Annotated in this window: 71 protein-coding genes and 2 pseudogenes; 34 read left to right on the top strand and 39 right to left on the bottom strand. The window is 42.0% G+C overall.

What is annotated here, in order from left to right; all coding sequences use genetic code 11:
- Positions 1 to 383 precede the first annotated feature (383 nt).
- Entirely contained in the window at positions 384 to 1,676 is a 1,293-nt protein-coding gene (locus PI95_RS11640; protein WP_039739499.1) for a recombinase family protein, read from the bottom strand.
- A gap of 159 nt (positions 1,677 to 1,835) precedes the next feature.
- Positions 1,836 to 2,195: a VOC family protein gene (locus PI95_RS11635; protein ID WP_039740563.1), complete on the bottom strand. Its 360-nt coding sequence runs from the start codon at positions 2,193 to 2,195 to the stop codon at positions 1,836 to 1,838.
- A 229-nt stretch (positions 2,196 to 2,424) separates the two neighbouring features.
- On the opposite strand from PI95_RS11635, the pseudogene PI95_RS11630 reads away from it, so the two are divergent.
- Positions 2,425 to 2,782, top strand: a pseudogene (locus PI95_RS11630) (hypothetical protein); the annotation flags it as partial.
- Here the strand turns inward: PI95_RS11630 and PI95_RS11625 are convergent.
- Positions 2,685 to 3,257: a hypothetical protein gene (locus PI95_RS11625; protein ID WP_236117032.1), complete on the bottom strand. Its 573-nt coding sequence runs from the start codon at positions 3,255 to 3,257 to the stop codon at positions 2,685 to 2,687. The pseudogene PI95_RS11630 and the gene PI95_RS11625 overlap by 98 nt on opposite strands.
- Positions 3,258 to 3,912: 655 nt before the next feature.
- On the opposite strand from PI95_RS11625, the gene PI95_RS11620 reads away from it, so the two are divergent.
- Together PI95_RS11620 and PI95_RS11615 are read left to right on the top strand one after the other, a co-directional pair.
- The gene (locus tag PI95_RS11620) at positions 3,913 to 6,243 is read left to right on the top strand and encodes an adenylate/guanylate cyclase domain-containing protein (RefSeq protein WP_336507205.1); all 2,331 of its coding nucleotides are present in this window, start codon (positions 3,913 to 3,915) and stop codon (positions 6,241 to 6,243) included.
- 41 nt (positions 6,244 to 6,284) lie between these two features.
- Positions 6,285 to 6,623 (top strand): hypothetical protein, encoded by a 339-nt coding sequence (locus tag PI95_RS11615; protein WP_163518809.1) that lies wholly within the window; start codon positions 6,285 to 6,287, stop codon positions 6,621 to 6,623.
- On the opposite strand, the gene PI95_RS11610 is transcribed toward PI95_RS11615, so the two are convergent.
- The 3 genes from PI95_RS11610 to PI95_RS11600 all read right to left on the bottom strand — a co-directional run bounded on the left by PI95_RS11610 (position 6,620) and on the right by PI95_RS11600 (position 8,742).
- Complete coding sequence (locus PI95_RS11610; RefSeq protein ID WP_039740565.1) at positions 6,620 to 7,807, bottom strand: homospermidine biosynthesis protein; 1,188 nt, start codon at positions 7,805 to 7,807, stop codon at positions 6,620 to 6,622. The genes PI95_RS11615 and PI95_RS11610 overlap by 4 nt on opposite strands.
- Positions 7,808 to 7,849: 42 nt before the next feature.
- Entirely contained in the window at positions 7,850 to 8,368 is a 519-nt protein-coding gene (locus tag PI95_RS11605; RefSeq protein WP_039740567.1) for an O-acetyl-ADP-ribose deacetylase, read from the bottom strand.
- A 104-nt stretch (positions 8,369 to 8,472) separates the two neighbouring features.
- Positions 8,473 to 8,742, bottom strand: a complete 270-nt coding sequence (locus PI95_RS11600) for a DUF6508 domain-containing protein (protein ID WP_163518808.1) — start codon at positions 8,740 to 8,742, stop codon at positions 8,473 to 8,475.
- A 186-nt stretch (positions 8,743 to 8,928) separates the two neighbouring features.
- Between PI95_RS11600 and cobO the strand changes: the two genes are divergently transcribed.
- Entirely contained in the window at positions 8,929 to 9,606 is a 678-nt protein-coding gene (gene cobO / locus PI95_RS11595; protein ID WP_039739507.1) for a cob(I)yrinic acid a,c-diamide adenosyltransferase, read from the top strand.
- Positions 9,607 to 9,680: 74 nt separating this feature from the next.
- Here the strand turns inward: cobO and PI95_RS11590 are convergent, their stop codons facing one another.
- The 3 genes from PI95_RS11590 to PI95_RS11580 form a co-directional block, all read right to left on the bottom strand.
- On the bottom strand, positions 9,681 to 10,364 hold the full coding sequence (locus tag PI95_RS11590) for a hypothetical protein (RefSeq protein ID WP_336507204.1): 684 nt from the start codon (positions 10,362 to 10,364) through the stop codon (positions 9,681 to 9,683).
- 383 nt (positions 10,365 to 10,747) lie between these two features.
- A complete protein-coding gene (locus PI95_RS11585) occupies positions 10,748 to 11,731 on the bottom strand; it encodes an RNA polymerase sigma factor, RpoD/SigA family (RefSeq protein WP_039739511.1) in 984 nt (327 codons plus the stop codon).
- Between the two features lie 550 nt (positions 11,732 to 12,281).
- Positions 12,282 to 14,012, bottom strand: coding sequence for a helicase HerA domain-containing protein (locus tag PI95_RS11580; RefSeq protein WP_039739513.1), 1,731 nt, complete (start codon positions 14,010 to 14,012; stop codon positions 12,282 to 12,284).
- Positions 14,013 to 14,117: 105 nt separating this feature from the next.
- On the opposite strand from PI95_RS11580, the gene PI95_RS35875 reads away from it, so the two are divergent.
- The gene (locus PI95_RS35875; protein ID WP_236117030.1) at positions 14,118 to 14,264 is read left to right on the top strand and encodes an alpha/beta hydrolase; all 147 of its coding nucleotides are present in this window, start codon (positions 14,118 to 14,120) and stop codon (positions 14,262 to 14,264) included.
- Here PI95_RS35875 and PI95_RS11575 read toward each other — a convergent pair.
- Positions 14,247 to 15,038 (bottom strand): glutathione S-transferase, encoded by a 792-nt coding sequence (locus tag PI95_RS11575; protein ID WP_039739515.1) that lies wholly within the window; start codon positions 15,036 to 15,038, stop codon positions 14,247 to 14,249. The two genes, PI95_RS35875 and PI95_RS11575, sit on opposite strands and share 18 nt — an antisense overlap.
- Positions 15,039 to 15,736: 698 nt before the next feature.
- Here PI95_RS11575 and PI95_RS11570 point away from each other — a divergent pair.
- Positions 15,737 to 16,666 carry a fasciclin domain-containing protein gene (locus PI95_RS11570; protein ID WP_039739517.1) on the top strand — a complete coding sequence of 310 codons (930 nt, stop codon included), beginning with the start codon at positions 15,737 to 15,739 and terminating at the stop codon, positions 16,664 to 16,666.
- Between the two features lie 154 nt (positions 16,667 to 16,820).
- On the opposite strand, the gene PI95_RS11565 is transcribed toward PI95_RS11570, so the two are convergent.
- The gene (locus tag PI95_RS11565) at positions 16,821 to 18,326 is read right to left on the bottom strand and encodes a phenylacetate--CoA ligase family protein (protein ID WP_039739519.1); all 1,506 of its coding nucleotides are present in this window, start codon (positions 18,324 to 18,326) and stop codon (positions 16,821 to 16,823) included.
- Here PI95_RS11565 and PI95_RS11560 point away from each other — a divergent pair.
- From PI95_RS11560 to PI95_RS11550, 3 genes are all read left to right on the top strand, one after another.
- Positions 18,325 to 18,582: a hypothetical protein gene (locus tag PI95_RS11560; protein ID WP_052324782.1), complete on the top strand. Its 258-nt coding sequence runs from the start codon at positions 18,325 to 18,327 to the stop codon at positions 18,580 to 18,582. The genes PI95_RS11565 and PI95_RS11560 overlap by 2 nt on opposite strands.
- Positions 18,583 to 18,648: 66 nt before the next feature.
- A complete protein-coding gene (locus tag PI95_RS11555) occupies positions 18,649 to 20,310 on the top strand; it encodes a serine/threonine-protein kinase (RefSeq protein WP_039739523.1) in 1,662 nt (553 codons plus the stop codon).
- Positions 20,311 to 20,441: 131 nt separating this feature from the next.
- Positions 20,442 to 22,640: a serine/threonine-protein kinase gene (locus tag PI95_RS11550; protein ID WP_163518807.1), complete on the top strand. Its 2,199-nt coding sequence runs from the start codon at positions 20,442 to 20,444 to the stop codon at positions 22,638 to 22,640.
- Between the two features lie 208 nt (positions 22,641 to 22,848).
- On the opposite strand, the pseudogene PI95_RS11545 reads toward PI95_RS11550, so the two are convergent.
- From PI95_RS11545 to PI95_RS11535, 3 genes and pseudogenes are all read right to left on the bottom strand, one after another.
- Positions 22,849 to 23,730, bottom strand: a pseudogene (locus PI95_RS11545) (TauD/TfdA dioxygenase family protein).
- 117 nt (positions 23,731 to 23,847) lie between these two features.
- Positions 23,848 to 24,465: an NUDIX hydrolase N-terminal domain-containing protein gene (locus tag PI95_RS11540; protein ID WP_039740569.1), complete on the bottom strand. Its 618-nt coding sequence runs from the start codon at positions 24,463 to 24,465 to the stop codon at positions 23,848 to 23,850.
- Positions 24,466 to 24,555: 90 nt separating this feature from the next.
- Entirely contained in the window at positions 24,556 to 25,758 is a 1,203-nt protein-coding gene (locus PI95_RS11535) for a phosphoglycerate kinase (protein WP_039739530.1), read from the bottom strand.
- A 90-nt stretch (positions 25,759 to 25,848) separates the two neighbouring features.
- On the opposite strand from PI95_RS11535, the gene PI95_RS11530 reads away from it, so the two are divergent.
- Positions 25,849 to 26,256: a universal stress protein gene (locus PI95_RS11530; RefSeq protein WP_039739532.1), complete on the top strand. Its 408-nt coding sequence runs from the start codon at positions 25,849 to 25,851 to the stop codon at positions 26,254 to 26,256.
- Between the two features lie 117 nt (positions 26,257 to 26,373).
- Here the strand turns inward: PI95_RS11530 and PI95_RS11525 are convergent, their stop codons facing one another.
- The 4 genes from PI95_RS11525 to hemW all read right to left on the bottom strand — a co-directional run bounded on the left by PI95_RS11525 (position 26,374) and on the right by hemW (position 28,957).
- The gene (locus PI95_RS11525) at positions 26,374 to 26,829 is read right to left on the bottom strand and encodes a PIN domain-containing protein (RefSeq protein ID WP_039739534.1); all 456 of its coding nucleotides are present in this window, start codon (positions 26,827 to 26,829) and stop codon (positions 26,374 to 26,376) included.
- On the bottom strand, positions 26,826 to 27,086 hold the full coding sequence (locus PI95_RS11520; RefSeq protein ID WP_039739538.1) for a hypothetical protein: 261 nt from the start codon (positions 27,084 to 27,086) through the stop codon (positions 26,826 to 26,828). The genes PI95_RS11525 and PI95_RS11520 overlap by 4 nt, the downstream gene beginning before the upstream one ends.
- A gap of 65 nt (positions 27,087 to 27,151) precedes the next feature.
- Entirely contained in the window at positions 27,152 to 27,484 is a 333-nt protein-coding gene (locus tag PI95_RS11515) for a DUF433 domain-containing protein (protein ID WP_039739541.1), read from the bottom strand.
- Positions 27,485 to 27,772: 288 nt separating this feature from the next.
- Positions 27,773 to 28,957 carry a radical SAM family heme chaperone HemW gene (gene hemW / locus PI95_RS11510; protein ID WP_039739544.1) on the bottom strand — a complete coding sequence of 395 codons (1,185 nt, stop codon included), beginning with the start codon at positions 28,955 to 28,957 and terminating at the stop codon, positions 27,773 to 27,775.
- Between the two features lie 252 nt (positions 28,958 to 29,209).
- On the opposite strand from hemW, the gene PI95_RS11505 reads away from it, so the two are divergent.
- On the top strand, positions 29,210 to 30,286 hold the full coding sequence (locus PI95_RS11505) for a PIN/TRAM domain-containing protein (RefSeq protein ID WP_039739549.1): 1,077 nt from the start codon (positions 29,210 to 29,212) through the stop codon (positions 30,284 to 30,286).
- Positions 30,287 to 30,291: 5 nt separating this feature from the next.
- The gene (locus tag PI95_RS11500) at positions 30,292 to 30,474 is read left to right on the top strand and encodes a DUF8622 domain-containing protein (RefSeq protein ID WP_039739551.1); all 183 of its coding nucleotides are present in this window, start codon (positions 30,292 to 30,294) and stop codon (positions 30,472 to 30,474) included.
- Between the two features lie 96 nt (positions 30,475 to 30,570).
- Here PI95_RS11500 and PI95_RS11495 read toward each other — a convergent pair whose 3' ends face one another.
- Positions 30,571 to 31,347, bottom strand: coding sequence for an Rpn family recombination-promoting nuclease/putative transposase (locus tag PI95_RS11495; protein WP_039739552.1), 777 nt, complete (start codon positions 31,345 to 31,347; stop codon positions 30,571 to 30,573).
- A gap of 238 nt (positions 31,348 to 31,585) precedes the next feature.
- Complete coding sequence (locus PI95_RS11490) at positions 31,586 to 32,047, bottom strand: GNAT family N-acetyltransferase (protein ID WP_039739553.1); 462 nt, start codon at positions 32,045 to 32,047, stop codon at positions 31,586 to 31,588.
- A 173-nt stretch (positions 32,048 to 32,220) separates the two neighbouring features.
- On the opposite strand from PI95_RS11490, the gene ggt reads away from it, so the two are divergent.
- A complete protein-coding gene (gene ggt / locus PI95_RS11485; RefSeq protein ID WP_052324783.1) occupies positions 32,221 to 34,035 on the top strand; it encodes a gamma-glutamyltransferase in 1,815 nt (604 codons plus the stop codon).
- A 42-nt stretch (positions 34,036 to 34,077) separates the two neighbouring features.
- Here the strand turns inward: ggt and gloA2 are convergent, their stop codons facing one another.
- The gene (gene gloA2, locus PI95_RS11480; protein ID WP_039739555.1) at positions 34,078 to 34,464 is read right to left on the bottom strand and encodes an SMU1112c/YaeR family gloxylase I-like metalloprotein; all 387 of its coding nucleotides are present in this window, start codon (positions 34,462 to 34,464) and stop codon (positions 34,078 to 34,080) included.
- Between the two features lie 120 nt (positions 34,465 to 34,584).
- On the bottom strand, positions 34,585 to 35,832 hold the full coding sequence (locus tag PI95_RS11475) for a vWA domain-containing protein (RefSeq protein ID WP_039739558.1): 1,248 nt from the start codon (positions 35,830 to 35,832) through the stop codon (positions 34,585 to 34,587).
- Between the two features lie 352 nt (positions 35,833 to 36,184).
- On the opposite strand from PI95_RS11475, the gene PI95_RS11470 reads away from it, so the two are divergent.
- From PI95_RS11470 to PI95_RS11460, 3 genes are all read left to right on the top strand, one after another.
- Complete coding sequence (locus PI95_RS11470) at positions 36,185 to 36,847, top strand: ATP-dependent Clp protease proteolytic subunit (protein ID WP_039739564.1); 663 nt, start codon at positions 36,185 to 36,187, stop codon at positions 36,845 to 36,847.
- Positions 36,848 to 37,012: 165 nt separating this feature from the next.
- Positions 37,013 to 37,606, top strand: coding sequence for an ATP-dependent Clp protease proteolytic subunit (locus tag PI95_RS11465; protein ID WP_039739567.1), 594 nt, complete (start codon positions 37,013 to 37,015; stop codon positions 37,604 to 37,606).
- Positions 37,607 to 37,949: 343 nt separating this feature from the next.
- Positions 37,950 to 38,588 (top strand): J domain-containing protein, encoded by a 639-nt coding sequence (locus PI95_RS11460; protein WP_039739570.1) that lies wholly within the window; start codon positions 37,950 to 37,952, stop codon positions 38,586 to 38,588.
- Between the two features lie 165 nt (positions 38,589 to 38,753).
- Here PI95_RS11460 and PI95_RS11455 read toward each other — a convergent pair whose 3' ends face one another.
- Positions 38,754 to 39,764, bottom strand: a complete 1,011-nt coding sequence (locus PI95_RS11455) for a bestrophin family protein (RefSeq protein WP_039739573.1) — start codon at positions 39,762 to 39,764, stop codon at positions 38,754 to 38,756.
- Between the two features lie 120 nt (positions 39,765 to 39,884).
- Positions 39,885 to 40,040, bottom strand: coding sequence for a hypothetical protein (locus PI95_RS11450; protein WP_163518806.1), 156 nt, complete (start codon positions 40,038 to 40,040; stop codon positions 39,885 to 39,887).
- Between the two features lie 587 nt (positions 40,041 to 40,627).
- Between PI95_RS11450 and PI95_RS11445 the strand changes: the two genes are divergently transcribed.
- The 3 genes from PI95_RS11445 (at position 40,628) to PI95_RS11435 (ending at position 45,979) form a co-directional block, all read left to right on the top strand.
- Positions 40,628 to 41,107 (top strand): hypothetical protein, encoded by a 480-nt coding sequence (locus tag PI95_RS11445; protein ID WP_039739575.1) that lies wholly within the window; start codon positions 40,628 to 40,630, stop codon positions 41,105 to 41,107.
- Positions 41,108 to 41,918: 811 nt separating this feature from the next.
- Entirely contained in the window at positions 41,919 to 42,794 is an 876-nt protein-coding gene (locus PI95_RS11440) for a fimbrial biogenesis chaperone (RefSeq protein WP_201280405.1), read from the top strand.
- An 8-nt stretch (positions 42,795 to 42,802) separates the two neighbouring features.
- Entirely contained in the window at positions 42,803 to 45,979 is a 3,177-nt protein-coding gene (locus tag PI95_RS11435) for a carboxypeptidase regulatory-like domain-containing protein (RefSeq protein WP_052324784.1), read from the top strand.
- A gap of 155 nt (positions 45,980 to 46,134) precedes the next feature.
- On the opposite strand, the gene PI95_RS11430 is transcribed toward PI95_RS11435, so the two are convergent.
- Together PI95_RS11430 and PI95_RS11425 are read right to left on the bottom strand one after the other, a co-directional pair.
- Positions 46,135 to 46,467, bottom strand: coding sequence for a XisI protein (locus tag PI95_RS11430; protein ID WP_039739579.1), 333 nt, complete (start codon positions 46,465 to 46,467; stop codon positions 46,135 to 46,137).
- Positions 46,468 to 46,578: 111 nt separating this feature from the next.
- Entirely contained in the window at positions 46,579 to 50,460 is a 3,882-nt protein-coding gene (locus tag PI95_RS11425) for a DUF4347 domain-containing protein (protein ID WP_039739582.1), read from the bottom strand.
- A gap of 755 nt (positions 50,461 to 51,215) precedes the next feature.
- On the opposite strand from PI95_RS11425, the gene PI95_RS11420 reads away from it, so the two are divergent.
- The 3 genes from PI95_RS11420 (at position 51,216) to moaD (ending at position 52,715) form a co-directional block, all read left to right on the top strand.
- Entirely contained in the window at positions 51,216 to 51,722 is a 507-nt protein-coding gene (locus tag PI95_RS11420; RefSeq protein WP_039739585.1) for a hypothetical protein, read from the top strand.
- 132 nt (positions 51,723 to 51,854) lie between these two features.
- Positions 51,855 to 52,301, top strand: a complete 447-nt coding sequence (locus PI95_RS11415) for a hypothetical protein (protein ID WP_039739588.1) — start codon at positions 51,855 to 51,857, stop codon at positions 52,299 to 52,301.
- A gap of 156 nt (positions 52,302 to 52,457) precedes the next feature.
- The gene (gene moaD / locus PI95_RS11410) at positions 52,458 to 52,715 is read left to right on the top strand and encodes a molybdopterin converting factor subunit 1 (RefSeq protein WP_039739590.1); all 258 of its coding nucleotides are present in this window, start codon (positions 52,458 to 52,460) and stop codon (positions 52,713 to 52,715) included.
- A gap of 73 nt (positions 52,716 to 52,788) precedes the next feature.
- On the opposite strand, the gene PI95_RS11405 is transcribed toward moaD, so the two are convergent.
- The 5 genes from PI95_RS11405 to PI95_RS11385 all read right to left on the bottom strand — a co-directional run bounded on the left by PI95_RS11405 (position 52,789) and on the right by PI95_RS11385 (position 64,524).
- Positions 52,789 to 55,935, bottom strand: coding sequence for a DUF11 domain-containing protein (locus PI95_RS11405; RefSeq protein WP_039739593.1), 3,147 nt, complete (start codon positions 55,933 to 55,935; stop codon positions 52,789 to 52,791).
- Between the two features lie 251 nt (positions 55,936 to 56,186).
- Positions 56,187 to 59,708, bottom strand: coding sequence for a TonB-dependent receptor (locus tag PI95_RS11400; protein ID WP_236117029.1), 3,522 nt, complete (start codon positions 59,706 to 59,708; stop codon positions 56,187 to 56,189).
- On the bottom strand, positions 59,705 to 61,225 hold the full coding sequence (locus PI95_RS11395) for a DUF11 domain-containing protein (RefSeq protein ID WP_163518805.1): 1,521 nt from the start codon (positions 61,223 to 61,225) through the stop codon (positions 59,705 to 59,707). The genes PI95_RS11400 and PI95_RS11395 overlap by 4 nt, the downstream gene beginning before the upstream one ends.
- A gap of 139 nt (positions 61,226 to 61,364) precedes the next feature.
- Positions 61,365 to 61,913, bottom strand: coding sequence for a DUF11 domain-containing protein (locus PI95_RS11390; protein WP_039739596.1), 549 nt, complete (start codon positions 61,911 to 61,913; stop codon positions 61,365 to 61,367).
- A gap of 70 nt (positions 61,914 to 61,983) precedes the next feature.
- Positions 61,984 to 64,524: a DUF7925 domain-containing protein gene (locus PI95_RS11385; protein WP_336507202.1), complete on the bottom strand. Its 2,541-nt coding sequence runs from the start codon at positions 64,522 to 64,524 to the stop codon at positions 61,984 to 61,986.
- 575 nt (positions 64,525 to 65,099) lie between these two features.
- Here PI95_RS11385 and thrC point away from each other — a divergent pair.
- Both thrC and PI95_RS11375 read left to right on the top strand, forming a co-directional pair.
- A complete protein-coding gene (gene thrC, locus PI95_RS11380; protein ID WP_039739599.1) occupies positions 65,100 to 66,404 on the top strand; it encodes a threonine synthase in 1,305 nt (434 codons plus the stop codon).
- A 183-nt stretch (positions 66,405 to 66,587) separates the two neighbouring features.
- Positions 66,588 to 66,863, top strand: a complete 276-nt coding sequence (locus PI95_RS11375; protein ID WP_039739601.1) for a MoaD/ThiS family protein — start codon at positions 66,588 to 66,590, stop codon at positions 66,861 to 66,863.
- A 173-nt stretch (positions 66,864 to 67,036) separates the two neighbouring features.
- Here PI95_RS11375 and PI95_RS11370 read toward each other — a convergent pair whose 3' ends face one another.
- On the bottom strand, positions 67,037 to 67,825 hold the full coding sequence (locus PI95_RS11370; protein ID WP_039739604.1) for a spherulation-specific family 4 protein: 789 nt from the start codon (positions 67,823 to 67,825) through the stop codon (positions 67,037 to 67,039).
- Between the two features lie 697 nt (positions 67,826 to 68,522).
- Here PI95_RS11370 and PI95_RS11365 point away from each other — a divergent pair.
- On the top strand, positions 68,523 to 69,224 hold the full coding sequence (locus PI95_RS11365; protein WP_039739609.1) for a DUF2996 domain-containing protein: 702 nt from the start codon (positions 68,523 to 68,525) through the stop codon (positions 69,222 to 69,224).
- Positions 69,225 to 69,337: 113 nt separating this feature from the next.
- Here the strand turns inward: PI95_RS11365 and PI95_RS11360 are convergent, their stop codons facing one another.
- Positions 69,338 to 69,835: a TM2 domain-containing protein gene (locus tag PI95_RS11360; protein ID WP_039739612.1), complete on the bottom strand. Its 498-nt coding sequence runs from the start codon at positions 69,833 to 69,835 to the stop codon at positions 69,338 to 69,340.
- A gap of 438 nt (positions 69,836 to 70,273) precedes the next feature.
- Here PI95_RS11360 and acsF point away from each other — a divergent pair, with 438 nt between their 5' ends.
- From acsF to PI95_RS11345, 3 genes are all read left to right on the top strand, one after another.
- Positions 70,274 to 71,350, top strand: coding sequence for a magnesium-protoporphyrin IX monomethyl ester (oxidative) cyclase (acsF, locus tag PI95_RS11355; protein ID WP_039740587.1), 1,077 nt, complete (start codon positions 70,274 to 70,276; stop codon positions 71,348 to 71,350).
- 122 nt (positions 71,351 to 71,472) lie between these two features.
- A complete protein-coding gene (locus PI95_RS11350; RefSeq protein WP_039739615.1) occupies positions 71,473 to 72,180 on the top strand; it encodes a hypothetical protein in 708 nt (235 codons plus the stop codon).
- Positions 72,181 to 72,355: 175 nt separating this feature from the next.
- Positions 72,356 to 73,225: a DUF5895 domain-containing protein gene (locus PI95_RS11345; protein WP_039739619.1), complete on the top strand. Its 870-nt coding sequence runs from the start codon at positions 72,356 to 72,358 to the stop codon at positions 73,223 to 73,225.
- 122 nt (positions 73,226 to 73,347) lie between these two features.
- Here PI95_RS11345 and mltA read toward each other — a convergent pair whose 3' ends face one another.
- Positions 73,348 to 74,613: a murein transglycosylase A gene (gene mltA / locus PI95_RS11340; protein WP_039740590.1), complete on the bottom strand. Its 1,266-nt coding sequence runs from the start codon at positions 74,611 to 74,613 to the stop codon at positions 73,348 to 73,350.
- A gap of 3 nt (positions 74,614 to 74,616) precedes the next feature.
- On the bottom strand, positions 74,617 to 74,877 hold the full coding sequence (locus tag PI95_RS11335; protein WP_039739621.1) for a hypothetical protein: 261 nt from the start codon (positions 74,875 to 74,877) through the stop codon (positions 74,617 to 74,619).
- Positions 74,878 to 75,306: 429 nt separating this feature from the next.
- Between PI95_RS11335 and PI95_RS11330 the strand changes: the two genes are divergently transcribed.
- A complete protein-coding gene (locus PI95_RS11330; RefSeq protein WP_163518804.1) occupies positions 75,307 to 75,483 on the top strand; it encodes a hypothetical protein in 177 nt (58 codons plus the stop codon).
- 83 nt (positions 75,484 to 75,566) lie between these two features.
- On the opposite strand, the gene PI95_RS11325 is transcribed toward PI95_RS11330, so the two are convergent.
- Together PI95_RS11325 and PI95_RS11320 are read right to left on the bottom strand one after the other, a co-directional pair.
- On the bottom strand, positions 75,567 to 76,388 hold the full coding sequence (locus PI95_RS11325) for a squalene/phytoene synthase family protein (protein ID WP_039740592.1): 822 nt from the start codon (positions 76,386 to 76,388) through the stop codon (positions 75,567 to 75,569).
- A gap of 257 nt (positions 76,389 to 76,645) precedes the next feature.
- Positions 76,646 to 77,056, bottom strand: coding sequence for a hypothetical protein (locus tag PI95_RS11320; protein WP_163518803.1), 411 nt, complete (start codon positions 77,054 to 77,056; stop codon positions 76,646 to 76,648).
- A gap of 326 nt (positions 77,057 to 77,382) precedes the next feature.
- Here PI95_RS11320 and PI95_RS11315 point away from each other — a divergent pair, with 326 nt between their 5' ends.
- The 4 genes from PI95_RS11315 (at position 77,383) to PI95_RS11300 (ending at position 79,819) form a co-directional block, all read left to right on the top strand.
- Positions 77,383 to 77,820 carry a hypothetical protein gene (locus PI95_RS11315; RefSeq protein ID WP_039739626.1) on the top strand — a complete coding sequence of 146 codons (438 nt, stop codon included), beginning with the start codon at positions 77,383 to 77,385 and terminating at the stop codon, positions 77,818 to 77,820.
- Entirely contained in the window at positions 77,817 to 79,031 is a 1,215-nt protein-coding gene (locus tag PI95_RS11310; RefSeq protein ID WP_039739628.1) for an NRAMP family divalent metal transporter, read from the top strand. Before PI95_RS11315 ends, PI95_RS11310 begins: the two co-directional genes overlap by 4 nt.
- A 94-nt stretch (positions 79,032 to 79,125) precedes the next feature.
- Positions 79,126 to 79,494 (top strand): hypothetical protein, encoded by a 369-nt coding sequence (locus PI95_RS11305; protein WP_039739630.1) that lies wholly within the window; start codon positions 79,126 to 79,128, stop codon positions 79,492 to 79,494.
- Positions 79,484 to 79,819 (top strand): hypothetical protein, encoded by a 336-nt coding sequence (locus PI95_RS11300; protein WP_039739632.1) that lies wholly within the window; start codon positions 79,484 to 79,486, stop codon positions 79,817 to 79,819. Before PI95_RS11305 ends, PI95_RS11300 begins: the two co-directional genes overlap by 11 nt.
- A 1-nt stretch (position 79,820) precedes the next feature.
- On the opposite strand, the gene PI95_RS11295 is transcribed toward PI95_RS11300, so the two are convergent.
- Both PI95_RS11295 and PI95_RS11290 read right to left on the bottom strand, forming a co-directional pair.
- Entirely contained in the window at positions 79,821 to 80,165 is a 345-nt protein-coding gene (locus PI95_RS11295; RefSeq protein WP_052324786.1) for a DUF1622 domain-containing protein, read from the bottom strand.
- Positions 80,152 to 80,511 carry a DUF1622 domain-containing protein gene (locus PI95_RS11290; protein WP_201280404.1) on the bottom strand — a complete coding sequence of 120 codons (360 nt, stop codon included), beginning with the start codon at positions 80,509 to 80,511 and terminating at the stop codon, positions 80,152 to 80,154. Before PI95_RS11290 ends, PI95_RS11295 begins: the two co-directional genes overlap by 14 nt.
- Before the next feature lie 190 nt (positions 80,512 to 80,701).
- Between PI95_RS11290 and PI95_RS11285 the strand changes: the two genes are divergently transcribed.
- Positions 80,702 to 83,149, top strand: a complete 2,448-nt coding sequence (locus PI95_RS11285; RefSeq protein ID WP_039739634.1) for a glycoside hydrolase family 31 protein — start codon at positions 80,702 to 80,704, stop codon at positions 83,147 to 83,149.
- Positions 83,150 to 83,310 lie beyond the last annotated feature (161 nt).

The raw sequence follows: 83,310 nt of genomic DNA, 5'->3' as shown, positions 1-83,310 counted from the left end.
TACTATTTTTTCTCGTAAGTCGATGGAGTAAGCTTTCATTCTACCTATTAATGCACCCGCATTAGTGTACCTCATTTCTCTGCAATCTGCTGTATATTATGTCCGGCAAATTAACCTTAATTCCACCCTTGACCTCTCCCTGGTTTTGCGTAGCAAAACCTGTCCCTCACGCCACTTGCTACAACGGAGGGAACCTCCCTTCTCCTTCGGAGACGCTCCGCGAACGGGTTCGCCACTTCGAGGGGACGGAAACCGACACCGCCGAGTGGACTCACCGCAACGCAGTGGCTCCCCTACTAGGGGAGGGAAGACTTTGTGACACCAGTCAAAGGCACCTTCTAGAGGTTTGTTTATTACGGGTAATTGAGGGGATATGATATAAGTTAAAAAATAAATATGATTTGCAGTTGCCAATTTTGATTTTGGCGAATAATCTCAATTTTGCGAATGAATTCTCGCAGGTAAAATCGTCGCTCTGCTTCTGATAAGTCTAACCAAAATTGGGGAATTGAAACAGCTTGAGCAACAGAACGCAAGTTCACCGGGGGGAGTGTTGCTAGCTTTGCTTGGAGTGCAGAAATTTCTATACGGAGTTTGTATGCTCTTAGTTTTGCTGTTTCTACATCTAAAATTCCGCTTTCTACTAAGGTGGGTAGTTGTTCGAGTATTTGTTGCTGGCGATCGCTCTTTTCTCCTAAACTATTTTTAACGGCATCTAATTGAGGAAAATTCATCTTAGATACTGCACTCGGTAAGTCACGACAAACCGCTTCAATTGTCTTTTCTAAAATTTGTGCGTAGGGAATAGCGCGACATTTTGGGCTTTTGGTGCAGCTAATTGGACGTAAATAAAGATACTCTTTATCTTGATTGCGCTGAGTTACACGGGTAACTGTCATATGCGATTCACACTCGCCACAGATAACCAAACCCGCTAGAGAACGTGGCGCACTTGCAGTTCTAGATGGCAAACGGCTATTGCGGCGTAAAAGTCGATCAATTTGTGCAGCTTCTTCTTTCGTAATAATTGGCACATGTGTATCAGAAATAATTTCCCCGTTCTGATAAGCCGTATCGCCGCGATATACTGGATTTGTCAGCCAGCGTCGCCCAGTGGTGACAGAGATTTTCTTAGCATATTTTTTCGCCAGATAACGCACTGCTCCCCGCAAAGAACCGTAAAGCAGGAAGTTGTCAAAAAAATCTTTGACTACCGGGGAAGTACTACGGTCAATAATGTATTTTGCATTACCTCTGCGGTAGCCATAAGGTGCTTTACCTGGTGGTGGCGCAGCCTCCAAACGATTGCGGGCGTGTGCTTTGCGGATGCGATCGCTCTTGTGCTGGCGCTGAATTTCGTGTAACAATTTGAATAAGTCAGCGCGAAAATTAGCAGTTTCTGAAGAGTAAGCTTGTTCAGTGGCAATTATTGCTATCCCCATCGCTTCGAGTTGGGTAAGGCGATCGCTCACTTCTTCTACAGTATCTCCCAATTCCGCCAACCGACGAATAAGCAGATAATTTGCTCTTTCGGTTTGACAGTCAGTGAGTAATTCTTGTAATTGCGATCGCTTACCCAAATCCTCATAAACTCGATCCACTTCCCATCCCCAACTATGAGAATCGGGTGAGGGTTCTAGTAAAGGGTCAGTGTAAGTGTAAGCGATAATTTTCATAACTTAGGAGTCAGGAGTCAACAGTCAAGAGTCAGGAGTCAACAGTCAAGAGTCAGGAGTTAGGAGTTAGAAATTAGGAGTTAGTGGTTAATTATCCCCTTATCCTCCTTGTCCCCCTTGTCTCCTTGTCTCCCTTGTCCCCCCATCCCCCACTCCCCCTCACCCCTGACTCAACTCGATAACATTCCCATCTGGATCTTGGGTGAAAAGAGCGGGGCGACCGGATGCGCTGGGTTGAAAAAGGCAATTATGATCTAATAGCTGCTGTTTTGCTGCGTCCAAGTCGGTGACAGAGAAAGCGATATGAGGGTTGCGTCCCCATTTTTCGTATTTGTTGTCTGTGGGGACGGTGGGTGCGACTATTAGGTGAAGTTGATATTCGCCGATTTGATACCACGCACCAGCGTATTTTAGGGAGCGATCAATTTTGGGCAATCCTAATACTTTGCCATAAAAGTGTTCTGATTGTTCGAGATTCGTGACGAGAATGGCTGTGTGCAGACTTTGTATGATTTGCATTGTTAGTGAGATGCGATCGCCTTTATTTAACATTAGTTGAATAAACCTCTCCCTCCCAACCTCCCTCTCCTACGAGGAGAGGGAGGAGAAGCAAGACAAAAATGAAGCTTTTAAGCCTCTCCCCGCTTGCCTAACGGCAGGCTGACGCCAACAGGGAGAGGTTTGGAGAGAAGTTAAATTGTATCTATCGTTGCCTTTATTTAGATTGTGACAAGGAATGAGGATAAATATGGATGCTCAATTAACAAGTAATGAAATCAATCTTGCACGCGAGATTTTACACGATTTCGATCCCGCACAGCACGCATTAAATAACTTAGAAAAGCACAATGGCAATTTAGAGCGGTCTTTTGAGGATTTATGGACAGAAAAAAATGGTCCACCACCGACGATGAGGGGTAATAAATCACTTTGGCAAGTGACGCTGAAAGCACTGCGTAAAGAACTTTGCGGAGATGATGGTTTTCGCGGTCAACAAGCGCGAGTATACTAAAAATCCAGCAAGTGCGCCTTTGCTGTCGGGGTTGATAGTTTCTCTAGTGGGGATAGCAGGAGCGCATGGTTTACCCCTCGATCCGGCGATCGCTTTCCTTCGATACAGATTTCCAAAGCAAAAGGTTGGACGTTTGTGGAGATGGGTGCAGGTTTGACACTTTTTCGCACCATCACACACTCTACCGCAAGCGATCGCGTTAACTCTGGGTCATGCAACGCTTCCCAATGCAAAGCATGAAATTCAGGCGTTTTACCAACAATTTCAATTGATAGTTCCGACAAATCCCGCCGCAGTTGCCGATATTCACTATAAGCTTGATTCTGCCCAAAAACTTGCTGAAATAACCTTACGCCGTAGGTTTGCACACTCACAGCCGCTGCTTCAGCCAGGGTAATGTCAGTGAAGGGAAAAGTTATCCAGTCTTCAAAATACCACTCTAAGAGCTTTTCTTCCTGCGGGGTGAAGGGGTCAGTGATTGTAATTAAGTATTCTCCCCCATCAAAAATCAAGACAGCATCAAATCCAGTTTCTGTTTTCTGTGTCTCCCGAATGGTGATGACTGGCATAGGATGACGCTGTTAACGGCAGTATAATTACATAATAGGCTACACATCCTTGATTCCGGTTCCGGATAAATAGATATAGGATGGCAATTCATCAATTTCGTCTTAAGTTACTTATGTAAGCTGCTAAACCAAGATCAATCAAAGGAGAAGATTTTTAGATCGACTTAAAAAGTATAATTTAATACTTATTTTTGCCTAAGATGTTTATATTTTGAAATGAAATGCTCATATGCAACGCCAATAAAAAGGCAATGCGATCGCATTCCTAGAATACGCTGATTATCTTAAAAATTGCCCTTTCAGGCGCATGACTAATTAAAAGGCAAGCAGCAAGTTCTCCAATTTCTACCTTTATGGGCTTGTGTATTGACCAAATTTTTGAAAAACTAGTTTATAAAATTATCAGTGGTGCTGAATTTTGGGTGCTGAGGAGCCAGCACGCGCTCATTTTCCTTATGCGAACGACGATGTATGTCTCAAACATCCAACTTCCGAAGGAACCTCAGTTAAAGCGAGTGGCATTGTGGAGTGTGAAGCCACGGAGTTAATCATCTCAAGTGTCTGTTGATTTGCTGTGCCCCTCTCATGATGCCTGAATAACTATTCCCACACCACAATGAAATACCAGGTACTAGATCGAATATTTAACAAAGCTTTGTCTTTACGCAAATTTGAACGCTTGGAACTTGATGAGAACTTTTGCATTATAGATACATCCGAGCAAGTTCAACGATTTGCCGATCGCCCTGAAGAGGTAATGCTAGGAAAAGATGTCCGGCTAAGTTTTCCAGAATTTATTGGGATTGAAGATATTCTCATCTCTATCTTACAAGGGGAAGAGGAACTATTTGAATTAGAAAGTATTAGACGCTTTTATGAAGATAAATCAGATATATATATCAATATATATATTCTTGGCGAACCAGGTGAAAACGAATCTGATAATAGATTAGTTATTTTGCTTGAAGATATTACCGAAAAAATGTTTTTTCAACAAAACCACAAGCAGAAAGTTAATGAATCTAATTTATTATTACATACGTTAGTCACTTACAAAAATTACATGGATCAAGTTATCACTTCAATGGCAGATGCCTTTTTAGTGACAACTAACTCCGGAAAAATAAAAAAAGTCAATCGAGCCGCACAAGAATTATTTGGATTTAGTGAACAAGAATTAATCGAGCAGCCAATTTCTTTAATAATTGAGGATAATTTTTTACTCCAAAGAGCGATTAGGCAGCATTCTTTATATCATAAATATTTCCAAAATATAGAATTAGTTTGTCGAACTAAAAAACGAGAAAAGCTGTTAATTGCGTTTTCTTGTTCAGTTATTCAAAAAAAAATAGATGGCTTAGAAGATATTGTTTATATTGGTCGGGATATTACTGCTAGAGAGCGCAGACAACAGCGTCATGCAGTACAGTATGCCATAACCCGCATTTTATCAGAATCTCAAAGCGTCAAGCAGGCAATATCGAAAATTTTGCAGGCAATTTGTGAAAGTTTGGGATGGGATTTAGGGCAACTTTGGACAGCAAATGAATATTTAACCACATCAGCGTCTAGAGAAAAGAAAGATAAAAGTAATCCTATACTCAGATGTGTGGAAATGTGGTCGAGTCGAACAATCACCGTTCGAGAATTTAAAGCGATCGCATGGCAAACTACATATACCCTTGGTGATGGTTTTCCGGGTCGAATTTGGGCAAGACGTTCCCCGCTTTGGACTAGAGACATTGTGCATAGTTCTGATTTTTCGCGAACGCAAAAAGCTGTCGCTACAGCATTGCACGCCGCATTTGGTTTCCCGATTGTAGATGACAGCGAAGTTTTAGGCGTGATGGTTTTCTTCAGTCGAGAAGTGCAACCAAAAGATGTAGACTTACTACAAATGATGGCTTCTATTAGCAGCCAAATTGTTCATTTTCTGAAACACAAACAAGCAAGTGAGCTTCTTTTAGAAAGTGAAGAAAGATATCGAGATTTATTTGAAAACGCTAACGACTTGATTCAGTCTGTTAATGCTTATGGTCGTTTTGAGTATGTTAATCGTGCGTGGCGAGAAACTCTCGGATATAGCGAAGCTGAAATTACTCAAATGAATGTATTTGACATTATACATCCAGATTTTCAATCTTCTTGTCGGCAAATGTTTTATCGTGTCCTCTCAGGAAAAAAAATTGAGCAATTTCCAGCTGCGTTCGTGACTAAATACGGTCAAAAAATCTTTGTAGAAGGAAACATAAATTGTAAATTGGTGAGAGGAAAACCAGTTGGAACTCGCGGCATTTTTCGTAACATCACCCAGCGACTAGAAGTTGAAGAAGCACTGCATCATCAACAGAAACAAACTGAAGGTTTGTTGCTGAATATTTTGCCAGAAGCAATAGCTAACCGTCTCAAACAACCAGGCACAATCACCGAAGACTTTGCTGATGTTACAGTTTTATTTGCAGATATCGTTGGCTTTACGGAAATCGCTTCTTCTGTGAGTGCAATTCAACTGGTAAAGTTACTCAACCAAATTTTTTCAGATTTCGATCGCCTCAGCGAGCAATATAATTTAGAGAAAATCAAAACCATTGACGATGCTTATATGGTAGTTGGTGGTTTACCCAGACATCGCGCAGATCATGCTAGTGCGATCGCGCTAATGGCACTCGATATGCAAAGTGCGATCGCTCAATTTAATGCCAAAAATCAGCAAAACTTCTCCATTCGTATCGGCATCCATAGCAGTTCCGCAGTTTCCGCACTAATCGGTATCAAAAACTTTACTTACGAATGGGGAGACACCGTAAACATCGCCAGCTGCATGGAATCCCAAGGTTTGACCAACAAAATTCAAGTATCAGAAACCACTTATCAACAATTGCGTGATGAATTTTTCTTTGAAAAGCGCGGTGAAATCGAAGTTAAAGGTAAAGGGAAAATGACAACTTATTTGTTGATTGGGAGGAAGGTAATGGGGAATGGGTAATGGGGAATGGGTAATGGGTAATAGGGAATGGGGAATGGGAAATGGGGAAAGAATTATTACCAATGACGCGAGTTGCACGCCAGGTGCTACAACGGTCGTGTTCCTTTGCAGCGCACTGGCTCCTCAACGGAGGGCACCTTTGCACGGCACTGGCTCCCCAATGCCCAATGACGGCAGGTGCTTCAACGCGACGCCAGTCCGCTCAACGGAGGGAACCTCCCAACGGGAGAGCCACTACGAATAGACGGTACAGGCAACCGCGCCCGTGGACTCACCGCACGCGGCTGGCTTGGGAACCCGCGCAACGCACAGCCAAACCTATGCCCAATTACCGCGTTCCCCATTACCCATTACCAATTACCTATTACCAATTTACTTAGGGAGTATTCGGAATCAACCTACCACAGGGATAAGTTGCAGCTTCACCAGAAGCGCTATCAGCCATAGCCTTAGGGATTTTATCTACTGGTTGAGTTTTGGCTGCAAGATAGTCTTGACGCAGTTTCTCGGTTATTTCTTCTCGTCTGTCGTAAAGTCGCTTTAGAGGGCGAGGCTGGCACTGGTTCATCACGTATGCTGTTACCAGTGGTAAAGCGATCGTGCTATCGGTGTAACAAACAATCGTGCTGGGTAATTCTTCTGGGTCAATTTTACCCCAACTGACAGCTTCTGAGGGAGTAGCCCCAGATAAACCGCCGGTATCCGGACGCGCATCGGTAAACTGTATAAAGTAATCGTGTCCCCGTTCTTCTAGTCCCAATACCTCGTGAATTTGCGGTTGGGTTTGTAGCAAAAAGTTCTTGGGACTGCCACCACCGAGAATTACCGCAGCACTTTTGCCTTCAGATTCGCCTTGAGATTCGCGTGCAGTGTAGGCGATCGCTGCTGTCTCATTCACGTCAATTGACGGATCTAAAATCAACTTGGAACCTTCTAAGGCTAAAGCCGCCACGTTCATCCCAATTGAACTATCACCGGGCGAAGACGTATAAATCGGCACGCCACATTCATAAGCTGTCGCTAGCAAACACGAATGCTGCACTCCTAATTGCTTTTCAACTTCCCGGACATATTTACCTAGCAAATGATGAAATTCAGCCGTTCCCATCCGCTTTTGAAACGGTTCTGCTTGCAAAATCTTGCGGATAAAAGCATCAGTTTCTAGCAGCACATCGTAGCCAAAGATAATGTCATAAATCCGGATGGTGCTTTCCTGACGCAGCTTCACATCATCTAAAAATGGATTACCTGCAAACAGTTCAAAACCCAAACCATAATGCATGTCGTGGTAAAGATTTGCACCAGTACTAATCATCCAGTCAATAAAGCCGTTGCGAATCAAAGGTGCTAGCGCAGAAACTCCGAATCCTGCTGGTGTCATCGCACCGGAAAGGCTAACTCCCACCGTCACACCTTCGGTTAAGACTTCTTTACTCAGTAGTTGACAGATTTCCCGCAAACGCGCTGAGTTATAAGCCGTGAAGTAATTATCAATCAAATCAATTACGCTGATATTGGTTGACATCGGTGTGGGTGAGATTTTTTGACCCAGCTGTTTTGACATTTTGCACTCCCGCAGAGTAAACACGCTCCCATGTAATGTTAACTAGCTTTGAGTAATTTCTTGCATCGCCTTTAAGTACGAATCGTAAGCAGTTTGTCCAAAACATACGAAAATTACTTGTTTGAGTAAGCGATCGCTCTCTAAAAACTTGTTAACTTCACTCACAGCAATTTTACTAGCACGTTCAAGCGGAAATCGATAAACACCTGTGCTAATTGCCGGAAAAGCGATCGCTGAAATCTTATATTCTTCTGCTAGAGCTAAACTCTGACGGTAACAACTGGCTAATAACTCATCCTCGCCATAATTTCCACCCTCCCACACTGGACCAACGGTGTGAATTACCCATTTAGCTGGGAGATTATAGCCTTTTGTGATTTTAGCTTCGCCAGTTTCACACCCTCCCAGTTTACGGCATTCTTCTAACAGTTCTCGTCCGGCAGCGCGATGAATTGCCCCATCGACACCACCACCACCTAGTAAAGAACTATTCGCTGCATTGACGATCGCATCAACTTTCAACTGAGTAATATCACCTTGAACCACTTCTATTTGCGTCATTATCCCTGGTTTGCTGTTTTCTCAAATCATAGCCGCACGAATTGCTTGCAAATGACCGCTACAAAAGCGCACTAGCTGCCAATGTGGGTTGTCAATAATTTTTGTCAGGTACAAATGTCAGCATAATTTAACAATTCTGGATGTTGGACACGTTGATCTTCATTCTGCCAAGTTACCCAGTCAAAGAAAATGACAAAATTTTCTTCGTAAAGTGCTTTAATGAATTTCTCAAATTCTTTAGAATAGGAATAAGGGTCTAAAGTCAAGGATTCAGTTTGTATATTATATAGGTTTGCTTTTTTGCTGGAAAGTATCGGTAATAAAGCTAACACTGTATCAATATTGTTTCGGGTAATCTCACTGGACGTATCCAATAATGCCATTTAATTAAAATGGTATAAACAACCAAATTCTGATTCATTTTATAAGTGACTGGCGACTAGAGATTAGGGATTAGGGATTAAGGATTAAAGGTGAGGAATAAAGAATAATTTTCTTCCCCACTCCCCACTCCCCACTCCCCACTCCCCCTAATTGTTGAGAGTAATTTACAGAGATTGATGAAACCCGATAATACAACAGAATTTCACTCAGACCCAGAAATCGATCGCTTAATCGATGAAGTAATAACTTCTTCTTTAACGGATGAGCAGTATCGTAAAAAGATGCAGCGCCGTAAGGAAGTCCAAGATCAACGAATCGCAAATGCTGTCCCGGAAAAAGGGTTAGTTATTATTAATACCGGCAACGGTAAGGGAAAAACGACTGCGGCTTTGGGGATGGTGTTACGATCGCTTGGTCATGGATATAAAGTAGCGATCGTCCAATTTATCAAAGGTGCCTGGGAACCTTCAGAAAAAAAGGTTTTCAGTATGTGGCAAGACCAGTTAGAATTTCATGCTATGGGCGAAGGCTTTACCTGGGAAACTCAAGACCGCGATCGCGACCTCGATAAAGCTTACGACGCTTGGCAAAAATCATTAGAATACATTTGCAATCCAGACTTCAAGCTGGTGCTGTTAGATGAAATTAATATCGCTCTGAAAATGGGTTATTTACAAGTTGAGGAAGTTTTAAGAGGTTTGCAACAAAAACCACTCGATAAACACGTTATCCTCACAGGTAGAGGCGCACCAGCGGCTTTAATTGAACGAGCCGATTTAGTCACAGAAATGACTTTAGTTAAGCATCCTTTTCGCGATCAAGGCGTAAAAGCGCAAGCGGGAATTGAGTTTTAATTTTTTCAGTGATGAACGATCGCACTTTGCCAAAACTCGTTATTCATCGTTCATCAAAAGAGCGATTATTTGACTCACTTTCGGTATCCGCCATCTGAAACTTGATTGCACATCTGCAAAATTTGGCGATCGTTATCACTGACAGTATTTAATTTATGATAGTCTTGTAGTGCCACTGAGTAGGCATAAGTCATTGGCTGATCTGCATCTAGTTTCGGTATTGTATTTGCTGTAGCTACCTCTTCTAGACCTCCTCCAGCAGGCGCAGTTACCGTCATCGCCAACTCTCCTGTTGAGTCAACATTGCCCTGAAAACAACTAAACTCAGAACTGGGCATATACAACGCGCCCATCACCTGATTTTGGCGCTTCTCAAATACAATATATCCTTGCCCAAGTTGGTTTGGTTGTGGAGATTGACCATAGAGATAAACGCCATCTTGTTTGGGAAACTTCGTAGTGACAACCCCAGCGTTTTTTGTTGATTTTTGAGATTTGGTAAGTTGTGCGCTAGTTCCAGGTGAAGAAACTTTATCGTTATCGTCTGTTCCGAGACTAGCGTTAGCCTGGATTTGTCTTTCTTGCAAAGCGTTTCTGGAAACTTGCAAATCCGTAACCAGGGTTGACGTTTGTGCTGTTTCTATTTGGTTACTCAAAACTGGTTTAGCCTGTTCGCCAACAACACCAGCAGTTATGATTAAGCCAGCGAGGGGAATTGTCCATTTGCGAGGGGAAAGAAATTTATTGATATTATGCACCACCCAAATCCTCCTGTGAAAAAATTATTACGTATTCTGCCACCTACCTCTTTAAACCGTAACCAAGTATTTAGGCATCAAGGCTCTGCCAAAGGTTTGATTTATATTGTGCGGAAAAACACATTTTCAATAAATAAAGTTTTTATCTATTTTTTTGGCTTTAATCAGAAAATACCATCGTTTAAGCGATTTTCACTTCACTAAGTAAATTCACTCTCTGGGGTGAGGTTTTCGGAAAATTGCTAATATATTTTTATTTGATATTTTTATTTTGATAAATAATATTTAATTTCGTTTTCTGACAGCAGTCGTGTTGGGAACGACTCAAAAAAAATCGCCCCCTGAATTCAGGAGGCGCGTCGCCTAAAGCGATAAGCTTATAACTAGCTAGCAACGTACTCTTTAACATTTGCGCGACGGCGACGCAGATGAGCAAGGGCTTGATGCTCTAATTGGCGGACGCGCTCGCGGCTAAGACTTAAGCGTTCGCCAACTTTCGCCAGAGACATTTCGTTACCATCTTCTAAACCAAAGCGCAAAGCTAAAACTTCTCGCTGTTGGGGGGTAAGTTCAGATAATAGAGTGTTCAAGTCTTGGCGCAAGAACTCTTGAGTCATGTAATACTCAGGTGATGGACCATCATCTTCGAGCATTTCTTGCAACTCAGTATCTTGATTGTCGCCGACGCGAACATCCAAAGAAACTGGCTGACGTGCCATATTCAGGTATTCGCGAATTTGAGCTGGTTCTAGCTCAAGTTCTTTGGCAATTTCTGCGGGGGAAGGCGATCGCCCATATTTTTGAGCTAGTTCGCGCTGTACTTTTTTGATTTTGTTCAGCTTCTCGGTGATGTGGATCGGTAAGCGAATTGTCCGACCTTGTTGAGCGATCGCCCGCGTAATCGCTTGACGAATCCACCAGTAAGCGTAGGTTGAGAACTTATAACCCCGTGTCGGGTCAAACTTCTCTACACCTCTTTCTAGTCCTAGAGTTCCTTCTTGAATCAAATCCAGAAACTCCATATTCCGCTTTTGGTACTTCTTGGCAATAGCAACGACTAAGCGCAAATTCGCTTCAATCATCTTTTGCTTTGCCCGCTTACCTTGATGCACAAGCTGTGTAACCTCTGCTTCTGGTAGATTAACATGGCTTGCCCACTCTTCTAAGCTGATTTCGCGGTGCAGTTTCTTTTCTAAAGCTTCTTTAGCTTCCACTAACTTCATCATGTGTTGCACCTGCTTCCCAAAGATGATTTCTTGGTCACGGGTTAGCAGTGGTACACGACCAATCTCGCGCAGATAGGTTCGCACCATATCAGCCGTGAATTTGGTGTTATTGTTTTCAGTTTGGGTGGTAACAGTAGGCATTGGTGCGTTGTCCTCTTGTCCGTAAACACAATGAATATTTAATTACTAGGGCGGATGGGGAAAGATTGTGTTTTGATCTCACCACATTATGAACTACCGAAGACAATCATATTAGTACAGGTTTTGTCAAGACGGTGCTCCCTTTAGATAGGTTTCCCTATCCTCCCTAAATCTTTAAGTCGTTAGAAGTACGCGCTCAAAGTTTCCCTTGATTTCTTTTCGTCCTCACTCGCTGGCAGCGACAGTAAAAATACGAAGTCAGTATGAGTTCTACTTATTTAATATTACGATAAATTAGCCATATAGTAAAGTAGGTCAGATAAATCTTTCCATTATAGTGCAAAAATGTTTATTTGCCAAAATAAATGGCGGTAAATTGTTTTGTGCCCTTACTATTTATATAGTGACGCTAAAACCCCCCTCGCGGGTGCCCAAAATTAGCGGGATTACCGAACTGATTAATTGTAATATTACGAAATTAGGCAATTGGTAATGGGTAATTGGTCATAGTGATTCTCCATTACCCATTACCCATTCCCCATTCCCTAACTTAAAACCCAAGATCGGCTTTAGCTAGTTCAGCAGCAGCGAAGACTTCTGCGTCTGGCTTTTCTTCCCAAGCGGTATCACCAATTTCGGCATAGAAAGTTGAATCGTAAGGACGGGTACGCACCACTACAGGCATGGGGACGGCGTGTCCTAAAATTAAAGCTTGTTGCTTTGAGTCTAACTTGGCTAAGACCGATCGCAAACCACCAGCACCAGAGACACCTGTAAAAATCGCGTCGATGTCTTTTTCATCATTGAGCAAAGCAGTGATGCGAGTGCCAATTTGAGACATAACTTCATTATCTATGCCTGAAGGACGTTGATCGACCACCAGAAGTGTAACGAAATATTTCCGCAACTCGCGGGCGATCGTCCCAAAGATGGTACTTTGGACAATAGCGGGGTCAAGAAAGCGGTGCGCTTCCTCGATGGTAATCATTAATGGCGTTGGGCGATCGCATGGATTTTTGCTTTGCAAGAACTTATCAGCTTTTTTTACATACTTCTCGTGAATGCGTTTGGTAATCATGTTCGTCACCAACATGTAAGAAAGCATGTTGGATTGGGAACCAAATTCTATCACAACATTCTTGCTAGCTTCTAAAGATTGCAAAATCTTATCGATGTAGTTTTGCGGGCAAGCCGCTCGTATATACTTTAAACTATCCATCCGCAAAAGTTTGCGTTGCAAAGACATAATCGAACCTTTATGTCCGCGCTTTTCATCGCAGAACATCTCGATTTCTTCATTCGTCATGTTCAGTAATTGGATAATCCAAGACTTCCCGAATTCGGAGAACAAAATATTGGCATTATCTAATGCTGCATCCGACAGTCCTAAATCCCGACTGCATAACTTAATATCTTCGACATCGATTTGGTCGTAACTTAGATATAGTTCTTGTGCATCGCGCACACCCCGACGTTTTGTAGATTCTGGGTCAAGGGTGTAAACTTCAACAAGACTTGGAAATAACTGCTTTAAACCTTTAACAGTATTAACATTTTTACCTTCCGCTACAGCTTCCCAACCATACTCGGAATGCATATCAAAAATTAAATTAACTGCTGCGCTTTTGCGAATCACACCAGCTAAAAGTAAGCGTGTTAAAAACGATTTTCCAGTACCAGATTTACCAAAAACACCGTTACTGCGTTCAACAAAACGATTTAAATCGATGCAAACCGGTACATCCATATCCAGCGGTTTACCGATGGAGAAATTTTTTCTCTGCGGATCATCTTCCCAACCAAATACTCGGCGAAAATCGTCTTCATTCGCTTCGTAAACTTGGCTAAAGTGACTGGGAATAGTTTTAACTGGTAACAATTCCATCGTCGTGCTGGTTTGCGGTTGAAAAGATGCTAAACCGGTTGCCGATGGTACAAAGGGATTAACAGATTTGCCATTTGTGGCTGAATAAGATTCGTTATTTTCCGGAGTGAACATCAACATCGGTGAGAGGTTGATAGTTCCGTAAGTACCACTTCCACCTAAAACTTCTCTTAAAAAAGTGTCATCCCAACTCGGAGGATTAGCAATAATTCTTTGGTTAGCAGTTCCTAGTGCTACATCTGTCAGCATACAGAAAAAACGCGATCGCATCCCTTGCACGACTAAAAATTTACCCACCCGCATATCTTCAACCGAAATATCCGGGTGTAATCTTACTTCTAATCCTGCTGTGAGAGAACCTTCTATTACTGAACCTAACGGTTGTCCCAAATTCATTTTATTAATTACATGATTGTTGGTGTTTCATCTTATATTTAATTTTAGTTGTATATAACATTTACAATCGCTTGTTTCCAAAAAAATTAAAAGGGTAATAAGTAATTGGAAATTGGGAACGTGAAAATTGGTAATTGCGATTACCCATTCCCCATTCTCCATTCCCCATTCCCCATTCCCCATTACCCATTACCCATTCCCCATTCCCCATTCCCCATTACCCATTACCCATTTTTAATCAATTTGAATTGAAGTTGGAGCGCTACCTGTGGTAGTAGTAGGTAGTAATGGTGTGCGATATTGACTGTAAAGGCGATCGCGCCAAGTGAAGAATGGTTCGTAAAGGGGATTATCTGCTAATTCTGGGACACCTTTACCTCTGAGGCTGACTGGTAAATCCAGATAGGGACCATCGGGAAACTTCAGCAAAATCGACAATCCCGCCACGGCAAAGTCTGCTAAAGTAGGTTGGTCGCCAACTAAATAAGGACTGTCTGCCAATATTAGGGTAAGTGCTTCTAAGTCTTGCTTTAAGTCGGTGATGGCGCTACTTACCACATCAGGAGTATAACCTACTCCAACACCCAAAACTTTTAGTAAGTCGTTTGGTACTCCTTGAACCAGAGTTTTGAATACATCTGGTGTCGAAGTCGGTAATAAAGACTTGCGGAAATTTTGGTCTTGACTAATCGCCGAAAATAACGCCTTACGACTTTTGATACCAATCGACTCATCAGCCCATTCTTCCATCATTAAGCATAAACCGCGTTGCTTTGAATCTTTCGGTATCAGTGGGCGATCGGGATATTCTAAATCTAAATACTTAGCTATCCCCGTGGAATCTGAGATATATCTATTACCATCTTTCAGCACTGGTACTTGTCGCTGACCAGTCAACCGGAAGAGATCTACTTGTCCAATCCCAGGTGTAATTTCGATTTTGCGGTACGCTAATCCTTTATAATCAAGGAGCAGGCGTGCTTTCTCTGAGTAATGAGATAGTTCAAATTGGTATAATTCCAGCATCTTCCCTACCTTGTAATCGGTGCGTTTATCAACTTTACAATTGTATCTTTAGTACTATAAATTTTCATTTGCCTTTAATTTATTTTGCACGAAACTAATCGAGACTAACGTTGATTTTTTGATAAATGCACGATTTTGGCAAAAATACTATTATTCATTCAATTAAAAACATCAAATCATGAAAATATTTAATTAGTCGCCATCAACGGCTTACATCATTGTAGAAAATTTTAGATAAAAAGTTGCTTGCATCGCCTTTTTGATTGAGCACTTTTCCTTTGCTTTTCTTGTGGTGCTTGTTAGACAAACATTCGTAAAGTGAGACATTTTTTTGTATATAATGCTACGTTTTATCAGATTTACCATTTTTTGAAGTTCATTTGTGTGGAGATTGCTATTTGGTCAAGTCTTTTATCTTAAATACTTGCTTTTTCTTTAGGTGATGCGATATTAGGCGAGGGGGAAAATTCGCTCTTGGGCGATCGCCTACACAAAAGTCGTGATATTTACTTGATTCATATTATATTTGCTACAGGCGATACCTTCTAACGTTCAGTGTAATAATTTCCGGATAAAGGAAATCCTATCACCACCGCATATTTTAAAGAAAAAATCTTACTTCTTTAGTTAGATTTTATGGGTAGCGAAATGTTATAAGTCTTTATGTAATGTGTGGAAATTAAAGCCAAACAAAATTTATGAACGTTGATTATAACAGAAAATTGCTGACCCAGTTCGCAGGACTAGTGGGAGCAACCGGTGCTAGTTTCCTGATGATTTTTTCGGCTAGAGCCAATGAGGTACTAAATCCTAACCCTGGTATTTTCTCAGAAGCGCCCTACAATCGCGGTCAACGTGTTTTGGTAAACGCTGAATATACACCGACCGAGCCAGAATTAGCTAAACAGGGTAAGAAGCCTGCACCAGCGAAAAACACGGTATCTCAAAGTAACCAAAGAGGCGGTATAAATCCTAGACCTAGTATTTTCAACGAGGCTCCTTATAACCGTGGTGGTGGCACTACACCTAGTCAAACACCTAACGCAACACCTACTACCCCGTCTACTACCCCAGACGCTACACCGATCCCAACACCCACACCTGGAACTACAGAGACACCCACCATACCCGGAAGTACAGGAACACCCTCTACACCGCCAACTCGTACACCCAGAGAAACGACACCGCCGGGAGGAAGTTCTAGCACTCAAGGTAAGACCTTGTTAGCGCTAGCGGAGGCTGACGGCTCTTTTAAAACTTTAACTAAGGCTTTGAAAGCAGCTGGATTGACAGAAACTTTACAAGGTAAAGATAATTACACTATTTTTGCGCCCACGGATGCGGCATTTGCTAAATTACCACAAGATGCGGTGCGCGATTTGTTGAAGCCAGAAAATAAAGAAGTATTGCTGAAGGTTTTGCAATACCATGTGGTAAAAGGTCAATTCTTATCTACTGATTTGAAATCTGGCGAAGTGAAAAGCGTTGAAGGCGGTGCGATTAACGTTAAAGTTGATCCAGCAGCTGGCGTAACCGTTAATGAAGCTAAGGTGACTAAGGCAGATATCAGAGGTAGCAATGGTGTTATCCATGCGATCGATCAAGTAATTCTACCTCCTGATTTGTAATGTCAGTTTTTAGATGTGAATAAGAATAACCCGTTCAAATTTTCGTTTGGACGGGTTTTTTAACGTGCTTGACAAAAGTACTTAAATAAGTCAATCTTGGGACTTTGGTTGAGTTGAGGAGAGTAATATTATTCATCAGCTTTTGCGAAAATTGCTACTTGCGTGTATAGCGATGCTTCACGCCAACGGGGAAATATTCCGGATCGCCAAGTGGTGTTAATATGACTTTTGGCATTTGATATTCTGGGGGGACGTAGTTAGCAAACTCGCTATTGAGGCGCTTTAATTGTGAGAGAATTGAATTGGCGATCGCTTGAGTTTTCTCTTCACTTCCTTCCACCTGAGGTGCTAACTCCACAACCACAGATAAAAAGCGGTTCTTGTCTGCATCTTCCTTCACCTGCAATACAAACTTACCCGTCACCCATTCTTTAATTACTGGTTGCTCTAATCCTATCGTCACATTTTCTGGGTAAATATTCGCCCCAAAGTAAGAAACTGTAAAATTAGAACGTCCAAAAACATAAACAAAAGGTAATTGATTAATTCCCCTTCCACCCTGATTTTCTAACTCCGCAACAGGGTTAAATCCCCACTCAGCCAAAAATTCCAACATGGCATCATAACTAATTATCCCACCAGTATCTAAAATGTTATAACGCACCAAGGGAATACCATTATCTCCCGTAAAAAACAACGTACCATTTTCAACTTCAAAAAAGCGGCTGATCGGGTCATACTGTAGCAAAGTAGGTAAACGAGATTCCCCAAATAAAGCTTTCGCAGCATCAGGATTTTCTGCCAAAAAACGGCGAATACAAATACTTAAAGGTGTTTCATTAGCCAAAACACCCGCATCCGCAGTTCCATAAAGTGATGCTGAATCGTAACAGAAATTTTGCGAACCTATTCTTTCACCAACCAAACTGCGCCATTCTTCACTAAATACTTCCCCTGCCATAACTAGCTTAACTTGATATTGCTGCCATTCCACAGCACGAGCAATACCAGTGTCAATTACATCTTTCAGAAATGGCGGATATCCTAACAATACAACTTGCTCGAAAGCTGAACCAAGTTCCTGCACAACTCGCAAGATTTCTTCTTTGTTGTTACCAGGTGTAATTACTGCGATCGGATAACCTTTACTGGCAAGATAGCGACAGCAATTAGTTGTAAACATTCCACCTACCCAGGTTCCTAAAGTGAAACAAATCACAGCTAAAGTGCTTTTGGAATCTGCCTGAAAGCTGTCATGAAATATCTGCTCAAAGCGGATCGCAATTTGCAGTTCATCTGTGAAGAAACGAGTCCAAAATGTCGGTTTACCTGTGGAACCTGAAGAAGCAGCTATCATGTCACATGCTTGTAATCCATAGCGACACAAATCAGCTAAAGGATGACGCGAGATATAATTTTCTTTGGTAATCAAAGGTAATTTTTGGAAATCCTCAAAAGTTTGGATAGAAGCAGGATTTATATTCTGTTGTGCTAAAAAAGTCTTGTAAGCCGATACGTTAGCAGCGATTTCGTGAAATAATGCCAAAGCTGCTGATTCGCTTTTACTATTTATATGGCGTTGTAGTAGCGTTTCTAAAGGTGTAGTTATAAACTCTTGAAAAGCCCTAATTGCCCGCTGCTGTTGTGATTCGGTGTTCATGGTACTTGATTTTGATGATTATCTTGGAGGGGGGAGAGGAGGAGGGGGAGAGGGGGGGATGGGGGGATGGGGAGACAAGGAGACAAGGGGACAAGGAGGACAAGGAGACAAGGAGACAAGGGGACAAGGGGACAAGGAGGACAAGGGAGACAAGGAAGAATTTATTCTTTGTTTCCCCATTCCCGATTACCAATTACCGATTACCCATTCCCCATTCCCCATTCCCCACTCCCCACTCCCCATTCCCCATTCATAATTTTGCGTAAATGAGGCTGCACCTGTTGTAGCAATAAAGAAAACCCTTCATTCACCCTTGGGCATTATGCAAGTCTATTGCAGTAAACAACACGCAAATAATCAGAGTAACCGATTTTGTATCCACTGCGGTGAACCGTTGCCTCTTGCTACGGGGAAGGTGGTGGAGAACCGCTATCATATTTTACGGCAATTGGGGCAGGGCGGTTTTGGACGCACTTATTTGGCTGTTGATAAAAATCAATCGAATCAAAATTGCGTGCTGAAGGAATTTGCACCCCAAGTTGAAGCACAACAAGATTTACTAAAAGCGAAAGAATTATTTGAACGCGAAGCAAGTGTTTTAAAGAAACTTCAGCATCCGCAAATTCCCCGTTTTCACGCTTCTTTGCAAGCGAAGTTAGGTGATAAAGATTTTTTCTTTTTGGTGCAAGATTATGTGGAGGGTGAAAATTATTATGAGTTGTTAGAACGTCAAAGTTTTAGTGAAGAAGAGGTAATTAAGTTACTGCAAGAAATTTTACCTGTATTAGCGTATATTCACTCACTTGATGTCGTTCACCGCGATATTTCTCCTGATAATTTGATTTTGCGGAGTTCTGATAAGTTGCCGGTGTTGATTGATTTTGGGGGTGTGAAGCAATTACCCGCGAGTAAGGGTTTTTGGTTTACTCAGTTGGGTGGAAATCGCACGTTGTTGGGTAAAAAGGGTTACGCGCCAGAAGAACAGTTACGTCAGGGTAAGGCGTTTCCTAGTAGCGATTTGTACTCTTTGGCGGTGACGGCGTTAGTATTGTTGACAGGTAAGGAACCGCAACATCTTTATGATAGCTATCAAGGTGTTTGGCGTTGGGGAAAGGAAATTCAAGTCAGTTCGCAACTGGAAGCGGTGTTAAAAAGAATGCTTGCTTATAAACCAAGCGATCGCTATCAAACAGCGAATGAAGTTATCAAAGATTTAAACTTTTCTATCGCTGTCAAAGCTGCAAATCCACACATCACCAAGCTGAAAACTATGATAGCCGCTCCTGGGCGACAACGCGCTGGTGCTGTTGTCAGCAATCTCCACAAAAGAACGCAATTAATCGCCGGTGCGTTACCTTTACCTGTTTGGCTTCGTCCTTTTGCTGTTAGTCTTATTGGGACAACTGCGGTTGTTTTAACTTTCGCTGGTACTTGGGCGGTAGTAAATGCCATTGTTCGCGGTGTATCATCAATATCTGTCCCCTCAATTTCTCTACCGATACCGGGGGGATCGAACCCGGAAACTAAACCCGCAAATAATAAAGATATAAGTCAAATTGTTAATCGTCGTGAAGAATTAGAAATTCCTCAAGGATTTTTTACTCGAACTGTAGATAATTTATTTTATACTGAAAAGCCAGAATTACAAGGACGCGCTCTTACCTCTGACTCAGAAGATGCTGCTTTACGCAAAGAATGGTACGGTGTAGCTGATGACTTGCTAGATAAATTAGAACAAGCTAAACTCAGTAGCGCATCGCGTCGTAAGTTAGGAAATTACAGTCCTCAAGATTACGACGTTTGGAGACGCAAAGCGCAAGCAGGACAGTTAGGAGATTATACAATCAGTCAATTGAACAGAGACACAAATCAAAAATTCGATCGCTTGTTTCCCGGTCAGCGACGTGGGAAACTCAATCAAAAGACTCTCGGTCAAATTTGGTATGCGATCGCTGCCGATCAAGTTAGTAAACGACAACAATAGTGGGGAGTGGGGAGTGGGGAGTAGGGAGTAGGGAGTTAGGAGTTAGGAGTTAGGAGTTAGGAGTTCATAAAACAACTAACAACCAACAACTAACAACTAACAACTAACAACCAACCACTAACTAAATTATTATGAATTCTGTTTATTGTTCCAAGGGACACGAAAATCCTGCTGGTAGTCGCTTTTGTCTTCATTGTGGTGAAAAGTTGGATCGGAATCTGATGAGTCAGGGTATCCAACCGGGACAAACTTTAGGCGATCGCTATATTATTGTACGTCTACTCGGTCAAGGCGGGTTCGGACGCACTCATTTAGCTGAAGATATCAACCGCTTTCGGGAACTTTGTGTTTTAAAGGAATTTTCTCCCCAAGTTCAAACTCCTTACGTTTTACAAAAAGCTGAAGAACTGTTTCAGCGAGAAGCAACTGTTCTTTACAAATTGCAACATCCGCAAATTCCCCGCTTCCGGGAATTGTTTCGCAGCAACTTGGGGGGTAAAGAATATTTGTTTTTGGTGCAAGATTATGTAGAAGGGCAACCTTACAACGCTTTATTAAATACTCGCTTACAGCAAGGTTTGCGGTTTAGTGAAGCAGAAGTGCGTCAGTTATTGCTGCAAATTTTGCCAGTTTTGGATTACATCCACTCTTTGGGAGTCATTCACCGCGATATCTCCCCCGATAATTTAATTCTTCGCACCGCTGACCAATTGCCAATCTTAATTGACTTTGGGGGGGTGAAACAAGTAGTCGCAACCGTCGCTTCCGAATATTACCAACACGGTGCAGGTGCGACACCACCCGCAACGCTACTCGGTAAGGTGGGATACGCACCCTCAGAACAGATGCAAACCGGGCTGGTATCTCCTCACAGCGATTTGTATGCTTTAGCGGCGACGGTGTTAGTTTTACTGACAGGTAGACAGCCGCAAGAATTAATTGATACTTATACTTTAACTTGGCAATGGCGACGGTCTGTTAGTTTAAGTCCGAATTTAGAACAGGTGTTAGAGAGAATGCTATCTCCCATACCAGGCGATCGCTTTCAATCAGCGCGACAAGTTTTAAATGCATTAAACTCGTCACCTGTCAACTATCCCCCGACTCAATCCACAGAACCAACATCTGCCACCGTAGCAGTAGCCCCCACTCCCCCCCTTCCCCCCAACCCCACTTCGTGGGGACGCATGTGCCCCCCCTCCCCCACTCCTCCCTCCCCCGATATTCCTCAACCAAAAAATTCGTGGACATCTGGGAAAAGCTTGCTGGTGGGATTAGCGCTAGCTGGGGTTGTTGGTGTTGGTTGGTTGGGAACAAACTTGATATTATCTCGTGGTGGAGATTCTTCACAAGATACGGCGCAACCTACACCCAGCAATAACCAGCCAACCGATCCGCTGGCAAAATACGCACCCGAAGAACGCGCACGTAAAGAAAAATTAGGCGATCGCCGTCAACAGTTGGGTATAGATTTCAACTTTTACGTTGACTTGGTAAATCAAATCTTTTGGGAGAAGAATCCCAGCTTAAAGGGACGCAAACTGAGCGATAATCCTGAAGATGACAGTTTGCGGGCTGAATGGGATAAAACAGCCGCCGAATTGTTAGATAAACTTGCGCCACTAAGTAAAAATGCCCGTCAGCAATTAGGAAATTATACAGCGGCACAACGCGATCGCGCTAAAGCAGAAGTCAATGAAATCAACGTTGGTAGTCGTTCTTTATATGATTTGGCTAATGTTGCCTTTTATCAGCAATTTCCCGAACAGCAGGGTAAAAATTTTATTGATACACCCATCGGACAAGTTTGGCAAGGATTTGTTAGTGATAAAGTTCAGGCGATCGTTTCAGGTAGGGCTTTTGAGAAACTTGTATTTGATAAAGGTGCTAACAGCAAAACTGTTAGCGGTACTCTCAAAACTGCTGATGGTAAAGTCTTTATTGCCGAACTTACCAAAAATCAATTGATGGATGTGAAACTACAAGCAAATTCTCGAATTTTGCTATCAGTTTATTCCCCCTCTGGCAAAATCAAATTTTTAGAAGATTCTACAAAACGTTCTTTGTCAACCGAACTACCAGAAGACGGATATTATGAGTTTGTCGTCGTTTCCACCGCATCAAAATCAGTAGATTATCAACTTAGCATCACCGCCGAAAATCCCGCACCACCACCATCCCCGACACCGACACCCACCGAAACTTCTACACCGATATTAACACCAACACCAACACCAACACTAACGCCAACACCCACACCGACACCAACATCAACACCCACACTAAAGCCAACATCAACACCTACACCCACACCGATAAAAACGCCTTAGTACAGATTAATTCATAGTGAAACTCTGCGTCCCCTTCGGGTTCATCAGTTCGACGGGAACGCCAGTCCGCTCAACGCGGGGAACCCGCGCACGCGGCTGGCTCCGGAAACCGACCCCGCCGACTGATTCACCTCTGCGTCTTCCTCTGCGTTTAAAATTCAACCTTAAATTGTTACGATTTCACACAAAACTGTACTTCTTCAAAACATCAAATCTGCGTATCTACAACTCCTAAACGTAATGCAATACGTTGATACTTTGTTGGATCGTAAAAAGTACCTCTATGCATTACTTGTGAATTGTCCCAAAAGATAATATCTCCTGGATGCCAAACATAAGAATAAACGGGAGTGCAATTTAAAACAGTTTGAAATAAATCATTCCAAAAATGTTTTGCTGATGGTTTATCTTCCATACCGACAGGAATCGCTGTATTTTAACCTAAATATAATCCTTTTTGACCAGTAACTTTGTGAGTAGACACAATTGGATGCATTTTTTGAGGAATATCAACTTGCGTATTAGCACGTTTAGAAAACATTGGTGGCGCATGATACATAAACATCTTTTCTAATTGCTGCTGATGTTGAAGATCCAAATTATTATACGCTTCTACCATGTCGATAAACTCAGTTGTATGGGGTTGCCCATCCATCCCTTCCGGAGGTACTTTCACCCCATAAAGCATCACCACATAAAGTGCATTCATATCCAGTCCCTCTGTGCATGGGATGCCATCTTTATCATGATGCCATTGCCAAGCAAACTTTCCTACCACATCTTGAGCAAGTCCTTTTGGATTACCCAAAATATTCACATATTGACTTCGTAAATCTGGGCTAATATCCGGATCTAATGTCTTAGCATAGCCACCAAACATTAAATCGCCAAACGTATTTCTAGCAAATTCTTCCAACTGCGACGCGGTAAGATTTTGCTGTCTAACTACAACAACACCGTGTTCCCAAAGTGATTGCTTAAATTCACGTATTTGTAAGTTTGTCAGGTTAATCAAACTACAACCCTGTAACACTTCAACTCCGAGTCTCGGATGCTGCTGTACTTGTTTGTATTGAGTAATTGAAGTCATTTGTCTGCAACTAATTATCAAAAGGACATTGAGTATAAAACTACTTGAGAATATCAATCAAAAATAATGCTAGCAAATTGCTTATAAACTATAACTTTGAAGTTATATCTACTCCCCCTAATCGAAATCCGTCGGCAAATTCGGATCGCGGTGATGTTGAAAAAATCGTGTAATTTGCGCTGGTGTCACACGTCCCAAAGATAACTCAGGAATATTATCTTCTTCAAAAAATCCAACTTCCTCCGTTTCAATGCTTGCTGAAGCAGAACCCCCAACTATTTCACACAGAAAAAATAGCTTATAGACGTAATGTAGAAAAGGTGGATGTCCTTGTCTATCTCTATCATAGACAGCCAAAACTTTCACAGCGCGGGTTAAATAACCGGATTCTTCAAAAACTTCTCTCACAGTGACTTCACTTGGGGAATCACCAATATCAGCCCATCCACCAGGTAAAGTCCAACAGCCGTCTACTCGTTCTTTAACTAATAATATCGTATCGCCTTGAAAGACAACTCCGCGCACATCAACTTTCGGAGTAGCGTAGCCGACATCACCAGCGAATAAATCCAGAATATAGCTTTGTTCTGTATTTGAGTAAGAAGATAAAATTTCCGCAGTAATTTCTTGCAATTGTTGAAAGCGCTGAATATCAAAAGGATTTTCTGAATAAGTCAAACCATTTTGAGCGATCGCTTTCAACTTTTGCGCCCATTCCAGCCATTTTGGTTCCACAACAAATAAATTCAAAATTAAAATTTAAGCCAAGACAGAAAGGATAAAGAATGAAACTTTCATCCTTTATCCTTCATCCTTCACACTTGATTACGCTTCATCCAAAGCGACGATTCCGGGTAATTCCTTACCTTCGAGTAACTCCAAGCTGGCGCCACCACCGGTGGAAATGTGGCTCATTTGATCGGCTAAACCGACTTTTTCCACAGCCGCTACAGAGTCGCCACCGCCGATAATGGTGATGGCGCCTTTTTTGCTGATGTCGGCTAAAGTGTGAGCGATCGCTTCTGTACCTGCGGCAAATTTATCAAACTCAAACACACCCATCGGACCATTCCAAATCACCGTCTTGCAGTCTGCAAGCGCTTCTTGGAACACTTTTATTGAGTCCGGACCAATATCTAAACCCATCCAACCATCGGGGATATTGTCAATGCTGACGGTTTGAGAATTGGCATCAGCGGCAAAGTTATCTGCTACAACTACATCTGTGGGAAGCAGCAAATCAACACCGCGTTCTTTCGCTTTCGCTTCTAAAGACTTTGCTAATTCTAGTTTGTCTTCTTCCACCAAAGACTTACCGACATTCAAACCACGGGCTTTGTAGAAAGTGAAAATCATTCCCCCACCAATGATTAGCTTGTCGCATTTTTCCAGTAGGGCTTCAATTACACCGATTTTACTGGAAACTTTGGAACCGCCGATAATTGCTGCTAGAGGACGTTGAGGATCAGCGATCGCACTTTGCAAATACTGCAATTCTTTTTCAATCAAATATCCCCCAACCGAAGGGCTGAGATATTTAGTCACACCTTCGGTAGATGCGTGAGCGCGGTGTGCTGTGCCAAAAGCATCATTTACATACAAATCAGCATTTGCAGCGAGTTTTTTCGCAAATTCTGGATCGTTTTTCTCCTCTTCCTTGTAGAAGCGGACATTTTCTAGCAACAGAACTTGTCCATTTTGCAACGCTCCCACTTTTGCCGCAACGTCATCACCGATGGAGTCATCAGTTTTGACGACTTCTTGCCCTAGCAAGTCAGACAAGCGCTTTGCAACTGGAGTTAGGCGTAATTTGTCATCCACGCCTTTAGGACGCCCAAAATGGCTAACTAGAATCACTTTAGCGCCCTTCTGAGTTAAATCCTGGATAGTTGGCAGAGCAGCGCGAATGCGAGTATCGTCTGTAATGTTGCCACTGTCGTCTAGAGGCACGTTAAAGTCAACCCGCACCAAAGCGCGTTTGCCGGATAAGTCAGAAGCGGATAGATTTGCTAAAGTTTTTTTGGACATAGTACAAACCTCGCGATCGCCTTTTTGTTATTTTTTGTAAGTAGAGCCATTCCAGATTTTACCGGAGTAAGGGCTACGCAGGTGAATCAGATGTTCAAAACAGTTTTATTTCCACTCGATCAAAGCCGGGAAGCGCGGGAAGCCGCTGACGTGGTTGCCAACATCGTGCAAAAGTACGGTAGTCGCTTAGTGCTGCTGTCTGTCGTCGAAGAACCCAACCCAGACGCACCAACAACAGATCCCATGATGTCACCCGAAGCGGTTGCCAAACTGCTGCAAAGTGCCCAAGCTTTATTTTCACAGCAAGGCATTCAAGCCGAAACCATCGAAAGAGAAGGCAACCCTGCCTTTACAATTTGTGACGTTGCCGATGAAATTAATGCCAATTTAATCATCATGGGCTGTCGCGGACTAGGCTTGACCGAAGAAGGTGCGACAGATAGCGTCACCACTCGCGTGACAAATCTTTCACCTTGTCCGGTGTTGATTGTTCCTTAATAAAGTTAGGAGTTAGGTAGAGACGTTCCACTGGAACGTCTGTACAAAAGTGAGGAATTATGAATTAAGAATTAGTTAAATTTGTAGGGTGCGTTAACGCAGTGTAACGCACCCATTTTAATCAGAAGTATTAAAATCATCTAACACCAACACGCGCAATTCTGTAACGCGCTTAAATGTGACATCATTCGTTAAAAAAGCTTCACACCCAGCTGCTAAAGCGACAGTAATTTGAAAAGCATCAGGTAATTGTAGATTATATCTAGCTCTGATTTCAGCAGCATTGATTGCTAGTGTTTCGTCATCAATTGGCACAAACTCAATGTTTTGATTATCAGTCATCAACTCAATAAAATCTTGCTGTAACTCATTTTGTCCCAAACGATAGGGCTGAACTAAACATTCCGCTAAAGTAATAGGTGAAACAACACCCATCGGCAAACCACTGAATATGCGCTCAAAAACTACTCTGACAAGTGGTAAATACTGTGGGTTTCGCTCAACAGCATATATTACTGGCGCACTGTCCAGAAACAAGCGCGTCACACCCTGTAAACTATCTGTAATACTCACTCCTCTTTCCTTATTTGCTTTTCTGCAATTTCTAAATCGGGAAACTCGCCCCGTCGCATTCGAGTAACATATTCCTGAGCATCCATACCTCCTAACATATTAGGCGCTATGCCGATAAACTCCATAATATTGCGGCTTGGTTTGCGCTTGATTTCGCAGCGTTGCAGCCTTTGTGTTAGATAGGCGATAAGACGCAATTGTTCATCCGGTGTGAGTGCGTCTGCTTGCTTCATTAATTCCCGTAATTCTTGAGACATTTTCTATATTTGGGTTGCGTTTCCTTTGTTTAATATTATCAATTTGTCTTTAATTGGCATCTTAATCATACTGTTGCTTCCTCATTTTCTCTGATTGCTTGTTCGATTTCTTGAGAGTGTGCATCCGCATAAGCCCAGACATTCACCAAGTCAGCAGCACTAAGATAAGGATAAAACTTTAGAAGTTCTGCATCAGTTGTACCTTGACGGCGTAAACTTACAAATAGCCAAACTGGAATGCGAGTGTTAGCAACACAAGCATCACCACCACACACACCTGGAGTTTTGGTAATTCCTTGCGAACCATTGCTTAAACTTTTAGTTAATATTTGTATTGCCTCTGCCTTCTCAGTCAGGTTTAATGCTAATAATTGTGCTTCTAACTCTTTAAGTTTCATAATAAATACTTTTTCCTATTAATTACTATTTTGATGGAGTATTCGTAGTGAGCGGTTTACCGCTCGTCGCTGAGGATTTTAACGGCTGAAGCCGTTACTACGTTAAGGAGCGTTTATTTATGTCCATCTACTTAGTAGTCAGTTTCAATATCTAAAAATTTAATTTCATCTTGTTTTATCCTTTCAATTAGACGGTGAAAAACTTGCTCGATTTCTTCTACTAAAATTATCATGCTCATTTGCCCAATATCCCTATGTATATCTGTTACACTTCTATTTCTATGTGGTTCATTCCCCCAACTTCTCAAACAACTTCGCCAAAACCACATTAGAAAACAAAAATCCATCGGGATCGCTTAACTTTAACCTTCCCCCAACAACTTCTACCCAACCTTTCTCAAAGTAGGGTTGCAAACACTTGTAAATCTCCTTTACCTTCTCTTCCCCAAACTGAAAAGTCAACGCATCTAAATCCACACCCTCAGCCAAACGCAACCCCAACATTAAAGTGTCTAACAAAACTTCCTCGTTTGGAGTCACATCACAATCAATTAAACCCCCAGTTTCCACCCAAGAATAATACTCCTTGGTTTTACGCGGACGAGTAAAGCGTTTACCCTCAACATAACTCGCTGCCCCCATCCCAAAGCCATAATAAGGGCGATTTTCCCAATAAACTCGATTATGTCGGCATTGATGTCCTGGCTGGGCATAATTAGAAATTTCATAATGTTCGTAACCCGCGCTCGTTAAAATTTGCTGTGCCAGTCTATACATCTCAACTGTGGTTTCATCTGTCGGTAAAGGTTGATCCCCAGGTTTGTAGAAACGACCAAAAGCAGTCCCAGGCTCAATGGTAAGGTCATATATAGATATGTGCGTTGGTGCTGTAGCCACCGCTTTTTCTAAAGAATATTGCCACCTATCTAAAGTTTGATGCGGCAAACCTGAAATTAAGTCTATGCTGAATTCGGGAACCCCCACCTGGCGAATTAAATCCACAGCTGTGAAGATATCAGTAATAGTGTGCGATCGCCCCGCAACTTGCAATAATTCTGACTCAAATGCTTGCACACCCAAACTTACCCGATTGACTCCCAAGCGACGATAGCCTTGAAGATGTTCTAAATCAAACGTTCCTGGGTCCATTTCCATAGAAATTTCCGCTTCTGGAGAAATACCAAAACGCTCTTCTATCACCTCCAGGATACGCCGTAACTGATCTGTAGATAGAAGCGAAGGAGTCCCCCCACCAAAGAAAATTGTCTTCAAAGGTAGACCAAAAGTCGCTGTAGCAGCAATTTCTTCAATTAATACATCAACGTAGTGAGATATACCGACAGATGTTTCACCCCGCAAGCGATCGCCTACCACAGACACCGGAAAATCACAATAAAAACACCGTCGTCTGCAAAAGGGAATATGTACGTAAGCAGAACTCGGAATTCCAAAAACAATAAGTTTTTCAGCCATTTTTACAGACAATTAAATTATTATTCCTATAATTACAAACTATGAAAATTAATAGACTTTTTACAACTTTTTATATTTATTGCAACAAAACGATCAAAAATATGAATATAAAGCTCTTTGGTTATAATAATTGCAGATATTCCCTGCTTAAATCCCGCTTAGTAAGTCAATATTTCAGATTTTATCCAACCGATGAAATAAAAAATACTGCGCTCTTGCGGTTAACACAGTTGCAGGAAAACCACACAGCTTATGCTTGATGCAATTATCATTTTCTCATTCATTCTTTTAGCGGCGGGTATAGGGTACTACAGCACCGATATCATACCCTACGTGACACTAGACCGCGTTACAAATCTTCAGGCTCTACGCTTCATTGTTGCTGTTTTTGCGGCAATCATTGGCGGTGCAGTCGGCTTGCGATTCCAGACCGGATATCGCCGTCTAGAAGCACAAATCCGGGAATTGCCTCTAGAAGTTATCTTAACTCGTGCCATTGGCTTGGTCATTGGGTTATTGATAGCAAACTTAATGTTGGCACCTTTGTTCTTGTTGCCAATTCCGGCAGATTTTGGCTTTATTAAGCCGCTAGTCGCCGTTGTCGGCAGCATCGTGCTAGCTTATACAGGCATGAATCTGGCAGATACTCACGGACGCGGCTTATTGCGGCTGATTAATCCTAATACTGTGGAAACAATGGTAGTGGAAGGAACACTAAAACCTGCCAGTACCAAAGTTTTAGACACTAGCTGCATTATTGATGGTCGCATTGAAACACTGTTAGAAACAGGATTTCTCGAAGGGCAAATAATCGTCCCGCAATTTGTCTTGCAAGAATTGCAACAAGTAGCTGATGCTAACAAAGATTTAAAGCGGGTGCGGGGAAGACGAGGACTCGAAATTCTCAACCGAATTAAAGAAGCTTACCCGGATCGCATTTTAATCAACCCAGCAGATTACGAAGATATTCCCACCGTAGATGCTAAATTAGTGCGATTTGCTCAAGAAATCAACGGTACACTGCTAACTAATGACTACAACTTGTCTAAAGTAGCTAGCGTTCAGAAAGTGCCTGTTTTGAATGTTAACGATTTAGTTAACGCTGTTCGTCCCTCATATTTACCTGGTGACTACATTGACTTAAAAATTCTCAAAGAAGGTAAAGAACCCAGTCAGGGTATCGGCTACCTCGACGACGGTACAATGGTTGTCGTTGAAGAAGGCAGCAGTTATGTCGGTGGTGAAATTCGGGTAGTAGTCACCAGTGCTTTGCAAACTTCAGCCGGAAGGATGATTTTTGCTAAACCTCAAGCTTCCGCATTAGCGTAAGGTAAATGGCTCGAAAAATTCGGGTTAAATTGTGCGATCGGTGCAGTCAATCTGCACCAATTTTATATCGAGTCAAGTACGAAGAGGATGGCGAATGGGTTTTTGTTTGCCATCAATGTTGGGATCAAGTTAGTCAAGATAACCCCTTTTATGTTTATGGGGGAACTTGGAAAGCTCAAAAAAAGTAAATAGCGCGTTTCATCGATAGTCAAATTTGATAAACGGTGCAGTCAATCTGCACCGTTTTTTGATGAAATTAAAAACTTTTAGCTAAAAATTTATTGCTACTCGTCACTTTCTTCTTGCGTTTGTAATTGTTCCAACTGCTCAACCGTTAACTTTGTCATTCTTGCTACTTGCTCTAATTGCATCCCACTATTAAGTAGATTTTTTGCCACTTCAAGTAAAGCTTCAGTTCTACCCTCAGTTCTACCTTCAGTTAAAATCTCTTGATAAATGACTGACTCGCGCATAATATCCGACCTCAAAACTCGTTTTATGACCTCTTGATTCAATACTAAACCAGCTAAAATTGCTGTGGAAGCAGCAACATTACTTTGAGTTCTTAATTCTGTAATGTTGTTAATTTGTTGTGCTACTTGGTTAAGTACAGCTTCTCGGTCAAGTGTACTACTCAACACCGCCAAAGGTAACAGTCCTGGAGTTCTCAAAAATACCTCAGTCGGTTGTTCCCACAGTCTGATAACTTCAAACTCATGACGAGTACGAGTCAAAAGAAATGTATTTTGCTGCACCAAATCAGAATTTGTTTGTTTGAGGTAAATTACGACTTGATGCATTTCCTTTTGGGGAAAGCGACGATAAACACGAACGCGATAATCTAGCATCCGAAAGGGAATTTCGGCATCGACTTGAGTTTGAAACTCTAAATGCAGTACGTGTTGCTCTGACTGTAGCAAAATTAAGGCATCAGCGCGAATCGGTTCCAGGGATAATTCCTTGGGACTAAGTTGAGTTAAGGTTATAGGTTCTCCTAATAACCAAGTAGCGAAGTCACAAGAGAAATTTTCCGCGAGGAATTTACAGATGTTGTCAAACATGTTGTAATTTTAGCAAGCGATCGCCGACTTTATTTCCATAACATAAGTAAGATTTAGCTTCAGAAAGTTACTGGTAGTCACTATGGAGGATAGGAAAGATTTTGGATTGTAAAATTATTGTCTAAAACAAATTTCATATCTGGCAAATGACACATATTGTAGAGACGTTCCACCGGAACGTCTCTACATCGTAATTTCTGGCGCTATCAAAATAATTGGAGATTTTCTCTGTAGAAAATCACAGATATTTTTCCATTACATAGTTTTGAAACATAACTCCCCGTCGTTCTACTTGCTGTTCCTTAACTATGCTAAATCCCTTACTTTGAAAAAATGGTTTTGCAGTAATACTCGCTTCTGTATATAGCCGTTTAATTCCTTGTAATTTTGCCGTATTTTCTAGATGAATTAATAGTTTTGAACCAATACCCTTTTTTTGATATTTACTATGACAATAAAAACAATCAATATGACCATCCGCTTCTAATTCTCCAAACCCAACTATCTCACCATTATCTTCAGCTATATAGGGAAGCTTGGTTTGTAACCTTTTGTGCCAAAAATCATAATCCATATTTTCCGGTGCCCAAGCATTTACTTGTTCTTGAGTGTAATCTTGAATATTGATTTCATGAACTGTATCGTAAAACAGTTTCATGATTTCCTCAGTGTCAGATAATCTGTATTCTCTTATTATCATCTTTAATTTTATTAAGACAAAATGTATGTTAGATTGAGCCTCTCTATATATTAAAGAAGCAAATGCGCTAAAAGTGGATTTTCATCCCGCTTTATTAACATAAGTTTTGTCCCTCCATATCATAAAATAAGCATATTCCCTAATTTGCTTGATTACTTAAAGTCAACATTGCCATGATTAGACGAAGAAGATTGAAAAAATGCCTCTCAATCTTAATCCTTAGCTTTGCATTTATTGGTCTGGCGTTAGGTCTAGATATGGCTGTAGCGGGTAGTGTTTACCATCCCTTAACTTATCTTTATCGCATATTGAGTTGGGTAGGGTGCAAAAGTTCCAATTGCAACAAAACTACGCTTCAAGCCTCTGTTCCCCCTGTATCAGGCAAAAATGGCATTGTTGTCACCACGCAACACAACGCATCTGAAATCGGGTTACAAATTCTCAAACAAAAAGGCAATGCAGTTGATGCTGCTGTAGCTGTAGGATATGCCTTAGCTGTTAGCGATCCCTGTTGTGGCAATATTGGTGGGGGTGGGTTCATGCTCATCCACTTGGCTAATGGTAAAAATATTTTTATCAACTTCCGCGAGAAAGCTGCTTTAAAAGCTACTAAAAATATGTATCTCGATAAACAGGGTAAGGTAATCTCTGGGTTGAGTACTAAGGGCTATCTTGCGGTTGGAGTTCCTGGAACTGTTAAAGGACTCGATGAAGCACTTTCTCAATATGGAACAATGACTCGTCAGCAGGTGATGACTCCAGCGATTAAGCTTGCTGCTGAAGGATTTGTATTGCAGGAGGGAGACATTAAAATATTAAAAGCTGGGACTGCACAGTTTAAGAATCAATCCAATGTTGCGAGCATATTTTTGAAAAATGGCAAGAATCCTTATCAAGTTGGCGATCGCTTGGTGCAGAAAAATTTAGCTCAAACTCTTAAATTGATTTCAAATCAAGGAACAGATGCTTTTTACAAGAAAGCGATCGCTCAAAAGATTGTCAAAGCTAGCCGCGAAAATGGTGGCATTCTCACCGCTGATGATTTTAGCAAATACGCGATCGCTCAAACCCAGCCAGTACGATGCAGCTATCGGGGCTATGAGGTAATTTCTGCCCCACCTCCTGGAGGCGGTACTACCTTGTGTGAGATGCTGAATATTCTAGAAGGTTATCAGCTCAAACAACTTGGCTGGCACTCCCAAGATAGCCTTCACTTCATGCTGTCAAGCATCTTGTACGCTTATGCTGACCGGAACAAGTACTTAGGCGATCCAGATTTTGTCAAAAATCCAGTTGCGCGACTTTTATCAAAAGACTATGCTGCCTCTATTCGTTCCCAAATTCCCAAACAACAGGCTATTTCGCCAAAGCCTCTCTACTCTGATATCACATCCCATGAGGGAACTAACACAACCCACTACTCTATTGTAGACCGCTATGGTAACGCCGTAGCCGTAACTTACACTATTAACTCTTACTTTGGAGCGAAAGTAATTGCTGGCAATACTGGCTTTTTCCTCAACAATGAAATGGATGACTTTACATCTAAACCTGGCGTGGCAAACAACTTTGGTTTAGTGCAAGGAAATGCTAATATCATCGAACCAGGTAAACGCCCCCTCAGTTCTATGTCACCCACTATCGTGACAAAAAATGGTAAAGTTTTCATCGTCACGGGTAGCCCTGGAGGGTCAACAATTACTACAACTGTTCTCCAAGTAATTACTAACGTCATTGATTATGACATGAATATTTCTGAAGCTATAAACGCTCCTCGAATTCATTATCAGGGATTACCCAATGTAGTACTTACAGAACCTTACAGCCTTAAGTCTAGCGCTGTACAAAAGTTGTGGGAAAGAGGTTACAGAGTGGCTCCGTTCTTAACTTGGGGTGCTGCTGAATCTATTTTGGTAGATCCAAAAACTAAGGTGCTATATGGTGCTAATGATAGTCGCAAATCCGCAGGCAAAGCTGCTGCTTATTAAGCACATTGGAAAGGCAGGTACGTTACTTTATAAGTAAACTACCTAACGTTCATAAATTTCTAATGGCAAAGCATCTGGGTCTTTAAAGAAAGTAAAGCGCTTGTCTGTAATATCATCAATCCTGATATTTTCTACTTCTACACCTTTTGATTTTAATTCCAAAACAGTTTGCTCAATATCATCGACTTCAAAAGCCAGATGTCTTAATCCACAAGCTTCAGGATTATTAATCCTTTCTGGAGGATTAGCAAAAGAAAATAACTCGATTTGCTGCTTTTCTCCCACACGTAAATCTAATTTATAAGAATTTCTCTGAGCGCGAAAAGTCTCTTGAATAATCGAAAAACCTAATACTTCTACATAAAACCTTTTCGAGCGTTCATAATCAGAACAAATAATCGCTATATGATGAATACCGGTAGTTTTCATAGGAGTTAGTGGTTAGTAGATAGTGGATAGTGGTTAGTGGGGAGCGGGGAGCGGGTAGTGGATAGTAGCAACCAACAACCAACAACGCTCCAACTATCAACCAACAACCAACACTTAAAACTAAGGGTCTTGCAAAACTGTTTTAGATACAATCCTGGTTTTCTTACGATCTGCTTCTGATAATTCTTGCCCAGCTTGCAAGCGAGTGGCGGAAGTTTGCAACACTGTCGCGGCACTTTTATCTCCCATTTGCAAAGCGGTTTTTGCCGCAGTTTGCAGCATTGTTGCCGCACCAGCGCGATCGCCTTGTTGTAATTTCGCTTCTGCTAGTTGAGTTTGCCGATATTTCGCTAACGCGAGAACATGTTGCTGCACTTGCGGATCGTTCACAGATTGGTAATTCCGAACTACATTAGCATAAATTGGGATATTTGGCGAAAATAATCCAGTTTGGTTGTCGGTAGGATCGTCGTAGCGGACTTGCACATTAGCGATCGCTTGTTTACCTTCTGGCAATTGTCCCAGATAAATATTCGCTAAAATCACTCGTTCCACATCTTTCATTAAATCACCCAAACGCACCGCCAAGCGTCCATCAGCTTCGTATTGTACGGGTAACTCAATTGTATCTGGGGCAACTTGGGCGATCGGTTTTAGTTCTGCTAACCGCACCTTCGGCATCAGGGAAAATAGTAAATAAGCATTCGTCAATCCTACCGTTTGCATCCGGGTGAAAAGGCGACTAAATTCTTCTACTGCCCGATCTGGTTGTTGAATGTAAGATAAAGTACCCAAACCAGCATCAGCGATTTTTTCTAAAACATCCTGATTCCAATTGTCGCCAAATCCCAAAGTATTTAAAGTCAAATTATAGCTAGCAGATAATTGAGCAAATTTCAAACAGCGATTGTTATCACCGTGTTCATTTTCGCCATCAGTTAACAGAAAAGCTTGAGAAATAGTTTCTTTTTTTCCCTTTGCTAATTCTTCAATACCCAAACGCAAACCTTCATCAATTGCCGTTCCTCCATCCGCCGAAAGTCGGTTAATTTCCCTTTTGATTTGTTCGGGATTTTCGATAAATTGATTGGGGACTAAGACCTTAGCACGATGATCGAATACTACAACACTCAGGCGATCGCCTTTTTTGAGTTTGTCAACCAAACCAATCGCCGCTTTTTTGACAGTTTCTAGCGGTCGCCCATTCATCGAGCCACTATGGTCTAAAATTAGACATAAATTTAGAGGGACATTGCGATCTAGATTTTCAGCGATCGCCGAAATCGAAATTGACAACTGACGTTGACTGTTTTGTTGATTCGCGTCCAAACTATTATCATTCAGAGTCGGCTGCAAGCTAACCTTCATAACCCAAGTTTCCTATCCAGATATACATATTAATAAATAACTTCAAACTGCACGCATAGCGCTACGGAAAATTTATCCCCCAAGCATACGTTAACAATATTCACATTTTTTTGAAGACTGGGGACTAAGGACTAGGGACTAGGGACTAGGGACTAGGGACTAGGAGAATAATTTTTAACTCCTGACTCCCCACTCCCCACTCCCCACTCCCCACTCCCCACCTCCCCACCTCCCCACTCCCCACTCCCCACTCCCCACTCCCTTACATAGCGAGAAATCCACACCTTTAACGCACCTAGCATCGCGTTAGTATGTATTACAGTTAACGGCATAATTTCAGGCAACAGTTGCTATGGACATTTCCCCCATCAAGGCTGTTCAAGCCCCATACGGCGGTGATAACTTCTACCGGACACCGCCGCCAGATTTACCATCATTATTGTTAAAAGAGCGAATTGTCTATCTTGGGATGCCACTGGTGCCTGCTGTCACCGAACTGATAGTAGCTGAATTGCTGTATTTACAGTCTGACGATCCAGAGAAACCAATTAAAATTTACATAAACTCTACTGGCACTTCTGGTTACAGTGGCGATCCCGTCGGCTTTGAAACCGAAGCCTTCGCCATTTATGACACGATGAGATATATCAAGCCAGCTATCCACACCATCTGTATCGGTTCGGCGATGGGTATGGCAGCGATGCTTCTCAGTGCTGGAACAAAAGGTTGCCGCGCCAGCTTGCCCAACGCTTCGATTATCTTACACCAGCCTAAGAGTTACGCTCAAGGTCAAGCAACCGATATTCAAATTCGGGCGAAAGAAGTTCTGGCAAATAAAGCATCGCTGGTTGATATTCTATCTACCACCACCGGACAGCCCCCAGAAAGAATTACCAAGGACATGGATCGGCTGTTATACATGACACCTTACCAAGCGAAGGAATACGGTTTGATTGACCGAGTTTTTGAGAAAGAAGAACTCGCCAATCCGCCATTACCAGCCAGTGTCCTTTAAAAAAGTTATGAGTTATGAGTTATGAGTTATGAGAAAAAAGAAGAAAGAAGATAAAACAATTTTTTTACTCCTAACTCCTCATTCCTCACTCCTCACTCTTAACTCCTAACTCCTGACTGTTAACTCCTAACTCTTGATTCCAACTATTGACAAACGGAGAAAATTATGCCTATAGGCGTTCCTAAAGTTCCCTACCGGATGCCAGGGGAACAATATACACAGTGGGTTGATATTTACAATCGTCTTTACCGGGAACGGATTATTTTCCTGGGACGAGACATTGATGATGAAATTGCTAACCAAATCATCGCCGTGATGCTGTATCTGGATTCGGAAGATCCAGGTAAGGATATTCAACTGTACATCAATTCCCCAGGTGGAATGGTGACATCTGGTTTGGCGATTTATGATACAATGCAGCACATCAAATCAGATGTGGTAACGATTTGTGTCGGTTTAGCAGCCTCGATGGGTTCGTTTCTGCTAGCGGCTGGCACTAAAGGTAAACGGCTGGCATTGCCTCACTCACGAATCATGATTCACCAACCTTCTGGTGGTACTCGCGGACAAGCATCCGATATCGAAATTGAGGCAAGAGAGATTCTCCGGATTCGTCATCAGCTAAATAATATTTACGCTGATAACACCGGTCAGACTTTGGCAAAGATTGAAAAAGACATGGATCGTGACTTTTTCATGTCTGCTGCTGAAGCGAAAGAGTACGGTTTAATCGACCGTGTGATTGAAGATCGACCGTAGAAGAGGAGAGGGGGAGGGGGACAGGGGGACAAGGGGACAAGGGAGACAAGGGGGACAAGGGGGACAAGGGGAGCCAGCGCCGTGCGGAGGTTCCCTCCGTTGAGGCGTCTGGCGTGGACAAGGAGGAGGTAAGAAACAAATTCCTATATCTCCCTTGTCCTCCCCCTCTCCCTTGTCCTCCCTCTCCCCCATCCCCCCCTCCCCCACTCTCCCACTCCCTACTCCCCACTCCCCAAAAATTGTGAAGTATGAACTTTAAATTAAAAATTTAGTCTTTATGATTTATACTTCAGGCTTTAAGCTAATAGCTGATAGCTGATATTCTTGCTTCTGATGGCTGAAGATGGATCTTGGAGATTGCTACCGTGTATTAGGTTTAAGGTCGGGAGCTTCGTTTGTTGACATCAAAACGTCTTACCGACGGTTGGCGCAGCAATATCATCCCGATATCAATCCAGGTGATAAAAAAGCTCAAGACAAATTTATTGCTTTGACAGAGGCTTACAAGTTGCTTTTGACGGTTGTACCGCCAGAGGAAATGGCTCAACGGTCAACTCAGTCGCAAGAAAAGGCGCCTCAGTCAACAAAGACAACGTGCCCAGAACCTGTAGTCACGGTGACACAGGAGAAACCGACGCCAAAACCGCCACCAAAACCGACACCAAAGCCGCCTAATTTGGTGGAAATAGAACAGCGGCTGAAGTGGAAGACTTATGAGCAGTTGCAGCGGTTTTTGAAAGAAAGAAGGTTTCCGCAAGCGATCGCCCTAGCGGAAGCTTTGGCTGAACGTTTACCCGAAGATGCCGAAGTGCGACAATGGCAAGCGATCGCCTATCAAATTTGGGGACGAGCGCTAATTGCTGAAAAACAACTACTCAAAGCGAGAATTTATCTCAAAAAAGCCCTAAAGACTGACCCTAATAATAAGTCTCTTTCCCAAGAGGTGCAGCGCGACTTCCAAAAGTTAGATCAGATTTTTTGATATAAGTCAACCCCTTCTCATGATTGAGACGCACTCGCGTTCGGGGAATTCAAAATTCACTCATTCACTCATTCCAAAAATAATAACTACCAAAATAAATTTAGGGGCTGGTTACGAGTTAGACTTGTTTAGCTCTTAAGAATCCCTTCGTCAAGACAGCCAGCGTCAAAGTCGCCAGTCATATTCTGTGCTAGGAGCAAGCGTAATTAACTCTTCAACATTACGTAGCATTGTGTTGCAAATCGCATTCAAGGGTAGGTCATTTGGATCGTGCCCAAAAGGCTCTTCGATTTCCGAGCCAATTTCTTCAATGCTCAATAAGGTGAAACTGACAAAAGCCATTATTATACCAGTCCACCAAGTTAAATTATTAACTATTTCCAGAGGCAATATCAGACAAAAAATTAACAACAATTGCCTGAGCTTAATAGTATATATCAAGGGCAGTGGCGTTTTCAAAATGCGTTCGCAGCCACCCAAAATATCTACCAAATCATCCACCAAATTATGTAAGGCAGTTAGTTGATAGATATTTACACAATTACGGTCTTGCTGATGCTGCAAATAATTCCTAATCCAGAAGGCAATTTGTAGTGAGGGATGTTGAGTATCTTTGAGCTTGAAATACTGGATTTCGGACATCAATGACGCTAACTGCTCATCTACAGGTTCTGCCCTTAGATGTAACTTCATCGCCACCGCAAAAGCAACTAATAGCCGAAGTGTTGCCTCTTTTTCTACTCTATCCTGCGGTGACTGCTCTTTAACTACTACGTAAATTCCCTGACCCAAGTTACGAACCGTATTGACTAAAGATCCCCATAGTTTACGTCCTTCCCAAAATCGTTCATGGGCTGTATTCGTCCGGAAAACCAACAATAAAGTAAAGCCAATATTGAAACTCAAGACGGCATTGGTAAGGACAGCACTCTTCTCTGGGAATGCTACGGGAAACCCCCAATTGTGGAGTATTGATACTAAAAAACCATATATACCACACAACAGTACCCAGGGAAGAATGACTGGAACAACTGACATTTCAAGTAGTAAAGTTACTTGAAACCAATTCCGTTTTTCGCCTGTGTAGAGGTGATACTTTCCTGTAAACGAATTTGGTTTACTGCTAAAAAACTTTTTGCACCTTTCCAGTGTACTAGTAAATTTTGAGCGGCTCATCTGTTAGAACTCCAAATGATTTAACACAGAGCGTTCAATGATACAAATCTTTACAAGTTCTCAACCTAGCACACATCACATAAAAAGGGTATAAAAATCATGCGGTGATACGCAAAAAAGTTACTTCTTGGGTGCATAAAGCCTCACTTCTTCTCGATGAGATTCTTCACCACTACCCAAAGGTAGAAATTCAACCTGCCCGGTGTTGCTATTTTGCTCAACTTTCATTAAATGAATATTCGACTGTTGGCGATCGCTATTTTTTTGAGAAGTCATCTTTATTCCGCTAATCTAATGCCAAGACCTGTGCATTAGTTTTCATCTGGTGTTAATTCCACCAGGGGGTTGAAAGCGTGTAACGACAAAATCTGTCCTAGGGAGGATGATTTATCTGTATATTAATATAAAAGAGTGATGGAAATGAAAACGTAATTTCCAGCGCTTCAAGCTGATTTGAAGATAACTTTACATAAATACGCTGAAAATCGGTATTTTGACGCAGTTTAATTGACTGGGTTGATTTTGCGTATTAACACTGTTTGCTTTGTATCTTTTGCTAGTTATCTTAGTACCAGGTTCAGAGAAATTTCACTCAAAGCTGACTAACTAGATATTTGCTTATTCAAATCATCCAAGTAGCGCAGCAAAGGTTGGTTTTTTCAACTTTGGATTTAACCAACTTCAAAAGTAATTAGGGGAATGTCATTACCACTTGATTATCTTAGGTTGCGCGTAGAATCTGCTGTGGCATTTTGCACAGCAATTTTCAATTTTGCTCTCAATTTGAAAGTCGCGATCGCAATCTAAGTTGTTTCTCGATTGAGCGCTTTTCAAAAGTAATTTAAATTCGTGAGGACTTTACTATGTTACGTCGTTCTTTATTCGCTTGTGCTTTGATGTTGGCTGGTGTCGTTGGTTTCGCTTCTAGTGCGAAGGCTGGAACGGCATCTCTAAACTTCCCTGTTACTGTTGGTAGTTTTTGCACCTTGGGTACTACTACTGATGGAACGTTGGGTGTCAATACCATTAACGAGGGTTTAGGTACTGATGGAACTACTTACACTATAGGTACAGCAGCACCAGGCAAGATTAACCTTGAGTGCTCTAAGGATGCGAAACTTGGTGTTACTATCGCGGAAGGTAGTACTAATCCTACCACTGGTGCTACTCTGACAGCAGCACTTAAAACAACAGATGGTACTGCCACTGTGGGTAATGACCATACATTAACTAAATACATCAAAGAAGAAGCCTCTGTAGACATGACAGCAACTTTAGCCAGTGGTACTAAATTTATTCCTGGCTCCTACACTTACACAGTTACTGTCACCAGCACCCCCTAATTATTAGTACAGTTGGGTTGAACCCTACCCAAGAGTTAGTATGAAAGTACCCCTTCCCGCTTGCGAGGAGGGAAATTTTTCATAAGCTTGTATATTTGCCGTTTGAAATTTATATTTTTGTAGGATGGGTGTCTTACCCGTCCTTTTCATTTTTAAAGCGCAAAATGCACTTCGCAAGAATCATATCACGTCGAGTAAATTAACCATTATAACCATAAAACCTCATCCCAATAAAGCTGTGCTTTATTTACCCTCTACGAGCGTAAGGAGAGGGGTTAGGGGTGAGGTGTTTATATTGCGGGTAATTTAGCCAATAAGTTCAACGCGGGGTAGGGTTCGGTGGAAATAGCGAGTATTTAACTAGGCTTAATATCATCTCAGGTAAATACTGTAGATTCTACGGTTATCACTGGCTAAAAATACTGCTAAAACAGAATCACTGTTAACGAGTAATTAGTAATTGAGAAGTTATAAATTAAGAGTTAATATTCCTAACTCTTAATTCATCACTATTCGATTATTAATTGCCAATTTTTCATAAGTCAGTATCTACCAAAGTCATACAAATTTACGTCAGATGTAATAAGCCTGCTATTATAGCGGTTCTCACTTGCGTCAAATACCCAACCGATCGTAGGGACAATTCATGAATTGTCCCTACGCAATGGTTGTGTATTGCATCCAAGTGAAAATCGCTATAGTCACAATCAACTTTGAACAACAAGAACCCCGACTTATTAGAGAAGTCGGGGTTCTGAAAGACTAAAAGCAGGCTTTTATAAGCTTTAACTGCTAGGAGAATAAAATTAAAATGTTCTTTTCAACTTTAAATACGAAAGTTATTTCCGCACCTGTTCGTACTGCTTTGCGTTTAAGTTCCTGGGCATTATCTGCAACTTTACTTTGGGCAGGAGCAAGTCAAGCACAGGTGAGTCTCTCACCATTAAAAATTGAAGTTAAAACTAATCGCGGTCAAGCTCAAGGCGTTATTAATATCACAAATACTAGTAACGAAACCTTTCGCGCTCGCGTCTACGCTGAATCTTTTACATACAATCGAGATAAGGGTTTTGAAAGTTTACCATCTAGCCCTTCTGATTTAAGACCATATTTGCAATTTTCGCCGCGTGAACTTGTTGTCCCACCGGGAACAACTAGAAGAGTACGCTTGAATGCTCGTTTGGCTCCCAGTCTACCAAGTGGCGAATATCGCTCAATGATTTTCACTGAACCTTTGAAGCCGAATACTGTCAAGAATGGAAATGGAATTACAACGAATATTATTACTCGTGTTGGTAGCGCTTTCTTTGTCCGCAAAGGTGATGTGCGTCCTAATTTGATGGTGGATAGCGTCAGATGGAATGCAGAAGCTAAGAAGATACAACTATTAGTCCGCAACAGTGGTAAAGCATCTGCTTACACATCTATTAAATGGACTCTCAAGCAAGGTGGAACAATTGTTAAATCTGGAGAATCACCAGATACCGGTATTGTGCCTGATGGCGATCGCAATTTAATTTTAAATCAATCTAAAAAAGATGAATTAGCTCTTTCTCCTGGCACATATCAACTAAGTGGTGAGTTACTTTGGGGTGAAGATAACGACAAAAGTAAACTACCATTCAAGCTGGATTTAACTGTTCCTGGAGGAAATTCTACTACATTGCCAATCAGAAATAGAAGGTAAAAGTCAGCGTGAAAAATCCCCTGTTTTACCTTTCTGCGTTTGCGGTTTGCCTTTTTTGCGCTACTCCAGCTAAGGCTAAGAACCCTACCCCTGACTTCTCAGAAGAAACTGTTGCAGACGAAAATATAGATAATACCTCACCCCCTAACCCCTCTCCTTATAAAGGAGAGGGGAGTGTTGACGCAAGCCAACGGGGGGGTGAGGTGATACCTACGAATGCAATTTCAGATCGGACGAACTACGATTCACTCTCTTTGGCAGAAAGGTTAAAAAGTTTGCCGATTAATGAAGCTAGTCGTGCGGATCTGCGGGAAAGGCTGATTCAATATCGGGAAGCGGTTAAATCTAGAAAACCTCTCTCCAAACCTCTCTCCTACAAGGAGAGAGGCTTTAATCCTCCCCCTTCCCTTGTAGGGAAGGAGGCTGGGGGGTTAGGTCTTCCAGATAAGGAGAGAGGTTTAGATTCTCCCCCTTCCCTCATAGGGAAGAAGGTTAGGGGGTTAGGTCTTCCAGATGAGGAGAGAGGTTTAGACTCTCCCCCTTCCCTCATAGGTTCGGGTGCTGGGGGGTTAGGTCTTCCAGAAACACCGACACCGGAAGTTAAATCTGAATTGGAAAAAAAGACAAAGCAATTCAGTACATTTCCGGTTGGATTGAATGTGGGCAAACGCAATGTCAACCCCAGCGTGATTATCCGGGGACAAGAAGACGGAACGCAAGCAATTAATTTTGAAAATTGGCTGTTACCGTTTGATGATATAATTCAAGCGTTGAAATTAGACTTAAAAAATTTACCAGATGGTCAATTAGAAGTGCGATCGCCTGGTCTTGTCACTCGCATCGATCCAAAAAAGCTTCGCAACGATCCAGAGTTAGGCTTAGTATTTTCGATTCAAGACTTAAATACTCTCTTTGGCATTAAAGCACAATTCAACATCAACGACTACGCAATTGAGCTTGATGTACCTTGGCTAAATCAATCAAGTTCGAGAATTGGGCAAGCAGAATCCCCAATTATATTAGAAGGTATACCACGAATTGCCCCTGGTAATTTCAGTTTTGGCGCAATTGAACAAAAAGTTAACGCCAGCGGTTCCGAAGGCACATCAGCCAGTTACAGAGGTGATTTTCTCGCGGTTGGTAGTCTGTTTGGTGGTAGTTGGTTTGTGCGTACAGATCAGCCAAATTTCCAAGATGCATCAAGTTGGAGATTAGCAGAAGCACAATTTTATCGACCAAATGATCGATCTGATTATATCTTCGGTTCCCAGCCGACTTTTTGGCGCAGTCAGGGTGCAAGCGATTATTGGGGTTTTACATATATTCAACGACAAGGATTTACCCCACCGCAACTGTTTGGTGGTGGTTTTGTCGATCCGCGTTTGCGGTTGCAAGCTTCGCAAATTGGCAGGACAATTACAGGTACGGCTCAACCGGGTACATTAGTTAGGTTAGCAGAAGCATTTGGCGATCGCGTAATTGGCGAAGTTTTGGTAGATTCTTCCGGAATTTACCGCTTTGAAAACGTCAGAAGCGAAAATCAATACTATGGCAGCAGTTACCGCGTCTTACTTTACCCAGAAGGACGACTCACCGCTCAACCAGAAATTCGCGAAGCTACCTACTCAATTGTACCAGGACAATTACCCGCAGGTTCTTCAGCCTTAGTTTTTTCTGGTGGTTTGCGACGCGAATTAAATAATAGTCTATTGGGCAACTTCTCAGATTTTCGCGGTGGAATCGCTCAAAGATGGGGTTTATCAGAAAATCTCACAGTCGGTGTAGGTGGAGTATACGACGATTCCGCCAGAGGTTTAGCAGAAATATTTTATCGTCCGGCAAATTTGCCTTTAGAAGTTGCAATTTCTGCACTTAGCGGTAGTAAATGGGATGTGAACGCAGATATCCGGTTTAATCCGACTCGGAGTTTGAGTGCATCATTTACAAGCGATCGCTTTTCTAATCGTTTTAACATAGATTGGCGCGTGTTTCCTGGCTTAAGTTTATTTGCGACTACCGATAGCCGCGATGCCACAGGCGGTGGTGTACAATTAAACTTTAGCGGTAGAAACGCTTTTACCTTTGCCCGTATTAGCCTAGATACCGAAAACCGCTTGCGTTGGACTTGGCTGCAACGTCTCGGCAGATTAGAATTAAATCAACGCGGTAACGAAATCGGCACTTTATCGGAATTCACCTATAACTTTTCTAGAAACAGCAGCTTTTTGAATTTAGGAAACTCGCTGGTAGTAAGTTATGAAACCCGCAGTCAAAATTTGAGTAATAACTTACTTACTTTAGGTTGGCGATATCGTTCTACACAACGCGCTAGCGATGGTAATTATCGTTGGGAAGCGCAGTTAGGCTATGGGATTGGTTCTCAGGGTAGCGGACTTGTTGGTTCATTATCAACTACAATTTTACCAGGTATTTTGTTGCGGGCGCGTTATCAAGGCGTATCTGTGACTTCCGACCAAGCCAGCTTTAATATAGACTTAGTTTCTAGCGCCGGTTTGCAAAGCGGTATTACACCAGGGGATAGACGTTCTGATTATTTCCGTACCCAAGGCGGTTTATTGATTCAGCCGTTCTTTGATAATAATAATAACGGCAAACGCGATCCGGGTGAGAAATTATATACAGAAAATCCGGATACACTGCTGTTGGTGAACAATAGAGTTATCAAATCATTGCAACCGGATATTCAAAGCGATCGCATTCTGGTACGCTTAAATCCAGGAACTTATCGTTTAGATTTAGATCCCGCAGGTTTCCCGGAAGATTGGCAAGCTACAACTGACGCTTATGCTGTCGATGTTATCGCAGGTTCTTACACACCAGTAATGTTACCATTAACTCGTGCTTACGCCTTTTCTGGAGTAATTACCGATGCTCAAGGTAAACCAATTAATGGTGCGAGGGTAGAAGCAGTTTCTAAAGATTCTAAAGTGCGGTTATTTTCTGTCACCAACACTGCCGGAGTTTATTATTTAGAAAGACTGCAACAAGGCACTTACGATTTATTGATTAACGATAAACCTGTGGGTGGTATGATATTGAAATTAGATAATTCTTCCCTCGGTTTTCAAGAACTCAATGTTCAGCAGTTAGAAAATCAAGATTTTCGCGCTGTAATTCCCAGTGTAAATCAAAGTGTATTGCCAAATAAAGACAAAGATAAATAAGTAGTGAGCGCAAAGAGCGCTCTTTTTCTCGTTTTCTCGTTTCCATGCTCTACATGGGAATGCCTTCTGTGCAGGCTCTGCCTGTAGAATGAAACAAGGCACAGCCTCTCAAAGTATGTTACCACGCAAAGCTTGCTAACAATAAAAAAGCGGCACTACCCCACAGCAAATTCAGTGTAATGACGCATCTTTGGAGGGTCAAACCCCAAAACAATGTCTTGCTTGGGGACATCGAGTTCCACCAATTGGTTCGCAATACCAACTTCAGTACCATCCTGCTGAATCCAAATTTTGCCATCAATGATGTCAAGATGCAGAACAGTACCATACAATCGCTTAGACTCACGCCAGCCAACGTAGACTAGTTGATAGCGATCGCGTTCGGTATCGAAAATAGTTTCAGCCTGGATGCGTTTATCCCAGACTAACTTTGCCTGTTCAGTTAATAGGTGTTGGATATGTCGTCGGTACTCATCGACGGTAGCCATCGTTCAATCACCTCCCGATCAATATTGTATATCACCAAGTAAAGCTGGTTTTGCTCAACTTTTGCTAAATTAGGCGTTTCCAAGATCAACCTGGAAACGCCCAAACAACCTTTAAAACTGACCGAAATTACTGGGCTTATCGAGTTCTAACTTAGTAATACCTTTAACGAATGCTACCTGTTGATTTGTGATTTTATCAAAAATTGAAGTACCGCCAAATACATCTTGAAGACCTAATATTAAAGGATCGTATCTCAAACCACCTGCACAACCAAGCACATCTTCACCAATTTTAAAATCCTCAATGGTGTCTTTGCCCTGACCTCTAACAAGGACAAAACTATCTTTACCAATACCGCCATTAAGGATATCATTGCCGGTACCGCCCCAGATTTCATCATTGCCATCTCCACCCCAGATGCTATCATTTCCGTCTTCACCATAAAGGTAGTCATTACCACCGTTACCGTAGATTAAATCATTGCCCAAACCACCATAAATAGTGTCACTCATGGTGAAATTAACACCATAAGTGGGTATAGTTTCTAAATCGCCGTAAAGGGTATCATTACCATTACCGCCGAAAATGCGATCGCTACCCAATCCACCATAAACGATGTCGTCACTATCTAATGCTGAGATGCGATCGCTCCCATCAGTTCCTGTAGTACTTACACCTGAAGTTACCTTCATCGAGTTAGTAGCTGTGGGATTAACGGTAATTGTGAAAGTTTGCGGGGCTGAGGTATCGACACCACCATTATCAGTACCGCCGTTATCCTGAACTTGGACTTCAATTGTCGCTGTTTTGCTAGCCGTAATTCCACTTTTTGCTGTGTAAGTTAAGTCACCTGCTGAGTTAATTGTTGGTGTAGCTTCAAAGATGTCAGCGTTGACGTTGTTGACAACCTTAACTATGTACCCCGCGACACTTTGTGTTTCGTTGGCAGCACCAGCATAAAAGCCGCTTGCGCTTGCCCAACCTGCGATAGTTTGTGTCACACCTGTTTTGACGCTTTGGTTGCCACCGATAGTGAAAGTGGGGCGATCGTTAACAGAATTGATGTTTAACGTGATGGTTTGGCTGCTATTAACTTTACCATCACTTACGCTATAGCTAAAAGTACCTGCACTGCCGTTAGCATCGGCAACGGGACGGAATACCAATCCTGGTAGTTGAGCAGCGTTGAGTGACTGATTATTGTTAACTTGTGTTACGCCATCTGCTAGGTAAACCTTACCCTTGATAGCATCAGGCAGTCCAGTAATAGTAATGGTAAGAGTGTCGCCATCAACATCCGTGGGTGCGGTAATGTTTAGTGGTGTATTGCTGGCATCCTCATTCAGGGTAATGCTTTTGCTTGCTTGCACTACGGGGGCGTCGTTTACAGGGTTAACGATGATTGAAACTGTTTTTGGGCTGCCTGGAGTTATGCCATCGGTAGCACTAACCGAGAGAGTATCGTTACCGAAGAAGTCTTGATTACCTTTATAGGTTAGTCCGTTACTAGCAGCCAAGGTATTATTAATTTGGCTGAGAGTACCACTAAGAATTACTTCTCCAGTACCATTGTTATTTACAGAGGTAACACCGCCGGAAATACCAGTACTTACCGTTAATTTTCCACTGTTAACTTTCAGGGTAGCGGTGACACTTCCAGAGTCAACATCATTAATGCTGACACCTTGAACGACTAAATCCGTGTCTTCATTTACTGATAAATTAGAACTCGAACCTGTATTAACTGATATCACACCTAATTTAAAATTAGCGCTAGAGGTTGGGGTTCCATCGCCAAAGAATAAGAAATTAGATGTTTGATAAGGATTTGAGGGAAGGTAAGCTGGTGTTGCAAAGCTCGTATAGTCCCGCAAATTGCCAGACAAAATTGCTGTTTGATAATCATCCCGAAAAAGGCTGTAGGTATTACCAAATATTTTCAGTTCATAGTTCTTAAAAGTTTTAGTAGTAAAACCCGATATTGTTGTCCCCTCACCGTGAGTGAAGAGGGTTTGAGTTAAATCTGTAGATGTAGGTTCAGCAGCACCATCATTTTGCGCCCAGATTTCATTAGTCCAGAAACCTAGTTCAATGCCTTTTTTGTCGTTTCCGATAACAGTAACGCTGAAACCTGCTCTATCTGCTTTTCCATCGCCATTTTTATCAGCACCAGTACCAGAATGGTCTTCAGAAACAATTTCAGTACCGAATTTAATGCTATATCCCACGTTTCGGTCAAGGATAGGCATTAATTCGGCTTTTGCCGCATAACCTACATAATCGCTGATAGAAGTAGTTAATTGATTCCCGGTTGGAGTTGAACCTGTCGGTAAATAGGGAAGAGCTTGATATATAAATCCTTGGGTGTCAGGTGTAGTTGTGCTAATACCATTGTAAAGTTGGAATGATGCACCAAAAACACCAATAATAGGAGCATCATTAACTGCTGTCAGACTAATCGTTTTAGTTACTGGAGTGCTAGTTAAACCTGTATCGTCAGTCAGTCGGAAACGTACCGTGCGATCGCCTGCCAGTGGATTATCTGAGATATTGTTATAGAAGATGTTACTTATCAAAGTCTGCACTCTCGCAGGAGTTGCATTGGCATTGAAGGTAACTTCTAACGGTCTACCATTCATTCCTCCTGTGAAAGTGCCTATTTGTGTACCCGCTATGATAATCTGGTTAAGACCAGGAATATCGACACCAGCAATAAAAGTTGGATAATTATTGACAATTAACAGGATGTCATTTGTATTAGCACCACTAGTGAAATCGACAACAAGCTTACCGCCATTAAAGTTAGCTGAGTCAGAATCAGTAACAGTGATTGCATTATCAATCCCAACAAAACCAGCGTTTTCGTTGTAGGACAAAGCTGACGTTGATGAACTGAGTGTAGGTGTAGGCTGTGCTGTCTTATTCCGTGGGTTAGGCACTCCCACAATAAAATCAGTTGAGTTTTTATCTGTGTCTGAGTTTCCTCCTGTTCTTACTATGGAGGTAATGTTACTAGGAGCAGGTGCTGCAACGTTTTCATAAGCATTCGCAGTAGTACCGTAACCAACAAAATCAACAATGTTAGGATCGGTCGGATTCGCATCTGTGAAACTAGAAGTTGTAAGAGCAGTGGTGCTTTTAACGAGCGCAATCTTACCTTTTGTGGTATTTATGTCAGTCGTGCCTACTTTATCTGCTGTGGGCAAAATGGCTCCATTTGCCCCACCTGCTAGTTGAATGAGATAGTAACTTCCCGGAGCAATAGTGCCAAAAAGATTCGTTCGTGTCCAGCTTGTACCAGTATCGGAGGCGTATTGCACTGACCACGTTGATACATCTACAGCAGTCGTCCCACGATTAAACAGTTCAATAAAATCATTTTTGTAAGTTGCTCCAGAGTTGCCACCGCCACCGTAAACTTGGCTAATTACAATGTTGCTACTAGGGAGGATACCGTTGTAACTTTCTAAGACCGATGCTTGAAACGCCAAGGGTGACTCAATCTTCCCCGTCTTCACTTCCAAATCCCAATCACCACCAAGCGCAGCACTCCCCGTCAAGTCATCCGACGCCGCTACATCTGCACCCGTTAGCTGACTCAACTGCTGCACAAAGCCTAAACCCGTCTTTCCCGCAGCCACATCGCAACCATAAAGCAATATGTCAGCGTCATCTGTCAGGAAATTTGCCCACTGTTGCAACTGACTTTTATAAATATCCAAATTACCCGAATTCAGTTGTTTTGACCCCAACTGCAAACTTCCCTCGCTGCCGTGGGAAACTATATGAACAGCCTTGTATTTACCACCTTGCAAATTCTCAGTAATTTGTGATACCCCGTCTTTCATCCGGTCTAGTATCACGACTTTTGTATCTGGATTGATACCAGCTATTAGACTCTCGTAATCTTCTACAGTGGGATCAATAAAGATAATTTCTCTTTCTTTTTGCAAAACAGATTTTACTAAAGAGTTGTTTGATTGCAGTGTCATAATTGTTTAAATCGATTTAGTTAAGAAATTTTCTATCTAACATTAGACTTCTTGCAAAAGTATTTTTTTTAATTTTAAGCCCGCCTGCGCGGGCTTTGTTTGTAGAGCCGGCGGCTTATAGGCTGAGGGCGTTTACCGATTTTTGCAAGAGGTCTTTTGTTGATGTCTACAAATAATGGCTATAATCAAATATTGAAATATATAAAAGTGATTTTTTAATAAGAATCAAAATATAATTAATAGCCATTAGCTAATAATTATCAACCTCAGAGATAAATCACTGCCTCAGTAGTTACACTATGTTTGTTCTAAAGAGTTTGTGGAGCGATTTTGAATTATTTGATGAATTTCAGCAGCTTTTTATTTAATAACGTAAAAATAATTTAACCTTTATTGTGAATTGCAAAATTAAAAAATATAATATTTTTTACGTATTTATACTGAGAAAACAAGGTTTAAATAAAAATTTGAGATTTGTAGTGGGCACTTTAGTGCCCAAAAAAAGCGTTAAAACGCTTACTACGAACGTTTAGGATGTGCTAGTTGCATAAGTTATAAACAAGAGCATAAAATTTAGAAACCCGACTTCTTTAATAAATCGGGTTTCTGGGCATCGTGAATTTTTACAAATTATAGATGATTGACGTAGATAGCCTGTGAATAAAAATCCGTCAATTTACTCAACACAAAGCTTGTAAATTGAAGTTAACCTATAACGGTTGATATGTTGTCCGCGTATACATGGATAGTCAAGCATGATTCGTCACTTGCTAATTAGTTCAGCTTTCATACTCGCAAGTACTGTTACCTTCGCCGCTAGCGCCAGTGCTGAGGAACCTGCTGTTATGGCTAGCGGTACAGTAGCAACTAGCTGTTATTTGAGTAAGCTTAATGATGGATGGTTAGGTGTTAATTCTACTTCAAATCCTACTGTCCTTAGCAGTAGTGTAAGTGGTGGAACACCCGCCAAAGTTAAAATAGACTGTGATGGTGATGCCAAACTTACTATTTCTGAGCCTAAACAAACAAAATTTCTTAGTGGAACAACCGAATTTTTACCTGAAAATTTAACTGCAACAGCCAGCAATACCGCTTTAGGTTTAAGTGTTAATTCCAAATCTAAGCCAACTGGCGATATCTTTGCGAATGCAGATGGAGAGGCAATAGGTACAATTGAAGTAAACATGGAAGCAAAAAATGGCACTCAAAATATTTTACCTGGAGAGTACGAATTTACAGTCATCCTCACTTCTACTCCTTAATAAGGGATAACTAAATTGAGTTTAAATATATTAGTGCATCATCAACATATTTAGTAAGCTTTATGTATGGTGCAAATTATCGGAAATAATTTAAATATTTAAAAGATAAACAGAGTTGTTACTTAACACCAAATGATTAAAAAAATCTTATTATTTTCACTTATAATTCTAACTGCTAATTTAACTCTCATAAAAAACGCAGCTTCCGAACCATCAAATATATGTACTTTCTCTCAAGCTACTCCCGGTCAGTTAGTTACTGAAGGTAGTACTCCGCCAAAGAAATTAGTTACTTTCGCATCTGCTGGTGGTTCTCCGACTAAAATTGATGCTACTTGTAGCCAATCGGCAAATATAAGTGTATCTGCACCAATTCAAGTTGCAGGACCCGAATTCACCCCGGTATCTGCTGTTGCTACTGTGACAATTCCTTCTGGAAGCTCGACTAAAAATGGTGATGCTCCCTTAGCTTTACCTGCGGGAACCACTCCTTTAACGATTGATTTTGCTATAGATAGAGGTCGTTCTCTGCGAGCCGGTAACTATAGCTATACTGTGAAATTTACGGTTGTGCCGTAATTTGGTAGTATAGATTTGTTGCAAAAATCGATATGGAGAATTGGGAGCAAGGCGATCGCCTTAACCAATCCCTGTCACTCGATTAGTATTAAAATTAAAATGGGCTATCAGTGCTGCAAGTCACAACAGCAGCGTTAATTTTTTTCCTATTATTCTATGTCCAATGCAAACACCGTCACCGTCAAGTTATTCGCTGTTTATCAAGAAGCTTATAAAGTTCCAGAACTGATGCTGGAATTACCTGATGGTACAACAGTAGCAGGAGTATGCGATCGCCTAATTGCCGAACACCCCGAACTTGCTCAATTCAGAGAAATCACCCGCTTTGGGGTGAATCTGCAATTCGTCGAACCAGATACCATTCTCCAAGATGGTGATGAAGTCGTCTTAATTCCCCCAGTTAGCGGAGGGTGATAGGATTTTGGAGCCAAGGATTTTGGATTTTGGATTCAATCTAAAATCCAAAATCTAAAATCTAAAATTGACTTTACTTCACCTTGACCCGGAAGCGAATGAAACCGTATGCAGGTTTATTCGGTTCAGGCAAGGTTGTTGAACCAGTTACAACATTAACTAGTACTACTCCTGTTTTATTAGCAGCGGGTTGAAGTTGTGTTGGGGGAGTGACGTTGTTGGCAATGTCAGCTTTGTTACAAGCACCTGGAGCGATTGTATTAGGTGGGATGTATTCAGCGCGATCGCTATCGTTGATATTTGTTAAATTAGTTGATGTGGAGTTAATCTCCAAAGCAATACCAGAACCTGCTGCGAAGGCATTCTCAACAAAGCTGCTATTAGCTGGTATCAAGTCACAAATACTAACGTTTTTGATGGGAACATTGCCACTAGAGAGAAAATAAATCGTATATTCTAACTCATCTCCTGGTTTGACAGTGCTGGCATTAATCAATCCGCGCAAGTAGCCAGCAGTCCATTTTGGATCGCTATCATCAGTTGCATAAGGTTCTGGTACATAGTTAGAAGCATTAGTAGGAACATCACTACGACCATCCACAATATCAGTTACGTCTTGGTTGTTGATGCGGGTAATGCGTTTCACCAGTAATAACTTTGCTTTTGCTGGTTTTAGGTCAACACCCACTGCACCCGGTTCCGCAGGTACGAGGGGTTGATCGTTATCGGTACGGGTTCCCACATAAGCGAAAGAGTTCCAAGCGTCCGTATTTATTGTGGCATCAATTGGAACTCGCATCAGCCAGGTGAGGGATAAACTTTCCTGTGGTTTGAGGATGATGGTACCCAAATCAAACTTCAGCGCTTGCACTTTTGTGATGTCAGTCGGGGGAGTCAGTGACCAGTCATTAACACAACCCACAGGACCCGAAGACACCACCTCCGGACGGCAGGGATTAGTTGCAGTGCTATAATATACTTTAATGCGAGAATCGCTGACTGTAAGTGCATTGACGAGATTCGGACGCCACTGGGAATTACGAGAAATTGAGGGATTAGCGACTTGAGTATCACCGATGAAAGGTAAAATATCCACGACGGTGATATTTTTGATTGGCACGTTTCCAGGATTGGTAATGGTCAGTTTGTAATCAGTTCGTCCCCCTACTACAGAGTTTCCTCTAGTTGGATACCCCACATAATCATTATCTAACTCACCCCTGACTAATTTTTGTGAAGTCAAAGCCGCTTGGGAACTGACAGTTACCGAAGTATTAGCTGTACACAAAGTATCGTTGGTGCTACCATCGTTATCTAAATCCAGTGTATCTAAGCTTGTACCAGGACTTTTGTTATCAGAACACACAAACGGTGAACTGTTGGATGTTATCGCTACCGTGTTGGTGTAATTCGTAGGCGCTGTGCCTGGTTTGACTTTCGCTTTGAAGTAGATGTATGATGATAATTTATTACCATCGCCAGGAAAGCTGAAAGAAGAAGCTCCAGTAAATTTCCAACGCAATAGGGTACGACCAGTATTTTTGTAGTTGGGGATTTCTTCAAATTCTGGTGTCGGTGCGTTAGCATTTTCCTTCTTATCAAATGACCAACTTCCAGGAACATAATCAAACTCAGGTGGTAGCAAATCGGCAATAATTGGGTCAGTTAATGCACCACCGCTGCTAGAAGTATTGCGTACTTCTAGGCGAAAGCGAACATTGCCATTAGGTAGATAAGGTGCAGGTGTGCCTGTTGTAGAATTGGTATCAATCCTTTTTCCTGGGTCAATGATGGCGCGGGGGTCAATAATTGTTACTGTTGTACAAGAAGATTTTGGTGCGGGTGTTGTACCAGCATAAGTTCGGCTGAGGTCTGCACAGTTTTTGAAGGTTTGACCGTCAGTGAGGTTACTATTAATAATTGCGGTGATTTTGGGCGTGGTTGAGGGGCTAAAACCGATAGGAACGCTACCGTAATCATATTGAATTGCCGTGATATATTCATTTGCTGCCAGTGGCAAATCACTGACATTTAAGGTTTGGTTGATAGCAGGATTAAAGGGACTTCCAGACCAATTAGTAAAGTTACTCTTGAGATTAGTTTTATAACGAATAATTAGATTAGAAGGCGGATTATTATAAATTCCGGTGGTGATACTTGATACTGTGACTTGTGAGGGAATGTTATCTGTAATAACGAAGCTATCTAAGGGAACGTTACCTATGTTTTTCGCCGACAAAGTATAATTTACAGTTTGTCCGATCGCATAATTTGCACCACCACCCTTACTTATATTGCTATCGGGTGAGGGTTTTGTAAAGCCATGACTAATATTAGCCGTGTCTATGAATTTAGATGAGTTTTCCCCCACCGACTGACCGTAACCTTCAACAATGTTCTTTATAGTGCTAGCAGTGGTAAAGCTAGAGGAAGGATATTTAACGGTTACAGTGCGATTATATTCTTTGTTGCCATTTTCTACTTTTAAATCGCCCATTGCCCAAGTAACAGTATTGCTTGCAGCATCGTACACACCATTATCGCTAGCAGAAACGAATACCGCTCCTGACGGTAGCTTGTCTACCAATTGGGCATTGTTGAGGTTAAGTCCGCCAATGTCACTGCCAGTAGGATTTTTAAATCTTACCGTGTAAGTTACATTTTGATCTAGCGTTGGTGTGGTACTGAGTGGGGGTTTTTCTACGGTAAACTTGTTTTCTGCGGTTGCAATCACAGATACGGTGCTACTTGTTGCTGATGAGCCATTACTAATATTGATGTTGGCTTTATTTTCAGCAACGGTATTGTTAGGAGTAGTACCAGCGGGGAATTTGACTTTCACAGTGATTTCACTCGTATCACCCGCTGCAATTGGCTGTGTGAATGTGATGGTAAGTCTACGATTATTTGAATTGTATTTAACGTCTGCTGGGTTTATACCTAATATAGTACTGACATACTGCACTTGTGATGGTAGCACGTCGGTAATTACAGCGTTTTGGCAACTAGGACCAGCGCTGATACAACTATATTTAAGTGAGTAATCGAAAGTTTGCCCAGACGGTACAGTGTTGACGTTAGCATTTTTACTAATAGAAACGGTTTGCGCTTTTGCGGGAGTTGTCAGTAATGCTTGCAATAGAGACATCGCGATCGCGGATGTTGCTATCAGTTGCCAGGGTACACTTTTACGGATATTTAATTTAGCAGGTTTATTCATCTTTGTTTTATTAGTTACAACATAATAAAAAGGCGATCGCTTTTAAGTTCCCCATACTTTGTTTAGGTTTCCCGAAATCAAAGAAAATCTTTCTTGTAAAGCGATTAATTCTCAGGACTTACGCACAAGTCACGCATGGGACGAACCGCAGAGAAGCCAGCGCGTTGCGGGGGTGGAGGAGTTTGTAGCGACTGGCGCGACGCAGAGTACACAGAGGAATAAGAGGAGCGAGAGGTCTAACAGCGTAAGTCCTAATTCTTTAGCTTTGAATTACGCAGTTGTTTCACCACAGATTCCTGTTGCTGAGGTGGCACCACTTTTTGCAACCCAAAACCGTCAAATAATTCGTTCAGTTTCAGCGTCAAACCTAAATAAGGTCCCCCGGCAGAACGCGTCCCGGAAAAATCTCGGTCATCGATATTACCAAAAACGTATCCAGCAGAAAGCCGCAAATTAGGTGTGAGATAATAACCTGTCTCTAAAAGAAAACCTGTTTCTGTGTAGTTAGATTGACCTATCCAGCGAGCTTCACCCACTAAATCCATGCTGTATCCCAAGCGATAGGTAGCCCGGAATTGTGCTAGATTTACTGTGCTAGTTCCCACCAAATCGTTAGCTAAATAAGAAGTACTATTACGCAAAGCATACTTCCCATAAAATTCCCATTGCCAATTCGGTGCGTAGATACCTTCCAAAGCAAAGGTATGGTCTTGAGAACCCGTACCACTACCCAAAAGGATAGTGTCAGGAATTACCGCTGGATTTTCGCGATATTCATAACGCAATAAGGCGTTAAATTTATCGTTGTTCGGGTCGCGGTAAGCTAAACCCATCCGCAGATTTACTGTATCTCCCAATCCTCGTACAGACGCGAAATTTCGCGTCTGTACATTAGAAGAATTCGCTTGTTGATAGCGCAGCAAAGCTGTGAGAGCAGGCGAAATTTTACCCGCAGCACCTGCGGAAATTACGGTATTAGAACCACTTGAGGATGTACGATGTTCGTAACGAGCGCTTGCCTGAAACTGCGGATTATCAGTATATTCCAAACCGACGCTGTAACTATCACCTCCGTTAAAGCCAATCGAAGAAGCTGATTGACCTGCGGTGAAAGGTTGAGCAAATTGGGAACCTGCCGCAGTTCGTCCAAAGAAACCGCCAAATACATGTTCGTAAGCTAGATTTAGATGCAATCCAGAAGCTACAGTCCAACGGTTATTTAGTCCGATCGCTCCTTGAGTTGTCAGTTCATTCGCACCACCTAAAATTGAATAACGACCGGTAATCGTCGTATCTCTACCAAGTTTGTGTTCGCCATTAATACTCAAGCTGGTAATCGAGTTACCATCAAACTGTCCGCGAGTGTAGAACTGTTGAGCCAGACTAACATTAATACCGGGAATCGCTGCCCAATTCAACCCTAAAATAGTTCGGTCTGGATAAACGCTATCGGTATCAGAACTGAGAGTAAGCTCATTTTGTGCCTGGAAGGTGAGATTTTTTGCAAGAGGATATGAAAGACGCGATCGCAACTGGTCAGAATTACTATCCAATCCACTTCCACTAATCCGGTCTTGTCTATCGCGATGAATCCAATCTACACCTAAAGTCGCTTTACCTAAACGTTGTTGAATTCCCGCAGAAATCGTCGAGAGGGAATTATCAACTTTACTACCAGGAATCGCTTGAGAACGGGGTGTAAACAGTTCCTCAAAGGTATTCAGCGGTTGAGGTGCAATTCCAAAGTTGTCTTCATGGTCATATTGCACCCGTAAATTTGTAGTAGAGGTAAGTTTACCTGTAAGCTGCGCTCCATAGCGAGTTTGACCGGGAACAAAGCTGATGGTAGCGTTATTCGCAAAACCAGCATCGGCAAAGCGATAATAAGCACGACCTTGCAAAGCGTTTGTAATGTTTGCTTCAGCTTCTAAACGGTAAGCGTCACCGCTAACCATTCCCATCACATCTGACTCATTTTGAGAATGAGCATATTCAGCGATGAACTTAGCTTGAGAACCCAGAGAAATCATCGCATCCGCACCGTAAAGTTGAAAATCACGCAATCCGTGATTTTCTTGTAAGTAAGTTGCTGCTAACCAACTTTGCGAATTGAGGGTGCGAGAAAAATTATATTGCAGACGACCTGCATAAATATTGCTGTTTGAGTCTTTGCTGTCGTATTGATAAGTAGCAACAATTCGTCTTACCAACACTTGTCCTTGGTCATCAACATCAGTCCGCAGGACAGGTTGACGAAATAATAAAGTACCGCGATCGTAGTCGATTTCATAGTCTGGTCCCCGGTTAAGTTGTTTGCGTTGAAGTACAGTACCGGGACGATTCAGTTCTTCTAACTCGATAAAGACATTTTCGCTACCAGGGATGAGAATGCGACGAGAAAGGAAGTAATAGCCGCTTGTACCATCAGGAGCAACAGTATCTCGTTGAAAACCTTCTAAATTGTTTCCGTAGAAACCCGTAAATTGCAGGTTTCCTAAATTGTAGTTTGCTTTAAAGCCGTGGAGTTGACGAGTAATCGCTGTGAATTGCTGCGATCGCTGTGCAAACTCCTCGGTGTTGTAGTCACCCCACATGGCATAATCGGGGCTAGCCTTGCCAGTGGAGCGCTCGAAGCGCAGATATACGCTGTCAATCGAAGGAGCGATCGCATCAACTGTAGAACTATCACCGTAAACTGGATAATTTTGCTCGCTGAATTGGTAAGTTTTAAACAGACGATTATCACAATTGCAGTCTTCATTCAGAGGGCGATCGCTATTGTACGCACCTGTAAACAACCAATCCCCAACTGCACCAGTAGCAAATACCGCTGAGTGAAAATCTAATTGCGTTCTTTTATCGTTATCCGGGGGAAGGAAATCACGCAATTTACCGTAATAATCTGTACCTCTAGCACCTAAACGCACATCCACCACCCCACTAACAAGACTGGGACGCAACGCCGTTGCAAATTGCACTTGGGTAAAAGCTTCCAAATCATTCGCTGTGGCTCGAATTCGCACAGTTTGCGCCTTCAAATCAGAACGCAGATTAGCAGTGAATTCTCCTTTTTTCGCTTGTACCTGAAATCCGGGTTGGTCAGGTTTCAAGTCTGCGCCGACAAACTCCCCAGCCGAAGGTATCAAAGTGATAACAGCATCACGGTTAGAGCGATTGCCATTTTCATCGACTAGTTGACCCTTGACTTTTGCTATGGAACGTGCATCAGCTGGTATACGGGCTTCCACAGTTTCCACTGTCAACCGCTTCGGCGCTCCCCGGACTACCACCCGCGTTATTACTGGTGTACTTCCGGCAACTTGTACAGATATAATATTTTCGCCTTCTTTTAAGGAGACACCGTACCATATCTGCGTTGTTAAGTTAGTTTTGGAATCGGTTTCTGTGCGTCCAATTAAGGATTTATCTACGAGTTGTCCGTTTACCTGTAGTTCTACCTGGCTGAGAGCAGGAAATTGCAAAATTACTGTAGTTGCTGGATCGTCGGCTATGGTGTCAGGGGTAGGGGAGAGGATTTGAACCGCAGAGGGAGGAGTGGGGGAGGGGGAGATGGGGGGAGTGGGGGGAGTGGGGGGAGTTAGCTGTTCTTTATTAATGGGGGGAGTTTCGGTTTGTGCTGTTGCGATGGTTGGATGTAAAATTGTGCTGACGACAGCTACTGTAGCGCCGATGAGGAAATGGAAATAATCGCATTGTAAATTTTGAATTTTGAATTTTGAATTTTGAATTTTATATTGCAGTCTGCGTTTCATTTTTTAGCTTCCTCCCGAAAGGATGGGGTGACTGCGAAGTTCAGACGTACCAAGCCACCTGGTTCTAATCGCACTAACCGAGATTGGCTATTACGTTCGCGGAATTTTAAGTTAGGAGCCAAGCTGTAACCGGGAAGGCTGCTAAGATCCAATACACCTGTATGATTTCCCGGTAACACGTTAGCGACGGAGAATAAACCGTTAGGGTCAGTAGTTATACGGTTGCCATCTTCCATAAAAATCACTGCATTGGGAACTCCCGGTTCACCAGGTTGCTGTTCCCCGTCAAAGTTCTTATCGACAAATACGCGACCGATGATGGTACCGCAATCCGAGACGATTCCCGGTCGAATTTTCAACTGATGAGTTGCCGGACCATCTTTAACAGCGAAATTGTTGTCAGCGCGTTGCATATTGGCGATCGCACTATTTTTTCCTGAACCCCGCACCGCATCTGTGGTAAGTTGGACAGCATAAGCTATATTCAGCACTTTTCCAGTTGGGATAATTGCCTCTGTGCGTAATGTCACAGTTGAGCCATTACGTGAGGTAGTAATAGCTACTGGTTGACCGTCAAGTTCTCCGCGCACAGATTTGTCTAAAAAGTTGAATCCTAAAGGTAAGTTGTCAGTAACTATCGTATTTTTCAAATTAATATCAGATACATTTTTTACCGAAAGCCGATAAATGACTGTATCTCCAGGTTCAGCAGTAGCGCGATCGCCTGTTTTAATAATCTGCACCTGATTCGGTTGACACAAACCAGTCTGAAATTGAAAGGCAAATAAATTCAGTCCTATTGTTTCTGCATTAGGGATGAAAGCAACCGTATCTGTAAAGCTAGTATCCCCTGTAGTACTAATTGGCTGACCATCCAAAGAAGTAGCAGAATATCGGATAATATCATTGGAATTATCAAGAATTGTAATTTTAATTCGCCGCTGACTATAAATAGAATTCGCCGGCGGATTAACTACTAAAATGTAAGTTTTACCAGGTATAGCTTGACCTTTATTTGAATCTAATAAAAAGTTATAAGTACCTCGCGGTTCCTGATTATCTAAAACGTAGGGATTCTTATTATTAATATTTGGTTTTAATCCGCCCGGAATATTATTCTTAGGAATATCAGGTAACTCTGTTGTTGTCAGTGAAAGCAGTCTTCCCAATTCTATTTGCGTTGGATCGTTAGAATTCGGCTCATACAACCCAACAGAAAAACCTGTATAATCCAGGAGAATCTGTCCACCACAGCCTAAAATTCTACCTAATGGGTCAAGTAATCTTGAACTAGCACTCAACTGACTAGTAGTTCCTTGAAATGTATTATTATCTGAATCTGTATAAGTATATGTAGCTTGATTTGTAATAGGTAGAAGCGCAGCTTTATTATCAACTTGTTGCGCTTTTGTTGGTAGATAACTTTGTAAGACGCTTCCCAGCAAAATGGTTGCTGTTAACCTTCGCAACCAGTTATTACTAGATGCCGTCTGCCGTTTTTTTCGCAAACGAATCACTTAATCTTTCTCCTATCAGATACCCTGAAAATTAATAGTGGGAGATATAGAAATTTCCCCCCTGTCCCCCCTGTCCCCCTTGTCCCCCTTGTCCCCCTGCCCCCTGCCCCCTGCCCCCTGTCCCCCTCTCCCCCTTCCCCTATCGCACCTGCACTTCATAAGTCCCCTTAACGATCGCTTTCGCCGGCACAGATGCGTTAAAATTCATCCGAATATGGGTGTAAGCTGTTGCTGGTGCAGGTTTGGTTTCTACTTTGCCGTTGGGAAGTTTGACTTGTATGGTAGGATTTTCCACAAAGGTGCGTGCAGAATCAATGCTGTAGGTAATCTTGGCATTACTGGTAGCGGTAGCAGATTTCAGCACATACTGCATTCCTTTGGGAATTGGCTGATTAAGAGTGAGATTTTTAACTGCGCGATCGCTTTTATTTTCTCCAGCAACGGTATAACGCAGCACATCTCCTGGTTGCACCACAGCTTGACCTTGCAATGCTTGCCAAGTTACTTTTTCTTGCTTGAGAATTTTCTTTTCTGCTTCCAGACGCAATTGTAATTGCCCTTGATTTTTGGTATTTTGAGCGATGGCTTCGCCCATATCCCACATACTTGGGATACCTGGAATTGCACCGATGAATGGTATTGTTAAAAGAGCGATCGCGCCGATACTTGCAATAGAAACACGCTTCATTTTATTAACCTTTTCATTTTTAGTTTTCTCTGGTTCCCAGTCTCAGACTGGAAACCAGAGTAATCAAGACTTATAACTCAGACGGAGAATTTGGCTCTTTTGGTTTGTACACCTTGCGTTGAAATGTGAACGTTCCTTCGTCACCCGGTTTAACTTGGTCTGTTACCTTGTCTACATACTTAGTAACACCTGGAACTTCTGGATCTACAGTTGTTGCAGTTGCTCCAACGTAATATTCAATACTGCCTTTAGTATCGATAGCTTGACCTGAAACATGAGTGGTGTCTAGATTTTTGTCGCCATCGTTATCCTTTGCCCAGTTATTCGTACCCCCTGTACCGTCTTCAGTAATTTCAACATTTTTCGCATTTAAAAGCACATTGCCATTTCCGTCACCTTCATTTTGAGAAATATTCTTGTACCTAATTTGGTACTCAATAATGTTTCCTGGAGCCGGTGTTCTGACGACATCACCAACGCTAGGATTCGGATCTATATTATTGACAGCTGGTGTTGACTCAAAGTCACCCTGATTTGCACCAACAGGTGGACCATCTGCTTGTAAAACTCGCGACAGTTTCACCATTTTCAAGAAACCCGTGTAAACTCGGTCAATAGTGATATTTCTTGGTTCTGTGATGCCTAAACCAGGAGTTGCATCATCAACAAAAGCAGCGATCGCAACTGGGAAACCTGTGCCTGTATCTGTGGATAACGCAGTGTCCTGCGGTAAATCAACTTTAACGGTGTAGGTAACTTCTTTACCCGCTGCCACATCCTTAATAGTGATGTAATCAGATTTGGAAGTAATAACGTTACCACCTATCGTAAAATTAGTGCCATCCCAGGTATAAACCTTATCAACGCCACCGTAAGAAATAGTAACTGTTGTATCTTTGGGCAAACCTGCGGATAAGGTAGGAAGCAGCGAGATGTCGTTTGTGAGAGTACTGGTATTTTTTACCGTGTTCTCAAAAGTGACAAAATCCGGGTCAAATTTACTTCCGGGTGCAGACTTATCTGCTGGTACTTTCGTAGACTTGTTGGTAAAGTCACTGTTTGTATAATCACCCTTGTCATCAGCAGTAGGACCTTTAGCTTCTGGGGCATCTTTGGGTCCATTCTTTACTGTTGCCTCATTAGAAGTTACGAACCGATTCGGTTCACCACCTGGACCTTTACCGCTGTTGTTATTATCTTTATCAGTGTCACTTTCGGGTAAGCTTCCAGGATTGTCAATATAACCGCTTTCTACAGTAGGATTGTTATCAGGAATCTTATCGCCATTGGCATCTGTTGCACCGGGCGGTAAACTGCCATCATCGCCGTAGTTGCTGGGTCTGTCATCACCAGATTCATCGTAAACTAAAGTAGTGCCATCTTTGGTTTGACCAAATATTTGAGCGATGTTCTCTACTGTCACTGATGCTTTGCTGACATCAGATTTAACTTTTATCTTGATCGGAAATTTGATTTCCGGTGCGTTCGGTTCAATAGAAGTAAACGCTGTTGGATCGTTGACGAAACCAATCCTTTTGACTTTACTTAAATCAGTCGCTGCTGTGAATGTTTTCCATTGTTCAGTATTAGCGTTAGTTGTCACCGCATCTTCTGTATAAACTGCTATCCAATTAGTTGGAGGTGTGGGTACAGATGCAAGTTCTGTGTCTTTAGGAATAGCATCAGAAACTAAGATGCGGATGGTATCGGGAGTTCCATTTAAATTAATCTTTGTTCCTACCAATGTCCCCGGAATAATATTATTTTTTGTGGTATCTGTTCCCTCTACTTTCAGAGTCAGGTCATAAGTAAAAGAATCATCATTAATTTTGGCTGTACCAGCATTCTCATAGTTAGTTTTCGTCTTAAAAATTGTCGCTAAAGCATATTTTTTCGCCTTTACCGTTGCAGTCTGAAAAGCACCAGCCTCACGCACACCGTTAGCCGGGTTGCCATCAATGTCACCATTTGTTGTGCCAATGTTATCTACGGTGTAAACGTCACCAGGATTCTCATTAGGTGTATCCCGTTGTTGGTTCTGTAATAGCAGTTCAGTATTATTAGGGTCAACAGCCGTGTTACCAAGAGTAACGGTAACTTTATCATCAGCTTGAGCATCATTCTTGACGGTCACATTAACGCGGACAAAAATAGATTTACCAGCATCAATTGAAGGTGTATCTTGGTCATTAATTGGTATCCAGTCAGTACCATTTAAGCTGTATTCAAGTGAATCAACAGTACCGTTAGTGATACCCACGTTGGTTTTATCAGGAATGTGGAACTTAGTAGGATCGTTTCCAACGTTTTTTATCTCAAATTTGAATTTAAGTTTATCACCCGGTTCTACTTCATCGCCGTTATCATCTTCATAATTCTGCTTTGTAATGGTAATACCAGCAACTTCTGCAATTTTGACAGTAACTGTATTAGAAGTAGCGTTAAGGTCGTTACCACTATCATCTTTGTAAGTTGCTGTAGCGGTGTTGCTAATATCTTGACCAGCCGCTGTACCATCAGCTAATGCAGGTGCGACTAATTGAAAAATTCCGTTGGCTAATAATAACGTTGTTATTAAAGAGCGATATAATTTTGATTGTTTATTCTTCACTTTGCTGGGACATTTCATAGAACATGTTAATTTCTGGCATCAATTAATAATGTTTTTTCCAAGCAGAATTTAACTCAACAATTTATGCAAGAATTGCTAAGTCAAATTAGCCCAAAACTTCAAGCTTTGGGCGTTCAGATTTGACAAGTCAACCTGTTAAACTATTGGTCTGAAAAATTTAAAACAAATATTTTCTCTTCGATTTATCCTGCTTTGGAGGGATTGACTAAAAACTCTAACTTTTTAGACAACGCAAAATCTACTGTGTAAATAAGGAAATATATTTATATTAAAAATATTAATCAGTATATAAAAATACCGTAATTTTAGCCTAGCCGAAAGTTAGATAATTTTCTATCACCTTATTTAAAGGTAAATGAAGAGAAATTTTCACTCACAACACTTACGCATTTCACTGTAATTATTTGATTGCTTTATTTTCGCTTTTCGATCGCCTGACTTACTATCACTCATCGGCAAATCAATCCCGACAAAATTTGTCGGGTATGTTTGACTCGTATTTTGGCTCGTGGTAGCATCAACCAAAGTTGACCCAGACACAGGGAAGTTGTTTTATGACTCAAGCGATCGCACACTCAAACCAAACCAGCACACCCATCTTGGAAGCCCTTAAGTGTAAGGAATGTGGCGCAGAATATGAACTTAAAGCCAGCCATGTTTGTGAGTTGTGCTTTGGTCCTTTGGAAGTCAAATACAATTACAGCAACCTGCGTCTTTCGGTCAGCCGTGAAAAAATTCAAGCAGGACCAAATTCGATTTGGCGTTATCGTCAGTTTCTACCCGTCGCTACAGATAATGTTATAGATGTGGGAACTGGTATGACTCCCTTGGTGCGTTCCCACCGCTTGGCGCGTCGCTTAGGTTTAAATAAACTATATATAAAGAATGATGCCGTCAACATGCCCACCCTTAGCTTCAAAGATCGGGTGGTGTCAGTTGCTCTTTCTCGTGCGCGTGAATTGGGTTTCACAACAGTTTCTTGTGCTAGCACCGGCAACTTAGCAAATTCTACCGCAGCGATCGCCGCTCACGCCGGTTTAGATTGTTGCGTATTCATCCCCGCCGATTTAGAAGCTGGTAAAATCCTCGGTAGTTTGATTTACAGTCCTACCCTCATGGCTGTTAAAGGCAATTACGATCAAGTTAATCGCCTCTGTTGTGAAGTTGCCAATACACAAGGCTGGGGTTTTGTCAATATTAATTTGCGTCCTTACTACTCGGAAGGTTCCAAGACGTTAGCTTATGAAGTTGCTGAACAACTCGGATGGGAATTACCCGACCATATCGTTGCTCCCCTCGCTTCTGGTTCGTTGTTCACAAAAATTTACAAAGGTTTCCAAGAATTTACAGAAGTCGGTTTAGTTGAAGGTAAAAACGTGCGTTTTAGTGGGGCACAAGCCGATGGATGTTCACCAATTGCGGAAGCATTTCGTGAAGGACGCGACTTTATCAAGCCAGTGAAACCGAATACAATAGCAAAATCGATTGCGATCGGCAACCCCGCAGATGGCATTTACGCAGTGGAGATAGCGAAGAAAACAAATGGTAACATTGAGTCAGTCAATGATGCAGAAATCATTGAAGGCATGAAGCTCTTGGCGGAAACCGAAGGCATCTTCACCGAAACCGCAGGAGGTACAACCGTTGCCGTACTGAAAAAATTGGTAGAAGCTGGCAAGATAGATCCAGATGAAACTACCGTGGTTTACATTACTGGCAATGGTTTGAAAACCCAAGAAGCAGTTCAAGGTTACGTTGGTGAACCCTTGACAATTGATGCCAAACTCGATAGTTTTGAACGCGCACTAGAGCGATCGCGTACACTCGACCGCCTAGAATGGCAACAAGTCCTCGTTTAGTTAGGAGTTAGGAGTTAGTAGTTAGTGGTTAGTAGTTAGTGGTTAGTAGTTAGTAGTTAGTAGTTATGAATTTTGCAACTATCAACCATCAACTATCAATCATCAACCATCAACGCTCCAACTATCAACTAACACCTAACAACTATCAACTATCAACTATCAACTATCAACTATCAACTCACTATGTCAGTAAAAGTTTTAGTTCCTACTCCTCTTCAGAAATTCACCAATAACCAAGCTACTCTAGAATGTAGCGGCAGCAACATTGCTCAACTGTTCGACTCATTAGAGCAAAGCTGTCCTGGTATCAAGTCGCGGTTGTGCGATGATGCCGGACAACCACGGCGATTTTTGAATTTGTACGTCAATAGCGAAGACATTCGCTTTTTAGAAGGGACAGATACACCCCTCAAAGATGGCGATGAAGTAAGTATCGTTCCCGCTGTGGCTGGTGGTTGATCTCTCATTTTCTCGTTCCCAGGTTCCACCTGGGAATGTGCTAAGAGAGGGCTGCTGCCTCTTATTAAAGGTGATAGCCTTGCAAAATACGTTTTACCAGTTTCTTTACCCACTGCTTGGTGTCGTTTACTGAACCAGCTTTGAAACTTCAACTTATATTGCAGCATTTCAACTCAATTACAGTTTGGACTAGGTTGGTTGTTCACCAAGTCTGCAAACTGCTCATACCAAGGAGGTAAATTAATGTGGGTTGCACCTGTTGCCTGTTGAGCCGACGAGTAGTACCAGAAACCGCCATTTTGCTGGAAGATTGTTCTACGGTTGAAAGCATCTTGAGCCGATGACGCCGCCTGGTTGGCTGGATCTCCTTGAACTGCCAGCCAACGTGAAGATTTTATGCCAGGATAAGATGGAAGCGTCTGATTATATTGATTTTCCACACTAACTATATCAGCATAATTAAACACCGAAGCGGGCGGGGATGCAATACCAGGATTAAAAATGGCAAGGTTTGTTGCTCCGAATTGTCGCACCTTTTGAGCGCGAGCAGCATTCCAGCTTGCTTTTGTTACATCAGTTTCGTCAAAGAAGACCCCATCATAACCAGCCTCCATTGCTGTAGTAATTTTGGCATCAACATCATTGCTTGCTGCATTGCCGTAGTTCAAAGGAATATATTGGATAGCATTACCATTGTTCTGATTGACATACTCAGGTATATCCGGTCGATTTTGAAGTCCATTGCCAAAAATGACAAAATCTGGCTGTTTGCTCATAATAGTCTGGAGAGTTGGATCTTGTGACGCGGGCGTATTAATATACCCGTAGTAAAGCACAAACAACCCATTGCCATCAGGACAAGTTTCGGTAGATAAAGCATATTTAGGTTGCCATATCATGATAATCGCAATGGCAAAGGCAGTAGCAATAGCAACTAATTGAAGCAGTTTGCGTTTTTTCATTTGTAGAAAAAGAGCTGACTCTAGGTTCAAAAACCTACTAAATTTAGGTAATTGATGTTAATCATGGTTTTTACCACATAAGCAAATTCATGTCAATGCGTAAGTTCTATTTTCTTATAATATTCATTTCGCAATTCAATAATTAAATAATTTGTCTTTTTATTGACGTACCAAAATTGTTTGCCCCTGTCTGTGTAATAAGTCCCCGCTTTAACAACTCCAGGAATCAAGCTTCCCTTAGCACGAAGTTCTTGACAATTACTTTGGGGTTCGGCTGTCGTAAATTGTTGAATATGGGTTAATGGAATTTCTCAAACTTTGGAAAGCGAAGAGCTAGCAATTGCTCTTTCAAACTAAATTCAATCTGTAACTTTTCGTCAATTATACTCAGATTCATAATCAACCTCGTTGTAAGTATTTTTGATTTAGTATTCCCCCATTACTTTGAAATTAAAATGTTTGTACTAGCGACTTCACCCGATTGATTCATCCAATAGATTGATTATTGTTAATATAAAAAAAATTTTATAAATCTGAAATTACCATAAGAATTTTGCCTGACTCGTAGTGTATTCCGCTGACAAATTTTATTTGTTATTTATCAGGCAAGCCCTCCTATGTCAAAATGAAAATACCTGATACCTTAAGGTGAGCTATCCGATCGCTCTATTAGCTAGATAAAGGATTGACCTGAGCAATGGCAGAAGAAACCAATCACAATCAAGCGGGAGAGGTGGCTCCCAGCACTGTTGAACAACAGGCTCCCGATGTTGCTGAAGAACATGCTCCCAGCACCGACTCCCCAGAAGCAACAGATATCCCCACAGCTAATGCACCAGATCCCGAAGCCGCAAATCCAGAAGTAAACCCAAACGCGGCTAAAGCTAAAAAGCCTGCTGCACCCAAGGGAGAAAAGCCGGCAGCAAAGGAAAAAGCAGAAGGCAAACCCGCAGCAGCGAAAGCGGCTAAAGAAGGAGCAGAAGACAAACCCGCAGCAGCTAAAGCGGCTAAAAAAGAGAAACCTCCAGCTCTTGAAGATAAGCCGTTTGTAGAGTTTGTGGAGCAATACTATTTGCCAGCTTTACAAAAAGCGATCGCTCAACAAGGTGTGCAAGATGTACAATTGAGTTTTGCCAAGCAGAAGCTTTCCATTGTTGGCTTTGATACATCTGAAGAATGCTGGCAAGTCATGGGCAAATTGCAAAACGGTCTGCGCCAGTTTAACCTATATTTCTTAGATGAAGATATTCAAGGGAAAAAAGGATTTTCTTGCAACGAAGGCAAAAAACCTAGCACTCTTGAGTCATTCTTAATCGATGAGCGCAAAATGACACTTGACTTGATGGTATATGGTCTCGTGCAGCGCTTGAATGGTCAAAAGTGGTTAGGTAGGAATTAGTTAGTTGTTGGTTGGAGCGTTGATAGTTGTTGGTTGTTAGTCGGTATTCTTTAACCACTATCCACTATCTACGTACAGACGCGAGGAACATCGCGTCTCTACTAACAAAATTCTTAAATTTCGTGAAAGTGATAAGTGACGGCTCCATTAATGGGGTCGTTATCTATTTTTACATAACCTGATTTGAGCATTTCCTTGAGAATAGCTTCAACTTCTGTAAAGCTGGCTCCAGTTGCTTTTACACCTTGCGTTACAGTTAGCGTACCACCGCGACTTTCTGCTGCTTCCAACAGCTTAACCATCAGTTGATTGCCACTGGGTTGGTAAACTTGGGAGGCAACAGCAGTTTGATTTAACGGTACACCCAAGGGAGACAAACCTGCTTTTAATCTGAGTTTCTGATCGTGTTCTTCAACCATATTAGAGATGAGGAACAGATCCACAAACTGTCCAACACCAAATACACCAAAGGTACACAACCACAGCAAACCCGTCCCAATCTTGCCATTATATATACGGTGCAGTCCGCTCAACAAGCCGAAAAAGCCGACTACATTCAACATGTAGGAGATAAAAATACGGTCTTTTTTATTATTGCTTTCCACGTTCATCTTGGTTTTATTCCCTTGGATTCGCTCTAGTTCTATTTACGTTGGGCGCGTGCTACTATACTTCCTCCAATCGATTCACCCGAACAGGTGATTTTGGGGTTTGGTAGATGATCCAAGGAATAATTACCGATTAGCGATCGCCAATTCCGAAAAAATACATATTCTGTTGCAAGTCTTAATCTCCGCCCAAGAAATTATTTAGGGAAACTTACCACACTTTTAACCTATTGTCAATTCTCACGTTCCCAATTACCTATTACCCATGCCCCATCCCCAATTTGTTGCAACTCTTAACGTAGACAGTAGCTTTCACTACCCCTCGCCTTGGTAGACTGATGTTTATCAAATAAATTATTGCCGTCAATTGCGCTTTGTGAAAGCATTACTAAAAGCTTTCTCAGTCGCTCAAAAGAAAAAGACACTTCACACAATCAAGACATGGTAGACTCCCTAAAAAAACCAGGCTTTGAAGAAATGCGTCCAGGGATTAAAACCCCGGCGAAAGAAACCCTGCTGACACCCAGGTTTTATACCACTGACTTTGATGAAATGGCGCAGATGGATATCTCCGTCAACGAAGACGAGTTGAGAGCGATTCTCGACGAGTTTCGCGCTGACTACAACCGCCATCACTTTGTTCGGGATGCGGAGTTTGAACAATCCTGGGATCATATTGACGGGGACACTCGCCGATTGTTCGTTGAATTTCTCGAACGTTCTTGTACGGCGGAGTTTTCGGGGTTTTTACTGTACAAAGAACTTGGACGCCGCTTAAAGGACAAAAGCCCTGTTTTGGCAGAGTGTTTCAATCTGATGTCACGGGATGAAGCGCGTCATGCTGGCTTTTTGAACAAAGCGCTGTCAGACTTTAACATGTCGCTGGATTTGGGCTTTTTAACCAAGAGCCGTAAATACACCTTCTTTAAACCGAAATTTATCTTCTACGCTACTTATCTTTCAGAAAAGATTGGTTATTGGCGATATATCACAATTTTCCGCCACTTAGACGCACATCCAGAAGATAGAGTTTACCCGATTTTCCGCTGGTTTGAAAACTGGTGTCAAGATGAAAACCGCCACGGAGATTTCTTCGATGCGATCATGCGATCGCAGCCGCAAATATTGAATGATTGGAAAGCGCGGCTGTGGTGTCGCTTCTTTCTGTTGTCAGTATTTGGCACAATGTATCTTAACGACATCCAACGCAAAGACTTTTATGCCTCGATTGGTTTGGATGCGCGAGAATACGACATTCAAGTGATTGAGAAGACGAACGAAAACGCAGGTAGAGTCTTCCCGATAATGCTGGATGTCGAGAAACCGGAGTTTTATCAGCGGTTAGATGTTTGTCTGAAGAATAACGAGAAATTGAGTGCGATCGCTAACTCCAGCACTCCCAAATTCCTGCAATTCTTCCAGAAGCTACCATTTTACGTCTCCAATGCTTGGCAATTTGTACGTCTGTACCTGATGAAACCAATTGATACAGCGGCTACTCATGGCGCAGTTCGCTAGGTTATAACAGATTTGCGAAAGCTTTAGTGGTTCTGTACTCAACAGAACCATTTTTTTTATGGTAAATCGTAGTAAGCGCTTCAGCGCTTTCTTAAGCACTAAAGTGCTTACTACATTAAAGAATGAAACAAAAGTTCTCAATTTTCACACTTTTACTAAATATTTGCTTATTTTTGGCAGCTAACCCTGGTTGGTGTCAATCTCAGCCAGATATGACACCGAATTCAACCGCCCAGGATTTAGATTTAAGTCCAGAAATTATACAAAATAGCCCAGTTTTGCAACGTTGGCGGCGTGATGTACCGAATATTTTGCAAGAAATTAAAAACGATCCTAGTTTTCGCACTCGCTTGCGACTGGGTTCTCCAGAATTTCCTTCCACAGGACAAGCATTTGGGGTAATTGTTGGTATAGAAGATATTTTTATTGGACGCACCGGCTTAACAGTGAGTGGCGAATATCAAGCAGCGTTTAATGGTAAGCGTGAGGCTTATGGTGCGGACTTGCATTATTATTTGCGTCCTTTGGGTAGCTACGTCAATATCGCTCCCGTCGTTGGTTATCGACATTTGCAAACAAACCGCTATACAACGGATGGAGTAAATTTGGGTGCGAAGTTGCTGTTGGTTTTGTCTCGCGGTGGTGCGGCAGATATTTCTTTAACTCAAAGTTGGGTTTCTCCCGGTAGCGATGAAGAAGTTGGTTTAACACAGCTTTCGCTAGGATATGCTATTACTTCCAACTTGCGTTTGTCTACAGATATTCAAAAGCAAAATTCCCGACTTCAAAAAGATAGTCGGGTTGGTGTAGTTTTAGAATGGATGCCTTAAGATCAAGTTCGGACAAACACTAAACTTGGTGGCGTAAGTCTAAATACTTAGTATTACGGATTGCAATATCGAATGATTTCGTCTTAATCTGGTAAAATCGCCTTTAGGATTAACGCCTTATCTCTGGCACGCACTGATAAACTTATTTAGCAAAACACTTTGATAGCGGAAAACGATGAAAGCATCTGCAAAATTCGACTTTGAGGACGAGAAGTTTAACGCACCCCCTTCTCAAGTCATCCCGTGGTGTCAGATGATTAATCCTCGCTATGGCACAGATGGGATGCAACCCCACGGGTTAGCAATTAAGTTAGATAATGCCCATGCTGTTGGTTTTCAAGCCGATGAAAATTGGCAGCAGGTAGAACATGAATTTACCTCTGGAGTCGAGTCTGTATTTATCTCCACTACCCCACATATAGTTATAGTCCGTAAGGGTCCATTATCTGTAAAAGATAGAGAAAGTGGTTTAAAACTGGGTACACTCAAAGAAAATTATGACGCTTTTTTAGCAGACAAACTAAAATTTAAAACCTTTACTCGCTACCTAATTTTTTTGGTTGGAGAAAACAAAAAGTTTTTACATGAATCACCACTGCAATTAACTTTAAATGGTGCCGCCGGAGCGAGTTTTAGTAAAAGTTATTGCGAATATCAACAAGGCAAAATCGTCGGTGGTTTCGCCGCCGAACTAGAAAAAGCTTATGCTGCATATCGCAAGCAACCCATAACATCAAAAGGTCCACTATTCCACGCTCACGGTATTTTTTGCCCAATAATTGAGTGTGAAGAAAGAGGCATTGAACCAAATACTGTTATGGTAGCTTCAACAGTAGATTATAAACGTCCAACGGCGGCGACGTTAACACAATATCTGATTGCTTCCGACTCTCCGGAATCGGCGATTATTTCCAAAAACTTTGAAGAATACAAAGAGTTTGGTAAGGAAGCTGTAAAACCAGAAGCACCAAAGATGGAAATGGCAGGGGTTTCTAGTTCTTATGTTTATGCGGATGAAGATGATTTTGGTTATCCGCCTTATTAGGGAATGGGTAATGGGGATTAGGGAATGGGTAATGGGGAATTGTTAGTTGTTAACACTCCCTACTCCCCACTCCCTACTCCCTACTCCCCACTCCCCACTCCCCACTCCCCACTTTCTACTCCCTATTCCTTCAATAGCAAATAATAAAGCGATCCATTACCACCTGTAACTCCAGCGCGATCGCCTGCTAATTTGCCAGTTCCCATGAAGTAATCTACCCGTCCGGGTCCTTTGATGGCGCTTCCTGTATCCTGATCTAGCACAAAGCGGCTGACTGTACGATAATCCAGCCGTCCTGACGCGGTGGGATAGGGAAATGAGGTATTAACTAGCGCTAATGCGCCAGGAGGCATGAGAGACTTGTCTGTAGCAATAGAACGCTCTGGTGTCACCGGTACATTAATACTGCCGGTAGCTGGTTCACCGTTGGTTTCTTTGAAGAAAACAAACCTTTGCCAACGCGGTAGATAATTATTTAACTCTAGCGGATGTTGCCGAAAATACTCAGTCATCCGTGGGAGGGTCAGTTGTTTCAAAGTTACTTTGCCGTCTTTTGCTAATTCTCGCCCGATACTTGTCCAAGGGTAATCTGTACCACCTGCATAGCCGATACTGGTTGCAGTTCCGTTGGTTAACTGAATCTGAGCGGAACCTTGGATTTGCACCATGTATGCATCCCAGCGATCGCGGAACCACAATAGTTCCAAACCGCGCAACCGACTTTTATCTCCAAGCAAACCATCTTTTCCTTCTAACTGTATCCGTTTCGGATGCGGTTTACTCCATTTCTCAAAGTCTGGTGGTAATCGATAAAGCGGATATTTATATACATTTGTGCGAACCCGGCTTGCAATAAAAGCAGGCTCGTAGTATGCAGTAAATTTAACAGTACCCTTGCCGTCATTACCTATTGATTTGTAAAAGACAAACTCCCGACGGACAGCAGCTTGTAGTTCAGCCGGAGAGTTGGAGCTGACAACTAATTGACGGAAGCGGACTAAACTGCGATACACGCGATCGCGGGTAATTTCCTTAATTGGATAACTCTGATACACGGCGATCGCCTTATCCTTTTGCAGATAACTCAGACTGTTGTCAATCGATGCTAAGAGTGCGCTGCGATCGCCTGGTTTATTCCCTCGACTCCAAATTTGCTCATCCCAACCCAAGCAAGCAGACTGGGAAATACAATCGGTTCCTAATTCGATCGGTTTTAGTACAGAATGTGCCGACGGAATTCTTGGTACTGGTATTACTACTGGCGGGGCTTGAGGATTGTTTGGTAACGGCAGCGGTGGTAAACTAGGAATTTGAGCAACAGCTGACCAGAGTGGGATAATAAAAGCAACTCCCAAACTTAAGGAAAGCACATTTAGGGTTTTTCTCATCATTTAGTTGAATCTTTCAACACTAGAACTAAAAACTGGTTCTACCCGGATTGCTAAAATCCGAGAGGGACGTACTACCATATACTCTCCCTGACCGGAAATATTTTTGATCGGTACGCTGATAAAATCATTAGAAGCAGCCTTTGGCATAAGTTCGCCACTGTACCACTTCTGAAAATCTTGAATTGTCGGAAAGCGTATTTCTTCCCGGTGTCCACCATCCATCATCAGGTGTACTGCAAATTCGCTCGGTGTTCTAGGCATAAAGTTGAATCATTTGAAACACATCCAACCCATTTTCAACTACTTAACCCCAAAATGGGAAGAGGAGTGGAGGAGTGGGGGAATGGGGGAGTGGGGAAGTGGGGAAGAAAAACTTATAAATCATAACTCATAACTCCCCGTACAGACGTTCGGGTGGAACGTCTCTACATAACTCCCCGTACAGACGTTCGGGTGGAACGTCTCTACATAACTTTTACTTTCGGCTATGACGCTTGTTGAACCAGAAACAGTTCCCAGCTAGTTGTTCGGCATCTTGGGCGATCGCATAAGTTATTTTATCTAGTTTGGTGCAAGAAATGAAAATAGGTACGCGCTCGATTATGACAACTAAACGATATCTAAAAAATTTCGACTTGCACCTCACCTAAGGTGACTGTTCTACAGTGATGTCGCTGCGTGAAAAGCATTATGAAGGAAAAAACATTCATTTTTACAGGCGGAAATCCGAGCATCATGCAAAGCTTAAATAGTATGGTGCAATCTGAATATTCGCTGCAAAAAAAGCAACAATTTAGTTTTCTTGATTCTCAGCTATTTGAGTATATGGGCACACAAGCTGCATTGAATCAAAATCTCAGCCGTTGAAAGAGAAGAGAAAAATAAAAGGTAAAAGCTAAAAAATTTCTTTTCTTACACTTTTACCTTTTAACTTTTACTTTATTCAGATATCACTTGCTCAGATTAGTCACCTGCTCAATTAGTGCTAAAACATCACTGCGGCTAAGTTTATCTTTGCCATTAGCAAGAGCGTTAAGAGTGCCATGAGCCAATGTCAGTGGAATTTGACAAAAATCTAATGCAGGACCAGCAGGAAGGGCTTTGGTGTAAGCATCTGCTAAAATTAGATTACGTTGAGCATAAGCTTGGATATCATCTGCATTCCAACCATCTGGAAAGAAGTTCACCCCACGGGTCAAATCTTCATTATGATTGCGGAGGATGTTAACCGCTTGTAAGCCGCGACCAAAAGCGATCGCATGGGTACGGTTTGTATCAGTACCATCATACCATGCCCAGATGTCAGAAAGTAATAATCCTACTGCACCTGCAACTCCAAAGGTATAACGATCCAAATCAAACTCTGTATGAATTTTCCAATTTTTTACTGCCCAGTATGCCATGCGATCCGCCATCGCCGCAGTCGCATCCCAAATTCGAGGTGCGATACTCTCAGGTGCTAGTAGTGCCCATTCTCGTATCCGCAGGCTTACTTCTGCTAAAGAATCTTCGTGGCTGCCAAATCCCACAGAGAAAGCATCAACCGCGAAGCCATCAACACCTGCTTGTAATGTCAAACTAATTGTTTGCAATAATCTCGCTTTAGTGGCATTATCTAGTTCTGGATGATCTTCAATTTCATCAATCGCACGCATACACAAGTATGCAGATGAAACTGCTTCTTGCAATCCTGGTGGTAAAATACTAATTGGGATGTAAAAAGTTCGACTAGTCTGTTTGAGGATTTGCAATGCGTAATTACGTAAATCCATTTTTTCACTCCTCTGTTGATTTTCACACCACATAAATTTTGAGGTTTTTTGATTACGTTGGATATAGTTTTTACTCAAGCTGAAAAACCGTAGATACGCTAGTATCTCATCGAAAAACTTATCATTTTTAGTATCTCAATTTACAAAAATCCAAATTTGATTAAAGTCTAGTATATAGGGCTTTGGTTGCAAAAATGTGTGGTTTGTGGTTTGATCTAGATGTTATAAAGGTTCATTGTAAATATAAACAATATTGCTCATATCCAGTTAATTACCTGCAAAATTTTCTCAAACTGAACAGCCAAATCAGAGGGATGAAAGCAAATTATATCTGCGTTATTCTGACGAACAAGCCAGAATTGGTGTATATATAGAGAAAAATCAGAAAAAACCTTTAAATAACAGCTTTGGAATACAAACTTTGAGGACGCTTGCCGCAAGGTAGTTAAGCGGACACATCTTGCCGCTACACCGTACCTGCGGAGCGAGGAAAATAGATTTTTGCCCCCAACCCCATAATCGCGATCGCACATCGATTGCTGATTTCGCAGCGACATTAGTAAAATTAAATACGTTCTCTGAGTTGACGATGATTGAGAAAAAGTAGTTCCCGAAGCAGAAACTAAAGACTGGGAAGCAATTTGGCGATAAAAAAATGGTGAGTCCACGGGCGCGGTTGCCTGTACCATCTATTCGTAGTGGCTCTTTTGTTGGGGGATGGAATATCGCACATCGATTACAGCCAGCCAAATTTATCCCCTCGGTTAGTGTTAGATACTTTACCACAAGCTACTGTAGCTTGGTCTCCCGGCAATTGGAGACTTTGAGGAGCGGAACACGCTGCTTTGTGTGAACGCATTCCCCAACTAACCGAAAAAACCCTCTTTACCATATATTAAGTTTTGTATCAGAAAATATAAATATTTCGCAATAAATATATACAGCCTGAAAATAATATGAAAAATATATTATATAGGGCTGTAAAACACAGAAAATGTCAGAAATTAAAAAAGGTATAATTATCAAAAATAGTTTGTTATTACTGACATTGTTTACTGTGGCTTGTAGTAGCAAAGCATCAACGAAGGAATTGAAAGAAGAGTCAGAAAAAGTATCTTCGTGGGCAGCAACGGAGCAGATGATTGGTAATGCATGGATACGCGATGCCGTGCCGACAACCTACGCCAAGCAAACATTAATAAAAGCTGAGTCAGAATTGCAAAAATCAGCTGATAAAATCGAAAAAATGCAGCCAGAAACAGCAGCGCAAGAACAATACAAATCAAAAATATTAGAACATAGCAAAGTAGAAAAAATTATATCAGAAAAAATGTCAATAGCAGTTGGCGAAAAAAATAAATCTGGGGTTAAAGTACAACTGGCAAAATTAGAAAGCGATCGCGCTGAATTACAAAAACTATCTCAGCCATGAAAAAAATTTTTGAAATCGCTTTGGGCATTGTTACTAGTATCGGTGGCTTTCTTGACGTGGGAGCGATCGCCACCGCTGCCGAAGCTGGATCTACATACGGATTTCAACTAATTTGGGTGATTATTCTCGGCACTATTTGTGTAATCTTCCTAGTAGAAATGTCCGGACGGTTAGCAGCAGTTAGCAAACACACATTAGCCGCAGCAGTGCGGGAACGTTTCGGTTTTAACTTTTATGTTATTCCCTTATTTGCGGAAATTATCGTTGATTTTTTGGTCTTAGCTGCAGAAATTGGAGGCGTTTGTATTGCCCTACAATTATTAACAGGTATCAGCTTTCAGTGGTTTGCTTTACCTGTTGCCTTTGCAATTTGGTCATTAATTTGGTACGGAAACTTTGGCATTATTGAAAATGGCGTTTCCGTGCTGGGATTAATTACATTAGTATTTGTTTTCGCTACTTTCAAGCTGCATCCATCCTTAACCCAAATTGGTACTGGCTTATTGCCTGCATTACCAAAAGAAGATACCGCACATTACTTATTTCTGGTAGTTAGTATCTTGGGTGCATTAATTAGCCCCTATTTATTTTACTTTTACTCATCTGGCGCAGTCGAAGATAAATGGGATGAAAGTCATATTAATATAAATCGCGCCGTTGCCGGTTTAGGAATGAGCTTTGGCAGTATCGTATCATTAGGGTTGTTGATAGTGTCAGCGGTAGTACTTAAACCGAAAGGTATCCAAGTTGATAGCTACGAACAAGCAGCATTGATGTTAACTGAACCTTTTGGTTACTGGGGCTTTATTTTATTTGCCGCATCACTAGGAATTGCTTGTTTCGGTGCAGCACTAGAAGTAACTCTCGACACCGCGTATATTGTCGCTCAAGCTTTTGGTTGGAATTGGGGCGAAAATCTCAAACCAAAAGAGGCTGCACGCTTTACTTTTGTTTACACGGTGTTTGTCTTCCTCGCCTCATTATTAATGGTATTTGGTGTTGATCCCTTACAATTAACTTTGTTTTCAATGGCGATTACAGCAGTAATTTTGCCGCCTGTAATTATACCATTTCTGGTATTAATGAACGATAAATTATATGTTGGCAAATATCGCAACGGCTGGATTAGCAATAGCGTTATTATATTTACAATAGTGCTGGCATTTGTGCTGGCACTCGTAGCTATTCCCTTAGAAATTCTTGGAGGGTGAGCAGTATTTTGGATTTTATATTTATACCTCTATTCTACTCTCTTTCTCTGCGTTCTCAGCGCCTCTGCGGTTCGTTAATAGGAAATACTCAAAAATGGACATAATTAGAGACGTACTCGACAACCAACTAGTTGACCGCAATCAGCGCAATATGGGTAAAGTTGATGGCATTGTTATGGAATTGCGCGATCGCGAACCGCCAAGACTAGCTTATATTGAAGTGGGAGTAACAACCCTCGCCAGACGAATAAATCCGCGTTTGGCAGGTTGGGTAGCAGCGATCGCACGAACATGGGGTGCTAAACAAAGCGAACCGTTTCGGATACCTTGGTCAAAAGTGCGAGATGTTGGTATTGATGTTGAAGTCGATGTTGACGCACAAGAAACACCAGCATTAGCTTACGAAAAATGGTTAAGCGATCGCATTATCACACGAATTCCAGGCGCGAATCATGGCGAATGAAATTCATTTAGAACTGCTGCTGGGTAAAACAGTATTAGACTCAACAGGTAAAGCGATCGGACGCATTGAAGAAGTACGCGCTTCTAAACAAGGTGAAGAATGGATTGTTCAAGAATATCTCATTGGCTATGCTGCGATATTAGAAAGACTATCCGCTTGGACAGTTGGGTTAGGAATTTTACATCTACTTGGAGCGCATAAAATCCACAGCGGTTATACAATACCTTGGGACAAGCTAGATTTAACTGACCCGAACAAGCCGCGTTTGCGTTGTAGTTTAGATGAATTGAAGTCATTATCCCAACAGCCAGAAGACGCAGAATAAATCAATCTTGCTGCCATCCTTTAGTAAAAAGCTGTTTTGTGTGAATTTGCTTCGCTTCCCAAGCAAAAAGCCTTTTTAGCAAAGTTCTCAGCAAAAAAATCATGCTAAAAGTAAATATTTGCTGCCAACTTTTTAGTTCAATTGTTTTCAACAAAGTTCCAGCTAGCTTAAAATTAAGCGCTATCAAAGCACCTTCAGCTATCAAATATTGGGCGTATTCAAGGTGGCGATAACCACCAATTAACACTATTATTGCCGCAATAACATATCTAATCAGTATGAATGAGCCAATTAGCTCAATTAGCAAAATTAAAAAATCAAAATGTAAAATATTACTTACGGACATTGCTTTTATTTTCAGCAGATTTTTCGATTTCTTTTTGCAAAAAGAAGTTTAAAACAGTTCGCAACACAACTATTGCTGCCAGCTTGCCAATTTCATCCCATGTAGGTGCAACCGCTGTCCGGAGAATATCCGCAGCCAATTCAAATTCTAACGCCACTGCCAACCACCTACCAAGACGCAGCCGTAATTCTTCCTTTGCTTCTTCTGGTACATTGCGACGGAAGAAGAAAAGCTTAAATGCTTTTAGTGTTGCTTCAATCGCGGCAAATCCGATTACAAAAGCAGCGCTGGCTTCAACTCCCACAGCCAAAAAAAGCGTGAATTGCTTAATTAAATCTAGTATCAATGTATTTTTTACCGAAATAATTTAAATATCCGCTCCCCAAATCGGGAACGCTCAAAGTCTAAACAAATTGTTTATATAGATAAAAATATTTGCCGATGCCTCACCAAACTTCTAGCGGAAGAATGATTTTCATGTAAACAATCTCTGTAATTATGAATGCGGACAGATTTTAAACTGCCTAATAAATAATATGCCGCAATATTTCGGAAAACTACCCACAACAGATGAACCTTGGACAACTATTGGCGCTGTGCAAGCTGTAAACCAAATCTCACAGACTATCAATTTTGAGTGTGGTGACTCACGCCTTGCAATTAGCATAATAGCCGCAAATTTAATCCGCGTGCGACTTGCCCCAAGTGGCAAATTTATGCCGCGTCGGGAGTGGGCGGTAACGTTGGATGATGCAGAATGGGCAAGAGTACCTTTTGAAGTGCGAGAAACTGACGCAACAGTAGAAATTGAAACAGAACAAGTACGTATATCCATTCAACGGCAAAACTGTCGCATAACCTGTTTTGATAAAGATAATCGCCCTTTTGCCCAAGATGCAGACATGGGTATGGGTTGGCGTATGGGTGCAGTTGCAGCCTGGAAAAAAATCGCCGCCGATGAACATTTCTACGGATTTGGCGAACGCACGGGTTTTCTTGACAAACTCAGCGAAGTAAAAACTAACTGGACAGCCAATGCTTTAGATTACGATGCCCTTACTGATGAAATGTATCAGGCAATTCCGTTTTTTATCGCTTTGCGTCCTGAGGTAAGTTACGGCATCTTTTTTAATACCACTTTTTGGAGTCAATTTGATATCGGCGCGGAACAACCAGGTATCTGGAAGATGGAAACTCGCGGTGGTGAGTTGGATTATTACATTATTTATGGTTCAGAACCAGCGGAAATTATTCGCACCTATACTCAGCTAACTGGGAGAATGCCATTACCGCCAAAATGGGCGCTAGGCTATCATCAATGTCGCTGGAGTTACGAGTCAGAAACTGTGGTGCGCGAACTTGCAAAGGAATTTCGCGATCGCCGCATTCCCTGTGATGTCATCCACCTCGATATTGACTACATGCGCGGTTATCGCGTGTTTACTTGGAGTCCTAAGCGCTTTCCCAACCCCCCAAAACTGATAAACGACTTACAGCAAGCTGGTTTCCAGACAGTGACAATTATCGATCCGGGTGTGAAGTATGAACCAGAAGCTAATTATGAGGTTTTTGACCAAGGTATAGAAAACGACTATTTTGTGCGTAAAGCTGATGGAGAGTTGTTTCACGGCTATGTTTGGCCCGATAAAGCTGTTTTTCCGGACTTTTTGCGGTCTGATGTGCGTACCTGGTGGGGCGATTTACATAAAAGCCTCACGGATATCGGCGTTGCCGGCATTTGGAATGATATGAATGAACCGGCAATTGGCGATCGCCCTTTCGGTGATGGTGGCGAACATATCTGGTTTCCCCTAGATGCACCGCAGGGAGGAGTGGGGGGACAAGGGGACAAAGCAATTCATAACTCCTCACTCCCCACTCCCCACTCCCCACTCCCCACTCCCCACTCCCCACTCCCCACTCCCCACTCCCCACTCCCCACTCCCCACTCCCCACTCCCCACTCACGCGGAAGTTCACAATTTATATGGCTTGACAATGGCGCAAGCTTGTGCTGAAGGGTTGGAGCGACATCGTGCAGAGCGTTCTTTTGTGCTGACTCGTTCTGGTTATGCTGGTGTGCAGCGGTGGTCGTCGGTGTGGATGGGCGATAATCACTCGTTGTGGGAGCATTTGGAAATTTCTCTGCCGATGCTTTGCAATATGGGACTTTCGGGTGTGGCGTTTGTGGGTTGCGATATTGGCGGGTTTGCTGGCAATGCTACGGCGGAATTGTTCGCTCGGTGGATGCAGGTAGGAATGCTCTATCCGTTGATGCGCGGTCATTCGGCGATGTCTACTGCTCGTCATGAGCCTTGGGTATTTGGCGATCGCACAGAAAAAATCTGTCGCGAATACATTAATCTGCGTTACCAGCTACTTCCTTACATTTACACTCTTTTCTGGGAAGCGGCAACAACCGGCGCTCCGATTTTAAGACCATTAGTATATCATTTTCCCGACGATCCGAAAACTCATACTCTCTACGATCAAGTATTGCTCGGTTCTTCTATCATGGCTGCACCAATTTACCGCCCTGGTGTTGACCATCGAGCCGTGTATTTACCCGCCGGTACTTGGTATGACTGGTGGAGTGGTGAGCGTTACTCTGGTGCAACCCACATTCTCGCTGATGCACCATTAGAAAAAATGCCGCTTTTTGTGCGTGCCGGTGCGATCGTTCCCATGCAAAGAGTGATGCAATACGTTAACGAACATCCGCTCGATTCTTTACGGCTACGTGTTTGGCAAGGTAATTCTGAGTACACTTTTTACGAAGACGACGGAAAATCTTTTGAGTACAAAAATGAACAATTTGCCTTGAGAAAAATACGTGTGTTTACACAAGAACAAGAAACTATTGTGGAAATAGACGCAAAAGTTGGAAAATGGACACCACCTCCGCGTGAAGTGATTGTTGAGGTTGTTGGTGTTGGCGAACAGCGCTTTCAAGACGATGGAGAATCACACAGTTTGAGATTTTAACGTGGGGAATGGGGAATGGGGCTTTTTTAATTTGGGTCAAAGGGTAAAGGAAAAAAGGGGAAAGGGGGCGAATCCTTCCCTAGACAAATGTGGACAGCCTTCAATCAAAAATGTCGTGGGGGATCGAGGATCTACAAAACAAGGCTGTCCACATAAGGCGA

The organism is Hassallia byssoidea VB512170, assembly GCF_000817785.2.
GTDB lineage: Bacteria > Cyanobacteriota > Cyanobacteriia > Cyanobacteriales > Nostocaceae > Hassallia > Hassallia carrinoi.
This window is presented reverse-complemented; position numbering and strand designations above follow the sequence as displayed.

Coding starts and splice junctions, on each gene's coding strand:
- PI95_RS11640 (WP_039739499.1), bottom strand. CDS start 1,676: ATGAAAATTATCGCTTACACTTACACTGACCCTTTACTAGAACCCTCA.
- PI95_RS11635 (WP_039740563.1), bottom strand. CDS start 2,195: ATGCAAATCATACAAAGTCTGCACACAGCCATTCTCGTCACGAATCTC.
- PI95_RS11625 (WP_236117032.1), bottom strand. CDS start 3,257: ATGCCAGTCATCACCATTCGGGAGACACAGAAAACAGAAACTGGATTT.
- PI95_RS11615 (WP_163518809.1), top strand. CDS start 6,285: ATGGGGAAAGAATTATTACCAATGACGCGAGTTGCACGCCAGGTGCTA.
- PI95_RS11610 (WP_039740565.1), bottom strand. CDS start 7,807: ATGTCAAAACAGCTGGGTCAAAAAATCTCACCCACACCGATGTCAACC.
- PI95_RS11605 (WP_039740567.1), bottom strand. CDS start 8,368: ATGACGCAAATAGAAGTGGTTCAAGGTGATATTACTCAGTTGAAAGTT.
- cobO (WP_039739507.1), top strand. CDS start 8,929: ATGAAACCCGATAATACAACAGAATTTCACTCAGACCCAGAAATCGAT.
- PI95_RS11585 (WP_039739511.1), bottom strand. CDS start 11,731: ATGCCTACTGTTACCACCCAAACTGAAAACAATAACACCAAATTCACG.
- PI95_RS11580 (WP_039739513.1), bottom strand. CDS start 14,012: ATGAATTTGGGACAACCGTTAGGTTCAGTAATAGAAGGTTCTCTCACA.
- PI95_RS11575 (WP_039739515.1), bottom strand. CDS start 15,038: ATGCTGGAATTATACCAATTTGAACTATCTCATTACTCAGAGAAAGCA.
- PI95_RS11570 (WP_039739517.1), top strand. CDS start 15,737: ATGAACGTTGATTATAACAGAAAATTGCTGACCCAGTTCGCAGGACTA.
- PI95_RS11560 (WP_052324782.1), top strand. CDS start 18,325: ATGGTACTTGATTTTGATGATTATCTTGGAGGGGGGAGAGGAGGAGGG.
- PI95_RS11565 (WP_039739519.1), bottom strand. CDS start 18,326: ATGAACACCGAATCACAACAGCAGCGGGCAATTAGGGCTTTTCAAGAG.
- PI95_RS11555 (WP_039739523.1), top strand. CDS start 18,649: ATGCAAGTCTATTGCAGTAAACAACACGCAAATAATCAGAGTAACCGA.
- PI95_RS11550 (WP_163518807.1), top strand. CDS start 20,442: ATGAATTCTGTTTATTGTTCCAAGGGACACGAAAATCCTGCTGGTAGT.
- PI95_RS11535 (WP_039739530.1), bottom strand. CDS start 25,758: ATGTCCAAAAAAACTTTAGCAAATCTATCCGCTTCTGACTTATCCGGC.
- PI95_RS11530 (WP_039739532.1), top strand. CDS start 25,849: ATGTTCAAAACAGTTTTATTTCCACTCGATCAAAGCCGGGAAGCGCGG.
- PI95_RS11520 (WP_039739538.1), bottom strand. CDS start 27,086: ATGTCTCAAGAATTACGGGAATTAATGAAGCAAGCAGACGCACTCACA.
- PI95_RS11515 (WP_039739541.1), bottom strand. CDS start 27,484: ATGAAACTTAAAGAGTTAGAAGCACAATTATTAGCATTAAACCTGACT.
- hemW (WP_039739544.1), bottom strand. CDS start 28,957: ATGGCTGAAAAACTTATTGTTTTTGGAATTCCGAGTTCTGCTTACGTA.
- PI95_RS11505 (WP_039739549.1), top strand. CDS start 29,210: ATGCTTGATGCAATTATCATTTTCTCATTCATTCTTTTAGCGGCGGGT.
- PI95_RS11500 (WP_039739551.1), top strand. CDS start 30,292: ATGGCTCGAAAAATTCGGGTTAAATTGTGCGATCGGTGCAGTCAATCT.
- PI95_RS11495 (WP_039739552.1), bottom strand. CDS start 31,347: ATGTTTGACAACATCTGTAAATTCCTCGCGGAAAATTTCTCTTGTGAC.
- PI95_RS11490 (WP_039739553.1), bottom strand. CDS start 32,047: ATGATAATAAGAGAATACAGATTATCTGACACTGAGGAAATCATGAAA.
- ggt (WP_052324783.1), top strand. CDS start 32,221: ATGATTAGACGAAGAAGATTGAAAAAATGCCTCTCAATCTTAATCCTT.
- gloA2 (WP_039739555.1), bottom strand. CDS start 34,464: ATGAAAACTACCGGTATTCATCATATAGCGATTATTTGTTCTGATTAT.
- PI95_RS11475 (WP_039739558.1), bottom strand. CDS start 35,832: ATGAAGGTTAGCTTGCAGCCGACTCTGAATGATAATAGTTTGGACGCG.
- PI95_RS11470 (WP_039739564.1), top strand. CDS start 36,185: ATGGACATTTCCCCCATCAAGGCTGTTCAAGCCCCATACGGCGGTGAT.
- PI95_RS11465 (WP_039739567.1), top strand. CDS start 37,013: ATGCCTATAGGCGTTCCTAAAGTTCCCTACCGGATGCCAGGGGAACAA.
- PI95_RS11460 (WP_039739570.1), top strand. CDS start 37,950: ATGGATCTTGGAGATTGCTACCGTGTATTAGGTTTAAGGTCGGGAGCT.
- PI95_RS11455 (WP_039739573.1), bottom strand. CDS start 39,764: ATGAGCCGCTCAAAATTTACTAGTACACTGGAAAGGTGCAAAAAGTTT.
- PI95_RS11450 (WP_163518806.1), bottom strand. CDS start 40,040: ATGACTTCTCAAAAAAATAGCGATCGCCAACAGTCGAATATTCATTTA.
- PI95_RS11445 (WP_039739575.1), top strand. CDS start 40,628: ATGTTACGTCGTTCTTTATTCGCTTGTGCTTTGATGTTGGCTGGTGTC.
- PI95_RS11440 (WP_201280405.1), top strand. CDS start 41,919: ATGTTCTTTTCAACTTTAAATACGAAAGTTATTTCCGCACCTGTTCGT.
- PI95_RS11430 (WP_039739579.1), bottom strand. CDS start 46,467: ATGGCTACCGTCGATGAGTACCGACGACATATCCAACACCTATTAACT.
- PI95_RS11425 (WP_039739582.1), bottom strand. CDS start 50,460: ATGACACTGCAATCAAACAACTCTTTAGTAAAATCTGTTTTGCAAAAA.
- PI95_RS11420 (WP_039739585.1), top strand. CDS start 51,216: ATGATTCGTCACTTGCTAATTAGTTCAGCTTTCATACTCGCAAGTACT.
- PI95_RS11415 (WP_039739588.1), top strand. CDS start 51,855: ATGATTAAAAAAATCTTATTATTTTCACTTATAATTCTAACTGCTAAT.
- moaD (WP_039739590.1), top strand. CDS start 52,458: ATGTCCAATGCAAACACCGTCACCGTCAAGTTATTCGCTGTTTATCAA.
- PI95_RS11405 (WP_039739593.1), bottom strand. CDS start 55,935: ATGAATAAACCTGCTAAATTAAATATCCGTAAAAGTGTACCCTGGCAA.
- PI95_RS11400 (WP_236117029.1), bottom strand. CDS start 59,708: ATGAAACGCAGACTGCAATATAAAATTCAAAATTCAAAATTCAAAATT.
- PI95_RS11390 (WP_039739596.1), bottom strand. CDS start 61,913: ATGAAGCGTGTTTCTATTGCAAGTATCGGCGCGATCGCTCTTTTAACA.
- thrC (WP_039739599.1), top strand. CDS start 65,100: ATGACTCAAGCGATCGCACACTCAAACCAAACCAGCACACCCATCTTG.
- PI95_RS11375 (WP_039739601.1), top strand. CDS start 66,588: ATGTCAGTAAAAGTTTTAGTTCCTACTCCTCTTCAGAAATTCACCAAT.
- PI95_RS11370 (WP_039739604.1), bottom strand. CDS start 67,825: ATGAAAAAACGCAAACTGCTTCAATTAGTTGCTATTGCTACTGCCTTT.
- PI95_RS11365 (WP_039739609.1), top strand. CDS start 68,523: ATGGCAGAAGAAACCAATCACAATCAAGCGGGAGAGGTGGCTCCCAGC.
- PI95_RS11360 (WP_039739612.1), bottom strand. CDS start 69,835: ATGAACGTGGAAAGCAATAATAAAAAAGACCGTATTTTTATCTCCTAC.
- acsF (WP_039740587.1), top strand. CDS start 70,274: ATGGTAGACTCCCTAAAAAAACCAGGCTTTGAAGAAATGCGTCCAGGG.
- PI95_RS11350 (WP_039739615.1), top strand. CDS start 71,473: ATGAAACAAAAGTTCTCAATTTTCACACTTTTACTAAATATTTGCTTA.
- PI95_RS11345 (WP_039739619.1), top strand. CDS start 72,356: ATGAAAGCATCTGCAAAATTCGACTTTGAGGACGAGAAGTTTAACGCA.
- mltA (WP_039740590.1), bottom strand. CDS start 74,613: ATGAGAAAAACCCTAAATGTGCTTTCCTTAAGTTTGGGAGTTGCTTTT.
- PI95_RS11335 (WP_039739621.1), bottom strand. CDS start 74,877: ATGCCTAGAACACCGAGCGAATTTGCAGTACACCTGATGATGGATGGT.
- PI95_RS11330 (WP_163518804.1), top strand. CDS start 75,307: ATGAAGGAAAAAACATTCATTTTTACAGGCGGAAATCCGAGCATCATG.
- PI95_RS11325 (WP_039740592.1), bottom strand. CDS start 76,388: ATGGATTTACGTAATTACGCATTGCAAATCCTCAAACAGACTAGTCGA.
- PI95_RS11315 (WP_039739626.1), top strand. CDS start 77,383: ATGTCAGAAATTAAAAAAGGTATAATTATCAAAAATAGTTTGTTATTA.
- PI95_RS11310 (WP_039739628.1), top strand. CDS start 77,817: ATGAAAAAAATTTTTGAAATCGCTTTGGGCATTGTTACTAGTATCGGT.
- PI95_RS11305 (WP_039739630.1), top strand. CDS start 79,126: ATGGACATAATTAGAGACGTACTCGACAACCAACTAGTTGACCGCAAT.
- PI95_RS11300 (WP_039739632.1), top strand. CDS start 79,484: ATGGCGAATGAAATTCATTTAGAACTGCTGCTGGGTAAAACAGTATTA.
- PI95_RS11295 (WP_052324786.1), bottom strand. CDS start 80,165: ATGTCCGTAAGTAATATTTTACATTTTGATTTTTTAATTTTGCTAATT.
- PI95_RS11285 (WP_039739634.1), top strand. CDS start 80,702: ATGCCGCAATATTTCGGAAAACTACCCACAACAGATGAACCTTGGACA.